The 115,343-nt window shown below is 56.8% G+C and carries 98 protein-coding genes, 3 tRNA genes and 1 riboswitch (2 of these 102 running past the window's edge); of the genes, 54 read left to right on the forward strand and 47 right to left on the reverse strand.

The features are described 5' to 3' along the window. The 5 genes from PHQ58_RS01060 to PHQ58_RS01080 all read left to right on the forward strand — a co-directional run. Nucleotides 1-151: the final stretch of a class I SAM-dependent methyltransferase gene (locus tag PHQ58_RS01060; RefSeq protein WP_300105878.1), read on the forward strand. 1,103 nt of this gene lie to the left of the window's left edge; the window shows 151 of its 1,254 coding nt (coding positions 1,104-1,254); its start codon lies off the left edge, out of view; its stop codon occupies nt 149-151. Next, nucleotides 132-848: a response regulator transcription factor gene (locus PHQ58_RS01065; protein ID WP_300105879.1), complete on the forward strand. Its 717-nt coding sequence runs from the start codon at nt 132-134 to the stop codon at nt 846-848. The genes PHQ58_RS01060 and PHQ58_RS01065 overlap by 20 nt, the downstream gene beginning before the upstream one ends. Beyond that, entirely contained in the window at nt 838-2,274 is a 1,437-nt protein-coding gene (locus PHQ58_RS01070) for a sensor histidine kinase N-terminal domain-containing protein (protein WP_300105881.1), read from the forward strand. The genes PHQ58_RS01065 and PHQ58_RS01070 overlap by 11 nt, the downstream gene beginning before the upstream one ends. 76 nt (nt 2,275-2,350) lie before the next feature. Then, nucleotides 2,351-2,896 (forward strand): glutathione peroxidase, encoded by a 546-nt coding sequence (locus PHQ58_RS01075; RefSeq protein WP_300106070.1) that lies wholly within the window; start codon nt 2,351-2,353, stop codon nt 2,894-2,896. A 54-nt stretch (nt 2,897-2,950) separates the two neighbouring features. Next, entirely contained in the window at nt 2,951-3,379 is a 429-nt protein-coding gene (locus PHQ58_RS01080; protein ID WP_300105883.1) for an RNA-binding S4 domain-containing protein, read from the forward strand. A 21-nt stretch (nt 3,380-3,400) separates the two neighbouring features. On the opposite strand, the gene PHQ58_RS01085 is transcribed toward PHQ58_RS01080, so the two are convergent. The 7 genes from PHQ58_RS01085 to cysS form a co-directional block, all read right to left on the reverse strand. Next, a complete protein-coding gene (locus tag PHQ58_RS01085; protein ID WP_300105884.1) occupies nt 3,401-3,898 on the reverse strand; it encodes a c-type cytochrome in 498 nt (165 codons plus the stop codon). A gap of 295 nt (nt 3,899-4,193) precedes the next feature. Next, a tRNA-Ser gene (locus PHQ58_RS01090) sits at nt 4,194-4,286 on the reverse strand. 43 nt (nt 4,287-4,329) lie between these two features. After that, complete coding sequence (locus PHQ58_RS01095) at nt 4,330-5,598, reverse strand: aspartate kinase (protein ID WP_300105886.1); 1,269 nt, start codon at nt 5,596-5,598, stop codon at nt 4,330-4,332. Nucleotides 5,599-5,616: 18 nt separating this feature from the next. Beyond that, a complete protein-coding gene (tilS, locus tag PHQ58_RS01100; protein ID WP_300105888.1) occupies nt 5,617-6,576 on the reverse strand; it encodes a tRNA lysidine(34) synthetase TilS in 960 nt (319 codons plus the stop codon). A 47-nt stretch (nt 6,577-6,623) separates the two neighbouring features. Beyond that, complete coding sequence (locus PHQ58_RS01105) at nt 6,624-7,601, reverse strand: acetyl-CoA carboxylase carboxyltransferase subunit alpha (protein ID WP_300105890.1); 978 nt, start codon at nt 7,599-7,601, stop codon at nt 6,624-6,626. A gap of 93 nt (nt 7,602-7,694) precedes the next feature. Then, a complete protein-coding gene (locus PHQ58_RS01110) occupies nt 7,695-8,372 on the reverse strand; it encodes a DNA-3-methyladenine glycosylase 2 family protein (protein WP_300105891.1) in 678 nt (225 codons plus the stop codon). Nucleotides 8,373-8,418: 46 nt separating this feature from the next. After that, on the reverse strand, nt 8,419-9,795 hold the full coding sequence (gene cysS, locus PHQ58_RS01115; protein ID WP_300105893.1) for a cysteine--tRNA ligase: 1,377 nt from the start codon (nt 9,793-9,795) through the stop codon (nt 8,419-8,421). Nucleotides 9,796-9,960: 165 nt separating this feature from the next. Here cysS and PHQ58_RS01120 point away from each other — a divergent pair, with 165 nt between their 5' ends. The 5 genes from PHQ58_RS01120 (at nt 9,961) to PHQ58_RS01140 (ending at nt 14,350) form a co-directional block, all read left to right on the forward strand. Next, entirely contained in the window at nt 9,961-11,028 is a 1,068-nt protein-coding gene (locus PHQ58_RS01120; RefSeq protein WP_300105894.1) for a tetratricopeptide repeat protein, read from the forward strand. Nucleotides 11,029-11,095: 67 nt separating this feature from the next. After that, nucleotides 11,096-12,349 (forward strand): L,D-transpeptidase family protein, encoded by a 1,254-nt coding sequence (locus tag PHQ58_RS01125; RefSeq protein ID WP_300105896.1) that lies wholly within the window; start codon nt 11,096-11,098, stop codon nt 12,347-12,349. Beyond that, nucleotides 12,346-12,942, forward strand: coding sequence for a peptidylprolyl isomerase (locus PHQ58_RS01130; protein WP_300105898.1), 597 nt, complete (start codon nt 12,346-12,348; stop codon nt 12,940-12,942). Before PHQ58_RS01125 ends, PHQ58_RS01130 begins: the two co-directional genes overlap by 4 nt. A 2-nt stretch (nt 12,943-12,944) precedes the next feature. Continuing rightward, nucleotides 12,945-13,451 (forward strand): peptidylprolyl isomerase, encoded by a 507-nt coding sequence (locus PHQ58_RS01135; protein WP_300105900.1) that lies wholly within the window; start codon nt 12,945-12,947, stop codon nt 13,449-13,451. An 89-nt stretch (nt 13,452-13,540) separates the two neighbouring features. Then, nucleotides 13,541-14,350 (forward strand): UDP-2,3-diacylglucosamine diphosphatase, encoded by an 810-nt coding sequence (locus PHQ58_RS01140; protein ID WP_300105902.1) that lies wholly within the window; start codon nt 13,541-13,543, stop codon nt 14,348-14,350. A 52-nt stretch (nt 14,351-14,402) separates the two neighbouring features. Here the strand turns inward: PHQ58_RS01140 and PHQ58_RS01145 are convergent, their stop codons facing one another. From PHQ58_RS01145 to PHQ58_RS01155, 3 genes are all read right to left on the reverse strand, one after another. Then, nucleotides 14,403-17,252, reverse strand: a complete 2,850-nt coding sequence (locus tag PHQ58_RS01145) for a DUF349 domain-containing protein (protein ID WP_300106071.1) — start codon at nt 17,250-17,252, stop codon at nt 14,403-14,405. Between the two features lie 229 nt (nt 17,253-17,481). Then, on the reverse strand, nt 17,482-19,092 hold the full coding sequence (locus PHQ58_RS01150) for a hypothetical protein (protein ID WP_300105904.1): 1,611 nt from the start codon (nt 19,090-19,092) through the stop codon (nt 17,482-17,484). A 268-nt stretch (nt 19,093-19,360) separates the two neighbouring features. Beyond that, nucleotides 19,361-23,215, reverse strand: coding sequence for a DUF748 domain-containing protein (locus PHQ58_RS01155; protein ID WP_300105906.1), 3,855 nt, complete (start codon nt 23,213-23,215; stop codon nt 19,361-19,363). A gap of 319 nt (nt 23,216-23,534) precedes the next feature. Here PHQ58_RS01155 and PHQ58_RS01160 point away from each other — a divergent pair, with 319 nt between their 5' ends. The 13 genes from PHQ58_RS01160 (at nt 23,535) to rsxB (ending at nt 38,625) form a co-directional block, all read left to right on the forward strand. Beyond that, entirely contained in the window at nt 23,535-24,374 is an 840-nt protein-coding gene (locus tag PHQ58_RS01160) for a lytic transglycosylase domain-containing protein (protein ID WP_300105908.1), read from the forward strand. Nucleotides 24,375-24,391: 17 nt separating this feature from the next. After that, a riboswitch (ZMP/ZTP riboswitch) is annotated at nt 24,392-24,521 on the forward strand. A 21-nt stretch (nt 24,522-24,542) separates the two neighbouring features. Continuing rightward, a complete protein-coding gene (glyA, locus tag PHQ58_RS01165; protein ID WP_300105910.1) occupies nt 24,543-25,787 on the forward strand; it encodes a serine hydroxymethyltransferase in 1,245 nt (414 codons plus the stop codon). 62 nt (nt 25,788-25,849) lie between these two features. Beyond that, nucleotides 25,850-26,299, forward strand: a complete 450-nt coding sequence (gene nrdR / locus PHQ58_RS01170) for a transcriptional regulator NrdR (protein WP_300105912.1) — start codon at nt 25,850-25,852, stop codon at nt 26,297-26,299. Between the two features lie 99 nt (nt 26,300-26,398). Continuing rightward, entirely contained in the window at nt 26,399-26,974 is a 576-nt protein-coding gene (locus PHQ58_RS01175; RefSeq protein ID WP_300105914.1) for a GspH/FimT family pseudopilin, read from the forward strand. 22 nt (nt 26,975-26,996) lie between these two features. After that, nucleotides 26,997-27,482 carry a type IV pilus modification protein PilV gene (gene pilV / locus PHQ58_RS01180; RefSeq protein ID WP_300105916.1) on the forward strand — a complete coding sequence of 162 codons (486 nt, stop codon included), beginning with the start codon at nt 26,997-26,999 and terminating at the stop codon, nt 27,480-27,482. A gap of 9 nt (nt 27,483-27,491) precedes the next feature. Continuing rightward, the gene (locus tag PHQ58_RS01185) at nt 27,492-28,580 is read left to right on the forward strand and encodes a PilW family protein (protein WP_300105918.1); all 1,089 of its coding nucleotides are present in this window, start codon (nt 27,492-27,494) and stop codon (nt 28,578-28,580) included. Further along, the gene (locus PHQ58_RS01190; RefSeq protein WP_300105919.1) at nt 28,577-29,119 is read left to right on the forward strand and encodes a PilX N-terminal domain-containing pilus assembly protein; all 543 of its coding nucleotides are present in this window, start codon (nt 28,577-28,579) and stop codon (nt 29,117-29,119) included. The genes PHQ58_RS01185 and PHQ58_RS01190 overlap by 4 nt, the downstream gene beginning before the upstream one ends. A gap of 29 nt (nt 29,120-29,148) precedes the next feature. Then, a complete protein-coding gene (locus tag PHQ58_RS01195; RefSeq protein ID WP_300105921.1) occupies nt 29,149-33,441 on the forward strand; it encodes a PilC/PilY family type IV pilus protein in 4,293 nt (1,430 codons plus the stop codon). A gap of 5 nt (nt 33,442-33,446) precedes the next feature. Next, complete coding sequence (locus tag PHQ58_RS01200; protein ID WP_300105923.1) at nt 33,447-33,857, forward strand: type IV pilin protein; 411 nt, start codon at nt 33,447-33,449, stop codon at nt 33,855-33,857. A 172-nt stretch (nt 33,858-34,029) separates the two neighbouring features. Continuing rightward, nucleotides 34,030-35,226 (forward strand): amino acid aminotransferase, encoded by a 1,197-nt coding sequence (locus tag PHQ58_RS01205; RefSeq protein WP_300105925.1) that lies wholly within the window; start codon nt 34,030-34,032, stop codon nt 35,224-35,226. Nucleotides 35,227-35,346: 120 nt separating this feature from the next. Continuing rightward, nucleotides 35,347-36,162 carry a Rossmann-like and DUF2520 domain-containing protein gene (locus tag PHQ58_RS01210; protein WP_300105927.1) on the forward strand — a complete coding sequence of 272 codons (816 nt, stop codon included), beginning with the start codon at nt 35,347-35,349 and terminating at the stop codon, nt 36,160-36,162. A gap of 181 nt (nt 36,163-36,343) precedes the next feature. Further along, nucleotides 36,344-37,933 (forward strand): polyhydroxyalkanoate depolymerase, encoded by a 1,590-nt coding sequence (gene phaZ / locus PHQ58_RS01215; RefSeq protein ID WP_300105928.1) that lies wholly within the window; start codon nt 36,344-36,346, stop codon nt 37,931-37,933. Next, nucleotides 37,930-38,625 (forward strand): electron transport complex subunit RsxB, encoded by a 696-nt coding sequence (gene rsxB / locus PHQ58_RS01220; protein ID WP_300105930.1) that lies wholly within the window; start codon nt 37,930-37,932, stop codon nt 38,623-38,625. Before phaZ ends, rsxB begins: the two co-directional genes overlap by 4 nt. Nucleotides 38,626-38,638: 13 nt before the next feature. Here the strand turns inward: rsxB and PHQ58_RS01225 are convergent, their stop codons facing one another. The 6 genes from PHQ58_RS01225 to scpA all read right to left on the reverse strand — a co-directional run bounded on the left by PHQ58_RS01225 (nt 38,639) and on the right by scpA (nt 47,606). Next, the gene (locus PHQ58_RS01225; RefSeq protein ID WP_300105932.1) at nt 38,639-40,153 is read right to left on the reverse strand and encodes a methyl-accepting chemotaxis protein; all 1,515 of its coding nucleotides are present in this window, start codon (nt 40,151-40,153) and stop codon (nt 38,639-38,641) included. A gap of 76 nt (nt 40,154-40,229) precedes the next feature. After that, nucleotides 40,230-40,724 (reverse strand): VOC family protein, encoded by a 495-nt coding sequence (locus PHQ58_RS01230; RefSeq protein ID WP_300105934.1) that lies wholly within the window; start codon nt 40,722-40,724, stop codon nt 40,230-40,232. Further along, nucleotides 40,721-42,769: an acetyl/propionyl/methylcrotonyl-CoA carboxylase subunit alpha gene (locus PHQ58_RS01235; RefSeq protein WP_300105936.1), complete on the reverse strand. Its 2,049-nt coding sequence runs from the start codon at nt 42,767-42,769 to the stop codon at nt 40,721-40,723. The genes PHQ58_RS01230 and PHQ58_RS01235 overlap by 4 nt, the downstream gene beginning before the upstream one ends. Before the next feature lie 32 nt (nt 42,770-42,801). Further along, nucleotides 42,802-44,334 carry an acyl-CoA carboxylase subunit beta gene (locus PHQ58_RS01240; RefSeq protein ID WP_300105937.1) on the reverse strand — a complete coding sequence of 511 codons (1,533 nt, stop codon included), beginning with the start codon at nt 44,332-44,334 and terminating at the stop codon, nt 42,802-42,804. A 67-nt stretch (nt 44,335-44,401) separates the two neighbouring features. Beyond that, nucleotides 44,402-45,421, reverse strand: coding sequence for a methylmalonyl Co-A mutase-associated GTPase MeaB (meaB, locus tag PHQ58_RS01245; protein ID WP_300105939.1), 1,020 nt, complete (start codon nt 45,419-45,421; stop codon nt 44,402-44,404). 28 nt (nt 45,422-45,449) lie between these two features. Next, complete coding sequence (gene scpA, locus PHQ58_RS01250; protein WP_300105941.1) at nt 45,450-47,606, reverse strand: methylmalonyl-CoA mutase; 2,157 nt, start codon at nt 47,604-47,606, stop codon at nt 45,450-45,452. 132 nt (nt 47,607-47,738) lie between these two features. Here scpA and PHQ58_RS01255 point away from each other — a divergent pair, with 132 nt between their 5' ends. Beyond that, nucleotides 47,739-48,386, forward strand: coding sequence for a GntR family transcriptional regulator (locus PHQ58_RS01255; protein ID WP_300105943.1), 648 nt, complete (start codon nt 47,739-47,741; stop codon nt 48,384-48,386). A 29-nt stretch (nt 48,387-48,415) separates the two neighbouring features. Here the strand turns inward: PHQ58_RS01255 and PHQ58_RS01260 are convergent. Further along, nucleotides 48,416-48,492, reverse strand: a tRNA-Arg gene (locus tag PHQ58_RS01260). A gap of 20 nt (nt 48,493-48,512) precedes the next feature. Then, nucleotides 48,513-48,589, reverse strand: a tRNA-Pro gene (locus PHQ58_RS01265). Between the two features lie 124 nt (nt 48,590-48,713). Here PHQ58_RS01265 and aat point away from each other — a divergent pair. Genes aat through PHQ58_RS01280 form a run of 3 tightly spaced genes read left to right on the forward strand, consistent with a single transcriptional unit; the run spans nt 48,714 to nt 51,061 of the window. Then, nucleotides 48,714-49,481, forward strand: coding sequence for a leucyl/phenylalanyl-tRNA--protein transferase (aat, locus tag PHQ58_RS01270; RefSeq protein ID WP_300105945.1), 768 nt, complete (start codon nt 48,714-48,716; stop codon nt 49,479-49,481). Beyond that, entirely contained in the window at nt 49,478-50,230 is a 753-nt protein-coding gene (locus tag PHQ58_RS01275) for an arginyltransferase (protein ID WP_300105946.1), read from the forward strand. Before aat ends, PHQ58_RS01275 begins: the two co-directional genes overlap by 4 nt. A gap of 45 nt (nt 50,231-50,275) precedes the next feature. Then, a complete protein-coding gene (locus tag PHQ58_RS01280; protein WP_300105947.1) occupies nt 50,276-51,061 on the forward strand; it encodes an IclR family transcriptional regulator in 786 nt (261 codons plus the stop codon). Nucleotides 51,062-51,097: 36 nt separating this feature from the next. Here PHQ58_RS01280 and pbpG read toward each other — a convergent pair whose 3' ends face one another. The 6 genes from pbpG to PHQ58_RS01310 all read right to left on the reverse strand — a co-directional run bounded on the left by pbpG (nt 51,098) and on the right by PHQ58_RS01310 (nt 58,326). Then, a complete protein-coding gene (gene pbpG, locus PHQ58_RS01285) occupies nt 51,098-52,186 on the reverse strand; it encodes a D-alanyl-D-alanine endopeptidase (RefSeq protein WP_300106074.1) in 1,089 nt (362 codons plus the stop codon). 102 nt (nt 52,187-52,288) lie between these two features. Next, nucleotides 52,289-53,827: a 2-isopropylmalate synthase gene (locus PHQ58_RS01290; protein ID WP_300105949.1), complete on the reverse strand. Its 1,539-nt coding sequence runs from the start codon at nt 53,825-53,827 to the stop codon at nt 52,289-52,291. 222 nt (nt 53,828-54,049) lie between these two features. Further along, nucleotides 54,050-54,865: a CDP-diacylglycerol--serine O-phosphatidyltransferase gene (pssA, locus tag PHQ58_RS01295; protein WP_300105951.1), complete on the reverse strand. Its 816-nt coding sequence runs from the start codon at nt 54,863-54,865 to the stop codon at nt 54,050-54,052. 74 nt (nt 54,866-54,939) lie between these two features. After that, a complete protein-coding gene (gene ilvC / locus PHQ58_RS01300; protein WP_300105952.1) occupies nt 54,940-55,956 on the reverse strand; it encodes a ketol-acid reductoisomerase in 1,017 nt (338 codons plus the stop codon). Nucleotides 55,957-56,020: 64 nt separating this feature from the next. Further along, nucleotides 56,021-56,512: an acetolactate synthase small subunit gene (ilvN, locus tag PHQ58_RS01305; protein ID WP_300105954.1), complete on the reverse strand. Its 492-nt coding sequence runs from the start codon at nt 56,510-56,512 to the stop codon at nt 56,021-56,023. 2 nt (nt 56,513-56,514) lie between these two features. Beyond that, nucleotides 56,515-58,326, reverse strand: coding sequence for an acetolactate synthase 3 catalytic subunit (locus PHQ58_RS01310; RefSeq protein ID WP_300105956.1), 1,812 nt, complete (start codon nt 58,324-58,326; stop codon nt 56,515-56,517). 90 nt (nt 58,327-58,416) lie between these two features. On the opposite strand from PHQ58_RS01310, the gene PHQ58_RS01315 reads away from it, so the two are divergent. The 5 genes from PHQ58_RS01315 to PHQ58_RS01335 are packed head-to-tail and all read left to right on the forward strand — an operon-like array spanning nt 58,417 to nt 60,866. Continuing rightward, the gene (locus PHQ58_RS01315; protein ID WP_300105958.1) at nt 58,417-58,548 is read left to right on the forward strand and encodes a hypothetical protein; all 132 of its coding nucleotides are present in this window, start codon (nt 58,417-58,419) and stop codon (nt 58,546-58,548) included. 55 nt (nt 58,549-58,603) lie between these two features. After that, nucleotides 58,604-59,170: an RNA polymerase sigma factor gene (locus PHQ58_RS01320; RefSeq protein ID WP_300105960.1), complete on the forward strand. Its 567-nt coding sequence runs from the start codon at nt 58,604-58,606 to the stop codon at nt 59,168-59,170. After that, complete coding sequence (locus tag PHQ58_RS01325) at nt 59,167-59,610, forward strand: DUF3619 family protein (RefSeq protein ID WP_300105962.1); 444 nt, start codon at nt 59,167-59,169, stop codon at nt 59,608-59,610. Before PHQ58_RS01320 ends, PHQ58_RS01325 begins: the two co-directional genes overlap by 4 nt. Nucleotides 59,611-59,614: 4 nt before the next feature. Further along, nucleotides 59,615-60,364 carry a DUF3106 domain-containing protein gene (locus PHQ58_RS01330; protein WP_300105964.1) on the forward strand — a complete coding sequence of 250 codons (750 nt, stop codon included), beginning with the start codon at nt 59,615-59,617 and terminating at the stop codon, nt 60,362-60,364. Between the two features lie 37 nt (nt 60,365-60,401). Then, complete coding sequence (locus PHQ58_RS01335; protein ID WP_367187259.1) at nt 60,402-60,866, forward strand: RDD family protein; 465 nt, start codon at nt 60,402-60,404, stop codon at nt 60,864-60,866. 15 nt (nt 60,867-60,881) lie between these two features. On the opposite strand, the gene PHQ58_RS01340 is transcribed toward PHQ58_RS01335, so the two are convergent. After that, nucleotides 60,882-61,220 (reverse strand): P-II family nitrogen regulator, encoded by a 339-nt coding sequence (locus PHQ58_RS01340; protein WP_300105968.1) that lies wholly within the window; start codon nt 61,218-61,220, stop codon nt 60,882-60,884. A 51-nt stretch (nt 61,221-61,271) separates the two neighbouring features. Continuing rightward, on the reverse strand, nt 61,272-62,948 hold the full coding sequence (locus PHQ58_RS01345) for an NAD+ synthase (RefSeq protein ID WP_300105970.1): 1,677 nt from the start codon (nt 62,946-62,948) through the stop codon (nt 61,272-61,274). A gap of 18 nt (nt 62,949-62,966) precedes the next feature. Between PHQ58_RS01345 and PHQ58_RS01350 the strand changes: the two genes are divergently transcribed. Beyond that, nucleotides 62,967-64,181, forward strand: a complete 1,215-nt coding sequence (locus PHQ58_RS01350) for a GNAT family N-acetyltransferase (protein ID WP_300105971.1) — start codon at nt 62,967-62,969, stop codon at nt 64,179-64,181. A 9-nt stretch (nt 64,182-64,190) separates the two neighbouring features. Here the strand turns inward: PHQ58_RS01350 and PHQ58_RS01355 are convergent, their stop codons facing one another. Both PHQ58_RS01355 and ppa read right to left on the reverse strand, forming a co-directional pair. Continuing rightward, nucleotides 64,191-65,045, reverse strand: a complete 855-nt coding sequence (locus PHQ58_RS01355; RefSeq protein ID WP_300105974.1) for a fumarylacetoacetate hydrolase family protein — start codon at nt 65,043-65,045, stop codon at nt 64,191-64,193. Between the two features lie 161 nt (nt 65,046-65,206). Beyond that, nucleotides 65,207-65,743 (reverse strand): inorganic diphosphatase, encoded by a 537-nt coding sequence (gene ppa, locus PHQ58_RS01360; RefSeq protein ID WP_300105976.1) that lies wholly within the window; start codon nt 65,741-65,743, stop codon nt 65,207-65,209. Nucleotides 65,744-65,983: 240 nt separating this feature from the next. Between ppa and PHQ58_RS01365 the strand changes: the two genes are divergently transcribed. The 5 genes from PHQ58_RS01365 (at nt 65,984) to PHQ58_RS01385 (ending at nt 73,801) form a co-directional block, all read left to right on the forward strand. Next, the gene (locus PHQ58_RS01365) at nt 65,984-68,053 is read left to right on the forward strand and encodes a sodium-translocating pyrophosphatase (RefSeq protein WP_300105978.1); all 2,070 of its coding nucleotides are present in this window, start codon (nt 65,984-65,986) and stop codon (nt 68,051-68,053) included. Nucleotides 68,054-68,145: 92 nt separating this feature from the next. Continuing rightward, complete coding sequence (gene moaA / locus PHQ58_RS01370; RefSeq protein ID WP_300105980.1) at nt 68,146-69,306, forward strand: GTP 3',8-cyclase MoaA; 1,161 nt, start codon at nt 68,146-68,148, stop codon at nt 69,304-69,306. Between the two features lie 74 nt (nt 69,307-69,380). Further along, entirely contained in the window at nt 69,381-70,013 is a 633-nt protein-coding gene (gene mobA, locus PHQ58_RS01375) for a molybdenum cofactor guanylyltransferase MobA (protein WP_300105981.1), read from the forward strand. Further along, entirely contained in the window at nt 70,013-71,434 is a 1,422-nt protein-coding gene (locus PHQ58_RS01380; protein WP_300105983.1) for a molybdopterin molybdotransferase MoeA, read from the forward strand. Before mobA ends, PHQ58_RS01380 begins: the two co-directional genes overlap by 1 nt. A gap of 252 nt (nt 71,435-71,686) precedes the next feature. Then, entirely contained in the window at nt 71,687-73,801 is a 2,115-nt protein-coding gene (locus tag PHQ58_RS01385; RefSeq protein WP_300105985.1) for a D-(-)-3-hydroxybutyrate oligomer hydrolase, read from the forward strand. Nucleotides 73,802-73,808: 7 nt separating this feature from the next. Here PHQ58_RS01385 and PHQ58_RS01390 read toward each other — a convergent pair whose 3' ends face one another. Next, the gene (locus PHQ58_RS01390) at nt 73,809-74,015 is read right to left on the reverse strand and encodes a hypothetical protein (RefSeq protein ID WP_300105986.1); all 207 of its coding nucleotides are present in this window, start codon (nt 74,013-74,015) and stop codon (nt 73,809-73,811) included. 108 nt (nt 74,016-74,123) lie between these two features. Beyond that, nucleotides 74,124-74,285: a hypothetical protein gene (locus PHQ58_RS23605; RefSeq protein WP_367187257.1), complete on the reverse strand. Its 162-nt coding sequence runs from the start codon at nt 74,283-74,285 to the stop codon at nt 74,124-74,126. A gap of 70 nt (nt 74,286-74,355) precedes the next feature. Between PHQ58_RS23605 and PHQ58_RS01400 the strand changes: the two genes are divergently transcribed. From PHQ58_RS01400 to PHQ58_RS01425, 6 genes are all read left to right on the forward strand, one after another. Further along, nucleotides 74,356-75,576, forward strand: coding sequence for a multidrug effflux MFS transporter (locus PHQ58_RS01400; protein ID WP_300105990.1), 1,221 nt, complete (start codon nt 74,356-74,358; stop codon nt 75,574-75,576). Further along, nucleotides 75,576-76,697, forward strand: coding sequence for a tRNA (adenosine(37)-N6)-dimethylallyltransferase MiaA (gene miaA, locus PHQ58_RS01405; RefSeq protein WP_300105992.1), 1,122 nt, complete (start codon nt 75,576-75,578; stop codon nt 76,695-76,697). The genes PHQ58_RS01400 and miaA overlap by 1 nt, the downstream gene beginning before the upstream one ends. Then, nucleotides 76,694-77,410: an ABC transporter ATP-binding protein gene (locus PHQ58_RS01410; protein ID WP_300105993.1), complete on the forward strand. Its 717-nt coding sequence runs from the start codon at nt 76,694-76,696 to the stop codon at nt 77,408-77,410. Before miaA ends, PHQ58_RS01410 begins: the two co-directional genes overlap by 4 nt. A gap of 9 nt (nt 77,411-77,419) precedes the next feature. Further along, complete coding sequence (gene pabB / locus PHQ58_RS01415; RefSeq protein ID WP_300105995.1) at nt 77,420-79,177, forward strand: aminodeoxychorismate synthase component I; 1,758 nt, start codon at nt 77,420-77,422, stop codon at nt 79,175-79,177. A gap of 398 nt (nt 79,178-79,575) precedes the next feature. Continuing rightward, nucleotides 79,576-79,869, forward strand: a complete 294-nt coding sequence (locus PHQ58_RS01420) for an antibiotic biosynthesis monooxygenase (protein WP_300105997.1) — start codon at nt 79,576-79,578, stop codon at nt 79,867-79,869. Nucleotides 79,870-79,919: 50 nt separating this feature from the next. Next, nucleotides 79,920-82,631, forward strand: a complete 2,712-nt coding sequence (locus PHQ58_RS01425) for an ABC transporter permease (RefSeq protein ID WP_300105999.1) — start codon at nt 79,920-79,922, stop codon at nt 82,629-82,631. Between the two features lie 12 nt (nt 82,632-82,643). Here the strand turns inward: PHQ58_RS01425 and PHQ58_RS01430 are convergent, their stop codons facing one another. The 3 genes from PHQ58_RS01430 to PHQ58_RS01440 are packed head-to-tail and all read right to left on the reverse strand — an operon-like array spanning nt 82,644 to nt 87,632. Beyond that, nucleotides 82,644-83,438: an alpha/beta hydrolase gene (locus tag PHQ58_RS01430; protein WP_300106001.1), complete on the reverse strand. Its 795-nt coding sequence runs from the start codon at nt 83,436-83,438 to the stop codon at nt 82,644-82,646. 13 nt (nt 83,439-83,451) lie between these two features. Then, nucleotides 83,452-86,634 carry an EAL domain-containing protein gene (locus PHQ58_RS01435; RefSeq protein ID WP_300106003.1) on the reverse strand — a complete coding sequence of 1,061 codons (3,183 nt, stop codon included), beginning with the start codon at nt 86,632-86,634 and terminating at the stop codon, nt 83,452-83,454. Then, a complete protein-coding gene (locus PHQ58_RS01440) occupies nt 86,631-87,632 on the reverse strand; it encodes an ABC transporter substrate-binding protein (protein WP_300106005.1) in 1,002 nt (333 codons plus the stop codon). Before PHQ58_RS01440 ends, PHQ58_RS01435 begins: the two co-directional genes overlap by 4 nt. A 193-nt stretch (nt 87,633-87,825) precedes the next feature. Between PHQ58_RS01440 and PHQ58_RS01445 the strand changes: the two genes are divergently transcribed. From PHQ58_RS01445 to PHQ58_RS01490, 10 genes are all read left to right on the forward strand, one after another. Then, nucleotides 87,826-88,593 carry a transporter substrate-binding domain-containing protein gene (locus tag PHQ58_RS01445; protein WP_300106006.1) on the forward strand — a complete coding sequence of 256 codons (768 nt, stop codon included), beginning with the start codon at nt 87,826-87,828 and terminating at the stop codon, nt 88,591-88,593. A 71-nt stretch (nt 88,594-88,664) separates the two neighbouring features. After that, on the forward strand, nt 88,665-89,363 hold the full coding sequence (locus tag PHQ58_RS01450) for an ABC transporter permease (RefSeq protein WP_300106008.1): 699 nt from the start codon (nt 88,665-88,667) through the stop codon (nt 89,361-89,363). Further along, nucleotides 89,363-90,076, forward strand: a complete 714-nt coding sequence (locus tag PHQ58_RS01455; RefSeq protein WP_300106010.1) for an ABC transporter permease subunit — start codon at nt 89,363-89,365, stop codon at nt 90,074-90,076. The genes PHQ58_RS01450 and PHQ58_RS01455 overlap by 1 nt, the downstream gene beginning before the upstream one ends. 18 nt (nt 90,077-90,094) lie before the next feature. Continuing rightward, complete coding sequence (locus PHQ58_RS01460) at nt 90,095-91,225, forward strand: succinylglutamate desuccinylase/aspartoacylase family protein (RefSeq protein WP_300106011.1); 1,131 nt, start codon at nt 90,095-90,097, stop codon at nt 91,223-91,225. Between the two features lie 31 nt (nt 91,226-91,256). Beyond that, nucleotides 91,257-92,033: an ABC transporter ATP-binding protein gene (locus tag PHQ58_RS01465; RefSeq protein ID WP_300106013.1), complete on the forward strand. Its 777-nt coding sequence runs from the start codon at nt 91,257-91,259 to the stop codon at nt 92,031-92,033. Between the two features lie 60 nt (nt 92,034-92,093). Beyond that, nucleotides 92,094-93,137 (forward strand): PLP-dependent cysteine synthase family protein, encoded by a 1,044-nt coding sequence (locus tag PHQ58_RS01470; RefSeq protein ID WP_300106015.1) that lies wholly within the window; start codon nt 92,094-92,096, stop codon nt 93,135-93,137. Nucleotides 93,138-93,166: 29 nt separating this feature from the next. Further along, nucleotides 93,167-94,321 (forward strand): carotenoid 1,2-hydratase, encoded by a 1,155-nt coding sequence (locus PHQ58_RS01475; protein WP_300106076.1) that lies wholly within the window; start codon nt 93,167-93,169, stop codon nt 94,319-94,321. A gap of 207 nt (nt 94,322-94,528) precedes the next feature. Further along, nucleotides 94,529-96,298 carry an ABC transporter transmembrane domain-containing protein gene (locus tag PHQ58_RS01480; protein ID WP_300106017.1) on the forward strand — a complete coding sequence of 590 codons (1,770 nt, stop codon included), beginning with the start codon at nt 94,529-94,531 and terminating at the stop codon, nt 96,296-96,298. A 114-nt stretch (nt 96,299-96,412) separates the two neighbouring features. Further along, nucleotides 96,413-96,610, forward strand: a complete 198-nt coding sequence (locus tag PHQ58_RS01485; RefSeq protein ID WP_300106018.1) for a hypothetical protein — start codon at nt 96,413-96,415, stop codon at nt 96,608-96,610. 39 nt (nt 96,611-96,649) lie between these two features. Next, nucleotides 96,650-97,063: a hypothetical protein gene (locus PHQ58_RS01490; RefSeq protein WP_300106020.1), complete on the forward strand. Its 414-nt coding sequence runs from the start codon at nt 96,650-96,652 to the stop codon at nt 97,061-97,063. 33 nt (nt 97,064-97,096) lie between these two features. On the opposite strand, the gene PHQ58_RS01495 is transcribed toward PHQ58_RS01490, so the two are convergent. The 14 genes from PHQ58_RS01495 to PHQ58_RS01560 form a co-directional block, all read right to left on the reverse strand. Further along, nucleotides 97,097-101,869 (reverse strand): NAD-glutamate dehydrogenase, encoded by a 4,773-nt coding sequence (locus tag PHQ58_RS01495; RefSeq protein ID WP_300106021.1) that lies wholly within the window; start codon nt 101,867-101,869, stop codon nt 97,097-97,099. A gap of 131 nt (nt 101,870-102,000) precedes the next feature. Beyond that, the gene (locus tag PHQ58_RS01500; RefSeq protein WP_300106023.1) at nt 102,001-102,474 is read right to left on the reverse strand and encodes a DUF1178 family protein; all 474 of its coding nucleotides are present in this window, start codon (nt 102,472-102,474) and stop codon (nt 102,001-102,003) included. Between the two features lie 18 nt (nt 102,475-102,492). Continuing rightward, entirely contained in the window at nt 102,493-103,092 is a 600-nt protein-coding gene (locus tag PHQ58_RS01505; protein ID WP_300106025.1) for an NUDIX hydrolase, read from the reverse strand. A gap of 33 nt (nt 103,093-103,125) precedes the next feature. Beyond that, the gene (gene nuoN / locus PHQ58_RS01510) at nt 103,126-104,613 is read right to left on the reverse strand and encodes an NADH-quinone oxidoreductase subunit NuoN (RefSeq protein WP_300106026.1); all 1,488 of its coding nucleotides are present in this window, start codon (nt 104,611-104,613) and stop codon (nt 103,126-103,128) included. A 37-nt stretch (nt 104,614-104,650) separates the two neighbouring features. Then, complete coding sequence (locus tag PHQ58_RS01515; protein ID WP_300106028.1) at nt 104,651-106,126, reverse strand: NADH-quinone oxidoreductase subunit M; 1,476 nt, start codon at nt 106,124-106,126, stop codon at nt 104,651-104,653. A 13-nt stretch (nt 106,127-106,139) separates the two neighbouring features. Next, entirely contained in the window at nt 106,140-108,155 is a 2,016-nt protein-coding gene (gene nuoL / locus PHQ58_RS01520; protein WP_300106029.1) for an NADH-quinone oxidoreductase subunit L, read from the reverse strand. Between the two features lie 5 nt (nt 108,156-108,160). After that, on the reverse strand, nt 108,161-108,469 hold the full coding sequence (gene nuoK / locus PHQ58_RS01525; protein ID WP_300106031.1) for an NADH-quinone oxidoreductase subunit NuoK: 309 nt from the start codon (nt 108,467-108,469) through the stop codon (nt 108,161-108,163). Then, entirely contained in the window at nt 108,466-109,125 is a 660-nt protein-coding gene (locus PHQ58_RS01530; protein WP_300106032.1) for an NADH-quinone oxidoreductase subunit J, read from the reverse strand. The genes nuoK and PHQ58_RS01530 overlap by 4 nt, the downstream gene beginning before the upstream one ends. Nucleotides 109,126-109,148: 23 nt before the next feature. Next, the gene (gene nuoI / locus PHQ58_RS01535) at nt 109,149-109,682 is read right to left on the reverse strand and encodes an NADH-quinone oxidoreductase subunit NuoI (protein WP_300106034.1); all 534 of its coding nucleotides are present in this window, start codon (nt 109,680-109,682) and stop codon (nt 109,149-109,151) included. A gap of 12 nt (nt 109,683-109,694) precedes the next feature. Beyond that, nucleotides 109,695-110,777, reverse strand: a complete 1,083-nt coding sequence (gene nuoH / locus PHQ58_RS01540) for an NADH-quinone oxidoreductase subunit NuoH (protein ID WP_300106036.1) — start codon at nt 110,775-110,777, stop codon at nt 109,695-109,697. Beyond that, nucleotides 110,774-112,906, reverse strand: coding sequence for an NADH-quinone oxidoreductase subunit NuoG (gene nuoG / locus PHQ58_RS01545; RefSeq protein ID WP_300106078.1), 2,133 nt, complete (start codon nt 112,904-112,906; stop codon nt 110,774-110,776). Before nuoG ends, nuoH begins: the two co-directional genes overlap by 4 nt. Before the next feature lie 12 nt (nt 112,907-112,918). Beyond that, a complete protein-coding gene (gene nuoF, locus PHQ58_RS01550) occupies nt 112,919-114,271 on the reverse strand; it encodes an NADH-quinone oxidoreductase subunit NuoF (RefSeq protein ID WP_300106038.1) in 1,353 nt (450 codons plus the stop codon). After that, nucleotides 114,268-114,759: an NADH-quinone oxidoreductase subunit NuoE gene (nuoE, locus tag PHQ58_RS01555; protein WP_300106040.1), complete on the reverse strand. Its 492-nt coding sequence runs from the start codon at nt 114,757-114,759 to the stop codon at nt 114,268-114,270. Before nuoE ends, nuoF begins: the two co-directional genes overlap by 4 nt. Next, nucleotides 114,756-115,343, reverse strand: the final stretch of a protein-coding gene (locus PHQ58_RS01560) for an NADH-quinone oxidoreductase subunit D (RefSeq protein ID WP_300106042.1). 666 nt of this gene lie beyond the right edge of the window; only the last 588 of its 1,254 coding nucleotides appear in the window; its start codon lies beyond the right edge, outside the window; the stop codon is at nt 114,756-114,758. Before PHQ58_RS01560 ends, nuoE begins: the two co-directional genes overlap by 4 nt.

Here is a 115,343-nt window from a genome sequence, read left to right on the forward strand (position 1 = left end):
TGCCAAGCCACTGCACCCCAAAGCCGAGGACACCACCGACGCCCTGCACCAGGCGCGTGCCAAAGAGATCACCTCGCTGTGGCGGCTGGCGGTGCATAAGCCAGCGACAGCACCTGCCCCGGGCCAGGTCCATGAAGCTGCTGCTGATTGAAGACGACAGCGCGCTGCACACGGCGCTCAGCCGCTCCCTGACCCGGCTCGGCTGGCAGGTTGAGGTGTGTGAGGATGGCCGCGCTGCCCTGCCCAAGTGGCGCGCCGGCCACTTTGATGTGGTGCTGCTGGATTTGACCCTGCCCGGGCGCGATGGCTTGGCCGTGCTGCAACAGGCGCGCGATGAAGGCTTGGCCACTCCGGTGCTGATCCTGACCGCGCGCGGCACAGTAGGCGACCGGGTGCAAGGCCTGAATGCCGGGGCGGACGACTACCTGCCCAAGCCGTTCGATTTGGATGAGCTTGAAGCACGCGTACGCGCCCTGCACCGCCGCCACCCTGAAAAATATGAAAATTCAAGCTCTAAACCATATGAATCAAGCGTCATAAGCTATGACAATGAGAGCAAAGCAATTTACCACGCCGGCCAGGTATTGGACCTGAGCAGCCGCGAACTCGCCATGTTGCGCCCTCTGCTGGCCCGCGCTGGCCAGGCCGTCACCAAAGAAAAGCTGTTTGAACTGGTGTTTCCAGGCCAGGCCGAAGTGCAGTTTGAAGCCATTGAGGTGGTGGCCTACCGGCTGCGCAAAAAGCTCCAGGGCACGGGTGCCACCCTGACCACGCTACGCGGCCTGGGCTATTTGCTCAAGCTTGAACCCCCCAAGCCGACTCAGACCCGTCCCGGCCATGAGGCTTGACCTGCGCCACCTGTCACTGCGCAGCTACCTGATGCTGGGCATTTTGCTGCCCGTGGCGCTGTTCATTTTGGTCGACAGCATGGTGCTGTACCGCCAGGCCTTGACCGCTGTCAACACCGCCTACGACCGCACCCTGCTGGCTTCAGCCAAGACGATTGGCGAACACATCCAGGCCGATGGTGAGGCAGATAGCGCCCAGCTGCGTGCCTTGGTGCCCTACGCCGCGTTGGAAGTGTTTGAGGCCGACAACCGCAGCCGCATGATTTACCGCATCTCGGACACCCGGGGCACGCTGATTGACGGGTTCGCCGACCTGGCGCTTTGGCGCGGCCAACTGCCCGCCTTGGGGCCATACGCCGCGTTGGTCGACTTTTATGACGACACCTACCGAGGCGATGCAGTACGTGTGGCAGTGCTGCTGCAGCCAGTAGCCATGCAACGCGCCCGCACCATGGCCGTGGTTCAGGTGGCTGAAACTCTGGAGCTGCGCCGCACCCTGGCTCGGCAAATTTTGCTCGACACCCTGTGGCGACAACTGGCGCTGGTGGCGGTGATTGCCCTGGTGGTGTTTGTGGTGGTGCAGCGCGCCACCCGACCGGTGCGTCACTTGAGCCTGCAACTGCAGCAGCGCCGCCTGGATGACCTGACACCACTGGTGGTAGACGACGCGCCACGCGAGCTGCGACCGCTGCTCGACGCCACCAACACCACCATGCAGCGCCTGCACCATCTGTTGGACAACCAGAAACGCTTTGTGCGCGACACCGCCCACCAGTTGCGCACCCCGCTGGCCGTGCTCAAGGTGCAGGTGCAATCGGCCCTGCGTGGTGACGTGGATGCCAACCAGGGCCTGCTTGAAATCAGCCACACGGTCGAGCGCGCCACGCAGTTGGCCAACCAAATGCTGGCACTGGCCAAGGTAGCGCAACTGGCGCAGGAGAAGGCCACCGAGCCGGTCGACTGGGCAGGCATTCTGCGAGAAGTAGCGCTGGACCTGGCACCTTTGACGGCCGACAAGGCGCTTGACTTTGAGATTGACACCCAACCGGCCCCGATTCAAACGCACGCCTGGATGCTGCGCGAACTGTCGCGTAACTTGCTGCACAACGCCATTCGCTACAGCCCTGAGCATGGCAAGCTGCAGGTGCGCCTGCTGTGCGATGCCAGCCACGCGGCATTGGTCATCAGCGACGAGGGGCCAGGCATCAGCGATGAACTGCGCAAGCGCTTGTTCCAGCCCTTTTCAGCGGGCCAAATGCACAGCGGCAGTGGCTTGGGGCTGGCCATTTGCCATGAAATTGCCCACACCCTGGGCGGGCAAATCGAGCTGCTCAACCGCAGCACACATGGCCAGATCTGTGGGCTTGACAGCACCGTGCGCCTGCCCTTGGCGGTGCCCCCTGCAATCTCGCCAACAAGCCGATAAACTTGCTCGACCAAAACATTACCAAAGAGTTTTCATCATGGCTTTATTAACCCAATCGATGCGTTGTGTTGGCAAGATGGCGGCATTGGCCGCGCTGCTTGCCAGCGCACTTGTCCAAGCCGCGCCTGCGGTCGCTGCCAGCACCGCCTGTCCGGCGGTTTTAAAACACAGCTTCAACCGCCTGCAAGACGAAGCACCCCAAAACCTGTGCCAATACGCAGGTAAGGTGATTTTGGTGGTCAACACCGCCAGTTTTTGCGGGTTCACCGAGCAGTACGAAGGGCTGGAAGCGCTGTATGCCAAGTACAAGGACAAAGGCCTGGTGGTGCTGGGTTTCCCGTCCAACGACTTTGGCAAGCAAGAACCCGGTTCCGACAAGGAAATTGCCGACTTTTGCTACAACACCTACGCCGTGAAGTTCCCGATGTTTTCCAAAACCGTGGTGTCTGGCCCGAATCGCACCACGTTTTATGCACAACTTGCCAAAGAAACCGGCACCACACCCAAGTGGAATTTTTACAAATACCTGATTGATCGCAACGGCAAAGTGGTCGACAGCTACAACAGCATGACCAAGCCGCAAAGCAAGACTTTGGTAGCGGACATCGAAAAGCTGCTTTGACGCAGTGTCAAAGCCGCAAAACCGCACCTACCACCCGACCTGACGACCCAACCGATGGAAAAATTGCGCATTGACAAATGGCTGTGGGCCGCGCGCTTTTACAAGACGCGCACGCTGGCCAGTGAAGAGATCGACAAAGGCCGCGTGCAGGTCAATGGCGTGGCCGTCAAGCCCGCTCGCGAACTCAAGGCTGGTGACAGCGTCCAGTTGCGCAGCGGGCCGGTGACACGGACTGTGACGGTGCTCGGCATCAGTGACAAACGTGGCCCGGCACCCGTAGCAGCCAAGCTGTATCAGGAAACCGAAGACTCGGTCGCCCAGCGCCTGCAAGCCGCTGAACAGCGCCAACTGGCCCCAGAACCCGCCTTGACCCTACTGCAGGGCCGCCCCACCAAACGTGACCGTCGCGATACCGAACAAGCCCGTGAAAACCTGCGCGATGGGGAATGGAACGACCGCTGGAGCGTGTCGTTTGACAAATAGGCCCCTGGGTTGAATGGCCAGCTAGCGGGGCGGACGCCCCACACCTTGTGTGCCATTGGCACGCGCCGAAAGGTAGGCATACAAATCGACCACATGGGCGTTCACCCGTGGTTCACCTTGCCAGGCAGGCATCACCAGCCGCCCCTCCCTGCCCTGCACAACCTCTTCAACCAGCGCTGACTGTGCCGCAGCATCGCCACCCGGTTGCGTCACGGACAACTGCCAGTCGTACCGCACGAGCACCAGGTTGACGAACCGCTGGGCGGTCATGTCACGCACCCGTGGCAACAAATCGGGCGCACCCGCCGAACCAGTGGCCGCCGCGCCATGACAGCCCGCGCACCGGTCCTGAAAGACCCGCCAGCCAGCATACACAGAACCGGGCGGCTCAGCGCGCTGCGCCAGTTCCCTGGCGGCCTGCGTGTTCTCCACCTCAACAGCGCAGCCGGCCAGCAGCACAAGGGATGCAAGCGCACCAGCGCACAGCACGCCAACCGCCGCCGACAACCTGCGTGGCATCGGTAATCTCAATGAAAAATTTGAAAACATTGTCATCTTCATCACCTGTTGCTTTCCAAAAGTAGAAGAACAGCGCCTGGACAAAAAAGAATGGTCACTTGTTTTGGTGAACAGCCCTTCGTTTGGCGGCTGATGGTGATTCTGGCCAAGCTTTGACACCTGTGTGTTGTCAAAGCGCAAGGTCTGTGGTGTTGAGCTGCAACCAACCTGCCCCCTGTGCGGCTGTCGGTGGTGCGACATTCATTCAAGAAAAATGAAAAAACCCCAAGTGAATCAATCACTTGGGGTTTTTATTTGGCGGAATCGGAGAGATTCGAACTCTCGATGAGGCTCTACACCCCATACTCCCTTAGCAGGGGAGCACCTTCGGCCACTCGGTCACGATTCCTGAATTTCAGAGCCGCGATTATGTCACGACTTGGGGTACTTTTTCAGGCGGAAGCCTGATCAAGACCAAATGCTTTGTGCAAGGCCTTGACGGCAAGCTCCATGTATTTCTCGTCAATCACCACCGAGGTCTTGATTTCGCTGGTGGAAATCATCTGGATGTTGATGCCTTCTTCACTCAGCACGCGGAACATGGTGCTGGCCACGCCAACGTGGCTGCGCATGCCGATGCCGACGATGGACACCTTGCAAATCTTGGTGTCGCCCACCACTTCTTGTGCGCCCAGCTTGGGCACCACCACGTTCTTCAGCAAATCCATGGTCTTGGCGTAGTCGCCATGATTCACGGTGAAGCTGAAGTCGGTTTTGCCGTCTTTGCTGATGTTCTGGATGATCATGTCGACTTCGACATTGGCATCGGCCACGGCACCCAGAATCTGGTACGCAATGCCGGGCTTGTCGGGCACGCCCAACACTGAAATTTTGGTCTCGTCGCGGGTGAACGCGATGCCTGAAACGATGGCTTGCTCCATGTGTTCGTCTTCCTCAAAAGTGATCAGGGTGCCAGATTTGGCTTCTTCATTGATGTCGATGTCCCACGGCGTGAAACTTGACAGTACACGCAGTTTGACCTTGTATTTGCCAGCAAATTCCACCGAGCGGATTTGCAGCACCTTGGAGCCCATGGAGGCCATCTCCAGCATTTCTTCAAAGCTCACCGTGTGCAGACGCCGCGCATCAGGCACCACGCGTGGGTCGGTGGTGTAGACGCCGTCCACATCGGTGAAGATCAGGCATTCGTCAGCCTTCATGGCCGCAGCCACAGCCACAGCGGAGGTGTCCGAACCACCACGGCCCAGCGTGGTGATGTTGCCAACATCGTCCAGGCCCTGAAAACCGGTCACGATGACCACGCGGCCGGCTTCCAGGTCAGCGCGCACTTTTTGGTCGTCAATCGACTCGATGCGGGCCTTGGTGTAAGCGCTGTTGGTGCGAATGGGCACTTGCCAGCCGGCATAGCTGACCGATTCGACCCCCTGCGCTTGCAGGGCAATTGCCAGCAAGGCGCTTGAGGCCTGCTCGCCGGTTGCGGCCAGCATGTCCAGCTCGCGGTAATAGGCGTCAGAAAAGGAAGACGGCGCCAGCTCTTTGGCCAGGCCCAGCAGGCGGTTGGTTTCGCCACTCATGGCGCTGGGCACCACCACCATCTGGTGGCCGGCGCGGGCCCACTTGGCCACGCGTTTGGCTACATTGCTGATGCGCTCAGTAGAGCCCATCGAGGTGCCGCCGTATTTATGAACAATCAATGACATGAAGGGGTTTGAGGTGGGTTAGAAAAGCTTCGGATTGTACCAATCGAGGCCTTTCCCACGCCTGACACACAGGCCCTGCCCGACCTTCAGTTGCAGTTGGTGGCCTCGCGTGCGACAGGCGGCAAGCTGCGCCATCAGTTCATCCAGCTGAGCGGTTGTGGGGGTGGCGTGGTGCACGCTCAGCAACCAATGGCGCAACACATTCGCCAGCCGCGGCGGGCTCAAATTTTGCAGCGCCTTGATGTCGGGCGGCACGCCCATGCGCAGCAAGTCTTCGGCGGCCACCTCAACCAGCAAGGCTTGCGCCTGCGCCGCATGGCGGCTGCTGCGGGCAAAGGTGTCGCGAAACTGCGGAAAACACGCCTGGAGCGCCGGCAACACGCGGGCCCGGATGCGGTTGCGGGTGAAGCGCTCATCGACATTGCTGGGGTCTTCAATGAAGCTTGCACCTTGCGCCTGCAGCCAAGCGCGAATGTCGGCACTGCTGACTTGCAGCAACGGGCGGCAATAGCTCAGGCCGCCGCGCTGCCAGAGCGCTGCCATGGCGCTGAGGCCGGGCAAGCCGGCACCGCGGCTCAGGGCCAGCAGCAGGGTTTCTACCTGGTCGTCTGCGTGCTGTGCAATTGCTATTGTTTGAATAGCTACTTGCGCATTATTTATAAGGGTTACAGCCTCAAAAGCCATATAACGTGCATGCCGTGCAGCGGCTTCAGGGCTTTGCCCCGGGGCATGGCGGGCATCCACTTTTTGCACCACCAGCGGCACACCCAGCGCGGCGCAAAAGTGTTGGCAGTGCCGCTCAAATTCGTCCCCGGCCGCTTGCAGCCCATGGTGCACATGAACCGCAATGACCTGCCCCGGCCACTTGCGCGCGCAGGCCAACAGCAGCGCCGTGGAATCAGCCCCACCGCTGTAGGCCACGGCCAACGGCAAGGCGGGCTCGAAGGCAGCAATGGCTTGCTCAAAGGAGCGTGTCATAAGCGACGCAGTGGATGGGTCATTCCCGTTCGGAAACGACAGACAGTCTATTTGCCAGTGGTTTTGGTGTCGGTGAAGCGGCCATAACTTTGCAACCGGTCATAACGCCGGCTCAGCAGGTCTTCGATTTTCAAGTCGCTGACCTGGCGGAAGGCATCGGTCAAGGCTCGCTTGAGAAAAGCCGCCATTTGTTTCGGGTCACGGTGTGCGCCGCCAACCGGCTCGTTGACGATCTTGTCGATGACACCCAGCGCCTTCAGGCGGTGCGCCGTGATGCCCAGGGCGTCTGCGGCTTCCTGCGCCTTGTCAGCAGTTTTCCACAAAATAGAGGCGCAGCCTTCAGGGCTGATCACCGAGTAGACGGCGTATTGCAGCATCAGCAACTGGTCACCCACAGAAATTGCCAACGCACCACCGGAGCCTCCTTCGCCAATGATGGTGACGATGATGGGCACCTCAAGCTGCGCCATCTCGAAGATGTTGCGGCCAATGGCTTCGGCCTGACCGCGTTCTTCGGCATCAATACCAGGGTAAGCGCCGGGCGTGTCGACAAACGTGAACACCGGTAGCTTGAATTTTTCGGCAGTCTTCATCAGCCTTAGGGCTTTGCGGTAGCCCTCGGGCTTGCTCATGCCAAAGTTTCGCAGGCCACGCTCTTTGGTGTCGCGGCCCTTTTGCTGGCCAATCACCATGCAGGGCGTGCCGTTGAAGCGGGCCAGACCGCCGACGATGCTCAAGTCATCTGAAAAATGGCGGTCGCCATGCAGCTCGACAAAATGCGTGAACAACTCGTTCACATAATCCATGGTGTAGGGGCGCTCGGCATGGCGGGCAATCTTGGTGATCTGCCAGGGCGTCAAATCACTGTAGATGTCTTTGGTGAGCTGCTGGCTTTTTTTGGCCAGCTGGCTGATTTCAGCCGAGATATCGACCGCTGATTCGGTCTGCACGTAGCGCAGCTCTTCAATCTTGTTTTCCAGCTCGGCAATCGGGGTCTCGAAATCGAGGAAAGTTTTTTTAGCCAAAACGGGCTCCTGTTAAACGATTGGGAATCAAACGCTTGTGCACGTTTTTATTTCCCAACAATGACGGACATTTGTTAGCTTCAAATAAACGGTTTAGTATTCCACCGGCACCGGGTCCAACGAGCGCCAAATATACCAAGTTGCCACCGTGCGATACGGCGCCCAGGCCAGCGCCACTTCACGCGCGTCGCTGCGGCTGACCACGTCGCCCGAAAAATAGCTCTTGCTGATGCCGTTGATCAGGCCCACATCATCGAGCGGTAAAACGTTCGGGCGCATCAGGTGAAAGATCAAAAACATCTCGGCGGTCCAGCGGCCAATGCCACGAATGGCCACCAGCTCGTCAATGATGGCCTCGTCGTCCATGGCGCCCCAGGCGTCTTCATGAACCGCGCCATTGTCGAAATGCAGCGCCAGATCGACCAGGTATTCGACCTTGCGCACACTCAAGCCAGCTGCGCGCATGTCGTCAATCTTGAGCTTGAGCACCTGCGACGGGCAAATTTGCTCTGGCAACTTGGCAAAGCGGTCCCACACCGTTTGTGCCGCCTTGACCGAGATTTGCTGGCCCACCACACTGCGCGCCAGCGTGGCAAACGCATCGCCCCGGCTTTGCAGGCAAGCTTGGCCAAACTGCGGAATCAGCCGCTTCATGACGCGGTCTTTCTTCATCAGATGCTTGCAGGCCTCGGACCAATAGAGCGGTGCCGTGGCATCAAATACTATTGTTTTTGTAGCTGCTTGCGCTTTAATAGCAGGGGCTACAGGCATAAAACACCCCTAACTTCATAAAAAGACCGGCATCGCGCGATCAACATCATTTGGTGGCTTCCCAAGTGGTGCCCGTGGCCGAGTCTTTCAGCACGATGCCCTGGGCCAGCAAGTCTTGGCGAATGCGATCGGCCTCGGCGAAGTTCTTCGCGGCCTTGGCGGCAGCACGCTCAGTAATGCGCTGGGAAATGGTGTCTTCGCTCACAGTCGCGCCAGACTGCAGGTAGGCCTTGGGGTCGTCCTGCAACAGCCCCAGGCAGCCACCCAGCGCCTTGAGCAAGCCGGACAAGGCAGCAGAGCGGGTGCGATTGACTTCACCGGCCAACTCAAACAGCACGGCCACCGCCTCGGGCGAGCCAAAATCTTCGTCCATGGCCGCCTTGAAGCGTGCGGCAAAGGGGTCAGCCCAGTCCATCGCCACGACTTCAGGCGGCACCAGATCAAGGGCTGTGTAGAGGCGCTTGAGCGACTGGCGGGCATCTTCCAAATGCACGTCGCTGTAATTCAGGGCGCTGCGATAGTGCGCGCGCACAATGAAAAAACGCAGGGTCTGGGCATCAAAGCGGGCCAGAATTTCACGAATGGTGAAAAAATTGCCCAGGCTTTTGGACATCTTTTCGTTGTCGCGTGTGACAAAGCCGTTGTGCATCCAAATCTGAGCCAAGGGTTTGCCGCTGGCGCCTTCACTCTGGGCAATTTCGTTTTCGTGATGCGGAAACTGCAGGTCGGCCCCGCCGCCATGAATGTCCACCGTCTGGCCCAGCAACTCGCCACACATGGCTGAGCATTCAATGTGCCAGCCCGGGCGGCCCAAGCCATAGGCACTGTCCCATTTGGCGTCATCAGGCTCGGTCGGTTTGGCCGACTTCCAGAGCACAAAGTCCAGCGGGTTTTCTTTGCCGTCGGCCACAGCCACACGCTCACCGGCGCGTAGCTCGTCCAACGATTTGCCGCTGAGCTTGCCGTAGCCTGGGAATTTGCGCACGGCAAAATTCACATCGCCCGCGCCATCCTGGTAGGCCAGACCTTTTTGCTCAAGCTGACCAATCAGCTTGAGCATGGACGGCACGTAATCGGTGGCGCGTGGCTCCAGTGTGGGGCGCAAGATGCCAAGGGCATCGGCGTCCTGATGCAGCGCATCCACCATGCGGTCGGTCAGAGCGCGAATGGATTCGCCATTCTCCAGCGCGCGTTTGATGATCTTGTCGTCAATGTCAGTCACATTACGCACATGGGTCACGCGCAGGCCGCTGACCTCAAGCCAGCGTCGGACCAGGTCAAACGCCATCATGGAGCGCGCGTGGCCCAGGTGACACAGGTCGTACACCGTCATGCCGCAGACATACATGCGCACATGGCCGGGCTCAAGCGGCGAAAAGGGCTGCAAATCACGCAGCAGCGTGTTGTAGATGCGCAAACTCATGTATCGATCAAAATCCGGTGGTGGGGTGGGAAGGTAGCGCCTTCAGCAGGCCGTAAAGGAGGGGCAAAAAACACTGCCTCGGCTACAATGCACAGCAGTATAAAGCCCTGCCCCAGTCTCGTATCCCGCAGGTCAACCTCCCCAAATTCACCTTCTCTGCCCATCATGCACGCTCGTTCAGTTCTTTTCAAAGCCCTACGCCTGCTGACTTTGGTGGGGGCCTGCACCGCGCTTTCCAGCCACGCCGACGATTACACCGACATCAGCCAACTGCTGCGCGCCAACAAGTTCCCTGAGGCCATGACCCGGGTCGACAGCCAGCTGGCAGCAAAACCAGCCGACCCGCAGCTGCGGTTTCTCAAGGGCGTGATCCAGCGCAATCTTGGCAAGCAAGACGATGCCATTGCCACATTCACCAAGCTCACCGAAGACTACCCGGAACTCCCCGAGCCCTACAACAACCTGGCCGTGCTGTATGCAGGCCAAGGCCAGTACGACAAGGCACGGGTCGCGCTTGAAATGGCGATCCGCACCAACCCGAGCTACGCCACCGCCCATGAAAACATTGGCGACGTGTATGCCCGGCTGGCCAGCCAGGCCTACAACAAGGCCTTGCAACTTGACAACAACAATGCCGCCGTGCCGCCCAAGCTGGCCTTGATTCGCGAGCTTTTCAAGCCCAATTTGCCCACGGCGCGGGCGGCCTCTGCCACACCCGTCGTTGTCGCTGCGGCCACGCCAGCGCCTGCCGCCAAGCCGGCACCCATCCCAGCGCCAGCAGTTGCTCCGCCAAGCAAACCCGTGGCGACGGTCGTGCCCGTCAAACCGGCAGCACCGGTGGTAGCACCAACAACCCCTGCCGCCAAACCAGTACCGGTGCCCGCTGAGGCCGACGCAGCCAAGGACGCTGAAGCCGCCGTGATGGCCTGGGCAAAAGCTTGGGCCGCCAAAGACATGAACGCTTACCTGGGGGCTTACAGCCCTGAGTTCAAGCCAAGTGGCAAACAGTCCCGCAGCGCATGGGAAAAAGACCGCCGTGATCGCATCATGGGCAAATCGCGCATCAGCCTGACCCTTGACAACATGAGCGCCAAGGTGAATGGCGACGAAGCCGTGGTCAAGTTCCATCAGGCATACAAGGCCGATGCGCTGTCGGTGGCCAGCCGCAAGACCCTGACCCTCAAGAAACGTGGCAACCGTTGGCTCATCACCCAGGAATCCACTGGCAATTGATGCCCGGCGCACCTTTGTCTACTCAACTCATGGCGGCGCTTGCCGCCAGTTTTTTTGACGTCTTTGCATGACGCATGTCACCAAGATATCCCTGCTTATCATGCGCGGTGCCCTGTTTCTGGCACTGGCGAGCAGCCACGTCCAGGCTCAACCCTGGAAGCCACACGCCAAGTCCGCCAAGACATCAACCGCTGCCGCCCAAACCCCTAAAGGCGGCTTGGCAGAGGCGCGGCTAATCAACATCTACCGTCAAATTGGCAAGGGCGACACGCAAGGCGCCTTGCGCCAGGCCGAGCAATTGGTCAAAGACTTTCCTAGCTTTGCGCTGGCGCAACTGGTCTACGGTGACTTGTTGTCAGCCCGAACGCGCCCGGTCAAGAATTTTGGTGATGTGTCACCAGAGCAACTCAAAACAGCAGACGGCGCCTTGAATGAACTCAAGAGCGAGTCCTTGCTGCGGCTCAAGGCGCTGCGCGAGCGCCCGCCGCTGGGCAGCGTGCCAGCTGAATTTTTGCAACTGTCCCCGAGCAACAAACACGCCATTGCCATTGACGCATCGCGGGCACGGCTGTACCTCTTTGAAAACCGCGCCACGGGACCTACTCTGGTGGCTGATTACTACATCTCGGTGGGCAAACTGGGGCTGGAGAAAAAGACCGAAGGCGATCAACGCACACCGCTGGGCGTGTACTTCATCACCAGCCAGCTGGACCCCAAAAGCCTGAAAGACTTTTATGGCTCTGGCGCGTTGCCCATCAATTACCCCAACGTTCTGGACCTCAAGCGCGGCAAGACCGGCCGCGGTATCTGGCTGCATGGCACGCCGCCAGGGCAGTTTTCACGGGCTCCTTTGGCCAGTGACGGCTGTGTGGTGCTGGCCAACCCCGACCTGACTCACTTGGCTCAAACGGTGGAGATTCGCTCGACCCCGGTGCTCATCGCTCACAACCTGAAGTGGGTGCCAGCCCAAACCCAGCAGCCGCGCAGCCTGGAATTCAAGGGGCATTTGGACGCCTGGCTGAAGGCCAAGTCCAGCGGCAACATGGCGCAGCTCACAGCGTTTTACGCCCCAGACTTCAACAACAGCGGCAAAACACTGACTGACTGGTTACCCACTTTGCGCCGTGAAGTCAGCGCCACACGAGGCCGTGCGCTGGAGCTCAAAGATCTGTCCCTGCTACATTGGGTGGATGCCAACGAGACCATGGTGGTCACGTTTGGCGAAGTGGCCACCGGCCAGCGTACGGGTTTGACCAAACGCCAATACTGGGCCCGAGAGGGCAAGCAGTGGCGTATTTTTTACGAAGGAATTGTGGGATGAATTTTAAGACTTTTGGCACTCTAGCCCGCGCCTCTATTGCGGTAGCAGCTCTTTTTTCAATAGCAACCTTGGCGACCGCCGAAAACCTGCAACGGGTTAAATTTGCCACCAGCGCCGGCGATTTCGAGGTAGAGCTCTACCCTGAAAAAGCCCCCAAGACGGTTGAAAACTTTGTGCAATACGTCAAGGACAAACACTACGACGGCACCATTTTTCACCGTGTGATCAGCAACTTCATGGTGCAAGGCGGCGGCTTTGATGCCAGCTACGTGCAAAAGCCCACCCGCGCCCCGGTGGTTCATGAAGGCCGCCAGGCGGTCGAGAAGGGCTTGCGAAATACCACGGGCACCTTGGCCATGGCGCGCACCAATGACCCACAGTCGGCCTCATCGCAATTTTTCATCAACGTCAAAGACAATGCCTTCCTTGATCCGAACGCGCAGTCGTATGGCTACACCGTCTTTGGTAAAGTCGTCTCTGGCATGGAGGTGATCAACAAGATCAAAGCCACGCCCACTGGCCCCGGCGGCCCCTTTGGCTCTGATGTGCCAAAAACACCCATTCTTATCAACTCTGCAACCCTGGTGAAATAAACATGAGCAACCCACAAGTCGAACTTCACGTCAAAAACTACGGCGTCATCACTCTTGAACTCGACGCTGACAAAGCGCCAAAGTGCACAGCCAATTTTTTGGCCTACGTCAACAAAGGCCACTACAACAACACCATTTTTCACCGCATCATCCCCGGTTTCATGGTGCAAGGCGGCGGCATGGAGCCCGGCATGGCCCAAAAAGCCTGTGACGCACCGATTGAAAACGAGGCCAACAACGGCCTGAAGAACCTGAACTACACCGTGGCCATGGCCCGCACCGGCGACCCGCATTCAGCCACCGCCCAGTTCTTCATCAACATCGCCGACAACACCTTCCTGAACCACACCGCACCCAGCCAGCAAGGTTGGGGTTATGCCGTGTTTGGCAAAGTGGTGGCAGGTACCGATGTGGTCGACAAGATCAAGGCTGTGAAAACCGGCCGCAAGGGTCACCATGACGACGTGCCACTGGAAGACGTGATCATTGAGAAAGCCGTCGCGCTGTAAGCCGCGTCATACCCACCACGCTTGCCTCCAAGCACACCGCCTGTACAACCTGGCCGTGTGCTTTCTTTGTTTTGGCTGACCCACAGTTCATGACCCATCCGCCTGATCTCCCGGCCCGCGCGGCAATCACCGCCCCGGTGCTCTGGCGGTGCATTGATTTCATCTCAGACCAGCACTTGCAGGCCAGCCAGCACGCCACGTTTGACGCCTGGCAGCGCTACATGGCGCATACCGAAGCTGATGCGCTGTTCATTCTTGGTGACTTGTTTGAAGTGTGGGTTGGCGACGACATCACCCAGGCTACAGACGACCCGGAAGGCGCATTTGCGCTGCAATGCCAAAAAGTCATCCAGACGACTGCTGCGCGCCTGCCGGTGTATTTCATGCACGGCAACCGCGACTTTTTACTGGGGGAAGATTTCGCCAAAAATGGCGGACTTAGCCTGCTGCCTGACCCCACCGTGCTGAGCTTTGACGGCCAACGCTGGCTGCTCTCGCATGGCGACGCACTGTGCCTGGGCGACGTGGACTACCAACAATTTCGCCAGCAAGTGCGCAGTGACGCCTGGAGATGTGCGTTTTTGGCCAAACCATTGGCCGAACGCCAAGCTGTCGCACACGGCCTTCGCGCTCAAAGCGAAGCGCGCAAAACCAGCGGCGCAAGCTACGCCGATGTCGACACCGCCATGGCCCTGCGATGGCTAAAAACCGCCCAAGCCAACACCCTGATCCACGGCCACACCCATCACCCGGCGGACCACACGCTTGGTCAACTTAATGACAAGCCACTGCGACGATTGGTTCTGAGCGACTGGGATGCAGATGCCAAGCCGCCAAGGCTGGAAGTGCTGCGGCTACAGACCGGGTCTGCACCCGAACGTTTCACCCCCACAACTTGAATCCGCCCGGCGGGGCGAGGGGGTTGGGGGGAGTGGGGGCTCCCCCAGAACCTCAAGCCTTCAACAACACCTTCAACACGTTCTGCACACGCCGCACCTGCGCCGCATCAAAACCGGACGCCAACACCGTGGCGGCATCCTGCGCCCAGGTTTGCGCTGGCGCCGGGTCATTGCGCTTGGTCAACAACTGCAGTTGCAACATGCGCCGCGCACTCAATTGTTCGGCAGGTGTCGGCACCTCAGCCGCCATCTCAAGGCGTAACAGCGCTGTGGCGGCGTCACCCGAGGCGGGTTGCGACAGGGCTTTGACCCAGGCACCACGCACCACCGGGGTAACACGGTTGCCAAGTTCTTGCACGCTGGGCACTTGCTCGGTGTCACGCGTTTCCCAGGCGGTCAGCAAATGGGTCAAGGCTTCGCCGTGGGCCTGAGCGGCCAGCTTGCGCAAGGCAAACTGGGCTTGCTCCAGTGCGTCACGCTGGGCGCGGAATGCGGCGTCGCCCAAACGCGGCGCGTCAAAACGCTCGCCATAAGCCGGGCGGTCTGAGCGCTCACCACGCGGGCCACCACGGTCATCAGTGCGGCCTGGGCCACCAGGGCCACGGGAGTCACGCGCGCCGTCACGGCCAGCGGGTCGGCCACCGTCTTTGCGGTCGCCAAATTTGCCGCCACGACCCATGGCAGCGGGTTCTTCTTTTTTCATGCCAGGGCGGTCATCACCGCGCATGGCAATGACGCGCTTGGGCGCCACCACGGGTTTGACGGGTTCGGCTTCGGGCGCCGCTTCTGCGGCGCTGGGGCTGGCCACTTCCGACGACTCGGTGCCTTCAGCGGCATCGGCCGACGCTGGCGCAGATTCACCGCCCGCGGTGTCAACAGCATCGCTTGCGTTCGCATCGCCGGACGCACTGACGTTTGCTACATTATCAGTAGCTCCTTGCGCATGTTCTGCTTGGGCTAGAGCCGTATTTTGTTCAGAAACTTTAGCCGCGACCACAGCGGCTTGGGCTTGCGCCTGGCCACTGAGCGCAGCCTCAAGTGAGGCCATGGCGCTGCGAATGGCTTGCACATCACCCGACGCATTGGCAGTTTGCAAGGCTTTGGAAGCATCAAGCACGATGCGGTCGCGGTCGCTCAAGGCGCTTTGGGCTTTCTCACGCTCTTGTGTTTTGCGGTTAAAGGCTTCGTCGATTGGCTTGCGGAACGCGTCCCACAGCTTTTGCTCGTGGCGGCGGTCAATTGGCACACGGTGCGCTTCTGCCTGCCAGCGTTGTTGCAGGGCCTTGACGGCATCAATGCGAAGCATGGCTTCGGCACCCAATGCGCGGGCCTCGTCGATCATGGCGTGGCGGGCTTCCAGGCTGAGCTTCTGTAAAGTTTCCAGCGGAGCGGCGGCATGGTCAATGGCGGCTTTCCACATGGGCTGCAGCTCAGCGAACATTTTTTCACCCACGTGGCCAGACTCGCGCCAACGGTCGCCAAACTGGTGCAACACGCGGCTGAAGCCTTTCCAGTCGTCGTCCAGCGCGACCCGGTTGGCCTCAGCCCAGGCCTTGACTTCTTCGATCAGCGCCAGGCGCTGGGCGCGGTGCTCGGCGGACTCGGCCTTGACTTTTTCAAGCCACACCTCGACCACTTTGTGGGCTTCGTTGCAGGCATCATCAAAACGTTTCCACAAGGCGTGGTTGGCCACACCGCCTTGGTCAGTGGTTTTCCACTGCTCACGCATTTGACGCAAGGTGTCTTGCATCTTGCGTCCACCGATGGCTTGGCCTTCAGGGCGCTTGAGCAAGCCTTCAGCTTTGATCACCAATTCTTCACGCAACTGATCGGCACGCCAGCGCTGCCAGCCCTCCAACTCACCCGCTGCCACCAACGCGGCGTGCGCCTGGGCTTCGAGCTTGTCGTCAATCAAACGGCCGTTGTCCTTGAGTGCCTGGCGCAGCGCATTGGCCACACCCACACTGGTCTTGCCATGGCCTTGCGCCATTTCATGCTCTAGCTTTGCGAGCACCTCACGAACAAAAGACGTGGCTTTAGCCCGAATTTCGGGGTCAACCTTGGGCTTGGACGCTGCCACGGGGGCTTCCAGCGGAATACCACGCGCCACGCGAATTTCGTCAGCCCAGACTGGCACCTTCGGCAGCGGTGAGCTGGCATCGGCAGCGGCCGCAATGGTCAACATCAAGGCCTCGCTAAAGGCCTCCCACACCAACAGCAGTTGCGCCTGCGAGTCTTGCAACTGGGGCACAAAGCGCGCATCCACGCTGGGCCAATTGGCATCGCCCGAGAGCGCTTGCGCCTCAGTTTGCCAATGCGCCACATCCGCGGCCAGGGCTTCCTGGGCGGCTTGGGCATCGGCCCATGGCTTGGTGGACAACACTTCAATGCGTTGGGCCAGCAGCACAGCGGCTTCACGCTGCACCTGCACGCGGTGCTGCAGGTCTTCAATGGTACGCACACGCTCCACCAGCTGGACCTTCAGGCCGGCCAGGGGTTCTTTGCTCAAGGGCGCGCCAGCTTTGGCGGCATCACGCTGCCAAGCCAGGGCGTCGGCCAGGTTGAGCTTGGAGGCAGCCAACAGGGCTTGCGCCTTGTCTGTCCATTCAAGTGCAATGGTGGCCTGGGTTTTGCTGCGTTTGATCTCGTCGAGCTTTTCCCGCACCAGCTTGGCGGCGCCCTTGTCCTTGACACTGAGCTCTTTGAACACCTGCTGAAGCTGCTCGCCACCGGGGTTGCTGGCCAGCCACTCGCGGATGCAGGCCATGCGCTCGCCCGATGTGTGGGCAGAAAACGCGCCACGCGTGAGCGCATCCAGCGGGTGCGCCTCATGGCTTTTGGCGGTGACGGCAGGTGCGTCAGGGGTGGGGGCTGCTTTGCTTTGGGTAGAAAAAGGGAACATCGACATCGCGCACTAAAGATGAGAAGTGCCCGCCGCAAGGCAGCGGGAATAAACGCGTATTTTCGCCGGGTTTTGCGCAGGGCCCAGAAAAACAATTTGAACCACCCTGAATTAGCCCGGCGATGAGGCAAACGAGGTCACAAAACCAATGCGGCAAGACCGTTTGTAGCGTCTGCAAAACAAAACCTCGCGAACCTGGACGGCGCGCGGGATTTTGAAGGCATGAAAGTTACCGGCGCTGTGCCACGAAGCTGCCGGTGGAGCCGTCAGTATTTTTATAGGTGCCGCTGCCGGTGCCTAACAAGGCGCTCAAAGTACCACTGGCCGCGCTGTTGCCAGGCTCTGAATAGGTGAAAGCGCCGGTTGCGGGGTCGGTGATGGCGAACGTGCACGTGTTGGCCAGGCCCGCGCTGCTTTGGCAAGTGAAACTGCCGTCTGCCTTGAAGAAGACCGTGGTGCCGTCCGTGTACCGCGGGTCACGCAAATCCCAGGTGCCTTGGTAAGACCCGGCCGTCAGAGTCAAAGGCGCCGACGGGTTCTCTGCGCTCACCCCCAGCTTGGCCAGCAAGGCGGTGGTGGCCACGGTGTTCAAGCGAGCCGCCGTGCTGACACCCAGCTTATTCTGATAACCCTGATAGATCACGCCATTGCGTTCGACAAACACCCGGGTAAAGGACAGGGGTGCGGCTTGAGTGGGCAAATTGTTCAGCGTCAGCACGCGCGCATCGGCCAGAGTGGCAATGGTGTAGGTGCCCGTTCCAATCGGTGTGCAATTGCGGGTGGAGCCATTGTTGAACCGCTCTTTGCAGGCGTAATAAGTGACCGGATTGGTGCCAGGCCCCTTGAACGCCACGCGAAGTTTGGTATTGGTTGTGAAGAAGCCCGGGGCGGTGCCCGTGCCCACTGGTGCTGACCCAACCTTGCCAATGTCGACGCTGCTCTGACCCCAAGCTTCATTCCGAGGAGCATCCGGGTTCGTGTACGTGACACCGCCGTAAACAAAGCTGCCGCCGGTGTATTCGCACGGCGTCCCGGTCATGGCGCCCATCATGCCCTCCAGCGTGGTGCTGTTGGCCCCATTGCCGTCAAATTCAGGCGAATTACAACCGGTGCCTGCGGGTTGCGTGGCCACCACACCACCAGAGGACACCGCAAGGGAATATTGGGTCACCAAATTGCTCTCGCCCACTGGAAAACTGCCTCCTGGGTAATAGCTGATGGCCGCAGTGACCGTGGTGAATGTGTATCCATAGAGCGACGAACCCACCGGGAACACCGTGCTACCCAGCACCGCAGGGTCAGCCACGCTCAGGTTGGTGTGGCCCGCCGAGCGCACTTGCGCGTAGACCTCTGCCATGGTTTTGCCGCCAATGTCAGACGTGGTACGCGCGCTGTTGCCCGTTTCGAAGTTGCCGCAATAGTTGTAGGCGTTGTTACCCAGCGCGTCAGGCACGCCTGCGGTGTTCTCAAAATTGATAGGGCAATTGGCCCAGGCGCTGCCATTCCAATGCACGTCGGATTGACGCCATGGGTCACCGCCCGTACCCCACTTGGCCAAGTTGCCCGCCGCGCTACGTTGGCGCCGCTCCACCTGCTTGATGTTGCCGCTGGCGTCGGGGGTGTTTTGTGCTGGCGAAGAAGTCAGCAAACGCGTGTAGAAGTTCGCAGCATCGGTGAAACTTAAGCTGCTCAAGGTGAGTTCACCGGCCACAGGCACGGCGGGCACGGGTGTTACCGGTGCGTCTGCCACCGTGCCACCATCGCTGCCACCGCAGCCATAAAGTGAAAGTAACCCAGCGCTGGCAACGCCATACGCCCAATTTTTCAGAAAAATTTTCATAAGGCCCTCATCAAGTTGTTTTGGACACAGGTCATGAAGAAACGCCACTTGGGCTTTTCTTGACCTGCATCACAAATGTCGGCGGGTTGTGGCTATCGCGCCATCCCATGTTTGTGGGATATCAAAGGCCAACACGTGTGGCAAGTATTGGTGGTGGTTGAGGCCGACGGTATGCAAGTGCGTGAATTTTTAGCGGGCAGCCTGGTGTCGATGCAGGAGTAGGCGCGGGCCATTGCGGACATCTGCCAACGCAGCCGTCGTGCTGCGACTATTGCGCCGCCAGATTCAATTCGGCACGCGGCTGCCATGTGGCTTCGGGCAACACGGCTTTGGCAGCTCCCAAAAACAGTCGCTCAAGCGGCAGCTTCAAGCTGGCCAGGTAATCACGCACCACTACACCGCGCTTGAGCGCAAGCGCTTGCATGGCCGATTCGGTGGCGCTCAGGTTGGCCAGCAACAGCGCCTCCATCTCAGGCACCGGCAGGTCCTTTGCCAGACCAATCAGGTTGCGCGGCTTGGGAAAGTCGGCACGCTTATAGACGGCCTTCAACAACACCGGGTAGTCTCCAGCAGAGATCGCCACAGCGGTGGGGGCGGTGGCCGAAGCCGCGACGGCGGGCCCGGCTCGGCTTGCTGCATCCGGCTGGGTGCGGCGTTTTTCAGCCAGCAACAGCGCTTGCAGCTGTTCACGCTTGAAGGCTTCGCGCTCCACCTCCAGGCTGGCGGTGCCGACCACCGTCATCTTCAAAGCCGGGCGCGCCAGCAATGCTTTTGCCACCTTGTCCAGCCCACCGCGTGCCTCTGGCGTCAGTGCCGCTGAACCGGGCGCAAAGCTGACCATGCTGAGCTCGTCACCACCGCCGCCAAAGGCGCTGGCCAGCAGCGAAAACGGCGCGGTGATGGCTTTGGTAATCAAATTCACAATCAGCTTGAAAACAATGGGCGCCAGCCGAAACTGCGGGTCGTTGAGGGAGCCACTGACTGGCAAATTGATGTCAATCACGCCATGACGGTCCGCCAGCAAAGCCACCGCCAGCTTGACCGGCAAGCTGGCGGTGGCGCCTGGCACCTGCTCGCCAAATTTGAGCTGGTTCAGCACGATGTTGTTGCGGGCAGTCAGCTGGCCATCGGGCTGCACCTTGTAGGCCACATCCACACTGAGCTTGCCGCGCTCAATGCCGTAGCCCGAGTAACGCACCGAATAGGTTGACAGCGGCGCCAGTTCCAGGTCGCGCACATGGCCGGCAATGTCCAGCGCCAGCGGCTTGGCCAAGGGGTTGAGCTTGCCAACAATTTCCAGCGTGGCGGTGCCTTCTACGCGCCCCCGCAGTTCCAGGTCAGCCAGCTGGACCTCACCGTTGCTGGCTTGAGAGGAAAACGCGCTGAGCTTGCCGGTGAGTTCTGTCAGACGAGCCGAATAGTTGGGCTTGATGAAGCGATCGGTAAAGTCAACCCTGCCACCCATCAGACTGACCGGGCCAAAGTCGATCACGGCTGCCGTGGCATCTTTTGAATCATTTAGACCTGTAGACCTTATAGAAACTGCGTGAGAAGCTATTAATTTTGAATCATCCGGTGCACTAACTGGCACCGTCGCCGTGCCTGCGGCGCTGGCGGCACTGTTGCTGCCCGTGGCCAGCACATCTTGCAAGTTCAGCCGGCCGGCCTCGCTCAAGGTCAGCTTGGCATAAAAATCACTCAAGGTGGTTTGGGCCACGGCCACGCGCGGGGCGGCACCGGGGGCCAGCGCGACATCGAGTCCAGTAAGGCTCAGGTCTTTCCAGCTCAGCAACTCCTCGGCGGGCGCGAAGGGCTCGGCCTGCGCCAGGCTGCCGACCTGAAAATCTTCCAACCGGGTGTCGCCGTGCAACTGCAAGGCCATGCCACCAGGCTTTTGGGCAAAGTTGACTCGCCCTTTGAAACTGGCATCGGCGCGCAGCAGGGCCACGTTCAAGGCGTCGGCCACGTAGGGCTCTAGCCCGTGCAGGGGCAGACGTTTGGCCGTGACATCACCCTGCACCGCCACCGGGCTCAGCACCACCGTGCCGCGTCCAGCCACACTGCCCGGCTCGGTTTGGCCGTGCTGCATGCGCGCGGCCAAGGTCCAACTGAAGGGCTTGCTGCTTTGTGAGCTGAAGTTTTTCAATTGCATTGACACACCCGACAGGTCGAACGCGACCGGCTTGGGGGCTGCGGCGTCTGTGTAGCCAAACGCACCGTTGGTCACACTCACATCCTGGATGGCGACCAGCCAGGGTTTGGGAGGCAGACCGGGGGCGACTTTGGCGGTAGCCTTGGCCGCGTCTTGGACGGCACTTTGGGATGGGACCCGATCCGTGTGTGGGCCGCCCTTCAAATCTGGCTCGGAGCTGACTTTTGAGTTGGTTTTGAGCCAGTCTTCAAACATCCAGCGACCATTCGACTGGCGCGCCAGCGTTGCTTTTGGCTGCGTCACACGCACTTGACCGAGCGTGACGGTTTGGCCCGTCAGATCTACCGTTGCGTCTCGCAGCTGCACCTGCCGGACGCTGGCCAACAGCGCTTTGCCAGCAGCCTTGGTTGTTTTAGATGGGGCCGAGGAAAGTTCAAGCTTGTCCAGCGACAGGCTTGGCACCTGAAGCATCAGCTGCATGGGCTCTTGGGGCGACCGCGCGGCTTGCCAGGTCAGACCCAACTCGGCACTCAACAGGCCACTCAGCCCGGGCACCAGTACATCAGCCAGATAAGGCGCCGCCAGATTCAGGGGCGCATCGGTGAGTTTCGCCGTGGCACTGGCGGTCTGGTCGGTGGCCGTTCCCTTAAATGACAAGGCTGCCGTGTCGAGCAGGGCACTGCCCTCGAACGGCACACGCTGCGTGACTGGCCACTGCAGCGCCTGGGCCGACAAATCCAGCGCGCGAAGCGCCAAGCGAGCAGGCGCAAGCGTGGTGTGATCTTTCCAGCTCAATTCACCGCCCTGCACGTTGACCTGCGCCACCGCCACGGTCCATGGCGATAAATTTTGATCATTTAGGCCTGTAGACCTTTTAGATAATGCGCTAGTAGCTATATTATCAGGAGCAATTTTTTTGACTGCGTTAGGCGTCGTAAACAATGCCTGCCAATCAAGCACACCTTGAGCATTGCGCTGCAAGGCGATCTGCGGCTTGAGCCAGTCCACGCGCCCCAACTGCACGTTGCGCGTCAGCGGGCGCACATCGGTGAGCTGCACACTCAAGCGCTCAAAAGCCATCAAATCCTGCGCTGGTGCTGTCTTTTGGGCTGGTGCCACCAGCTTGACCTGGCTGGCCGTCACCAGCCCGCTCAAGACCACCGAGGTCTGCTGGGCCTGCTCGAATGCCAACTTCAGGTCTGCGTTGAGCACCGCCGAGGTCAGCCGCACCGGCAAACTGGCGGGTTGGTAGGCCAGGTAAGGCGCGAGGTCAAGGCTCTTGAGTTTGAAGTTGGCTTCGGTCTTCTGGTTGTCAGCAAACGGTGTGCTCTGAGCGCTAGAGTCAAACCGGCTGCCATTGAATTCAAAAGCCAGCTGCGGCTGCACCTGCACGTCACGTTTGGCGTCCAGGTTGCTCAAAAACGGCAGTTTGACGGTCAAACCAGTCAGCCGATGCACTTGGCCCACTGCCGCATCGTCCAGCGTGACCTCACCCTGTGCCAACACCAGGTTGTAGAGCGCAAAACCAAGGGGTGTGGCAGTGGGTTCGCTTGGGGACTGGTGCAAACGCGCCAGCACATCGTCCACGTCGTAATGCCCAGCGCCCAAATGCTTCAGCCGCAGTTGCGGCGCGTCAATTTGAATCGCATCCGCCACAGGCGCCAGCCTGAAAAGCGATTGCGCTTCCATATCTATATAGAGGTGCTTGATGGCGAACTGTGGGCTGGGGTTGGCCGCGTCCGCATGGGCCACGACAAAGTCATCAACCGCCAGCTCAAGTGACCAAGGTTTGAAGTCGACGCGCCCAATAGTCACCTGGCGCCCAAGTTGCCCGGACAGTCGTGTTTCAAGCTGGCTTTTCAGCAAGGGTGGCAGTGCCAGCCATGACAACAGCCACAGCAACAACAAGCCACCAATCGCCATACCCAGCCGGCGCACCCCCTTGGTTTGGATCAAAGCATCTGATTTCATAGCTGGCAATTTTGAATCCAACGGCGCCAAACCCCCGAGGCAACACCCTCAAAAATGCGAATTAAATCACGATTTACAATATAACAAATAGATTTGATATGGTTGACTTGGTATATTCAAGCCCCTTAGAATCCGCCGTCCCTGGCACTATCAGGGAAAACCCGCCCCCCGCTGCCGACCCCGGCAACATCAAGTTTCTGCACTCACTGGAGAAATACCCGCAGGATATTGATAGCGTAACAACCCAGGCGCTGCCCCTGGCGATCCGTGTGCCCCGTGCATCACGCCTCGACAGATCAGCGCGCAAGAAGGAGAAGCTATGTCAGCATCTACAAAAATGACCACCAGCCTGCGGCGCATCACAGCGACCGTCACCAAAGGCTTTTTCGAAATCACGCACAACAGTTTCGCCCTGATCGGCCTGGCTGTTTTATTTGCCGCCATGACCCTGGTGGCCCGTCCCGAACTTCGCCAGGTTGGCGAGATCCAGTTGTTCAGTTGGCTGAAAGATCGCCAGGCTGAAGTCAGTGGTGTGGTGAGCGACCTGGTCGCCAGTGACCGCGCTACCGCAGCTGACCCCAAAGTGTTGCCCAAGCAACAAGCCGCAGTGGCCTATTGGCTGAGCAAAAAGTACCGCGTGGCGCCAGAGCCCGTTAGCGCGTTGGTGGCTGAGGCCTATGAAATTGGCGCACGCACCAAACTTGACCCCACGCTGATTCTGGCAGTCATGGCGATTGAATCCGGCTTTAACCCGTTTGCCCAGAGCCCGGTTGGCGCACAAGGCTTGATGCAAGTCATGACCAAAATCCACAGTGACAAATACCAGAGCTTTGGTGGCACGTTCGCAGCCTTTGACCCCTTGGCCAACCTGCGTGTGGGTGTGAAGGTGCTGCAAGACTGCATTCGGGTGGCTGGCTCTACTGAAGGTGGCCTGAAATACTACGTCGGCGCGGCCAACCTGGAAGACGACAACGGCTATGCGTCCAAGGTGATGGCTGAATACGCCCGCCTGCAACAGGTGGCTCAGGGCCGTCAAATGTCCATAACAGCCGCCCAACCCAATCCGGCCCCCGCAAGAACTGAGGCTTTGGTTGTGCCAGCAACACCAGCAGCACCTGCTGGTAACCCTGACAAAGCGGCCACCGTGGCCCTGAATTAACCGCTTCAGTTAAACTGCGCACCGCACGCGACTGGCGATAGGCAGCGCCCTGAAAAGGGGTGTGCTGCTGAAGTGGGAACACCACGGGGGAGCGTGCCGCAAAGCCCATTGCGGTTTTGTGATCAGCCGTTCGCCTGGGCACCTTAACCCACGTCTTTAAGGACCGCCATGTTCAACCGAAACATCCTCATCGAGCAAACTGACCCCGAGCTGTTTGCCGCCATCCAATCTGAAAACCAGCGCCAGCAAGATCACATTGAGCTGATTGCCAGCGAAAACTACGCCTCGCCCGCCGTCATGGCCGCGCAAGGCACGCAGCTGACCAACAAATACGCCGAAGGCTACCCCGGCAAGCGCTACTACGGTGGCTGCGAGTTTGTTGACATTGCCGAGCAATTGGCCATTGACCGCGTCAAACAGATTTTTGGCGCTGAAGCTGCCAACGTGCAACCGCATTGCGGCGCATCGGCCAACGAAGCGGTGTTTTTGGCCTTTTTGAAGCCCGGCGACACCATCATGGGCATGAGCCTGGCCGAAGGTGGCCACCTGACGCACGGCATGGCGTTGAACATGAGCGGCAAATGGTTCAACGTGGTGAGCTACGGCCTGGATGCCAATGAAGCCATTGATTACGACGCCATGGAGCGCAAGGCGCATGAGTCCAAACCCAAGCTGATCATTGCCGGTGCCAGCGCCTACAGCCTGCGCATTGACTTCGAACGCTTTGCCAAAGTGGCCAAAGACGTGGGCGCCATCTTCATGGTCGACATGGCCCACTACGCCGGCTTGATTGCTGCCGGTGTCTACCCCAACCCCGTACCGCACGCTGACATCGTCACCAGCACCACCCACAAAAGCCTGCGCGGCCCACGCGGTGGCATCATTCTGATGAAGTCGCAGTATGAAAAGGCCATCAACAGCGCCATCTTCCCCGGCCTGCAAGGCGGCCCGCTGATGCACGTGATTGCAGCCAAGGCTGTGGCCTTCAAGGAAGCGTTGCAACCTGATTTCAAGATCTACCAGCAACAAGTGCTGACAAATGCCCGCATCGTGGCCGAAACGCTCACTGAGCGTGGCCTGCGCATTGTGAGCGGCCGCACCGAATCGCATGTGATGCTGGTCGATTTGCGCTCCAAAAACATCACCGGCAAGGAAGCTGAAGCCGTGTTGGGCGCTGCCCACATGACCATCAACAAAAACGCCATCCCCAACGACCCGGAAAAACCCATGGTGACCAGCGGCGTGCGCATTGGCACCCCGGCCCTGACCACCCGTGGGTTCAAGGACGAAGAAGCACGCATCACGGCTAACTTGGTGGCTGACGTGCTGGACAACCCGCGCGACGAGACCAACATTGCCGCCGTGCGCGCCAAGGTGAACGCATTGACCGCGCGGTTCCCGGTCTATGGTTGATTGCGGGACAGACCGCAGTGACACGCAGTGCACCAGCACTGTCCGCAACTGATTAAGCAACGATGAAATGCCCCTTCTGCAGTCACCCCGACACCCAAGTGGTTGAAACGCGGGTGTCTGAAGACGGGGGCTTTATCCGCCGCCGGCGCCGCTGCGCGTCTTGCGACAAGCGATTTACCACCTACGAGCGGCCTGATGTCACCTTCCCGGCGATTGTCAAAAAAGATGGACGTCGCATTGAATATGAACGCGCCAAGCTGCTGGCGTCCATGAAGCTGGCGCTTCGCAAGAGGCCCGTGAGCATTGAGCAGGTCGATGGCGCGGTCGAGCGTATCGAAGAAAAACTGCTGAACCTGGGCCTGCGCGAGGTGCTGTCCACCCGCATTGGCGAGCTGGTCATGCACGAACTGAAAAAGCTCGACAAGGTGGCTTATGTGCGCTTTGCCAGTGTGTACCGGAGTTTTGAGGACATTGATGAGTTTCGGACGCTGGTGGATGAGGTGGGGCGGTAGGCCATTAGCTACGCACACCCTACCGCTGATAGGGCAAAACAAACCACTCGTCCATTTCGGACTAAAACAATCCTTTCACTTCGGGCATGCTGCATACATATGAAAAATTTGTATGGGTTTTCCTTGATCGAATTGCTGGTGGTGATTGGCATCGTGGCGGTTCTTGCTGCGCTAGCAGTGCCCAGCTTTCAAGGCATGATCGCCGCATCGAACCTGACATCGACCACCAATGACCTGATTGCCACCTTTGGGCGCGCAAGATCAGACGCGATTCGCCGGGGTAAACGCGTTACGGTCTGCATGAGCGCTGACAGTGCCCAATGCACCACCACTGGCGACTGGTCACAAGGCTGGATCATGTTCAACGATGATGACCACAGCGGCGCAAGCGCCAATGTCGATACCACCGATGAAACCATCACCGCCATCAGCCCTGCACTGACTAACACCATCATCATCAAAACCAAGGGAAGCATGCCCTATGTGTCTTACGGTGCCGACGGGCAAGCCAAGCTGATGAATGGAGGCTCAGGTGCTGGCACTATTCGCGTCTGTAGCCCCTCATCTGCATTGACTAACGACACACGAGCGCGGGACATCAAGATCAACTGGGTCGGGCGCGTCAATATTGAAAAACCAGCTGGCGTTGCTGCTACTTGTCCTGCGCCAACATGAAATCGTTATCGTTGTTCATCAAATGCTTATGAAACCCAACTCGTTAAAAACCCAAGGTGGTGCCAGTTTGATAGAAGTCCTTGTGGCGCTGCTAGTCACCAGTTTTGGCCTGCTTGGCATGGCCGCCCTGCAAGCGCGCGCCATCAAAGGCAACCAAAGCAGTATGCAAAAGACACAGGCGGTGGTGATGAGCTACTACATCCTGGACGCCATGCGGGTAGACCAGGCCAGTGCCAAAGCTTTGGCTTACAACACAGGCTCACTGGTCGCTGGCAAGATTGGGCCGATTTGCAATCCAGCCGCCGTGACAGGCACAACCTTGGCCGATAACAACCTCAAGGACTGGATAACTTCACTCAAATCAGCGATAGGAAACAGTGCTGACACTACCACCTGTGGTGCCGTACTGTGTGATGCCGATGGCAATTGCCACGTGCAAGTGCGATGGGATGACAGCCGTGCGGGTGGGCTGGGGGTACAAATTGTTGAAACCTTTTCCAGGCTTTAGGGCAGACCTATGAACCATTTAAAGCCCTATACAAACCAGTCAGGCGTGAAGTGCATTACCGCAGCGCCAAGGCAACGTCGATACCAACGCGGCCTAACACTAATCGAGTTGATGATCTCGCTGGTACTGGGTTTGGTCATCGTTGGAGGTGTGCTTAATATCTTTATCTCCACCAATCAAACAGCCAAGGTCAATGACAACTTGATGCGCATTCAGGAGAACGCCAGAACAGCGTTTGACCTGATGGCACGCGATATTCGTGAAGCAGGGCTTAATCCATGCGGTGTAATAAAAGTGGTCAACGTGATACGGGTATCTGGTGCCATTCCGTGGTGGTCTGACTGGAATGGTGGCACGATTCGTGGTTACGACGGCGCAGACGATACCGCATCGCAAGTAGGTTTTGGTACGGCAGCGAATACCCGCGTCTCTGGTACCGATGCCTTGACATCGATACACACAGCAACTGACCAGCACGTCATTACAAGTCACGCAGACACAGAAATCGACTTGGCAACAGTCACAGGCTTGGCGGCTGACGACATTGCTCTAGCTTGCGACGGTCTACAGGCGGCATTGTTTCAAATAGGCACCGTAGGAGCAGGATCCTGGAAACACATTAGCTACGACAAAGATTTCGCTCCTCTTAACTGTACAAACAGTCTGGATACAAATGTCGCCTGTACCACCAGCGCAAACAAGATATTTTCAGCCAATGGGTCGGTTTCGAAATTGGTCACATCTTTCTGGTACGTAGGCCATAACGCCCAGGGGCAGCGCTCCTTGTTTCGTACCATGATCAAAAGCACCAACACCAGCGTAACCAATCCACCCGATGAGATGATTCCAGGCGTGCAAGACCTGCAGATCACCTACCTCACCAGAGACGGCACGACCGGTATCCTTGCCAACAACTGGGTGGCTGCCGATTCAATCACTAACTGGACTGATGACAACACCACCGCACAAGTCGTCGCGGTGCGCATTGACCTGACTTTGCAAACCAGCGACAACGTGAGCACCAGCCAGACCCCGATTCAGCGGCATTTGATCCATGTGGTTGGACTACGCAACCGCGACACATTTATTGCGCCATGACAAATACACATCATTTCATGCGCAGTCAACAGCCGCAAAGGCAACGCGGTGCTGCCCTCATCATCAGCCTGATCCTTCTGGTCATCATGACACTACTGGGTTTGGCTGGCATTCGCGGTATCACCCAGGAAGAAAGAATGGCCAACCACAGCCTAGACAGAAGCCTGGCATTTCAGGCCACCGAAGCAGCCCTACGTGACGTCGAACAGTTGGTCGAGGCCAACAAACCCACCCCTACAGCAGGCTGCAGCGTGGTGGCCACCTTGATGAGCTGCGCCCCCCCCGCGGCAACCGATACACCACGCTGGCTTGATGACACTTTTACGTCATGGCAAGCTTTGTCAGCCGTCGGCACAGGTGTATTGGCCGTGACACCTGAATATTTTGTAGAGTTTCTTGGTGCCGACTTTGAATGTCGCCCCGGTGAGGGAACTGCCTCAGGCATTACCTGCAAACGCTACCGCGTCACCGCACGCAGCCACGATGGCAGCAGCGCAAGGTCATCGGTCATGCTGCAGTCGATTTACGCCACTGACTAACACGCAACCCAATTTCACAAGGAACTGCCATGAAGTTCAGTAATTACTTTGCCTTAAGCGTCAAGTCTGCAACGCTGACTACTGCGACGCTTGCCGCCCTGGCGTCCAGCGCCGTGACCATCCCCAACACACCTTTGGTCACCCAAATCAGCGCAAAACCTATGGTCATGCTGGTGGCAGGCAAAGACCACAAATTATTCTACGAAGCCTATAACGACACGGCAGATATCGATGGAGATGGCTCCATTGACATTCGGTTTAAACCCAGCATCACCTATTACGGCCTGTTTGATTCAAAGGTCTGCTACTCGGACAATGGCAGCGGCGAAGGCAATAGTGGCTTATTCACACCAAGTTCCGCAGCAGGAGCGTTGAACACATGCGCTAGCGGGTGGTCTGGTAACTGGCTAAATTACATCACGACCAGCCGCATCGACTCGCTCCGAAAAGTACTTTATGGAGGCTATCGGGAGGTCGACAGCACAACGCAAACCATTCTGCGCCGTGCCTATATTCCGCAAGACGCTCATTCTTGGGCCAAAGAATACGCCAGTGCTACGGTGGATGGTTACAAGATCAGTGACTACACAACTCTGTCATCGCCAAGCAGCGGAAAACGTCACTTTTTCGGGAACCTAACTGCCAATGCTGGCAAAAACTGCAAAGACTTGGACGACTGCAGCGATTTGCCGCCACTCATGTCAGTGGTCACAAACTCAAGCAAACGAGTCTGGGAATGGGCTTCCAAAGAGCGGCCCGTATTGGACGGCACACATGGTGGCACACGCAAAGACTACACGGTGAGGGTTAAGGTTTGCACCGCAACATTCAACGAGGGTTGCAAGCAGTACGGCACGGTCTACAAGCCCATCGGCCTGCTGCATGACTATGGTGAAAACAACTCTATGCTTTTCGGATTGCTCACTGGCAGCTATGACAAGAATATGTCGGGGGGTGTTTTAAGAAAAGTGGTCTCATCTTTTGCAGATGAGGTGAGTTCCACTACTGGCATATTCACAAGCAGCGCGAAGATCGTAAAAACCTTTGATCGCCTGCGAATCCGGGATTTCAACAACGACAGGACTGACAATGCCTACAAAGGCGGCTGGCAAACCACATCAGCCATGACGGAAGGTCTGTTTCCAGACTGGGGTAACCCCATAGGTGAAATGATGTACGAAGGGGTACGCTATTTTTCCGGAAAAAGTGCCGGGACCAGTGCCTTCACTTCTGCGGGGACGAAAGACTCCGAAGTAGGTCTATCCACCGTCACCTGGGACGACCCATATGCAAGTACGAGCGCTGCCAAGGCCCCACGCTGCGCCAAAGCAAACTTTCTGACCATTTCTGATATCAATCCATCTTTTGATTCTGACCAAGTGCCCGGTAGCGCATTCGCCAGCTTTACTGGCGACTTATCACTTTTAAATGTCACCAATGAGGCAGACAAAATCACTGCAGTGGAATCCGGCATCATTGGGCAGCGCTTTATTGGGCAATCAGGGACGGTCAGCGACTCGGCACCGACAGCCAAGGCGGTCAGTTCGTTGAGCAATATCCGGGGGCTGGCACCCGAGGAACCGACAAAACAAGGTAGTTACTATTCCGCGGCAGTGGCGTATTTTGCGAAGCGCTCGGACCTGCGCAGTGATCTCACAGGAACACAAAACATTGACACGTTCAACGTGGCGCTGGCCTCACCATTGCCACGTATGGAAGTCAAACTTCCTAACGGCCGCGGGGTTACGCTAGTTCCTTTTGCCAAATCCGTAGGTGGATCTAGTATCTCCAATGTGAAAGGCGACTTTCAGCCAACCAACCAGATTGTCGATTTTTATGTTGAAACAATCGCCAATTCCAGCACGGCCGATGCGGATAGCACTGTCAATGGTGGACGTTTTTACGCCAAATTCCGGATCAACTATGAAGACGTTGAGCAAGGTGCCGACCACGATATGGATGCCATTGTTGAGTACGAGATAAAAGCGAATGCAGATAGCACTGTTCAAGTCATCCTAACGCCCACCTACCAAGCCGGTGGAATTCAACACAGCATCGGCTACATCATTTCAGGTACTACCAAAGACGGTGTCTATTTGGTGGTGCAAGACGAAAATGTCGATATTCCTTATTTCCTGAACGTTCCTCCGGGGAAGGCCCCCGGCGACTGTGACGTAGCGACCATGCCGGCAGCATGCAAAAAGCTGCCTTACATCGGTGGTGCCAGTCCCCTGGACAAAAGCAACATCACATTTACATCAAGCTCGACTGCCTCTGCTACCCTCCTTAAAGACCCGCTTTGGTACGCTGCAAAATGGGGTGGTTTCAATGACAAAAACAACAATGACAAGCCAGATTTGACCAGCGAATGGGACACCGACGGCAACGGTGTGCCCGACACTTACTTCCTCGTTCAAAACCCGCTCAAACTCAAAGAATCGCTCAAGAAGGCTTTCGACAGCATTTTCAAAACCAACTCCAGCGCCAGCAACGTCATTGCCAATAGCTCCAGCATCACGACCAATTCCCGGGTTTTCCAGGCGCGCTTTGACTCCAGTTACTGGTCTGGCGATCTGGTTGCCTACCCTGTGACAAGCTCAGGTGTCAGCACCACCACCGAGTGGGAGGCCTCGGCAAAGGTACCAGCGCCGACTTCACGTCAACTGTATATTCACACCCCCAGTGGGGCAACATCCGCTTTCTCATGGGGCAGCCTGTCTTCGACAGACAAAGCTTACTTTGATGCAGACATCTCAACCACAATTGACAACAGCCAGGATGTTGTTGATTACTTGCGTGGGGTGCGTACCAAGGAGTTGCAAAACTCCGGTAACTTCCGTGATCGGTCTACCCATGTGTTGGGCGACATCGTGCACTCATCCCCTTTTTATGAAAAAGACAGCGACACCATTTATGTCAACGCAAATGACGGCATGCTTCATGCCTTCAAAGCCAGCAACGGCAGTGTCGCAAATAGCGCTGGCACGGAGTTATTTGGGTTCATCCCGTCCGAAGCCGTATCGCGACTCAAAGCGCTAACCTCACCCGGCTACACCCATGAATATTTAGCTGATGGCGATGTGGTGGTATCACCCAAGACCGCGGAAACGGGAAACAGCAATCTGCTTTTTGCAGCACTTGGCCGAGGTGGCAAGGGTTTGTTTGGGCTTAACGTTACCACCCCAACCACTTTTGGCAGCTCAAACTTTCTCTGGGAATACACGCCCGCTGGTAGCACAGCCGCCGCCGCAGATGCAGATCTTGGACTCATGTTAGGGCGACCAATTTACGCAAAAATGAACAACGGCACAGGCGCTGTCATTGTGAGCAACGGGTACAACAGCTCCAGCGGCAAGGCTGTGCTGTATATCTTTTTATTGAACAGCAGCGGCCAGATCACCAGCGTCAAAAAACTCGACACTTTGGTCGGCAGCGACAACGGCTTGGCTACACCAGGCGTGTTTGATGCCGACGGCAATGGCACCATTGACTATATTTACGCTGGCGACCTTAAAGGCAATGTTTGGAAGTTTGACGTGAGCTCAAGCACCATCAGCACCTGGTCAGTTGCTCTGAGTGTCAAACCCTTGTTTGTTGCAAAAGATGCATTAGACAACCCCCAACCGATAACCGCGCCAATCACTGTAGCGATTGACACCGTAAGCGGCGACACCCACGAAGGCAAACGCTTTGTCTTTTTTGGTACAGGCTCGTATTTCCGCACGGGCGACCCGGCTGCTACTGCAATTCAAACTTGGTATGGCTTGATTGATGAAAGCACAGCAATAACCGACCGGACGCAATTGAGGGAACGAACCGTCGCAGCATCTGGAACCTTTGCAGGCAAACCGGTACGCGCGTTTTCCGCAGCAACTGCGGGTGACATGGTCGGAAAGCACGGGTGGTACTTAGATTTCACCGCACCCCCGGGTGAGCGCATGATCACAGAGCCCATCGTTTATAAGTTGGCGTTGCCAGTGCTGGTGTCGAGCTCGATCATCCCCGCAGCCACGGACCCATGCATACCGGGCGGCACGGGTTATATCAATGCCCTCAGCCCGTTCACTGGCGGTTCAGTCACCAAGGGTATTCTGGACGTTAACAACAACAAAAATTTTACGGACGATTTACTCTCAACTTTATTTATTGGATCAGTCGATCTGGGAATTGGTCTGCCAAGTCGACCAACATTGATAGGCGGCAGACTGGTTGTAGGTGGCACCAGTCCAGACTTGGACAAACGCGTCGCTGACATTGGTGTCAATCTGGGTCTGACGCCCCTAAAGGGTCGCATTTCGTGGCGTGAAATTGTTCGGGACTAATTACTATGAATAAACGTTTTCAGTTGGGCTTTACATTGATTGAACTCATGATCACTGTCGCCATCATTGGCATTTTGGCAGCCATTGCACTGCCTAGCTACCAAGAGCATGTGTTGCGAACGCGTCGCGTCACCGCCGGCGCTTGCTTGATGGAGCTGTCACAGCAAATGGAACGCCAGTATGCAACAGCCATGTCTTACGTGGTGGCACTACCTGCGGCAAGTTGTCAAACCGATCTAGCCAGTTTTTACACCTTTGCATTTGCAACCAGCGAACCAACAGCCTCAACTTACAAAATTGAGGCAACGCCAACAGGTGCACAAGTTGGCGATACGAAGTGCGACACGCTCTCGATCAACCATTTGGGTGAAAAGACAGAGTCAGGAACTGGTTCAGTAGCAGATTGTTGGCGCTAATATTTCCGGCGGTCGCAGGGATCGGACACTCATCAACAACACATTTGCTGGCCTGCGTGCAGTGCGCGGTACCACCTGTGGCCAAGAAAACCGTCGGTAAAATGCGGGTAAACCAGCATTCCGATTCACCCTCTCGGCTTTCTCTTTCAACTTTTTTGAACAGGACCCTCTCATGTCTCTCTTTTCCGCTGTCGAAATGGCCCCGCGCGACCCCATTTTGGGTCTGAACGAGCAATACAACGCCGACACCAACCCAGCCAAGGTCAACTTGGGCGTGGGCGTGTACTTTGACGACAACGGCAAGCTGCCGTTGTTGCAGTGCGTGCAGGCGTTCGAGAAGACCATGATGGACAAGCCCACGCCGCGTGGCTACCTGCCGATCGATGGCATTGCCGCCTACGATGCAGCCGTCAAGGGCTTGGTGTTTGGCACCGACAGCGAGCCCGTGAAGAGTGGCCGCATTGCTACCGTGCAAGCCGTTGGTGGCACCGGCGGACTAAAAATTGGCGCCGACTTTCTGAAGCGCCTGAACCCCGATGCCAAGGTGCTGATTTCTGACCCAAGCTGGGAAAACCACCGCGCCTTGTTCACCAATGCCGGTTTTGTGGTGGAAAGCTACCGCTACTATGACGAAACCACCCGTGGCCTGGACTTTGCCGGCATGCTGGCCGACCTGAACGCCGCGCCCGTGGGCACCATTGTCTTGCTGCATGCCTGCTGCCATAACCCCACGGGTTATGACATCAGCCCGGCTCAATGGGACGAGGTAATTGCCGTGATTAAGGACAAATTTCTGGTGCCGTTTCTGGACATGGCTTACCAGGGCTTTGGCTTTGGTATTGCCGAAGATGGCGCAGTGATTGGTAAGTTTGTGGCTTCTGGCCTGAACTTCTTCGTGTCGACATCGTTCAGCAAAAGCTTCAGCTTGTATGGTGAACGTGTCGGGGCTTTAAGTGTGCTGTGCCAGGACAAGGAAGAGGCTGGCCGCGTGTTGAGCCAGCTCAAGGTAGTGATTCGCACCAACTACAGCAACCCACCCACGCACGGCGGCGCGATTGTGGCGGGTGTGTTGAACAACCCCGAGTTGCGCACCCTGTGGGAAAAAGAGCTGGGTGAAATGCGCGTGCGCATCAAGGCCATGCGCCAAAAGCTGGTGGACGGCCTGAAGGCGGCCGGTGTCAAGCAAGACATGAGCTTTATTACCAGCCAGATCGGCATGTTCAGCTACTCCGGCTTGAGCAAAGACCAAATGGTGCGTCTGCGCAATGAGTTTGGCGTATACGGCACCGACACCGGCCGAATGTGTGTGGCCGCGCTCAACAGCAAAAACATTGACTACGTGTGCGCATCCATTGCCAAAGTGATGTGATGCTTTTGATCGGGTGACGCGGGCCAGAGTCCGACCCGATTTTTATAAGACTTTTAGCTGCCTAGCCCTTATATAATAAGCGCAGGCAGCTATTTTTTTTATAGCAATTTAAATCACCTCATGAAAACCATCAACCTCATTGGCGGCGGCCGCGTGGGACAAACGTTGGGGCGCTTGCTGGTGCTCGATGGTCACTACCAGGTGCAAGACGTGTTGACTCGCAGCGCTGCGTCTGCCGCCCAGGCGGTGGCCTTTATAGGTGGCGGGCGGGCCTTGTCAGACATGCACCAATTGCGCCCGGCCGATGTGTGGATGCTGGGCGTGCCCGACGTCCAGATTGCGCCCTTGGCCAGCGCCTTGGCGCAGCTGGATTTGGCTCAGGCCCCTGCCCTGGCCTTTCATTGCAGTGGCGCGCTCAGTGCCGCAGAACTCGTGCCCATGAAAAACAAAGGCTGGCAAATAGCCAGTGCCCATTGCCTGATGAGTTTCGCCGAGCCGGCTACGGCACTGCTGCAGTTTGCCGGCACGCCGTGTGCGCTTGAGGGCGATGTGCCGGCGCTTATTGAACTGCGACCATTTTTTACCCGCCTGGGTGCTCAGTGCTTTGATTTGGCTGCCGCTGACAAATTGCTTTACCACGCTGGCGCCGTGTTTGCCACCAACTTCTTACCGGTGCTGCAAGATGTGGCCGAGCGCCTGTGGCAACAAAGCGGTATGCCGCCCGACCTGGCGCACCAAATGCGCGCCACGTTGTTGGCCAACGCGGTCCACAACATCGTCGCCCTTGGCCCCAAAGGCGCGCTTACCGGGCCAGCCGCACGGGGCGACACCTCTTTAGTAGCAGCCCAAGGCGCGGCCGTCGCGGAGTGGGATGCGCAGGCGGGTGTGGCTTACCGGTCTCTCAGCGAGCTGGCAGGGCAATTGGGGCGGCGCTAAGCCCAGCCCATCAAGCACGTCAATCAGCACGAGACTTTAACAAAAATTAAATTTTGTGGACTTTTCAACAACAATTGCGAATTATCAATGGCTAGTTGACCGGTTTAAAAATTGCATTCAGTTACAGCACAGCCAGACCTGTTATATTGCACTGCAACATTTTTATAAAAGGTGATCTACCGTGCTCTACAAACTATACGAAACCCAACGTTCGCTGATGGAGCCGTTCACAGATCTGGCGCAATCTGCCGCCAAGCTTTACGGCAACCCTTTGTCGATGATGGGCCAACTCCCCATGTCCCAGCGTCTTTCGGCCGGTTATGACCTGCTGCACCGCTTGGGCAAAGACTACGAAAAGCCAGAATTTGGCCTGCGCACGGTGGACGTGGACGGTGTTGAAGTGGCCGTGCATGAGCGCATTGAGATCAAAAAACCGTTCTGCGAATTGCGTCGCTTCAAGCGTTTTACTGACGACGTCACCACACTGACGAAGCTCAAGGGCCAGCCTGCAGTACTGATCGTGGCGCCCCTGTCGGGCCACTACGCCACGCTGCTACGCGACACCGTAAAGACCATGCTTAAAGACCACAAGGTCTACATCACCGACTGGACCAACGCCCGCCTGGTACCCACGTCTGAAGGTGATTTTCACCTGGACGACTACGTCAACTATGTGCAGGAATTCATCCGCCATCTGCAAAAGCGCTACGGCAACTGCCACGTGATGAGCGTTTGCCAGCCCACCGTGCCAGTGCTGGCAGCCGTGTCGTTGATGGCCAGCCGCAAAGAGCTCACACCCCTGAGCATGGTCATGATGGGTGGCCCGATTGATGCCCGCAAGTCACCCACTGCGGTCAATAACCTGGCCATGAACAAGAACATTGAGTGGTTTGAAAACAATGTGATTTACCGCGTCCCCACCCGTTTCCCTGGTGCCGGCCGCAAGGTTTACCCAGGCTTTTTGCAGCACTCTGGCTTTGTTGCCATGAACCCCAGCAACCATGCCCGCAGCCATTACGACTACTTCAAGGACATGGTCAAGGGGGACGATGCCAGCGCGGAAGCCCACCGCAAGTTCTATGACGAGTACAACGCTGTGCTGGACATGGACTCGCATTACTACTTGGAAACCATCATCACGGTGTTTCAGGAATTCAACCTGGTCAAGGGCACTTGGGACGTGAAAGGCGTAGACGGCAAGGTCGAGCGCGTTCACCCAGAAGACATCACAACCACAGCCCTACTGTCGGTGGAAGGCGAGTTGGATGACATTTCTGGCTCGGGTCAGACCGCTGCCGTGCACACCATTTGCAGCGGTGTCACTGAAGCAAATAAAGAGCATTACGAAGTCGAAGGTGCGGGCCACTACGGTATTTTTGCCGGTCGCCGCTGGCGCGATATGGTGTACCCGAAAGTGGTGGCATTCATTCAAAGCCACCAGCCAAAGAAGGCGGCTGTCACAGCCAAGGCCGCAGCACCCTTGGCTGCGCCAGCGATTGAATCCGCTGTCTCAGCGCCTCAGCCACAAGCGCCAGTGGTACCAGTCACCGTTGCCAAGGCACAAACTCCGATTGAACCCAAAGCAGCGGTCGCAGTCAGTAGCCCAGCCAAGGCCGTTGAAGTGGTGGCCAAGCCATTGCCCAAGCCGGTGGTTGCGCCCAGCACTGGCGCCGCACCGGAAAAAGTTGCGGCAAAGCCAGCCGTATTGCCCAACGCCAAGGCAGCGCCTGCCGTGCTGGGCAAGCAGCCAACCCCCACCAAAAAGGCATGACACCCAGCACCGCCGACCTCTTGGCGGTGCTGCCGCAAACGCAGTGCACGCGCTGCAGCTTTCCTGATTGCGCCGCCTACGCCCAAGCCATTGTTGACGGCAAAGCTGCTATCAACCAATGCCCTCCCGGCGGTATGGCGGGCGTGCAACGACTGGCAGTGCTCACGGGTCACGCGGCACTGCCCTTGAACCCGGTCAATGGGGTTGAGGGTCCCCGCACGGTCGTTTTCATCGATGAAGCCTGGTGCATTGGCTGCACGCTGTGCATCAAGGCTTGCCCGGTGGATGCGATAGTGGGTGCTAACAAGCTCATGCACACCGTGATCGAGCCTTATTGCACCGGCTGCGAGTTGTGCTTGCCGGTGTGCCCAGTGGATTGCATTGAGCTTGAGAATGTCTCCGGCAACGCCACGGGCTGGGCGGCATGGTCACCCGAGCAAGCTGATCAGGCCAGAAATCGCTATGATTTCTATAGCTACAAGCGCAAACGGGAAGAGGCTGAGAATGACAAAAGGCTTGAAGCCAAAGCGGTATTGAAGCTGTCCGACCTAAACACCCATTCCCAGCACACCGATCCGGTCGTGCTCGACAAGAAACGCGCGGTGATTGAAGCAGCGCTGGCCCGGGCCAGAGCCAAACAACTGGCTAACGAGCCCAAGCGCCCGGACGAGCATGAGCACCTGGTGCCGTAACCTGTAGCGGCTGTCAGCTGGCTGCCAGGCTTTTATAAACCCCGCAGCCCACCGCAAGATCATCTGCTTGCATCACATACGACATTTTTGACTGCACTTTCCCCGTTGAAGGGTTGCTGATGTCATATTCAACCCAACCCGGTTCCTGCGCCGCCTGACGAAAAATGGCGTCAACCAAACCCTGGCCGTCAATGCCCGGAATGTCTTGCACGCGCGTACCCACTTTGCTCTGGTTACCGCCAAAGGCCAAATAAGTGCCCCGCTGGTCAAGCACAAACACATACATGTCCCGGTCTGAATAGCCTTGATCTGGGTCGGTGATGTCCCGCACAAAACTTGGTCTGGAGCCCGTTCGGTGCCAATGCTGCATGGCCCGGGCCACCAGCGCCACCGCTTCCTCAGGCGCCCCCTGTTGCAGTCTGAACAAGGCAAAATCATCCACCAGCGTTGAGGCGCGTTGCTCCAGGTTCGCAGCCTGCGTCACGGCATGTTCCACCATCTGGGCGTTTTGCTGGGTAATTTCATCAAGCTGGCGCACCGCCGAGGTGATTTCCGTCAAGCCGACACTTTGCTCCGCACTAGAAGCCGATATCTGCGACATATTGGCGGCCACGTCCCGAATGCCTGAAACAATTTGCGTGATCTGACTGCCCGCCAAACGAATGCTTTGCACGCTGGTGGCCACTTGCGCAGATGACGCACCAATCAGCAGGCGTATCTCTTTGGCTGATGCGGCAGAACGCTGGGCCAGTGACCTCACCTCACTGGCCACCACGGCAAACCCCCGACCCGACTCGCCCGCGCGCGCAGCTTCCACCGCCGCATTGAGCGCCAGAATATTGGTCTGGAACGCCAGCCCGTCAATCACACTGACAATTTCATCCATGCGCTTGGCGCTGCCCTGGATCACCTCTACAGAGGTGATCGCTTGCGTCATGGCGGCCACACCATGTTCGGCCACATCACGCAAACTGGTGGCTTGTGTGTTGGCTTGTGCCGCCATCTGGGCGTTGCCCGAGACAGTAGATGACAGCTCTTGCACGCTGGCAGCCGTCTGCTCCAGATTGGCGGCTTGTTGTTCGGTGCGGTCAGACAGCTCCCGGTTGCCGCTGGCCAGGCTTTGTCCGGCATGGGCCACAAAAGCGGCATTGCTGCGCACATTGGCCACCATGGATGAGATGCTGGTGCCGATGCGGCCAGTTGTGGCGAGCAGCGCCGCATACTCATCTTGCCCCTGAACCACCGGCTTAAATCGCAAGTTGCCTTGCACCAGGTGATCCATTGCGACCTGCACCTGTTTCAGGTCGCCCGACACAGCCGCGTAAAAAGACACACCCAGGTAAATGGCCAGCAGCCCAGAAAAAATCACCATGCTGTTCAGCCCAGCGCCCACCGGCGCCATGAATGCATGCGCAAGCACCAGTGCAGCCAAGGCCCCCACACTGATCAGGAGCAAAATAGCCAGTTTGCCTCCTGTCGACAAACGCCGCATCAACCAAAGACCTGGCTTCAGAAAAAGTTCCAACATCGCGACAATCTTTAATAAGAAAAGTACGCAGATGTTACGCCCTGAAAATCACTCCAGGGCCAAGGGAAAACCAGCGCTAAACAACCGCCGCCAGTTTGGCAAATGCCGACACCACCTCGGGCGGTGCCTGGACCATCTCAATCAGCACGCCCTCGCCCGCAATCGGAAACTCGTCATTCGCCTTAGGGTGCAAAAAGCAAATGTCAAACCCGGCGGCGCCCTTGCGAATGCCACCCGGTGCAAAGCGCACGCCTTGCGCGGTAAGCCATTCCACTGCCTTGGGCAGGTCATCAATCCACAGCCCAACATGGTTCAGTGGCGTGGTGTGCACCGCCGGTTTTTTGTCCACATCCATGGGCTGCATCAAGTCCACCTCGACCTTGAAAGGCCCGACACCCATGGCGCAAATGTCTTCATCGACGTTTTCACGTTCGCTCTGAAACGTCCCAGTAACTTCCAGGCCCAGCATGTCAACCCAGAGTTTTTGCAAACGGGTCTTGCTGGTGCCTCCGATGGCAATCTGCTGGATGCCAAGCACCTTGAACGGACGATTTAGGCTAGCTTGTGTCATACGAACTCCACAATCGGTTGGTCTACCGTGAGGCTTTCGCCCTTGGCTGCCAGCACTTTGCCAACGACACCATCGGCAGCGGCAAACAGCACGTTTTCCATTTTCATGGCCTCAATCACCGCCACACGCTCACCCGCCTGAACCTTTTGGCCAACCTGCACCGCCACATCGACCAGCAGACCAGGCATGGGCGAGAGCACGTAGCGGCTCATGTCAGGCGGGGCCTTGAACGGCATCAGCGCATGCAGTTCGGCCATGCGAGGGGAAACGACCAGCACGTCGATGCGCGTGCCGTTGTGCTGCAAGCGCAGCGCCAACGGGTTCTTGGGGGTGCCGCGTTCGACTTGCGCGGTGAACAGCGCGCCATTCACCGTACCCGTGATGCACACGTCGTTAAGCCTTGAATCGCTGCAAATTTCATAGCTAGCTGCGCCCATTCTGACGCATGCAAAGCCAGATTTACCGGCAAACTCATCGACATGTACCGGGGTGTAGGAATTGGCGCCTTCGTCACCCAGTGTCACCACCACATAGTCGCTGCCGACGTTGACGGCGTAGCCTGGCAACTGGCCGCTCAGGCCCGCCGCGCGTTCGCGCGATTTGCGCCGTACAAAAGCAGCCAGAGCCAGCAAAAAGCGTGGGTCTTCATGCGGCACGTCTTCCGCCCTGAAGCCATGGGCGTAATTTTCGGCAATAAAGCCGGTGTTGAAATCACCCGCAACAAACTTGGGGTGCGCGAGCAACGCCGCCTGAAACGGAATATTGCTGCTGATACCGCGAATGACAAAGCCATTGAGGGCTTCGCGCATTTTGGCAATGGCGTCCAGCCGATCCGTGCCATGCACAATGAGCTTGGCAATCATCGAGTCGTAATACATCGGGATTTCGCCACCGTCTTGCACACCCGTGTCTACCCGCACACCGAACCAGTCGGTGGTGTTGGACTGGAACATGGTTTGTTTGGGCGGTGAGAAGCGCACCAACCGACCGGTCGATGGCAAAAAGTTGCGAAACGGGTCTTCAGCGTTGATGCGGCATTCCATGGCCCAGCCGTTGCGTTTAACTTCCGCTTGCGTGAAGGGCAGTTTTTCACCAGCCGCCACGCGAATCATCAGCTCCACCAAGTCCAGGCCAGTGATGCACTCGGTGACCGGATGCTCAACCTGCAAACGGGTGTTCATTTCCAGAAAATAAAAGCTCTGGTCTTTACCCACCACGAACTCTACTGTGCCAGCGCTTTGATAGTTGACCGCTTTGGCCAGCGCCACAGCTTGCTCGCCCATGGCTTTGCGGGTGGCATCGCTGATGAACGGGCTGGGCGCTTCTTCTATGACTTTCTGGTGGCGACGCTGAATCGAACATTCGCGCTCATTCAAATACACCACGTTGCCAAAACTGTCGCCGATCAGCTGAATTTCGATGTGACGGGGTTCTTCGACAAATTTTTCGACAAACACGCGGTCATCGCCAAAGCTGTTGCGCGCCTCGTTGGTGCAACTGGTGAAGCCTTCAAAGGCTTCTTTGTCGTTGTAGGCCACGCGCAAGCCTTTGCCGCCACCGCCGGCGCTGGCCTTGATCATCACCGGGTAACCAATACCTTGGGCAATCTCAACCGCTTTTTCAGGTGTTTCAATCGCGCTATTAACGCCCGGAATGCAGTTGACGCCCGCTGCGCCAGCCAGTTTTTTCGACTCAATCTTGTCGCCCATGGCAGCCATGGAATAGTGCTTGGGGCCAATGAAAACAATGCCCTCTTCTTCGACCCGTTTGGCAAATTCGGCGTTTTCGCTCAGAAAACCGTAGCCGGGGTGCAAGGCCTGCGCACCGGTTTGTTTGCAAGCCGCAATGATTTTTTCACCCACCAGGTAGCTGTCACGGCTAGGTGGTGCGCCGATGTGTACGGCTTCGTCAGCCAGCAGCACAAAGCGTGCATCTTTGTCAGCATCAGAGTAGACCGCCACCGTCTTGATGCCCATCTTTTTGGCGGTGGTGATGACACGGCAGGCAATCTCACCGCGGTTGGCAATCAGTATTTTTGTAAACATGTTGTTGTTCCTATTCTTGTTCTCAGCAACCATCAGAGCGGGATGTTGCCGTGCTTACGCCACGGGTTTTCCAGCTTTTTGTCTTTCAACATGACCAGGCTGCGGCAGATGCGCTTGCGCGTCTCGCTGGGCAAAATCACGTCGTCGATGAAGCCACGGGCACCCGCCACAAACGGGTTGGCAAAGCGGGCTTTGTATTCCGCTTCTTTGGCAGCCAGCTTTTCTGGATGGCCCTTGTCTTCGCGGAAGATGATTTCCACCGCGCCCTTGGCGCCCATCACAGCGATTTCAGCATTGGGCCAGGCAAAGTTGACGTCACCACGCAGGTGCTTGGAGCTCATCACGTCATACGCGCCGCCGTAGGCTTTGCGGGTGATCACCGTGATTTTTGGCACCGTGCATTCGGCATACGCATAGAGCAACTTGGCACCGTGCTTGATGATGCCGCCATACTCCTGTGCGGTGCCGGGCATGAAACCGGGCACATCGACAAAGGTGATGACAGGAATGTTGAAGGCATCACAAAAGCGCACAAAACGCGCGGCCTTGATGCTGCTCTTTATGTCCAGGCAACCGGCCAGCACCAAGGGTTGGTTCGCCACAATGCCCACGGTTTGGCCGTCCATGCGGGCAAAGCCAATGATGATGTTTTTGGCGTATTCAGGCTGAATTTCAAAAAAGTCGCCGTCATCAACCGTCTTGAGGATCAGCTCTTTCATGTCATACGCCTTGTTGGCGTTGTCTGGCACCAGCGTGTCCAGGCTGTGCTCGATGCGGCCGCTGGGGTCACCGCTTTGGCGCACTGGCGCTTTTTCACGGTTGTTGAGCGGCAGGTAGTTGTACAAGCGGCGCAGCATGAGCAACGCCTCTACGTCGTTCTCAAACGCCAGGTCGGCGACACCGCTCTTGGTGGTGTGGCTGATGGCACCGCCCAGCTCTTCGGCGGTGACTTCTTCATGCGTCACCGTTTTAACCACTTCGGGGCCTGTGACAAACATGTAACTGCTGTCCTTGACCATGAAAATGAAGTCGGTCATGGCAGGCGAATACACCGCACCGCCAGCTGATGGCCCCATGATCATGCTGATTTGCGGCACCACGCCACTGGCCATCACGTTGCGTTGGAACACGTCGGCATAGCCGCCCAGGGACGCCACACCTTCCTGAATGCGCGCACCACCCGAGTCGTTCAAACCGATCACGGGCGCGCCAACCTTCATGGCTTGGTCCATGATCTTGCAGATTTTTTCGGCATGCGCCTCAGACAAGGCACCACCGAACACAGTGAAATCCTGGCTGAAAACAAACACCAGACGGCCATTGATCATGCCGTAGCCGGTGACCACGCCGTCGCCTGGGATCTTGTTGTCCTGCATGCCAAAGTCTGAGCAGCGGTGCTCGACAAACATGTCCCATTCTTCAAACGTGCCTTCGTCCAGCAACACGTCCAGACGCTCACGGGCGGTGAGTTTGCCTTTTTTGTGTTGCGCGTCGATGCGCTTTTGTCCTCCGCCCAAGCGGGCTAGTTCGCGCTTTTTTTCCAGTTGTTCAAGAATATCGTGCATGGCTTGGTCTCTCTAGGGTCAGAAATGTGGTTGAATTAATTGTTATATATTTGATAGCTGCTCACGCTTATTCTGCATGGGCTAGGAGCATATTTCGTGCTGCAGTAGAGGCTGCTACCCGGCCTTCCAGCACGTCTTGGGTCAGCTTGGGCAACAGGTTCTTGACGGCAGGGTGCTGGGCAAATGCCAGTTTCAAACCGGCATCAATGCGTTCCCACATCCACGACAAGGCCTGCTTTTGACGGCGCGAGGAAAATTTGCCGCTACCCATTTGCAACGCCTTGAATTCAAGCACCTTGGCCCAGAACGTGTCAACGCCCTGAGCGCGCAGTGCGCTGAGTTGCATCACTTGTGGATGCCAGATTTTTTCGTCATGGTGCATGTGATCAGGGTTACCGTGCAGACCAAGCAAGCGCAAGCTTGATGAAATCTGAGCCCGTGCGCGGGTGGCGGCATCGGGGTCAATGTCGGCCTTGTTGATAACAACCAGGTCGGCAAGCTCCATCACACCTTTTTTGATGGCCTGCAGATCGTCCCCGGCGTTGGGCAACTGCATAAGCACAAACATGTCGGTCATATTGGCCACCGCCGTCTCGCTTTGGCCCACACCTACGGTTTCCACAATCACCACGTCATAACCTGCCGCCTCACACACCAGCATGACTTCGCGGGTTTTCTCCGCCACACCACCCAGCGTGCCGCTGCTCGGGCTGGGCCGGATGTAGGCGTTTTCATGCACCGACAGCAATTCCATGCGGGTTTTGTCACCCAGAATCGAACCGCCTGAGACCGTGCTGCTGGGGTCAACTGCCAACACGGCCACACGGTGGCCCTGCGCAATCAGGTACAAACCCAAGGCCTCAATGAAGGTGGATTTGCCCACACCCGGGACACCACTGATGCCCAACCGAAATGACTTTCCGGTGTGAGGCAGCAACGCCGTCAACAACTCATCCGCCTGCTCCCGGTGGTCGGCACGGGTAGATTCAAGCAGCGTGATGGCTTTTGCGACGGCGCGGCGCTGACGCAGTCCGTTGCCCCGCGTGATGTCTTCCAAAGCTGCGCCATGTAACTGTGACGTGACCATATATGCCCTACAGAAGCTACTGCAGCGGCTAGCCTAAAGCCTTCTTGATTTGTTCCAGCACATCCTTGGCGCTGGCCGGAATCGGTGTACCCGGGCCGTAAATGCCTTTGACACCCGCCTCGTACAGCATGTCGTAGTCTTGGCGGGGAATCACGCCACCGACAAACACGATGATGTCGTCGGCACCCTGCTTTTTGAGCTCGGCAATGATGGCCGGCACCAGCGTTTTATGCCCTGCAGCCAGGGTGGACACACCCACAGCATGCACGTCGTTTTCAATCGCCTGGCGTGCGCATTCCTCGGGGGTCTGGAACAAAGGGCCCATGTCCACGTCAAAACCGAGGTCGGCAAACGCTGTGGCCACCACTTTGGCCCCACGGTCGTGGCCGTCTTGGCCAAGCTTGCTGATCATCACGCGCGGGCGACGGCCCTGGTCGGTGGCAAATTGGGCAATTTCTTCCTTGAGTTTGTCCCATCCTTCGGCCGAGTCATAAGCGGCTGCATACACACCAGTCACTTTTTGTGTATCGGCGCGGTGGCGGCCAAATGATTTTTCCATGGCATCACTGATTTCACCCACAGTAGCCCGGGCGCGCATGGCTTTGATGGACAAGTCCAACAAGTTACCAGTACCGTGCGCTGCTGCGTTTTCGATAGCTTCTAACGCCTGTTTTACTTGGGCGGCATCCCGTTTTTGCTTGATATTATTCAAGCGGGCGATTTGCGAATCACGCACCGCCACATTGTCAATGTCACGGGACTCAATAGCGTCTTCGGTCTTCAGCTTGTACTTGTTGACACCCACGATGACATCTTTGCCACTGTCAATGCGGGCCTGCTTTTCTGCGGCGGCAGCCTCAATTTTCAGCTTGGCCCAGCCCGAATCCACGGCCTTGGTCATGCCACCCATGGCCTCGACTTCTTCGATGATGGCCCATGCGGCATCGGCCATGTCTTGCGTCAGCTTTTCCATCATGTAGCTGCCAGCCCACGGATCGATCACGTTCGGAATATGCGTTTCTTCCTGGATGATGAGCTGGGTGTTGCGCGCGATGCGGCTTGAAAACTCGGTGGGCAAGGCGATTGCCTCATCAAACGAATTGGTGTGCAGCGACTGGGTGCCGCCAAATACCGCCGCCATGGCCTCAATCGTGGTGCGCACCACATTGTTGTAGGGGTCTTGCTCTGTGAGCGACCAACCGGATGTCTGGCAATGGGTGCGCAGCATCAGGCTCTTGGGAGACTTGGCATTAAAGCCCTTCATGATGCGGCACCACAGCAAGCGTGCGGCGCGCATTTTGGCAACTTCAAGGTAGAAGTTCATGCCAATCGCCCAGAAAAAGCTCAAGCGGCCCGCGAATTCATCGACATCCATACCCTTGGCAATGGCTGTCTTGACGTATTCCTTGCCATCAGCCAATGTAAAGGCCAGTTCCAGCGCCTGGTTGGCACCCGCTTCCTGCATGTGGTAACCCGAAATGCTGATCGAGTTGAACTTCGGCATGTTCTTGGCCGTGTACTCGATGATGTCGCCAATGATGCGCATACTGGGTGCTGGCGGATAGATGTAGGTGTTTCTCACCATGAACTCTTTCAGAATGTCATTCTGAATGGTGCCGCTCAACTTGTCCTGGCTGACACCCTGCTCTTCAGCCGCGATCACATAGCCGGCCAGCACCGGCAGCACCGCGCCGTTCATGGTCATGGACACACTCACTTTGTCCAGCGGAATCTGGTCAAATAGAATCTTCATGTCCTCGACCGAGTCGATGGCCACACCCGCCTTGCCCACGTCACCCGTCACCCGAGGATGGTCAGAGTCGTAGCCGCGGTGGGTGGCCAGATCAAACGCCACCGACACACCCTGCCCGCCCGCAGCCAGCGCCTTGCGGTAAAAAGCATTGGATTCTTCCGCAGTAGAAAACCCTGCGTATTGGCGAATGGTCCAGGGGCGCACCGCATACATTGTGGCCTGTGGACCACGCAAATAAGGCTCAAACCCTGGCAAAGTGTTGGTGTACTTGAGGTCTTTGGTGTCCTCTGCGGTATACAACGGCTTGACGGAAATACCATCAGGTGTATGCCAGTTAAGTGCGTTCACATCACCACCCGGCGCAGACTTGGCAGCTGCTTTAGCCCAAGCGTCCAGGTTACTGGGCTGAAATTCAGGGGTATTTTGTGTCATGGCAGCAAGCAATAAAGATTAGGTAAACGGCAGGCTCCTGCATTTGAAGAAGCGCACCAACTTTAGCAAATTGAGTTTACATTATTTATAATTATTGATGCAAAAAATTCCGTCCAGCTTACAATAATTGCCATGGCAGCACTTTCTTTAGCACCGCGCGCACTCTACGAGGAAGTAGCGGAGTTGCTGCGCCAACGCATATTTAACCGTGAGCTCGAACCCGGAAGCTGGATCGACGAGCTCAAAATTGCCGAAGCCTATGGCATCAGTCGCACGCCCCTGCGCGAGGCACTCAAAGTGCTGGCTGCAGAAGGCTTGGTCACAATGAAAGTACGCCGCGGGGCCTACGTGACAGAGGTTTCCGAACGGGATTTAAGCGATGTCTATCACCTACTCAGTCTGCTTGAGTCTGATGCTGCCGGCGTCGTTGCAGAAACGGCTTCAGAAGGCCAAATGCGTGAGCTGCAGTCGCTTCACCAAGAACTTGAACTGGCTGCGCTGCCTGAAAAACAGGACAAGGAACGTTTTTTTGAGATCAATGAGCGCTTTCACATGCGCCTGCTTGAGATTGCCAACAACCGCTGGCGCGACCAAATGGTGGCCGATCTGCGCAAGGTGATGAAACTTAATCGCCATAATTCCTTGCTAAAAAATGGCCGCATTCAGGAATCACTTGGCGAACACCGCGCCATCATGAACGCCTTGATTACCAGAGACTCTGTTCTCTGCCAACAGCGCATGCAAGAGCATTTCCGAAACGGTCTTGAAGCTGCAAACTGAAAATTTTTTGGAGAGGGCAATTGCACGAATGGCCAGCCCGGAGGGACTCGAACCCCCTACCCATGTCTTAGAAGGACATTGCTCTATCCGGATGAGCTACGGGCTGAGGTCCCGAGATGAAAAATATGGTCGGGGCGAAAGGATTCGAACCTTCGACCCTCTGGTCCCAAACCAGATGCGCTACCAGGCTGCGCTACGCCCCGACAACACTATTGTAATAGCTCAACTGACCGTTTTCAGCCAAGACCAGTCAGCTATAAGACTTCTTTTTGATCCAATGCGTGCCAACGGTCCAAACCGTACAGAATATCAAACAACAATAGCCTCATGACGATCAAGAAAGATTCCGTGCTAGCCTGGTTGGAACCTGGGCAAGCATTTCCCGCTGTGTCCCAGGCATGGGGAGCGGATAGTCCAGCGCCCGGCTTATTGTGTGCCGGCAGTGACTTACGACCTCCAACCCTGCGAAGTGCCTACTCACAGGGAATTTTCCCCTGGTACAGCGCAGGTCAGCCCGTACTTTGGTGGAGTCCAGAACCGCGCATGGTGCTGCGCGTGAACGAGTTTCGCTTGCATCCATCACTCAAGAAGACCTTGAAACAATTTGCGAACACAGCATCCTGTGAAATTCGCGTCGACTCGGCATTTGAAGAGGTGATTCGCTCGTGCAGTTCCAGCCCCAGGGATGGCCAGGCAGGCACCTGGATTTTGCCCGAGATGATTGATGCCTACATTGAATTCCATCGGGCTGGATTTGCTCACAGCATTGAAACTTGGGCGAACGGGCAACTCGTTGGCGGGCTTTACTGCGTTGCCATTGGCCAAGCTGTGTTCGGCGAGTCCATGTTTCACCGCGCTACCGATGGCTCCAAAATTGCGCTGGCAGCACTGGTTGCGCTTTGCCGCCACCAATGCATCCCCCTCATTGATTGCCAGCAAAACACCCGGCACCTGGCTTCTTTGGGTGCCCAGGAAATTTCCAGAACGGTATTCGTGGAAGGCGTTCAAAGGCTTGCACGCCACGCGTCGCCCCACTGGAAGTTTGACCCCGTATACTGGAATCAACTTGTTGCATTGACATCTGCCAACGCGTGACACACTGCCCAACACCTCCCCTCAGTCAAGTTCAGTATTACGCAACGGCTGCCTATCCATGCAGTTACCTTGAAGGCCGAATCGCCCGCTCGCAAGTTGCAGGCCCAAGCGAGAAAATTGACACTGCGGCATACAGTGACTTGATTCACCAAGGTTTTCGCAGAAGTGGCGACTTTGTGTACCGCCCCCACTGTGACCATTGCCAAGCCTGCAGATCGATACGTGTCCCAGTTACCGAATTTCGACCTGACAAAAGTCAACGCCGCGCGCGAAGAAAACACAGCAACCTGACTGCCTATCTCAGCAAGCCTCACTTTTCTGAGGAGCACTACGCCCTTTTCCAAAGGTACCAAAAAGCCAGGCATAAAGACGGAGGCATGGATTTCGACAATGCTGAGCACTATGTCGAGTTTTTGGTAAATACACGGGTCGACTCATACATGATTGAGTTTCGGGAAGAAGTCTGCGATGGTTCAACAAGCACGCTGAGAATGGTGTCTATCGTCGACCAGCTCAGCGATGGGCTGTCGGCGGTCTATACATTTTTTGAACCACTTGGTGGTCAGAGCTACGGAACTTTCAACGTGCTCTGGCAAATTGAATTTGCCCAGACCTTGGGCTTGGCCTACGTTTACCTTGGGTATTGGATTCAGACTTGCCGCAAGATGTCTTACAAAACCCGCTTTCAACCGAGTGAATTGTTGTCCCACGGGAAGTGGACTCGGGCCGACCAAAATTCACTATGCTAAACCCCATTTTTCACCATGTAAAATAGGAGGCAATAAGGAGATTTCATGAGCCACGCAGCGACTGTGATTCCAGCCACACCAACAGTTCAAGTGATCGAAAGATTGTTTGCGCTGATGAACGTGCTGGCATCCCGCGAAGAACCCATTTCGCTGAAAGAAATCAGTGAAAAAACTGGTCTACATCCTTCAACGGCACATCGCATTCTGAACGATCTGGCCATTGGACGTTTCGTTGATCGACCACAGCCAGGCAACTACCGGCTGGGTATGCGACTCCTTGAGTTAGGGAACCTTGTCAAAAACCGCTTGAATGTGCGTGATGCCGCGGTGGGCCCAATGCGTGAGTTGCACCGAATCACTCAGCAGCCGGTGAACTTGAGCATGCGTCAGGGCGATGAAATCGTCTACATTGAACGCTCATACAGCGAGCGGTCTGGCATGCAGGTCGTTCGAGCCATTGGCGGGCGAGCACCATTACATCTAACCTCTGTGGGCAAACTATTTCTCGCGGCAGATGATCCTCAAAAAGTCAGGAATTACGCAACCAGAACAGGCTTGGGTGGTCACACAAAAAACAGCTTGACGCAATTACCCGCACTTGAGCGGGAACTCACAAAGGTGCGACTAGCCGCATATGCCAACGACAATGAAGAGCTAGAACTAGGTGTAAGGTGCATGGCTGCTGGCATCTACGACGACCAAGGAAAGCTCGTTGCAGGCCTGTCAATTTCAGCCCCTGCAGGTCGGATGGATGAGGCATGGCTCGGAAAACTCAAAGCGACAGCCCGTGAGATTTCAGAAAATCTAGGATTTCGGCCGCTGGACGCCTAGGCTTCCAAAGTGGAACTGTTTTGGCGAAGCAAAAACTTACAAGACTTTCCCACTCAGAATCGCGGCCGGATGCAATACAGTGGATGCACTGGGAGAAGACTCAACCCAATGACGCACGCGTTCGGCATCAGCAAGTCGGGTAAGCTTGCCCGCCGAATCCAGAAAGACCATGATCAATTGGCGACCAGCCACCTTTGTTTGCATTACCAGACAACGCCCGGCTTCTGATATATAACCAGTTTTTTGTAGTCCAATGTCCCAAGTTGGGTTCTTGACCAGCCTATTTGTATTGTTGAACTGCAACATTCGATTACCAATGGCCACTTGGTAACCAGTCGATGTGGACAATTCACGCATCAAGGGCTGGCGATGTGCCACATTGACCAATTTCACCAAATCACGTGCACTTGACTGGTTCAGGCTGGACAGGCCGGTGGGTTCAACGTAACGCGTGTCCTTCATTCCCAGCAATTGGGCCTTGCTGTTCATCAGTTTGACGAATGCGGGCAGGCCACCAGAAGGATAAGTGCGTCCAAGCGCATGTGCAGCCCGATTCTCACTCGACATCAACGCCAAATGCAGCAACTCTCCACGGCTCAGTTCGGTACCCACACGCAAACGTGAGGAACTGCCTTTTTCTGTGTCAACGTCTTCTTGCGTGATCATGATTTTTTCATCCATGGGCAACATAGCCTCACTGATGATCAACCCTGTCATCAACTTGGTCAATGAGGCAATGGGCAAAATGGCCTGATCATTTTTACTGAAAAGAACCTCGTTTGTTTCTTGATCAACAACAAGCGCCACGCTGGATTTCAAATTCAGATTATCTTGGGCACCATGCAAGCCTGCCAACTCACCAAAAGAAAGCTTAGGTGCAATAAATAACGCTTGAGGCACTGCTTTGTGTTTGGTTGTCGCAAACGTGTGCGCCACGCGACGCTTACCAACAACGACCGATTTTTTGGTCTTGTTGGCAGCTACTACTTTCTTTGATTTACTCACATGTGTCTTGGCAGGCGCTGCATGAGCCACTGGCACCCATGCCAACCAACTCAATAAGACCAGGAGACATGCCAAACCGCGTGACTTCTTTCCAAAAACGCTCTGTCGAAAGTTTGTCATTTCATTGTCTCCAGCCATTGAGTAGTCAGGAATCGAGTTTAATCTTAAAAAGTCTCGCAGTGGCAAGTACTTGCGAGACTTTCTTAAAGCAAATTTACGCACTCACCCCTGCGCTGCCACCCGATCAGCCTGGCTTTGAAGCTTGTTCAACGCACTCAGGTATGCCTTGGCTGAGGCCACAACTATGTCTGGGTCTGCACCCACCCCATTGACCACACGTCCACCATGTTGGAGCCGCACAGTAACTTCACCCTGGCTCTCAGTCGACCCACTGATCGCATTGACGGAGTAAAGCACCATTTCAGCACCACTATTGACGTGGACCTCAATGGCTTTAAGCGACGCATCCACTGGTCCATTGCCATTAGCTGTACCCGTCACCTCCTTGCCGCCAATGGTTATGACCACCGTTGCCTGGGGCATTTCACCAGTTTCGCTGTGCTGTGAAAGTGACACAAAACCATAGTGTTCATTGCTTTGCGCGACGCTTTCCTCGCTGACCAAGGCCAGAATATCCTCATCAAAAATCTCGCTCTTTCGATCCGCAAGCTCCTTGAATTTAGCAAACGCCAAGTTGACTTCTGCCTCGCTGTCCATCTGGACACCAAGTTCTTGCAGTCGCTGCTTGAACGCATTGCGCCCACTAAGTTTGCCCAACACGATTTTGTTAGCTGCCCAGCCCACATCTTCGGCGCGCATGATCTCGTAAGTGTCACGAGCCTTCATGATGCCATCTTGATGGATACCCGATGCGTGCGCAAACGCGTTCGCGCCTACGATTGCCTTGTTCGGCTGAACCACAAAACCAGTGGTCTGACTGACCATACGGCTTGCGGCCAAAATTTGAGAGGCATCGACACCCACCTCCAAATCAAAATAATCGCGCCGTGTCCGTATGGCCATCACCACCTCTTCGAGGCTGCAGTTACCGGCACGCTCGCCCAACCCATTGATGGTGCATTCGATTTGACGCGCACCACCAATCATGACTCCGGCCAATGAATTGGCAACCGCCATGCCAAGGTCATTGTGGCAATGTACCGACCAAATCGCCTTGTCCGCATTCGGAACGCGCTCACGCAAACGCTTGATAAAGTTTCCATAAAGTTCTGGGATCGCGTACCCGACCGTGTCTGGCACATTGATGGTCGACGCGCCCTCGTTGATGACCGCTTCAATAACGCGGCACAAAAAGTCTTCCTCACTGCGATAAGCATCTTCTGCGCTGAATTCGACATCGGCCACGCGGTTTCGTGCAAATCGCACCGCTTGTTTGGCCTGCTCCAACACTTGCTCTGGCGTCATGCGCAGCTTCTTTTCCATATGCACCGGAGAAGTTGCGATAAAAGTATGAATGCGCGCCCGATTTGCATTTTTGAGGGCGTCAGCGGCCAGCGTGATGTCACGGTCATTCGCACGCGACAACGAGCAGACAGTGGCATCCTTGATGGCAGTGGCAATGGCCTTGATCGCCTCAAAGTCACCATTGGAACTGGCGGCAAAACCTGCCTCGATCACGTCAACTTTCAGTCGCTCCAATTGACGTGCAATGCGCAACTTCTCATCGCGTGTCATGGATGCGCCTGGCGACTGCTCGCCGTCACGCAATGTGGTGTCAAAAATCACTAATTTATCGGACATCTCATGTCTCCAAGGTTTCTTGCGAATGCAATAAGGTGGGTTTCAGGCAACAAAAAAGCCCGTAGCGGCTGCATACGGGCTTTTGGGGTTGATGCGATCACACGCTAACCACTCCGCCCGACAGACGATAGTTTTAGTGCTAGTGAAATTTGATGCATAAAATTAATATAACACAAGTTCAGAGAGCCGCGAAACTTTGGAGCAAGTGGCTTGCCCCTCCACTCATTTGTGCAGGCCCCGCTCTTCAGGCTCATCAGTAGACGTGCTGATCACACTCGTTGGAATACCTTTGGCCTTGCGCCAGAAATAAATTGCATAGCCACTTAAACCGTAAAGTACAAAAATGCAAAACATGACAATAGGCGGATCAATATTAACCACGGCAATACCTAGAGCGATCAACACAATCGCTGCAAATGGCACACTCTTTTTCATCTGGATGTCTTTGAAGCTGTAAAACGGCACATTCGTCACCATCGTCAAGCCTGCGTACAAAGCAATCGCAAACATTGGCCAAGCCCACTGCTTGCCTTCAAAACCCAGATCTGTCATGACCCAAATAAAGCCCGCCACCAACGCGGCTGCAGCAGGAGATGGAAGGCCTTGGAAATAGCGCTTGTCAACCACCGCGGTATTGACATTGAAGCGCGCCAGTCGCAATGCAGCACAGGCGCAGTAGACAAAGGCTGCAATCCAGCCCCAGCGCCCTAACCCCTTGAGTGCCCATACGTAAGCAATCAGCGCGGGTGCAGCACCAAACGACACCATGTCAGATAATGAATCCATCTGCTCGCCAAAGGCGCTTTGGGTATTGGTCATCCGAGCCACCCGCCCGTCCAGACTGTCGAGAATCATGGCACAAAACACGCCCACGGCCGCAAGATCAAAGCGGCCATTGATGGCCATCACAACGGCGTAAAACCCCCCAAATAGTGCTGCAAGCGTGAACAAATTTGGCAATATATAAATGCCTTTGCGGCGCTTTTTCAGCAGCACACCTTCACCATGATCAACGTTATGTGGGTTCACATCTTCCATTCGTTACGCCTAAGCAAGTTTTCCATAATAGCAAAGGCCACCGAAGTGGCCTTTGCAAAACAAACGCAAGGCAATCAATTGCGGGTTTGATCCACCAATTTGTTTTTCGCAATCCAAGGCATCATCGAACGCAGCTGGGCACCAACCACTTCAATTTTGTGCTCTGCAGTGTTGCGACGGCGCGCTGTCATGCTTGGGTAGTTGGTACGACCTTCCAGGATAAACATCTTGGCGTAGTCGCCATTTTGAATGCGTTTCAGTGCATTGCGCATGGCTTCACGGCTCTGCGCATTGATCACTTCGGGACCAGTCACATACTCACCGAATTCGGCATTGTTGGAGATCGAGTAATTCATGTTGGCAATGCCGCCTTCATAGATCAAATCAACAATCAACTTCAATTCATGCAGGCACTCAAAATAAGCCATTTCAGGCGCGTAACCGGCTTCTACCAGTGTCTCAAAACCCATCTTGATCAGTTCAACGGCACCACCGCACAACACGGCTTGCTCACCAAACAGATCGGTCTCGGTTTCTTCCTTGAACGATGTTTCGATGATGCCCGCTTTGCCGCCACCATTCGCCATGGCATATGACAAAGCCAGATCACGGGCTTTGCCGCTCTTGTCTTGATGAATGGCAATCAGGTGAGGCACGCCACCGCCTTGGGTGTAAGTGTTGCGCACCGTGTGACCTGGCGCCTTGGGGGCGACCATCCAGACATCCAGATCAGCACGTGGCGTGACCTGGTTGTAGTGAACATTGAAACCATGGGCGAACACCAGGGACGCGCCCTGCTTGATATTGGGCGCCACATTGTTGGTGTACACGTCGCCGATTTGTTCGTCAGGCAACAAGATCATGACCACGTCAGCGATCTTCACCGCATCGTTGACTTCCATCACGTTAAGCCCGGCCTTGCCGACCTTGTCCCAAGATGCGCCACCCTTTCGCAAACCAACCACAACCTTGACACCACTGTCATTCAGGTTTTGCGCGTGAGCGTGGCCTTGACTGCCGTAACCGATGATGGCAACAGTTTTGCCTTTGATCAGGCTCAGATCGCAATCTTTATCGTAAAAAACTTTCATCTATCTCTCCGTTGTAAAAAATAAATAACTTTTGGGGGAAATGTTTAGCTATATCCCCGACCGACTAGACGCGCAAAATTCGTTCACCACGACCAATGCCACTGGAGCCGGTACGCACGGTCTCCAGGATTGCACCGCGCTCAATCGCATCCAAAAACGCGTCATTTTTGGACTGGTCTCCCGTCAACTCAATGGTGTAGCTCTTCTCGGTCACATCAATAATGCGACCCCTGAAGATATCCGCCATCCGCTTCATCTCTTCGCGCTCTTTGCCCACCGCTCGCACCTTGACCATCATGAGCTCGCGCTCAGTGTAAGAACCCTCGGTCAGATCAACCACTTTGACCACCTCGATCAAGCGATTCAAATGCTTGGTGATTTGCTCAATCACCTCGTCAGAACCATGTGTCTGAATGGTCATTCGCGACAGACTGGGATCTTCAGTGGGCGCCACCGTGAGCGACTCAATGTTGTAGCCCCGTGCTGAGAACAAACCCACCACACGCGACAACGCACCGGCCTCATTTTCAAGCAAAACTGCAATGATATGTTTCATGTTCAAAGATCCTCCGAGCTCAACAACATCTCAGTGATGCCCTTGCCAGCCTGCACCATCGGGAATACGTTTTCAGTCGGATCCGTGCGGAAGTCCATGAACACCGTGCGATCCTTGAGCTTGCGGGCTTCCCGCAAGGCGGGCTCTACATCTTGGGCGCGCTCAATCAGCATACCCACGTGTCCATACGCCTCTGCAAGCTTCACAAAGTTTGGCAACGCATCCATGTAACTGTGGCTGTAACGGCCTTCGTATTCCACCTCTTGCCACTGACGAACCATGCCAAGGTAGCGGTTGTTCAGCGCCATGATCTTGATCGGTGTGTTGTATTGCAGACAGGTTGACAGCTCTTGAATGCACATTTGCACTGAGCCTTCGCCGGTGATGCAAAAAACTTCGCTCTCCGGTTTGGCTAATTTGATGCCCATGGCGTACGGGATGCCAACGCCCATGGTGCCCAATCCACCGGAGTTGATCCAACGCCTGGGTTCATCAAAGCGGTAGTACTGAGCTGCCCACATTTGATGCTGACCGACATCTGACGTGATGTAAGTGTCGGCATCCTTGGTCATGTTCCAAAGCGTCTCCACCACATACTGCGGCTTGATGATGTCATTTTTGCCGTGGTCATATTTCAGGCAATCGCGCTTGCGCCAGCCTTCAATGGTGTCCCACCATGCGCCCAGTGCATTGGCATCAGGCTTGACGGCACTTTCCTTGATCATGGCGATCAACTCTGTCAACACGTCTTTCACGTCACCAACGATTGGGATGTCCACCCTGACACGCTTGGAAATGCTTGATGGATCAATGTCAATGTGAATAATCTTGCGTTCGTTTTGCGCAAAGTGCTTGGGGTTGCCAATCACCCGATCGTCAAAGCGCGCACCAACTGCCAACAGCACATCGCAGTTTTGCATGGCGTTGTTGGCCTCTACAGTGCCGTGCATACCCAACATACCCAAATACTTTCGGTCGCTGGCAGGATACGCACCCAAGCCCATCAGGGTATGGGTAACGGGGTAACCCAACATGTCGACCAACTGACGCAGTTCATTGGAGGCATTGCTGAGCAACACACCACCACCGGTATAAATGTAGGGTCGCTTGGCAGCGAGCAACAGTTGCAAAGCCTTGCGAATTTGCCCACCGTGGCCTTTGCGAACCGGGTTGTAAGACCGCATTTCAACCGTCTCTGGGTAACCGTGGTAGGCCACTTTTTTGAACGACACATCTTTTGGAATATCCACCACGACCGGACCTGGGCGGCCGCTGCGTGCAATGTGAAATGCCTTTTTCATGGTTTCAGCCAGATCGCGGGCATCTTTCACCAAAAAATTATGCTTCACGATGGGACGCGTGATGCCGACCGTATCGCACTCCTGAAAGGCATCCATACCAATGGCATGGGTGGGCACCTGGCCACACACAATTACCATGGGAATACTGTCCATGTAGGCCGTTGCAATACCCGTGACCGCATTGGTCACGCCGGGACCAGAGGTCACCAATGCCACACCCACGTCACCGGTTGCCCGCGCATAACCATCGGCCGCGTGCACGGCGGCCTGCTCGTGGCGCACCAAGACGTGTTGAATGGTGTCCTGCTTGAAAAAAGCGTCGTAAATGTGCAGCACTGCACCGCCGGGGTAACCCCAAACGTACTTGACACCTTCAGCCTGCAGGGCTTTGATGAGAATCTCTGCACCTCTGAGCTCGTGCTCAGCGCCTGTTGACACAGGCCTTGTCTTGGCAGAATGCTGTGGGTTTGAAGAATTTGATACCGAAGCAGCTTCGGCTTTTGATGTTTCCATGATGAACCTTTGTGAATTTCTCTGACGAAAAACCTTGGGTGCTTCTTTGCAAACACTTTTGGCGTTGCATCGAAACTTAAGGCCAAAACCATGAGCGCATTGATTTATGCGCCGGACCTTGACCCGTTTGCGTTATTGAGCAGCGAAGATTATCGCACTGTCCGTGGCGACCTCGACCACCTCTGCAGTGCAATAATCCCGGCCAGTCAAAAAGAACTCTGAACCAATCCACTGTACCTGAGCCACAGTTAACACTGACTCCAAGAAAACCTCTCCATTGGCTACGCCTGCTGAACTCTCGGATTTTTTGAAAAGTGTGGAAAAGCGCGCATTCAAACGTACGACTTATCACGTTCGCAATGACGAATCTGCTTTGGACATCGTTCAAGACAGCATGATGAAGCTCGCCGAACACTATGGGCACAAGCCAGTTAACGAGCTGCCCATGCTTTTCCAGCGCATTCTGTCTAACAGCACACTGGACTGGTTCAGGCGTCAAAAAGTTAAAAATGCACTTTTTTCATCCTTCAGTGACTTCCAGTCGGAGGGGGATGAGGAAGGCTTTGACATTCTTGAGGCACTTTCGGGCATTGAGCCTGTCGCATCATTTGACAACCCTGAAACCAATCACCAGCGCGCACAGACTCTGCTCGCGATTGAAGAGGAATTATTATTGCTGCCAAATCGTCAACGAGAAGCCTTCTTGATGCGTTATTGGGAAGATATGGACGTGGCAGAAACCGCAACCGCCATGGGGTGTTCAGAAGGCAGTGTAAAAACCCATTGTTCGCGTGCAGTTCATGCCCTGTCCAAGGCCCTCAAAACGAAAGACATCAAATTATGAACAGCTTATCTCTGCGCAGTTCAGAAAATGACGACGATGCGCTTGGTGCGCGCATTACCGCTCGATTGACCGAAGCCACGGACCAATTGCCTCACGACATCAGTGAGCGCTTGAGGGCGGCGCGTGTTCAGGCAGTCGAAAAACGAAAACAAATGCTGCTGCAGAGCTCCGCAGTGCTATTTAACAATGACCGCTCTGGCACGCTCACGGCAACCCGAGCGGGTGGGCATTCAAACTGGTGGAACCGGTTGGGCGCTGCGGGTTTGCTACTGGTTTTAGCCGCCGGCATGCTGGTCATCAACGTCGTCCAGAATGACATCGGCGCCAGTGAATTGGCCGACATTGATACAGCCATTCTGACCGATGACCTTCCTCCAGCGGCTTACGTGGACGCAGGCTTTGTTCAATTTTTAAAAATCGGCAATCGGCAGGAACCCTAGTTTGATGAGGCTGAAATTCCTGATCCCACGTTTTACTCATCCAGCATTAACCCCATTCCGTATTCTGGGTTGTTTGCTGGGTTCAACAGCGTTTCTGTTCGCCCCAACGCCAGGCTTTACGCAGGCGCTTATCGCACGAGCAGCACCTGTAAATGGCGCAAGTTCGCCTGATGCTGGCACCAGAGCACACACAGCTTCATCACCGAGAAGCTTCAACTCAGCCGACTGGAACTCGCTTACCATAGCGCAGCGAAACGCCCTGACACCACTGACCTCTAGCTGGGCAAACCTAAGTGACGGGCAAAAACGGAAATGGATCACACTCAGCGCCAACTACCCCCGGATGTCTGCGGCCGAGCAAGCCAAATTGCATGAACGCATGGCGCAGTGGGCCGCGCTAAGCCCTAGGCAACGGGAATTGGCCAGACTCAATTTTGCCGAAGCAAAGCAGATCACCCCAGAGCAAAAGAATGAAAAATGGCAAGCCTACCAAGCGCTCAGCCCGGAAGAAAAACATAAATTGGCGAAATCCGCACAACCCAAACCGCCAAGAACAGCTTTGGCTGCGCAACCTGTGGCCAGCGATAAAATCAGTCGAATGCCCATGACAAAAAAGGCCGACGGCATGGTTGTGCCGACACCTGCGGCAAGCGTTTCAAAAAATACGTTGCTGGTGAAGCCTAAACCACCCACCGCACCGACACCCCCTAAAGCCCCTGCCTCTACAGTCACCCATGGCGCTAACCCACAATAAATCAGCCTCGTTAGAGGGCTACACCACGCCGAATTTAATGCGCCGAATGGCTTGCTGGCTCTACGAAGGCATGCTTCTGTTCGGTGTGGTGTTCATTGCCGGCTATTTGTTTGGCACCCTGAGCCAGACCAAAAACGCCATGGACAACCGCCATGCGCTGCAAGCATTTTTGTTTGTGGTGTTTGGCATTTACTTCGTTTGGCTGTGGGCCAAAGGCCAGACGCTGGCCATGAAAACCTGGCACATTCGCGTGCTGGATCGCACGGGCCGTCCTTTGACGCAAACCCGTGCCTTGGTGCGCTACTTGTGGAGTTGGTTGTGGTTTCTGCCGCCGCTGTTGGTCTCATGGGGCTTTGACCTCAAAGGCGGCGAGTCGCTGGTGATCTTGGTGGGCTGGGTGCTTGTATGGGCGGTGCTCAGCCGTTTTCATCCCAAGCAACAGTTCTGGCACGACGCCCTTGCAGGCACTCAACTGGTGGACACCAGTCCACCCAAGCCCTGACTCAGTCCATCAGGCTCAAATCGCTGATTCGTCAATTTCCCCGGTGCGAATGCGCACCACACGTTCCACTGAGGTCACAAAAATCTTTCCGTCGCCGATTTTCCCGGTATGCGCAGCTTTCACAATGGCATCGACGCAACGGTCAACATCATCGGTCTTGACTACCACTTCAACTTTGACCTTGGGCAAAAAATCCACCACGTATTCCGCCCCACGGTACAGCTCTGTATGACCTTTCTGGCGACCAAAACCCTTGACTTCGGTCACCGTCAACCCTGTGACGCCACACTCAGCCAAGCCTTCGCGAACTTCCTCAAGCTTGAACGGTTTGATGATCGCGGTGATTTGTTTCATGAAATTCCTTGTTTAAAAATAGTCAACGACTTGTAAAGCACCGACCAAAGCTCAGGCCCGAAACTTGTTGGTTATAGGATAACGCCAATCTTTGCCAAAGCTGCGATGCGTCACGCGAATCCCCACGGGGGACTGGCGCCGCTTGTATTCATTGATCTTGATCAGCCAGGTGACACGCTCCACATCGGCAGGCGCAAAGCCAGCGGCGATGATTTGTTCAATACTTTCATCGTTTTCCATGTAGCGCTCCAAAATGGCATCCAGCACCTCATAAGGTGGCAGGCTGTCCTGATCCACCTGGTCGGGGCGCAATTCTGCGCTTGGCGGGCGGGTGATGATGCGCTCTGGAATCGGTGCCTGCCCGGTGCCATACGGGTCATGCGCGTTGCGCCAGCGCGCCAGGCGAAACACCGTGGTTTTGGCCAGATCCTTGATCACCGCAAAGCCACCCGCCATGTCGCCATAAAGTGTGCAGTAGCCGGTGGCCATTTCAGACTTGTTGCCCGTGGTCAGCACAATGCTGCCAAACTTATTGGAAAGCGCCATGAGCAACGTGCCACGAACGCGCGCCTGGATGTTTTCTTCGGTGGTGTCTTCTGCCAGGCCCTTGAATTCACCGGCGAGCGTGGCTTTGAACGCCTCAAACTCGGGCACGATCGACAACTCGTCGTAGCGTACACCCACCCGAGCGGCCATGTCACGGGCGTCAATCCAGCTGATGTCAGCCGTATAGGGAGACGGCATCATCACCGTGCGCACCCTGTCTTTGCCTAAAGCGTCCACGGCAATGGCCAACACCAGCGCCGAGTCAATGCCACCCGACAAACCCAGCAGCACGCCAGGAAAGCCATTTTTGTTGATGTAATCACGCACCCCCAACACCAAGGCGTCCCACAGGTCAGCATCTGGCGAGCGATCTGGCGCAATAGGTGCTACTAAAAAAATAGCTTTCAGCGCTTTATTTACCTGGACTAGAAGGCTATTTTCTATAAAACTCGGGGCTCGCCCGGCCAGTGTGCCATCGGCGTTAAGCGCAAACGAATGGCCTTCAAACACCACCTCATCCTGCCCGCCCACCAGATGCGCATAGACCAGCGGCAACCCGCAGGCCAGCACCCGTTCACGCATCATCTGCTCGCGCTCATTGCCTTTGCCCACGTGAAACGGCGACGCGTTAATCACCGCCAGCAGCTCAGCGCCAGCCTGCGCGGTTTCCTGCGCCGGCGCTTCAAACCATGCGTCTTCGCAAATCAGCAAGCCAACCTTGACACGGGCGCCCTGTTTGCCCGCCTCAAAAACACACACACAATGACCGGGCGTGAAATAGCGGCGCTCGTCAAACACCTGATAGTTTGGTAGTTCACGCTTGGCGTAAGTGGCCACCACCTGCCCTTCACACAGCACACTGGCTGCATTAAAGCGGCTTTGCACCGCCACCGAGCGGGTACGATGGTCGCCACCCGTGGGGTGACCCACCACCACGCAAAGGTCTTTGAGGTCGGCCAAGGCAAGCCGCACGGCGTTCACGGCATCATCGCAGGCCGCCATGAAGGCGGCGCGCAAAAACAAGTCTTCGGCGGCATAACCACAAATGGACAACTCAGGCGTCAAGACCAAACGGGCACCTTCCTGATAAGCGTTGCGCGCGGCCAAAATGATTTTTTGCGCGTTGCCCGCCAGGTCACCCACCACCAGATTGAGTTGCGCCACGCAGATTTTTAGTGTCATAAAAGCGATTGAAAAAACATGGGAAACAACACGCCCCCCGAGGCAAATGATTATGTCATTCGGGTGATGAACTCGCCGCAACAAGTCGATGCAGACCAATGGGACGCACTGCTTTTTGCCCAAGCAGATGCCACGCCGTTCATGCAGCACGCTTACCTGAGTGCGCTGCACACCAGCGCTTGCGCCACACCGCATACCGGCTGGTCGCCCCGGTTTATGTTGCTCGAACACCAAGGCCAGTTGGTGGCAGCCTGCGCGCTGTACCTCAAGACCCATTCGCGTGGCGAATACGTGTTTGACTTTGGCTGGGCCAATGCCTACGAGCAACACGGCTTGGCCTATTACCCGAAAGCGGTGGTGGCGGTGCCGTTCACACCGGTACCAGGCGCCCGGCTGCTGGCACGCAACGCCCAAGACCGTGGGCTGCTAGCCCAAGGGCTCATCGAATGGTGCGATGCCCAAGGCGTGTCGGGCCTGCATTGTCTGTTTGCCAGCGCGGATGATCTGCAAGCCTGCCAGACCGCTGGCATGATGCAACGCCATACGGTGCAATTTCACTGGGAAAACAGCCTCAGCGGCTATGCTGACTTTGACGGCTTTCTGGCGTCCCTTGCCGCAGACAAGCGCAAGAAAATCCGTCAAGAACGGCGCAAGGTGCTTGACGCGGGTGTAAGCTTTCGCCATGCCCAAGGCCGGGACATCAGCGCGTCAGACTGGGATTTCTTCTACCGTTGTTATGAACGCACCTACCTTGAGCATGGCAACGCACCCTACCTGAACCGGGCCTTTTTCGCCGCCATGGCAACACACATGCCCGACGACTGGCTGCTGTTCACCGCCGAGCGCGCGGGCCAGCCCATTGCTACGAGTCTGATAGCTATTAATGCAAGCTGCACAAAGGCTACGGGCCAAAAAGACTATGAATCGTTGGTGCGCGTGGCGTATGGCCGCTATTGGGGCGCCCTTGAACGGGTGGACTGCCTGCACTTCGAGGCCTGCTATTACCAGCCGCTGGCGTGGTGCATTGCCAATGGCTACACACGCTTTGAAGGCGGCGCGCAGGGCGAACACAAATTGGCGCGCGCCCTGCTGCCGGTCAAAACCACCAGCGCGCATTGGCTGGCGCACCCCGCTTTTGCCAACGCCGTAAATGATTTTTTAAACGCCGAAGGACAAGGCGTGGCGCAGTATTTGGACGAACTCAAAAGCCACAGTCCGTTCAAATCTGTCTGACCGTTTAGGTCAAGCCAAAACCGTGTTTTGGGTTTGCACCCCAAGGCCGTCCACGCTCAAGCGCATGGTTTGGCCAGCGCGCAAAAACACCGGTGGCTTTTGCCCCATGCCCACGCCCGGCGGCGTGCCGGTCGAAATCACATCACCCGGCTGCAAGCTCATGAACTGGCTCAGATAGCTGATCAAAAAAGGCACCTGATAGACCATGGTGGCGGTGCTGCCGTTTTGCAGACGCTTGCCGTCTACCTCAAGCCATAAAGCCAGATGTTGTGGGTCAGGCACTTCGTCTGCGGTGACCAGCCAGGGGCCCAGCGGGCCGAAAGTATCGCAGCCCTTGCCCTTGTCCCAGGTGCCACTGCGGTTGAGTTGGTAGTCGCGCTCAGACACATCGTTCATGACGCAATAGCCCGCCACATGGTGCATCGCGTCAGCCTCGGTGATGTAGCGACCACCTTGGCCAATGACCACCGCCAGTTCAACCTCCCAGTCGGTCTTGACCGAGCCGCGTGGGATTTGCACCGCATCATCTGGCCCGCACAGGGCGCTGGTCCATTTGTTAAACACCACCGGCTCGGGTGGCACCGGCATGCCGGATTCGGCTGCGTGGTCGGCATAGTTCAGGCCGATGCAAATGCATTTGCCCACTTGGCCCACGCATGCGCCCAAGCGCAAACCCTGCTGCGGTACTCCCGCGACCAAAGGCAAGTCTTCCACCTTGAGGCTGCGCAACTTGTCCAGGCTGGCGGGCAACAGCACAGCGCCTGCGATGTCGGACACCACCGCACTTAAATCCCGGACACGGCCCTGATCATCCAGCACACCAGGTTTTTCTTGGCCCATAGGCCCGTAGCGCAACAACTTCATGGCAGGTCTTCCATTGAATAAATGACTGTGCAGTCTAACTTTTGCCACTTCAAAAAAAGCCAGAAACGACAACGCCTGCAAGTGATACCACTTGCAGGCGCTATGTATTAAATAGCTACTTACGCAATCAGCGTAAGCGCTAGAAGCTCAAAACATCTAAATTATTTTTGAGCGGCGTCAAAATTCGCGATGCCTTCCAAAATCTCTTGCTTGGCAGCTTCCGGGCCTTCCCAGCCCATCACCTTGACCCACTTGTTGGGTTCCAGATCTTTGTAGTGCTCAAAGAAGTGGGCGATGGTCTTCAGGCGCACCGGGCTCAAATCTTCCGGCTTTTGCCAGCGGGTGTAGAGCGACAAAATCTTGTCGATTGGCACCGCCAGCAACTTGTTGTCAATACCGGCCTCGTCTTCCATCCGCATCATGCCAATGGCGCGGCAGGTCACCACCACGCCGGGAATCAGGGGCACGGGGGTGATCACCAACACGTCCACCGGGTCGCCATCACCGCTGATGGTGCGCGGCACGTAACCGTAGTTGGTGGGGTAATGCATGGCCGTGCTCATGAAACGGTCAACAAAAATGGCGTGGGTCTCGTGGTCGACTTCGTACTTGACCGGGTCAGCGTTCATCGGGATCTCAATGATCACGTTGAATTCTTCAGGACATTTCGCGCCGGGGGTAACGTTATCTAAGGACATGTTGTCGCCTTGGTTAGGAGTTGGAATTTGAGTTAAATCATTAACCGGGAGGATTAACCCTGATTTTACTTACTTGCCACTTGCGACTCACTGAAACGTCATATTTCGGCGGTACAGTTGCGCAGTTGGCCAATCGCTCTTGTCGCACCACCCGGCGCACTTCGACGAGGAAGCAACGCAGCGGTGGGGCCCAATGCGTTGCACCACCACCTCGCGAAACAACAGACAGGAGATATTTCTATGACAGGCAACTCAGCGCTGATTTTGGCGCTCATCTGCGGCTTGATCGCCGTCGGCTACGGCTTTTGGGCCCGCAGCTGGATTCTTTCCCAAGACGCGGGCAACGCCCGCATGCAAGAAATTGCTGCTGCCATTCAAACCGGTGCTGCCGCTTATCTGGCTCGTCAGTACAAAACCATTGCCGTGGTCGGCGTGGTGCTGGCCATCCTCATCGCCGTCTTTCTTGACAGCTTGAGCGCGGTCGGTTTTGTCATCGGTGCCGTGCTCTCGGGCGCTTGCGGCTTTATTGGCATGAACGTGTCAGTGCGCGCCAATGTGCGCACGGCGCAGGCTGCCACCAAAGGCATTGGCCCGGCGCTTGACGTGGCTTTCCGCGGTGGTGCCATCACCGGCATGCTGGTGGTGGGTTTGGGGCTGCTGGGTGTCACGGGGTTCTTCTGGTTCCTGGTCGGTAACGGCAACATGACACCCGACAAAAACCTGGCGCATTTGCTCAACCCGCTGATCGGTTTTGCCTTTGGCTCATCGCTGATTTCGATCTTTGCCCGTTTGGGCGGCGGCATTTTCACCAAAGGTGCTGATGTGGGCGCGGATTTGGTCGGCAAGGTTGAAGCAGGCATCCCGGAAGACGACCCGCGCAACCCGGCCGTGATTGCCGACAACGTGGGTGACAACGTGGGTGATTGCGCTGGCATGGCCGCGGATTTGTTTGAAACCTATGCTGTAACGCTGATTGCCACCATGGTGCTCGGTGCCCTGCTGGTCACCGGCGCAGGCATGAGCGCTGTGGTTTATCCGTTGGCCTTGGGCGCGGTGTCGATCGTGGCGTCCATCATTGGCTGCTTCTTCGTCAAGGCCTCGCCTGGCATGAAGAACGTGATGCCAGCGCTGTACAAGGGTCTGGCTGTGGCCGGTGTCTTGTCGTTGATTGCCTTCTTCTTTGTCACGCAATGGCTGATTCCTGACAACGCCATCAAGGCCTCTGGTAGCCAGATGGCCCTGTTTGGCGCCTGCGCGGTTGGCCTGATTTTGACCGCCGGTTTGATCGTCATCACCGAGTACTACACCGGAACGCAATACCCGCCTGTGAAGCACATCGCCGAAGCGTCCACCACCGGTCACGGCACCAACATCATTGCTGGTTTGGGTGTGTCGATGCGTTCTACCACCTGGCCGGTGCTGTTTGTCTGTATAGCCATTTACACCGCTTACGCGCTGGCTGGCCTCTACGGCATTGCGATTGCAGCCACCTCCATGCTCAGCATGGCCGGCATTGTGGTGGCACTGGACGCGTATGGCCCCATCACTGACAACGCCGGTGGCATTGCCGAAATGAGCGAGATGCCCAAAAGCGTGCGCGACATCACCGACCCGCTCGACGCAGTGGGCAACACCACCAAGGCCGTCACCAAAGGGTATGCCATTGGTTCTGCCGGCTTGGCTGCGCTGGTGCTGTTTGCCGATTACACCCACAAGCTCGATGCCTATGGCACCCACGTCACCTTTGACTTGAGCAACCCGATGGTCATCATTGGCCTCTTTATTGGTGGCCTGATTCCCTACCTGTTTGGTGCCATGGCGATGGAGGCTGTGGGCCGCGCGGCAGGCGCCGTGGTGGTGGAAGTGCGCCGCCAGTTCCGTGACATCAAGGGCATCATGGAAGGCACGGCCAAGCCAGAGTACGACACCGCCGTTGACATGCTGACCACTGCTGCCATCAAGGAAATGATGATCCCGTCATTGCTGCCCGTGGTGGTGCCGATTCTGGTTGGCCTCATTCTTGGCCCAGCGGCCTTGGGTGGCTTGCTGATGGGCACCATCGTGACGGGTTTGTTTGTCGCCATCTCGATGTGCACCGGTGGCGGTGCCTGGGACAACGCCAAGAAATACATTGAAGACGGCAACTTTGGCGGCAAGGGCTCCGAGGCCCACAAAGCTGCGGTCACGGGTGACACCGTGGGTGACCCCTACAAAGACACTGCTGGCCCGGCCATCAACCCGCTGATCAAGATCATCAACATCGTGGCGCTGCTGATCGTGCCAGTGATGATGAAAATTCACGGCGCTTGATCTGGTTCAAGTTCTAATCAAACCCGCTTCGGCGGGTTTTTTCATTCATGCCAAAATCGTTTATCACTTAGGCAAATGCCTGCATAACCACAATGACTGAACGAGACACCCACCGCGTGATTCCCCTGATGGACCACCGCCCGCGCGGCTTGGTGGTGCCCACCGCGGCCTTTCATCCGGACACGCGCCTGACCGCCAGCGGGCTGATGGCCGACACCCGCGGCCGGGCTCTGCGTGACCTGCGCATCAGCGTCACCGACCGTTGCAACTTTCGCTGCAACTACTGCATGCCCAAAGAGATTTTTGACAAAGACTACGCCTACCTCAAACACACGGACCTGCTGACGTTTGAAGAAATCACCCGCATGGCGCGCGTGTTTGTGGCGCACGGCGTGGAAAAAATTCGCCTCACCGGAGGGGAGCCGCTGCTGCGCAAAAACCTGGAGCAATTGATTGAACAGCTGGCGGAGTTGCGCACCCCCACAGGCAAGCCGCTCGACATCACCCTGACCACCAACGGCTCACTGCTGGCGCGCAAAGCCCAAAGCCTGAAGGACGCAGGCCTGCAGCGTGTCACCGTGAGCCTGGATGGGCTTGACGATGCGGTGTTTCGCAGCATGAACGATGTCGATTTTCCGGTGGCTGACGTGTTGGATGGCATCGAAGCCGCGCGCGCTGCGGGCTTGGGGCCGATCAAGATCAACATGGTGGTCAAGCGCGGCACCAATGAGCAAGAAATTTTGCCGATGGCGCGCCATTTCAAGGGCAGCGGCATCGTGCTGCGCTTCATTGAGTACATGGACGTGGGTGCCACCAACGGCTGGCGCATGAACGAAGTCATGCCCTCGGCAGAAGTAGTGCAACTCATCAAGTCGGAGTTGCCACTGGTGCAACTTGAGCCATCCAACCTGGGTGAAACCGCCGAGCGCTGGGGCTACGCCGATGCCTTGGGCCAGCATGACAAAGCGGCCGGTGAAATTGGCGTGATCAGCAGCGTGACACAAGCTTTTTGCGGTGACTGCAACCGCGCCCGCCTGTCCACCGAAGGCCAGCTGTACCTGTGCCTGTTTGCAGAAAAAGGCTATGACCTGCGCAGCCTGATTCGCGGCCAGGCCTCAGACGCCGATTTGCAAAGCGCCGTGGCCCACATCTGGCAAGGCCGCAGCGACAACTATTCCGAGCAACGCAGCAGCATGCCTGCCGACCAAGGTGCCCCGGTGAAACGGGTTGAAATGAGTTACATCGGAGGCTAGAACATGGCCCCCACGCTTGTCGCTCCGCGCGCTTCACTGCCAACTCTGCGACAAATCATCCTGAAAAAAACACAATGATTCATCCTACTGACATCACGGCCTTGATCTTGGCCGGCGGGCGCGGCTCACGCATGGGCGGCGTCGACAAGGGCCTGCAAACCTTTAACGGCATGCCACTGGCGCTGCACACCCTCACCCGTCTGCAAATGGGCGGCGGCGTGGGCGAGATCATGATCAATGCCAACCGCAACCTGGCGGCTTACGAATCGTTTGGTGTGGCGGTCTGGCCCGATGGGCTGGCCGACTATGCCGGGCCACTGGCCGGCTTTTTGACCGGACTGGAGCGCTGCGAAACCCCCTACATGCTCACCGTGCCATGCGACACGCCGCTGCTGCCACTTGACTTGGCGCAGCGTCTGGCGGCAGCACTTGAAGCGGAAGATGCCGACATCGCCATGGTCGCCGCGCCCGAGGCGGGCAAAGATGGCCACATGCAGGTGCGCACCCAACCCGTGTTTTGCCTGCTGCGTGTCGAGTTGCTGGAAAGCCTGGTGCGCTTCACACAAGACGGTGGCCGGAAAATTGATGCCTGGACCGCGTTGCATAAAACCGCCGTGGTGCCGTTTGACCAAGCGGGCGACGACCGCCAAGCGTTTTTTAACGCCAACACCCTGGCTGAGCTGCACCAACTGGAATCCAACGCCTGATGAAAACCCTGGAGCAAATCGCCAGTGAGCTGGCGGGCTACGACCCGCAAGCCTTGAGCGCCGACATGGTCAACGACTTTTTGACCAAGCTCGTCGAGCCCGTGACCGATACCGAAGAGCTGGGCATTTTTGACACGCTTGGCCGCGTGCTGGCGTCGGATGTCATCAGCCCGGTCAGCGTGCCGCCACACGACAACTCGGCGATGGACGGCTACGCCTTTGATGGCGCGCAACTCTCAATCAACACCCCACTGAACCTGAAAGTGATCGGCACAGCGCTTGCCGGAAAAGCCTGGAGCGGTACCGCGTTGCCAGGCGAGTGCGTCAAAATCATGACCGGAGCCATCATGCCCATGGGCCTGAACACGGTGGCACCGCAAGAGTTGACGACCATGGCGGGTGACCTGGTCACCATTGCAGCCAACATGCTGCAGCCCGGTGACAACCGCCGCCATCTGGGCGAAGACCTCATGCAAGGCCAACCGGCACTACAAAAAGGCGAGCTACTCACGCCCGCTGCACTTGGACTGGTAGCCAGTTTGGGCATTAAATCCGTACCCGTCTTGCGCCGCCTGAAAGTGGCCTATTTTTCCACCGGTGACGAAATCTTGAGCCTGGGCGAGCCGCCGCGTGAAGGTGCGGTGTATGACAGCAACCGCTACACCGTGTTTGGCCTGCTGACCCGGTTGGGCTGCCAGGTGATTGACATGGGCGTGGTGCGTGACCAGCCCGAGGCGCTGGAAGCCGCGTTTGTGCAGGCTGCCTTGCAAGCCGACGCCATCATCACCAGTGGCGGGGTGAGCGTGGGCGAGGCAGACTTCACCAAAGCCATGATGAAAAAACTCGGCGACGTTGCGTTTTGGCGCATTGCCATGCGCCCCGGACGCCCCATGGCCGTGGGCCACATTTCAAGAGACAAATTGGCTTCTAGCCCTTATAAAACAAGCGCAATAAGCTATTTAAATAGTAGCATAGCAACAAACCAGCCAACCAGCTGCACCAATGCCAACGAATCAAACACCGCATCAGCTGCTGCTTCGGTTGCGGCTGACGGGGCAACATCTGGCAACGCTGTGTTATTTGGATTGCCCGGCAACCCGGTGGCGGTGATGGTGACGTTTCTGGCCTTTGTGCGCCCGGCCCTGCTGCGCATGATGGGTGCAACCACCAGCGCTCCACCCCTGCTCAAAGCCAAAAGCATTGAGCCCATCCGCAAGAAACCCGGCCGCACCGAATACCAGCGTGGCATCGTCAGCACCGCAGCAGATGGCTCGCTGCAAGTCCAAACCACCGGCAACCAGGGCTCAGGCGTGCTCAGCTCCATGGTGCGCGCCAATGGCCTGATCGTGCTGCACCACGGGCAAGGCAACGTGGCCCCCGGTGGCGAGGTGGATGTGATTATGTTTGACGGGGTGATTTGACAAACCCGTCACCTCTTACAGCTAGTTGCAACGCTGTCAAGCTCGCTTTCCCTGGTAGGTAGTAATACCGAATTGTTCAAACGCGGGTTACCGATCATGATCCGCCCAGCCCTCACCGAACCGAGCCAATGCGCCACGGGCGGCTGAGGGTTCGCACACCAGCAAACCAACTTGCTACGGAGACAAGTTGACCGTGCGCCGGTGTGTGGGGTGACCTGACGAACAACTAAACCAACGAAACGAGGTAGACACATGTCATTTGCAAATAATCACCATTTCAAATTGAGCGCGCTTACCGCTGCCGTGCTGGGCTTGAGCGCCTGTGGCGGCAACGACGAGGCTTACGAGAACAAAAACATCAAGCCAAGCTACCTGAGTGCCGTGGCAAGCGCCACCTTTGATGGCACCAGCGACGACCTGCTCACCGCAGGCCTGGGCAAAACCGGGCTGGGCGGCAGCGCACCGGTGTTGGCGGACCCACTTAAACCCACCGCAGCCGAGTTGCGCAAGCTGGCCATTTTCAACAACTACCGCGCCATTTTGGACATCACGGCGGGCGGTGGCTACGGCACCCTGTATGGCCCCAATGTGGATGCCAAAGGCGTCATCACCACCAGCGAAGGCAAGATCGCCGGCACCGAATACACCGCCTATTCAGATGACGGCACCGGCCGCCAAAATGTCACGATGCTGGTTCAGGTGCCGGCCACCTTCAACCCGGCCAGCCCGTGCATCGTCACCGGCACCTCAAGCGGCTCGCGCGGCATTTATGGGGCCATTGGCTCCTCAGGTGAATGGGGCCTGAAAAACGGCTGCGCTGTGGCCTACACCGACAAAGGCACAGGCAACGGCATTCATGACCTGCAAAACAACACGGTCAGCGTGCAAAACGGTGTTCGCACCGATGCCGTCGCCGCTGGAAAAGATGCCATATTTACCGCTAACCTGACCAGTGCCGAGTTGGCCGCCTTCAATACAGCCACACCCAACCGCTTTGCCGTCAAGCACGCCCACTCGCAACAAAACCCTGAAAAAGATTGGGGCAAATGGACGCTGCAATCGGTCGAGTTTGCCTACTTTGTGCTGAATGAAAAATATGGCGACCTGGCCCGCGACGGCGCCACCCACCTGAAAAAGCTCACGCCCAGTAACACCATCGTGATTGCGTCCAGTGTGTCTAACGGTGCGGGCGCGGCGCTGGCTGCGGCAGAGCAAGACACCCAAGGCCTGATCAGCGGCGTGGCGGTGGCCGAGCCTGAGGTACAGCTGGCAGCCGACAACCGCCTGAGCGTCAAGCGCGGTGCCAACACGCTGGTTGGCACCGGCCGGCAACTGCTGGACTACTTCACGCTGGCGAATTTGCTGCAACCCTGCGCAGCACTGGTATCGCCCACCACCAATGCCTTCAACACGGTGAATGCAACCATTGCCGGCAACCGCTGCAGCGCCCTCAAGGCCAACGGCCTGATCACCGGCAACACCACAGCCGAACAAGCCACAAGCGCCTTGGCAGCGTTGCTGGCCGCTGGCTGGCAGGCGGACGGCAATGCCTTACAGGCGTCGCACTATTCCTTTGCCACCCTGGGTGTCACGCTCACCTACGCCAACACCTACGGCCGCTTCGGCGTGGCTGACAACCTGTGCGGCTTCAGTTACGCCGCCACAGGGGCCGCCACCGCAGCCACGCCGTTTGCACCTGTGCCAGCTTCCGCAGCAGGGCTGGCAAGCTCGTTTGGCACGGGCAACGGCGTGCCGCCCACTGTTGGCATCAACATCGTCAATAACAACAGTGTGGGCGGACCGTTGCTGGATGCGGCCTCATTGTCAACCGGTGGTGTGCAGGACTACAACATGGCCGGTGCACTTTGCCTGCGTGAACTGGTCACAGGCACCAGTGCCAACGCGGCGCGGGTCAAACAAGGCATGAGTGAAGTGGTGCGCAGCACCAATTTGCGCGGCAAGCCGGCGGTGATTGTGCAAGGCCGGTCTGACACGCTGCTGCCGGTGGCCTTTACCGGGCGACCCTACTTTGGCATGAACCAGATCACTGAGGGCAGCAGCAGCAAGCTGTCTTACATTGAGGTGGCCAATGCGCAGCACTTTGACGCGTTCCTGAGCTTCCCAGGCTACGCTGAGCGCCTGGTGCCGCTTCACCGCTACTTCATTCAGGCGCTGGACATGGTCTACGCCAACCTGAAAAACGGCACCGCACTGCCCGCCAGCCAGGTGGTGCGCACCACGCCGCGCGGCCTGAACGGCACAGCCACCAACCCGATCACCGCCGCCAATGTGCCACCGATCAAGACCGTGGCTGACGCGGCAGACCGGATCACCTTTGCCGGCAATGTGTTGACGGTGGCCGACTAAAGTAGCCTCACCGATTGGGCGTGCCCACTGGCCCGCGGCGTGACTGGGACTGGTTGCTGCCGCCCACGTGGGCCTCTCGGTCGCTGCGGCTGTCGGGCGTGCGCTTGCCCTGATTCAACTGGGTGGCGTCTTGCTCGCCCATCTTGTTGGTGTCGTTTTCGACCTTGCCGGTTTGTGGGCTTTGTTTGTCACGCGGGTTTGGTTTGTTCGTCATGCTGAACTCCTGGAAGTGATTGAACGCAGGCGTCTGTCACGCCTGCGTTCAACCCTACCGCAAGTAAAAATCACCGGAGAGGACAAATCGCAAGCCCTCTACATCTATTCACGAAATTTTCGCGCCCCACACCCGTACTGCGTTTCGGCCAGCGGCCTTGGCCTGGTACATGGCATCGTCGGCCTTCAAAACACTGCTGTGCTGGCCAACGACATCGTGCGCGGCATAACCTGTCAACTCAAAAAAGGCCTGATTAACGCGCAAGATCACCTGCTTGGCATCGTGTGGAAAGTCAGCTTACTTGACCAGCCGCAAACCTCAGTCTGATACCCTCCAAGACATGCCAGAAACCACATCAAACGCCACCCCCACCAACATGCCGTCGGGCGTGATCGTGTTGTTGCTGTCCCTATTGCTGGGCCTGCAACCCGTCACCACCGACCTGTATCTACCCGCCCTGCCCATCATCACCAGCGGTTTTGCGGCCCCCATGGCACAGGCGCAGTTGACCCTGACCGCGCTACTGCTGGCGTTTGGCGTGTCGCAACTGGCGTGGGGGCCGCTGTCTGACCGGTTTGGCAGGCGCCCCATTTTGCTGATTGGCCTGACTGCCTATGTGCTGGCGGCCATTGGCAGCACCCTGGCCTCAAGCATGCTGGCGCTCATTGTTTGGCGCGCTGTGCAGGGCGTGGCCATGGGCGCAGCGGTGATGTGCGCGCGCGCCATCGTGCGAGACCTGTATGCCCCCACCCAAGGCGCCAGGGTCATGAGCAAGGGTTTGAGTGGCCTGGGTGTGATTGCATTTTTAAGCGCACCCATCGGCGGGCTGCTGACCGATGCCTTCAGCTGGCGCGCAGCCCTGCTGGCGCTGGCCGTGTTTGGCGCCATCACACTGGGGCTTATCGCCTGGCGATTTGAGGAAACCCTGCAGCGCAAAAACCCAAACGCACTGCAGGGCGCCACCTTGCTGGCCACCTGGAAAAGCATTCTGTGCAACCCGACGTTTCTGGCGTTCTCAGCCCTTTCAGCGGCGTCTTACGGCGGACTGTTCACCTTTTTGGCAGCGTCTTCGTTTGTCTTCATGAACGTGCTGGGCTTGAGCAAAACGCAATACGGCTGGCTGATGGCGCTTAACTCGCTGGCTTACATCGGCGGCACCTTTTTGTGCCGGCACTGGCTGCCGCGCTTTGGCGTGCGCCGCAGCTTGAAATGGGCCGGTGCGTTATCTTTGAGCGGTGGCACGCTGATGGCGCTGCCCAGCCTGATGGGCGTGCAAAGCATATGGGCCATCATGCCCGCGCAGCTTCTGTTCGTCATCGGCCATGGCATTCACCAGCCCTGTGGCCAGAGCGGCGCGGTCGGCCCGTTTCCGCATGCGGCGGGTGCGGCGTCTGCCGTGAATGGCTTTTTGATGATGTTGGCGGCCTTTGCCATGGGCAGCTGGCTGGGTGGGCACATGGATGGCTCGGTGCGGCCGCTCACGCTGGGGGTCTGGTTTTGGAGCGCAATGATTGCGCTGACCGCCTGGACACTGGTGCAGAAATATGGGGAACCCAAATAATGGAAGCCGGAGTTCCATCACATGCCGCCCTGCCCCGCTACCTGGCCATCGTCGGCCCCACGGCATCTGGCAAAACTGCCGCCGCTATGGCGATAGCACAGGCCTGGCCGGTCGAGATCATCAGCGTCGACTCAGCCCTGGTTTACCGCGACATGGACATTGGCACGGCCAAGCCCACGGCGGCTGAACTGGCCGCCGTGCCGCACCACCTGATCAACATCCGCGACCCACTGCACGCCTACAGCGCGGCTGAATTTGCCACCGATGCGCGCCGTTTGATGGCAGACATCACCGCACGCGGCAAGCTGCCGCTGCTGGTGGGCGGCACCATGCTTTACCTCAAAGCGCTGCGTGACGGGCTGGACGACATGCCGCACGCCGAACCGGCCATTCGCGCCGAGTTGCAGCTTCAGGCCGAGCGCATGGGCTGGCCCGCCCTGCATGCCGAACTGGCGCAGGTTGACCCCATCACCGCCGCACGTCTGGCCCCGGCGGACTCGCAGCGCATCTCCCGCGCGCTAGAGGTGTACCGCGCCACCGGCCAGCCGCTGTCATCCTTTCATACAGCAAAAAACATAGCTACTGACGCAACATCCACGGGGGCTACAGCCCAAATAGTTATAAATTCTTCAACATCGTTGGCAAACGCATTTACTGCTTCTGATTCAATAGCTACTCACGCAACATCTATAAGGGCTACAGGTCAAAAAAGCTTAAGCAATGCAGACAGCCTGCTGATTTCATTGGAGCCACTGGACCGCGCCTGGCTGCACCAGCGCATTGCCCAGCGTTTTGACGCCATGCTGGCCGTTGGCTTTCTGGACGAGGTCAAGGCCCTGCGCGCGCGCGGCGACCTGCACCCCGATTTACCGTCGATGCGCTGCGTGGGCTACCGCCAGGCTTGGGAATACCTTGACGCGCTTGACACACCCGGCCCAACCAGCCCAAGCGCCTTGAACGACTTGCGCGACAAAGGCATCGCCGCCACGCGCCAACTGGCCAAACGCCAAATCACCTGGCTGCGCTCAACGCCAGATCGGCAAGTGGTGGCGTGCGACGCACCCGATGCGTTGGAACATGCGCTCAAACTGGTTAAAGAATTTTTGGACGACCCAGCATGAGCCTGGTAGTCAAAAATCTGAGCAAGCACTACGGCAGCGTGCCGGTGTTCAGCGATGTCTCGCTGCACGTGGCAGCGGGCGAGTTTGTCGCCATCATTGGCGAATCGGGCGTGGGCAAATCCACCTTGCTCAACTGCATGGCCGGCCTTGACACCTGGCAAGCGGGAAGCGTGCGGCTAGACGGGCAAGACCTGAGCCAGTTGAGTGACGCGCAACTGGCGCACCTGCGCCGCGCCAAAACCGGCTTTGTGTTTCAGGCGTTTCACGTGCTTCCGCACTTGAGCGTGGCGCAAAACGTGGCGCTGCCACTGATGCTGCTAGGCCGCCATGACGACGCACGCGTGCAATCCATGCTGGAGGCGGTGGGCCTGCAAGGCTTGGGTGAGCGCCTGCCGCAGCAGCTCAGTGGCGGCCAGTTGCAACGCGTGGCCATTGCCCGCGCGCTCATCCACGCGCCCAAGCTGCTGCTGGCCGACGAGCCCACCGGCAACCTTGACCCGCGCACCGCAGAAAAAGTGATGGACGCCTTGATCGGCCAAGCACGCTTGAGTGGCGCCGCCATGGTGCTGGTGACGCACTCGGTGGCCGCGGCCCAGCGCGCTGATCGGGTGCTGACCCTGACCGCAGCCGGGCTGGTGACGCACAGCACGGCCGCCAGCCCAGAGGGCTCTGATACTACGGTGCTGAACGCGTCCAACGTCGCGGCAACCTGAAAATCTTGCATGCAAGTTCTGATTGATTTTTGCAACCCACACGCCACCGATGCCGCCTTGCGCTGCGCCTTTGATGCGCCGCTGCAAGTTCTGGTAGCGCACACACACGCACAGGTCAAACCCGTGCTTGACGCGGTCGATGCCCTGAGCCAACAAGGCCTGTGGTGCGTGGGTTATGTGCGTTATGAAGCGGCCCCGGCGTTTGATGCGGCATTTGCCGTGCATGACACTGATGGCCCGCTGGTCTGGTTTGGCGTCTACGCCCAGCCTTTGCCCTGGCCTGAGGACGACACAAGCCACGATGCAGACACCCGAGCGCAGTGGCACAGCACCCTGAGCCGCGCTGACTTTGACACCCACATGGCCCAAATTCACCAAGCCATTGCGGCGGGTGAGTTTTACCAGGTCAACTTCACCGCAGCCCTGCACGGCGCGTTCACGGGTGAACCCTTGACGCTGTTCAACCGCCTGCAGCGCGCCCAGCCCAACGGCTACGCGGCCTTTATGGACACTGGTTTTGAGCAGGTGCTGTCAGTGTCGCCCGAGCTGTTTTTTGACTGGCAGCCCGGGCCCACAGGCCAAAGCGGTCGCATCCTGACGCGCCCCATGAAAGGCACCGCGCCGCGCGGCAACACCAGCGCAGAAGACGACGCCTTGGTCAAAGCGCTGTTGGCGTCGCCCAAGGAGCGGGCCGAGAACGTGATGATCGTCGACCTGCTGCGCAACGATGTGTCGCGTATCGCCGAACCTTTTTCTGTGCAAGTGCCCTCGCTGTTCACGGTGCAAACCCTGCCGACGGTGTTTCAAATGGTGTCCGACGTGACCGCCCGCACCCGGCCCGGCACCAGCTTGACCGACGTGTTTGCCGCGCTGTTCCCGTGTGGCTCCATCACCGGTGCGCCCAAAGTGCAGGCCATGCACGCCATCAAAACGCTCGAAATCCAAGCGCGCGGTATTTACTGCGGTGCCATTGGCGTGGTGCGCCCGGGTGGGCACGCCACCTTTAACGTCGCCATTCGCACCGTCACTTTGCGCGGCAATGCAGCCAGCTGCGGCATTGGCAGCGGCATCACCTTTGACGCCACAGCGCAAGCCGAATGGCAAGAGTGGCAGCACAAACGCGGCTTTCTGGACCGCGCCAGCGAGGCGTTTGAGTTGCTGGAAACGCTGCGTCTGGAAAACGGTGTTTATATTAATTTAATAGTGCATCTCGCACGTTTATCTAGGGCTGCAAGGCATTTTGGCTATGTATTTGATGAAGTCTGTGTGCGGAAGCCGCTGGACGCGCTGACTGCAGAGGCACTGGCTGCACCCACCACCGCTTGGCGCGTGCGTCTGCTGCTGAATGCCAATGGCGAGCCTCACGTTGAAAAATTTATATTAAATCAGCCTATAGCCCCCGTTAATATTGCGCTGGCAGCTACACATTTTGAAGAAGCACACAGCGAATTTACCCGCTTCAAAACCACCCGCCGTGCGCACTACGAAGCCTTTGCCCCGACCGACCCCAGCGTGTTCGACACCCTGCTCTACAACGCCGCCGGTGAATTGACCGAATGCACCCGCGGCAACATCGCCCTGCTGCTGGACGGTCGCTGGGTGACACCGCCCTTGCACTGCGGGTTGCTGGACGGCGTCGGGCGTGAGATGTGTTTGAAAGAAGGCCGCCTGGTTGAGGCCGTGGTGCGCGTGGCGGACTTGCCACGTGTGCAGGCGCTGGCGTTTGTGAACAGCTTGCGCGGCTGGCTGGATGCGCGGCTGGTTTGAATAGCTGCTGGTTTGGAACCCTTGACAGAAGCTCGCTTCAATGTTTCTCTTGGCTTGCCAAGACACACTTCAGGGCAAAAAACGTGGCACAGATCCCGTTAGATTTCCACGGGCCTGATACTTTTGAAAACCATGTCTACGCGTCCTCTGCATGACCAAACGGAAACTCGCGCCCCAGGAAAAGGTCGATAAAGAGCAGCGCTAATTGACCTACATGACGATCTTCATTGACGGTAAACAAAAGCAGGAAAGCGACCGCCAACTTAAATGGCTAGTCTGTAGAAGAATTCGTTCGCCGCTATGCTGACCCCATCTGGTTTCTGCAGAACGACAGGCACCAGAATGTGTAAATGCTTCACCTACCCCACTGCCTGCAGTGGCCGACTTCAAGGAACGCCATGTTCGTCGTGATCTTTCGCGCCAAGGTTCGCCAAACCGATAACGAATACGCCGTGGTCGCTGCCCGCATGCGTGAGCTGGCGCTGGGGCAATTCGGCTGCCTTGAGTTCACCGCCGTCACCGAAGGCCAGGACGAAATCGCCCTGTCGTATTGGCCGTCTGAGGCACACATCCGTGCCTGGAAGGCGCACTCGGAACATGTGCTTGCCCAGCAACTCGGACGCAGCACGTGGTACGAGTCCTACACCGTGCAGGTGGCTGAACTCACGCGAGAATACAGTTTTGCACAATGACTTGATGCCTGTCCAGATTGGCACCCGACAGTCAGGACGGCCCCGACCCCATGCTTGACCTCCTCAAAACCTTCTCGTGGCAAGAGTTGCGCCAGCACCCGTGGCGCAATGCCGCAGCGGTGGTGGCGGTCATGCTGGGCGTCGCATTGGCGTTTTCCGTGCACCTGATCAACGCCAGCGCGCTCGACGAATTTGCCCAGGCCACACGCGCCGTGTCGGGCCAGAGCGACCTTGAATTGCGCGCCGCACAAGGACAGTTTGACGAGGCCTTGTTTGGCCGGGTGGCCAAGCTGCCAGAGGTGGCGCAGGCCGCCCCAGTGCTTGAAGTGGGCAGCTACCTGCGCACTGCCAGCGGCAAGCAGTCGCTCAAAGTGGTGGGGGTGGATGCGCTGGCGGTGGCCCGCATGGCGCCAGACTTGATTCCGATACCGCGCCGGCCTGACGTAAATGAAGACAAAAAGACAACACGCTTTGCCTTGTTTGCGCCGGGACAGGTGTTTCTTAACCCGGCGGCGCAACGCTTGTTGGCGGTCTTGGACACCGAGGCCCACGACAGCGCCGTGAGCCCCAAACCGGCAGCACAGACCCTGCAACTGCAAAGCGGCATGCAATGGCTCAATGTGAACGTGGCAGGCAGCGTGCGCGCCAGCGGCCCGGCATTGGGGGTAATGGACATTGGCGCAGCGCAGGAATTGTTTGGCAAACTGGGCCAGCTCAGCCGCATTGACTTAACGCTAAAACTCGGCGTGAACCGTGACGACTTCGCCCGCCGCCTGCAAGCGCTGCCCGATTGGCCCGCAGGTGTCACCGTGGCACAACCAAGTGATGCGCAGTCGCAAATCAACAATTTGTCGCAGGCCTACCGGGTCAACCTGACGGTGTTGGCGCTGATTGCCCTGTTCACCGGGGCGTTTTTGGTGTTTTCGGTGCTGGCGCTCAGCGTGGCCAAACGCGCGCAGCAATTTGCCCTGCTGGCAGTACTGGGTTTGAGTGGACGTGAGCGCCTGACGCTGGTGCTGTGGGAGTCTTTGGGCTTAGGGGTCGTGGGCAGCGTGTGCGGCCTGGCCTTGGGTGCCGGGCTGGCGGCGCTGGCCTTGAACGTACTGGGTGGTGACTTGGGCGGCGGCTTTTTTTCCGGGGCCGCGCCCCGCTTGCAGTTAGACGGCTGGGCTGCCGCCGGCTACGGCGTGCTGGGTGTAGCGGCCGCGCTGGCGGGTGGCTGGTGGCCAGCGCGCCAGGCCCAAGCCTTGCCGCCAGCGCAAACCCTCAAAGGTCTGGGGCATTCTGGCGCTGCTCACAGCCACTGGTTTAGTCTTTTTTTGATAGCTGCTGGCGCATTATTGACAAGGGTCCCAGCCGTATTTGGCATGCCAATAGCTGCATATGTGTCGGTCGCCTTTCTGTTGCTGGGTGGCATCACCGCCCTGCCCTGGCTGGTGGGCTTGCTGCTGGACCGCATCGCCCCGCTGGTGGCGCGCCAGACCTTGCCACTGCTGGCCGTGGCGCGCGCCCGGCACCAGCGTGAAACGGCTGCCGTGGCGGTGAGCGGTGTGGTGGCATCGCTCAGCCTGGCGGTGGCGCTCACGGTGATGGTGGCGAGTTTTCGCGAATCGGTCACGCAGTGGCTTAACGTGGTGCTACCGGCGGATCTGTATGTGCGCAGCAGCGGCAACCTGGGTGCGTCAGACACGGTGTTCTTCAGCCCGGAATTTGTCCGGGCCGCCGCCAAGTTGCCGGGAGTGACGCGGCTGCAAGCGCAGCGCCAAGTGCCGCTGTTGTTAGAAGCGTCACTACCCGCCGTGGCGCTGCTGGCCCGCGAGCTCGACGACCCGGCACGCAACCTGCCCATGGTGGCGCCACCCTTGCCCGTGCCAAAGGGGCAAATTGGCATCTACGTGAGTGAAGCAGTAGTCGATTTGCACGGTGCTAGGGTGGGCCAGGCCTTTCCACAGATTTATAAGGCTTTTAGGCCTCTGGCCCTTATAAATGATGCGCAAGAAGCTACTTTTTATGTAGCAGGCGTGTGGCGTGATTACGCTCGCCAAAGCGGTGCGATTGCCATCAGCCGAGAAGATTTTCAGCGCCTCACCGGCGACCAGCGCGCCAATGACCTGGCGCTGTGGCTGGATGACCCGGCGCAGGCAGAGCAGGTGCAGCAGGCGCTGCGAACTCTGGCAACCTCCCAGTCGGGAAACACAGCAAATCAGGCCGCCTTGTCAGACCCAGCGACCCGCACTGAAAAGGCAAGCAAGCCTGACCTTTCAGGCCTGGCTGCTGGCTCTGGTGCGGGCGAGCTGCTCGAATTTGGCACGTCCGCCCAGATTCGCAGCACCTCGCTCAAGGTGTTTGACCGCAGCTTTGCCGTCACTTACTGGCTGCAGGCAGTGGCGGTGGCGATTGGCCTGTTTGGCGTGGCCGCCAGCTTCAGCGCGCAGGTGCTGGCACGGCGCAAAGAATTTGGCTTGCTGGTGCACCTGGGCCTGACCAAGCGGCAAATCTTGACGGTGGTGGCGCTCGAAGGCATGGCCTGGACCAGCCTGGGCGCGCTCGCCGGATTAGGGCTGGGCCTGGTGGTGTCAGGCGTGCTGGTGCATGTGGTGAACCCGCAAAGCTTTCACTGGACCATGGATTTGATGCTGCCCTGGCTCAAGCTGATCAGCCTGTGTCTGGCCGTGGTGGCTGCCGGCACGGTCACCGCCTGGCTGGCTGCCCGCGCGGCGGCTGGGCAAGATGCGGTGCTGGCAGTGAAGGAAGATTGGTGAGTGATGCGCGGCTTATTTAGCCGTTGGCTTCCTGATCCAGTCGCTGATGTCCAGGACCGCTTGCGGCTCCATGCCGATGAAACCATGCCAATGATTGGCCTCGCAGGGATTGCCTTTTGGGTCCGCGCCGCCTGAAACCATCATCAGCCTCTTGACAGGGCTCCCTTTCAAACCACTGATGATGCTTGGCACTTCATGTGGCCGGCAGGCATGACATTCGTCTCGTTCATGGTGATACACCAGCACCGGAACTTTGATCATTGGCAGGTCTTGCCGGGGCAAGGCGCCAGCATATTTGTACTCGACAACACTTGAGCTGACCACACCGCCCGCAATCTGGGTGTCCTGAATGTTGATGAGCATGGCGGCCGTGCTGACCGTGCCCCGGCTGGTGCCCATGATCCAGACAGGTGCCGGGCTTTTCCTCTTAACCCAATCCAGCACGGCTTTTGCATCAGCCATGTGCTTGTCCGAAATACGGTCTTCATAGCCGAGTTCGGCAGAGTCGTTGGGGCGCCCGAAAATGGCAAGGTTGAAACCCTGCGCCGCCCATAGTCTGGCTGTGCGCACCAGAAAATTATTGCTGGTCGGCCAACCATCCTCGACTTTGCCAAAACCACCGCCGCCGCCAGGAAAAACAAGCAGCGTTGCCGTTGCCCCCTCTGTGGCATGCCAAAACACCGTCGTCCGTATATCCGGCCGCGTTGGCACCTTGAAAAGTTCACCGGCATGGGTAAGACCCATGCTTGCAATCAAGGCCAATGCCGCTGCAAGTGAATGCAGATATTGAGTTATTTGTGTCTTCATGGGTGTGTCTCGGTCAAGTCGGCTCCAGCGCTGGCGGGGCATCCACCAACAATTGCCAAGCGGGGTCAGGCTGCCAGGTGGCCAGCCAGTGCGGCACATCGGCGGCCGGCATGGGCCGTGCAATGCCGTAACCCTGCGCCAGCTCGCAGCCCAGTTGCAACAAGCGTGTGCCGTGCTCGCGAGTTTCCATGCCCTCGGCGATGACGTCGCGCTGGAAGGCCCGCGCCAGAGAAATCACACCCTGCAAAATCGACAAATCATCGGCATCGGCCAACATGTCGCGCACAAAACTCTGGTCAATCTTGATCAGCGTTACCGGCAAATGCTTGAGGTAGGTCAGCGACGAGTAACCCGTACCAAAATCATCCAGCGCGCAGGTAACGCCCAGGCGGGCACACGCCGAAATGATGTCGGCCACATGCCCCAGGTCTTCCAGTACGCTGGTTTCCAACACCTCGATGGACAGCAAGGCGGGCGACACGGCGGGGTGCTGGGCCAATGCGTCGCACAGTTTTTTCACAAAGTCATCGCCCTGCAATTGGCGCGCACTCACGTTCACGCTTACAGGCAGAGTCAGGCCCAGCGCCTGCCATTGGCCCAACTGCTTCAGCGCCGCATCAATCACCCAGTCGCCCAGTGCCACACTGAGCAAGTGGTCTTCAATGACTGGCAAAAACAACGCCGGGCTGAGCAAGCCTTTGGACGGGTGTTGCCAGCGAATCAGTGCCTCGGCCCCCACCACCTGGCCGGTGCGCAGATTCACCTTGGGCTGGTAATACAGCACAAATTCCTGGCTGCTGAGCGCCCGGGCGATCTCGTCAATGCGCTCATGCAAGCCCCTCACACTGCGGTCTAACACTGCGTCAAACACGTGGTAACGGTTTTTGCCAGACAACTTGGCCTGGTACATGGCCTGGTCTGCTTGGCGCATCAGCTGGTCGGCGTCAACTGGGTCTGCCTGCGGAAAAAATGTGACGCCCAGGCTGGCCGACACCTGCAGTTGGAAGTCGCCAAACGGCATGGGTTGGGCGGCAGCAGTCAGCAAGCGGTTCAGCGTGTTTTGGCAATCAGTGGCATCGGTCAAATCAGCCAGCACCGCGACAAATTCGTCACCACCAATGCGCGCCAGCGTGTCGCCTTCGCGCATGGCCAGCTTCACCGCTTGTGACACCGCCACCAGCAGCTGGTCGCCGGCGCCATGTCCATAGGTGTCGTTGATGAGCTTAAACCCGTCCAGGTCCAGGTAAGCCACCGCCAACGTCTGGCCACGGCGCTGCGCATGCACCATGGCTTGGTGCATGCGGTCGGCCAGCAACACCCGGTTGGGCAGGTTGGTGAGCGCATCAAAGTGGGCGATGTGCTCCAGCTGCTTCTGGTGCTCTTTGAGGGCGGTGATGTCAACAAAGATGGCCACGTAGTGTGTGACTTGGCCACGGGCATCACGCACCTCGCTGATGGTCAGCATCTCGGCATACAACGCACCATCTTTGCGCCGGTTCCAGACCTCGCCGTACCAATGGTCCTTCGCCTTCAGATCGGCAAACATGGCGGCATAAAAAGCCTCGCTTTGCACACCCGATTTCAGTATGCGCGGGCTTTGGCCAATGGCCTCTTCGCGGCTGTAGCCGGTGATCAGGGAGAAGGCTCTGTTGATGTCGATGATGATGCCGTTGGCATTGGTGATGAAAATGCCCTCGCGGGCCGAACTGAACACGCTCGCGGCCAGTTGGATTTTTTCTTCAGACAACTTGCGTTCGGTGATGTCGGTGTCGATGCCAATCATGCGCAGTGGCGCCCCAGCCGCATCGCGGCTCACCACCTGGCCGCGCTCCAGCAGCCACTTGTAGCTGCCGTCCTCGCAGCGCACCCGGTTTTCACTGACGTAAAACTCGGTCTGGCTGCTCAAGCAAAGGTTCAGGGCCTCCAGGGCGGCATCGTGGTCGTCCGGGTGCACGCGCGATTCCCACTCATCGGTGCTTTGGCTCAACGCGTTGGGCGCATAACCCAGCATGGCTTTCCAGGTGTCTGACAGGAACAAGGTGCCAGCCGCCACATCCCAATCCCACAAGCCACCACCGGCCGCACCCACTGAAAATTTCCAGCGGAATTCGCTCTCGATCAAGGCTTGCTGCTGCTGCACCACCCGCTGTTTCTCAGCGCGCAAACGATGGCCCGTCAGCCACAGCCGGCCACTGAGCAGCAAAATAAGCGTCAGTGCCACACCTGCTATCACCAGCGGCAAGCGGTAACGCATGGCCACATCGCGCCAGGTGAATGCCGGTGCAACGTCAAAGGGTGGCATGCGCAGGGCACGCAACACATCAGCCACCGGGGTGTAATCAGCTGGCACAGAGAAACCGCGAATGCCCATGGCGCGCGCTGCTGGCGAATCGCTGCCAATCAAAAACAACGCCGCGGTCACTTGCCGCGCCAGCCGTTCATCTACATGCACCAGGTAAGAAAAAGGCCACTCAGGGTACAAGGCGGTGGATGATTTCACAGGAAAAGCGCTCAATTTTTGGGCATTGATGACCGTCACACGACTGGGGTCCAGCTTGCCTTCGCGCGCCATGGCTTCGAGCAGACCAGAGCGCACAAAGCCGACATCGGCCTGACCCTCAAGCACCGCGCTGACGACTTTGTCTTGAGGCATGCCGGTGACCAACAACTTGGTGTCTTGTGTCAGATTGACACCCGCTTGCAGCAACTCATAGGCCTGCATTTGGTAGCCACCCAGAGAATCCTGTCCAACGGTGGCCAGGGTCAGGCCCTTGAAGTCAGCCAGGCTTGCAATCGGCGGGTGATCAGACCGGGTCAACATGACACCGCCAAACGCCGATGTTTCTTGGCCGCCCTCATCCATCAACAGCGTCGCCAGGGGCGCTTGCAGGCCACTGCGTCGGGTCAGCAGCACATAGTGGCCCGGGTTGGTCAGGACAAAGTCCACCTGTCGGGCGGCCACCACGGCATCCAATTCAGTCAGGGTGTAGGCCTGAACGACAAAATCACGCTCTGGGATGGCGGCTTTCAGGGCGGCAGCCAGGGGTTGCCACTGGGTCAGCGCTTGCGGCTTCGGGCGAAACGCCAGCACTGCAATCCGTATCGGCTCGGCGGCCTGAGCCAGCCCACTCAAACCGGTGAGGCACGCCAAGCATGCCAGCAGGCAAAACAAACGCCAAAACCGTGCAACCATCATTTAAGCAACCCCTCAGTGGGCAAATAACGGGCATTGATCAGATCAGTCAAGTCATCGCTTCGGGACAAGATGCCGATGCGAAGCAGGATGTCTGCCACCCGCCTGGCGGTTGTCAGCAATTGTGGGTCATTACCCGCAAGCAGGCGGTGGTTGTTGGCCAGCGTGGGCAACATCAAACCCCGAAACGCGGACAAAACCCCCGCAGCAGGCAAATTCAGGTGCCCGGCCATGCGGTAAGCTGCATCCTGAGGGTTACGGGTCAGGTCATCAAGCGCGTGAAAGTGGGCGTCAATCAGGTGCCTGAGCGCCTTGGCATGGGCGTGGTCAAGTGCGTCACTGCGCACCGCCAGCACGTCAACAATGGTGTTGGGAATCTGCCTGCTGTCAAAGAGACGCGTCATGCCCTGCGCGAGCAGCTGGGTGGCCATCGGCTCGTAGCTGATGAAGGCGTCCGCCGCGCGGCGTTGCCAGGCTTTGGGTTGGTCCTCCACCCTGATCTGCAGCAGCTCAATGTCTTGGCGCGCCAAGCCGGCGGCCCGCAAAATTTCAGCCAGCATCACCTCAGCGACCGAACTGGCCTCATAACCCACACGCAAGCCCTTGAGTTGGGCCAATTGGGTGATGCCGGGGCGCACCAGCAACATGTCTGCGCCCAAAGACACATTGAACACCAGCACCACGGAAAGCGCCAAGCCGGTGGCCCTTGCCCCGAGCACCTCATCAAGCGTGAGGGCTGCTGCCTGCACCGTGCCGGCCCGCAGTGCCGCCATGGAATCAACGGCCGAACGTGTTTCAAGCAGCGTCACCCGGGTGGCGTCCAGCCAACCCCGGTCACGCGCCAGAAACATCGGCTCGTAACCCAGCCACACATGAGCGGCCACCGCCACGGCCGAATCTTGCCACCAGTTGCACGCTGACAGCGCGGGCAGCATCCCCGCACTGCCCATCGCGCCCAGCAAGTGGCGTCGTGAAATGGCGGTATTTGTGCGGCGTGTCATGACAAATCAATTATGGCCCGATGCCCCGGTCTTTTTGGGCACGATGATTGCATGTGATTCCAAGTGTTCCGGAATAAACCAAAGCCCTAGTAGAAACCAGAACCTTTGCCCGCTGACCCCAGCCGTAGAATCAGTTTTTAATTTTTCGTTAACCCACCGGGGAAAACCTCGGCTTATTTGAGAAAGTTGCTCCATGAAAAAACTCTTGTTAGCTGCTGCCATCAGCGCCCTGTGCGCTACTGCCTTTGCCCAGGGCAAAGACCTCAAGGTTGCCATTGACCCCACCTATGAGCCCTTCACCTTCAAAACGGCTGACGGCAAACCCACCGGTTTTGACGTGGACATTGCCAACGCCCTGTGTGAACAGATCAAGCGCAAGTGCGTGTTTGTCGAACAAGCCTGGGACGGCATGATTCCCGGTCTGATGGCCAAGAAATACGACGTGATCATCAGCTCGATGTCGATCACCGAAGAACGCCTCAAACAAGTCGACTTCACCGACAAGTACTACAACACCCCGAGCAAGATCGTCTTGAAGAAAGACATCAAGTTCACCGACCCAGCCTCCATCAAGGGCAAGAAAATTGGCGTGCTGAAAGCCAGCACACAAGAAAAATACGCCCTGGGCGAACTCAAGACCAAGGGTGTGGAAGTGGTGTCTTATGACGCGCAAGACCAGGTTTACCTGGACATCAAGGCTGGCCGTCTGGACGGCACCGTGGCTGACACCCAGGAAGTGTTGGGCGGTTTCCTGAGCAAGCCAGGTGGCGACGCTTACCAGTTTGTCGGCGACGCGCTCTACATTCCCAAGTACTTTGGCACCGGCGCTGGCGTGGCCCTGCGCAAAGGCCAGGCCGACCTGAAGAAAGAACTCAGCGCCGCCATCAAGGCGATTCGTGGCAACGGCAAATACAAAGCCATCAACGACAAATACTTCACGTTTGACGTGTACGGCAAGTAAGCAATTGTTTAAATGGTTGGCCTGTTGCACCGCTGCACGGGCCAACCCACCGGTTTCCTGATTTTCTCCAAATGACGTCCAACACGCAGTCGTACCTTCTGGTTATTTTGCAGGGTTCCTTGCTCACGGTGGGCGTGTCTCTGGGCGCGCTGGTGGTCTCCATCATCCTGGGGTTGCTGGGCGCTGCTGCCAAGCTCTCAGGCCGCCCGACTCTCGTGGGTTTGGGTACTTTTTACACCACCATCATCCGCGGCATCCCCGATTTGGTGCTGATGCTGCTGGTGTTTTACGGTGGCACCATCGGCATCAATACCTTGCTTGAAAAGATGGGCTCTGAGGCCACTATCGACATCGAACCCTTTGCCGCGGGTGTGATCACCATCGGCTTCATTTACGGCGCTTACATGACCGAAACCTTTCGCGGTGCCATTTTGAGCATTCCCAAAGGCCAGATGGAAGCGGCCTGGGCCTTTGGCATGAGCCGTACACAGACCTTTGTACGCATCACCCTGCCGCAAATGGTGCGTTACGCCCTCCCCGGCTTCACCAACAACTGGTTGGTACTAATCAAGGCCACCGCACTGGTGAGCCTGATTGGCTTGCAGGAAATGACGTATCTGGCCAAGCAGGCCAGCTCTGCCACGCGTTCGCCCTTCATGTTCTTTTTGTTCACGGGGGCGCTTTTTTTGCTTTACACCACGATCAGCTTGTATGTCCTGAAAAAAATTAACGCCCGCTACAGCCTAGGCACCAAACGGGGGCAGCTGTAATGGAATGGGCCGTCATTTTTGAGCCCGACAACCTGGCGCTGTTTGGCAACGGTATCGTCATCACCCTGTGGCTGCTGTTCTCGTCGCTGGCGGTGGGCGCGGTGCTGGCACTGGTCTTTGCCTTGATCCTGACCGGGCCGTGGGCACCGCTGCGCTGGCTGGTCAGCGCCTACACCTTTGTCATTCGTGGTACCCCGCTTTTGATTCAGGTCTACCTGATTTATTACGGCCTGGGTCAACTGGAGTGGATTCAGGTGCGCTGGGACTCGGTCTGGCCCTGGACCCATTTCAAGGAGCCTTTCTTTTGCGCGCTGCTGGCCTTCAGCCTGAACACCGCTGGCTACACCGCCGAGATGCTGGCCGGAGCCATCAGGGAAACCAGTGCGGGCGAGATTGAAGCCGCACACGCCTATGGCATGAGCCGTTTTCAGACCATGCTGCGGGTGGTGTTGCCCAGCGCCATGCGCCGCACCTTGCCCGCCTACAGCAACGAGGTGGTGATGATGCTGCACAGCACCAGTCTGGCCAGTGCCGTGCCCAACATGCTGGATGTCACGTCAGCCGCCAGCCGCATTTATGCCACCTACTATTTACCGTTTGAGGCCTATCTGGCGGCTGCCGCCATCTATCTGACAGCCTCGTTTTGTCTGATTGGCTTCTTCCGCTTCTCGGAAGGCCGGCTGCTGGCGTATCTGGCCCCCCAAAAACACTAACCCAAAAGACGACTTGCCATGCAACGTGTTGATCACCCCCTGTTGTCGCCCAGTCTGGGCAGCCATAAAACCCTGACCAGCTTTCACTTTGGCACGCCCGGCAGCGGCCGCAAGATTTACATCGAAGCCAGCCTGCACGCCGAGGAACTGCCCGGCATGCTGGTGGCGCACCATTTGCGTGCCTTGTTTGAAGCCGCTGAGACAGCCGGGCAACTTCAGGGCGAAATTGTGCTGGTGCCCGTGGCTAACCCAATTGGTCTGGCGCAGCGGCTGGACCACAAGCCGATGGGCCGTTTTGAGCTGGACACCTCGGAAAATTTCAACCGTCACTACCCTGACCTGGCTGCGGCGGTAGAGCCTGCCGTGCGCGATGTGCTTGGGCAAGACGCGCAAGCCAACGTGCGAACCGTGCGCCAAGCGGTGGGCACTTACTTGAAAAACTGGCGTCCTGAGACCGAGTTGCAGAGCCTGCGCCGCACTTTGCTGACCCTGGCGCACGATGCCGACGATGTGCTGGACCTGCACTGCGACTGCGAAGGGGTGTTGCACTTCTACACCGAAGAGGCTTGCTGGCCACACATGCAGGAATTGGCGCACTTCCTGGGGGCTGAGGCCATTTTGCTGGCCAAAAGCTCAGGCAACCGCCCCATTGACGAATGCCTGTCGGGCGCCTGGTGGCAACTGGCCGACCGGCTCAAGGCCAAGGGTGTTGATGTGCCGTTGCCGCAAGGCTGCTGCAGCACCACCATTGAGTTGCGTGGCGAACTGGATGTGAGCCACGCCTGGGCACAAAAAGACGCGCAAGCCATCGTTGCCTGGCTGCAGCACCTTGGAGTTTTGGCCTGCAGCCAGCCGCCTGCCGTGCCAGCTGCGTTGTGCGCTGCCACGCCGTTGGCGGGCTCAGAGTCATTGCACGCACCCGCACCCGGCGTGGTCGTGTTTGCAGCAGACATTGGCCAAGTCTTGAAGGCTGGCGATTTGGTGGCCGAGGTCATCGACCCGATTGCCAACCAGACTCACCGCGTGTGCGCTGGCGTAACCGGCATTTTCTACGCCCGCATTCGCGACCGCTACATCACCGCAGGTGGCGAGCTTGGCAAGATTGCCAGTGCAACCGCGTTTCGCAGCGGCGAACTGCTCGGTGCTTGAGGCCGCCCAGTCTTCAACCCAAAGTTCAAATATGACCACCACATCGCTCAAACTGCAGGTTGACAACATCCACAAGCGCTTTGGCGCCAACGAAGTCCTCAAAGGCGTGTCGCTCACGGCGCATGCCGGGGATGTGATCAGCATCATCGGCAGCTCAGGCTCTGGCAAAAGCACGTTTTTGCGTTGCATCAATCTGCTGGAAAAGCCAAACCAAGGGCGGATCACCGTGGCCGGTGAAGAGCTGCACCTGAACCCTGATGCCAGGGGCGAATTGCACGCCGCCAACCCGAAACAGTTAGCGCGCCTGCGCACCAAGCTGGCCATGGTGTTCCAGCATTTCAACCTGTGGGCGCACATGACGGTGTTGCAAAACATCATCGAAGCCCCGGTGCATGTGATGGGTGTGCCACGCGACCAGGCGGTGGACATTGCCCGCAAATACCTCGCCAAAGTTGGCCTGGAAGGCAAAGAAGACGCATACCCAGCACACCTGAGCGGTGGCCAGCAGCAACGCGTGGCGATTGCCCGCGCCTTGGCCATGGAGCCCGAGGTGATGCTGTTTGACGAACCCACCAGCGCACTTGACCCCGAGCTGGTCAGTGAGGTACTCAAGGTTATGAAAAACCTGGCTTTGGAAGGCCGCACCATGGTGGTGGTGACGCATGAAATGGGTTTTGCCCGCGAGGTGTCTAACCACCTGATCTTCCTGCACAAGGGCCAGATTGAAGAGCAAGGCAACCCGGCCACCGTGCTGGGCAGCCCAAAGAGCGTGCGCCTAGCGCAGTTTTTATCCGGAAGTTTGAAGTAATTCAGGCCTCTAGCCCTTATACAGTAAGCGCGAACAGCTACTATTTTTATAGTAATTTAAATGACTTGGTTAAACACGGCACTGGCCCGCATTGAGGCTGACTACCAGCGCAGTGCCGACACCCACCTGATTCCCCTGCCCTTGCCGGCCTTTGCCAGCCACGGCATTGACCTTTACCTGAAAGACGAGTCCACCCACCCCACTGGCAGCCTGAAACACCGCCTGGCCCGCTCGCTGTTTCTCTACAGCCTGTGCAACGGCTGGCTGCATGAAGGCTCCACCGTGGTGGAATCCAGCAGCGGCTCCACTGCGGTGAGTGAAGCCTACTTTGCCAGGCTGCTCGGCCTGCCCTTCATTGCCGTGATGCCGCGTTGCACCTCACCCGAAAAAATTGCACAAATCACCTTTTATGGTGGCCAGTGCCATTTGGTCGACAGCGCCCCTGCTGTTTACGACGAGGCGCGTGCGCTGGCCCTGCAAACCGGTGGCCACTACATGGACCAGTTCACCTACGCCGAGCGCGCCACCGACTGGCGCGGCAACAACAACATCGCCCAAAGCATGTTCAACCAGATGGCGCGTGAGCGATTCCCGGTGCCACGCTGGGTGGTGGTAGGCGCTGGCACCGGTGGCACCAGCGCCACCATTGGCCGTTTCATCCGTTACCAGCGTCACGATACCCAGGTGCTGGTGGCTGACCCCGAAGGTTCGGTGTTTGGCAACTACCACCGCACCGGGGACGCCACCCTGACCGGGCCCGGCTCGCAGATCGAAGGCATTGGCCGACCGCGCGTGGAAGCCAGCTTCATCCGCACGCTGGTTGACCGCATGTTGACGGTGAGCAATGTCGATTCATTGGCCGCCATGCAGCTGCTGTCAGAGTTGCTGGGCCGCAAGGTTGGGCCATCCACCGGCACCAATCTTGTCGGCATGCTGACGCTGGCCTGCGAGATGCGCTCAACCGGTGAGCAGGGTTCTATCTTGTCGCTGCTGTGTGATGCCGGGGAACGCTACCTGGGCTCGTACCATGACCCGGCATGGGTCGATAAAAACATCGGCGACTGCACTTGTGCATTGGCTGACCTGCGCGCCCGATTGGGCTGAGAATTCATAGACTTTTTGTCTCCCCCACCATTTTGCAAAGCCCGCTTTATCCATCGTTATCGCGCCGCCAGCTGCTCGCCACCAGCTTGAGCGCACCGCTCTGGCCCGGCTTGGCGCAGGCACAAAGTGGCAGCACCACGCAGCCGTCAACCCTGCCTGCCAAACGAGCCCTGCAGTTCCCACGTGATCTGGGCAGCCACCCGGACTTTGCCATTGAGTGGTGGTACATCACGGGTCAGCTGCAAGCCGAAGAACGCCAGTTTGGTTTTCAGCTGACATTTTTCAGATCGCGCGTGCCGGTGACCCAAGGCATGCGATCCGCCTTTGCCGCCAAGCAGTTGATTTTCGCCCACGCCGCCGTCACCGATGTGGCAGGCAAGCGCTTGCTGCACGACCAGCGCATTGCCCGCGCATCTGGAGCGGCGCAGGTTGATCTGGCCTCTGCCAGCAGCGTTGATACCGACATCACACTGGGTAATTGGTCGCTCACGCGCCAGGCCGCTGGGTACCAGGCGCAAGCCAGTGGGCCGGGCTTTGCCTTTACCCTGGCCTTGCGTGAAACCCAGCCGCTGTTGTTACAAGGCGACCAGGGGCTGTCGCGCAAGGGGCCGCAAGCTGAGCAGATGAGTTTTTACTACAGCCTGCCGCAGTTGCAGGCCAGCGGGCAGCTGCGCTTGGACGGGCAAACGCTGAACGCGCGAGGCCAGGCCTGGCTAGACCACGAGTGGAGCCAGTCGCTGATGCACCCCGATGCCGTCGGCTGGGACTGGATCGGCATGAACTTGTCTGACGGCAGCGCGCTTACCGCTTTCAGGCTGCGCACAAAGACGGGCGATGCGCTGTGGTCCGGTGGGTCGTATCGCGTGGCGGGCCAGGTCAGCCCGGAGGTGTTTAGGCCAGAAGACGTGGTGTTTGCGGCCACACGTTTCTGGAAGAGCCGTGCCACCGGCACCACCTACCCGGTGGCCTGGTCGGTGGCCATCACCCGCCGCACAGTCACTGGCGTGCCAAGCACTGAACGCTATGTTGTGAACGCTGTTGTCGATCAGCAAGAACTCGACAGCCGCCAGTCCACCGGGGCCATTTACTGGGAAGGTTTGAGCGAACTGTTTGACAGCCAAGGCAAACTGATTGGCCGCGGCTACCTAGAAATGACCGGCTACGCCAGCCCGCTGTTGATTTAGATTACTACAAATTAAGTAGCTGCTTGCGCAATAGCCATAAGCGCTAGGGGCCAATTTGGTCTAAATTATTCAAGGGCAGCAGAACTTGCGCAAAATGGTGACCATCCGGGTGATCCACGCAAACGCCCTCCGACCCGTTCAAGGCGCGCCGCAATGGCGCTTTTTTTGCGAATCCTGCCATTTCTGTTTTTTTGAATTGATCGCCCCATGTCGTCAAAGCCCACCCAAAGCCCCAAGTCCCTCTCTGGGTTGCTGCCTTTTTTAATGCCTTACCGCGTTCGGATTGGTTTGGCGCTCGTTTTTCTGGTCACTGCAGCCGTGGCCACCCTGGCGTTTCCGCTGGCGCTGCGCCAGCTGATTGACGCCGGTATGTCGCCTACCGACAAGGGCGCACAGGTGATGGCCCTGCGTGAGCACTTTGCTGCGCTGTTTGCCGTAGCCGTGGCGCTGGGGCTGTCTTCGGCCGCGCGTTTTTACATGGTGAGTTGGCTGGGGGAGCGCATCAGCGCCGACTTGCGCAACGCGGTGTACGGCCATGTGCTGCAACAAAGCCCCGAGTTTTTCGAGACCACGCAAACCGGCGAAGTGCTCTCCAGGCTGTCAGCCGACACCACGCTGGTGCAAACCGTGGTGGGCTCATCCTTGAGCATGGGGCTGCGCAATCTGGTGATGGGTATTGGTGCCTTGGGCGTGCTGGTGTGGACCAACCCGATGGTGATGGTGCAGGTGCTGGGCGTGCTGGTGCTCATTGTCTTGCCAGCGCTGTGGTTTGGCCGACGTGTGCGCAAGCTCTCGCGCGCCAGCCAAGACCGCGCGGCGGATTCAAGCGCCATTGCCGCCGAGGTGCTCAACGCTATTCCCGTAGTGCAAAGCTACACGGCGGAGGCTCGTGAGGCAGCGCGCTTCAACCTGGCCACCCACAATGCGTTCGAGGTAGCGGTGCGCCGCAGCAAGGCACGCTCAGTGCTGGTGGCGTTCATCATCATTGCGACTTCAGCCGCCTTGCTGTGGGGCTTGTACCAGGGCACACAGGCGGTGATGGCCGGGCGCATCAGCGCCGGGCATCTGGGCCAAACCGTGGTTTACGTGATCATTCTGGCCAGTGCGTTTGCGGTGCTGGGCGAGGTCTACGGCGATTTGCTGCGTGCTGCAGGGGCGACCGAGCGGCTGATGGAGCTCCTGGCCAGCCAGTCAACCATTAAATCACCTTTAAATCCAGCTCCAGCCCCTATGCCGATTGCGGGAAGCGCTATTGAATTTGATTCAATCACGTTTCATTACCCGTCACGCCCGGCGCAGATGGCCTTGCAAAATTTCTCGTTGAAAGTCTTGCCAGGGCAAACAGTGGCATTGGTAGGGCCGAGCGGCGCCGGCAAAAGCACGGTGTTTCAGCTGCTGCTGCGCTACTTTGACGCGCAGAGCGGGCGCATTGTGCTGGACGACGTACCCATCCAGACCCTGTCGCTGCAGGACTTGCGTGAGCACATTGGCATCGTGCCGCAAGACGCGGTGATTTTTTCCAGCAGCGCACTGGAGAACATTCGCTACGGCAAGCCCGACGCCACCGATGCCGAGGTGCAGGCTGCGGCCAAAGCAGCTTTTGCAGATGAATTCATCCATAGCCTGCCGCAGGGATACGACACGTTTCTGGGCGAGCGCGGTGTGCGCCTGTCAGGCGGGCAACGCCAGCGCATCGCCATTGCCCGCGCCATGCTGAAGAACCCACCCTTGCTGCTACTCGACGAAGCCACCAGTGCGCTGGACGCCGAGAGCGAACGCATGGTGCAGGCCGCCCTGGAGTCGGCCATGCGCGGGCGAACCACGGTGGTGATTGCGCACCGACTGGCCACGGTACAAAAGGCCGACTGCATTGTGGTGCTGGATCAGGGGCGGGTGGTAGAAACCGGCACACATGCTGAGTTGGTGGCAGCAAATGGGCTGTACGCCGGGCTGGCGGCACTGCAATTCAGCGACTGAGCTTGGCATGAACCCGCTTTGGTCAGCCGTCAAAGGCAAGCCCGTAAAAAAAGGGGGATTGAATCCTGCGACCAAGGCTTGTAAACTCAGAACTACCCCTAAAAGGAGCCTCTTATGAACGTTTCATCACCCAAAGCCACGGCAGTCCAATCAACCCAACGGCCTACGCAAATACAGAAGGCCGAGCAACAAGCAGATATGCAGGCGCGCCAGCAGGCCCCTGAAGTCAAAAAATCGGCACCACCCCAAGCCACGCCGGTGGTCAACACGCAGGGGCAAACAACCGGTCGACTGCTGAACGTCACCGCTTGATGCGGTCCATGTGACGCCCAATCGACACAGAGGCTCATCATGGCTGCCCTTGCCGCCACCAACAGTGCTACCCCATCACTGCAGTCCAGCCTGATTCGCAACCGGCTACAGGCTGCGCGCCGCGAAGCCGATCAGGCGCAAGCCAATGTGCAAACTTTGCGCGCGCAGGTTGACGCTGCTGAAACCACATCGCAACAAACGCAGGGCAAAGTTCGCAGCCTGACCAGCCAAGCGAGCCAGTCGAGTCAAACCGACCCGACTTATAAAGCGGCTGTGCAAGCCAGCCAATCGGCCGTGCCGGTAAAAACGCAGGAATTGCTCTTTGGGCTGTATGACGCCACCAGTTCACGGCGTCAGGCCAGCGGCAACGGTCTCAAAAATAACCCCGATGCGGCCCCTGTGTTGAACACACAAGGGCAAGCCACCGGGCGCATTGTCAACATGAGCGCTTGACCGCGCCGCCCCGGTGCGAGGCAGCGACAGGTGTCATGCCAGGTGACGCAACTCGCGCAGGGCCACCGACACCGGTGCCAAATCAGCTCCTTGGGTGCTGATGGTTTGCAACAAATGACACAGGCGGGCAATGACCGCCGCGTTGGCCCCTGACCAAGCTTCTACTCCTTCAAAACGCAGCAACACAGTCTGACTGATCTGATTCGCAATGGCGTAAACATCCTCGCGGGCACTGCCTCTGGCCTGGGTTTGCCACAGGGTGTCGGTTGGCAAACGGTTGATCTGGGCACGCCAGGCGCTCAGGCCCAACACCGTGTCCACAGCAAAATAGGTTTGCGCCGCTTGCGCCATGGTGGTGTTGGCTTGTTCGGTCAGGTCCACCAGATCGAGTGCCGGAAAAACAAACTCCAGTGCGCTTAGGTTTCGTGCCAATTCAGTGGCAACCCCGGCTTGTATCAGAGCCTGTGCAGCCTGCTCCCAGTTGGCGACTGCGCTTGCGGGCAACCAGGCTTCCAAGTGGGCGCGCAGCTCGCGCGCGCCAGGCTGATAACGTGAAATCAGGGTCGGAAGATCAGACTCCTTGGACCGTGCGCGCAACATCCAGCGTGAGGCACGCTGCGCAATGGCGATCAATTTGGCCAACAGGTCAAGCTGCAGCGTGCTGGCTACCTTGCCATCAAGTGCATCAATCTCATCCCACAAAGGCGTCAAGTCAAAAATTTCCCTTGCCAGGGTGTAGGCCCGCACCACATCTGCCGTGCTGGCGGCAGCTTCAGCAGCCAAAAAGTTGACAAAGGTGGCCCCTGTGCGGTTGACCACGGTGTTGGCCACATAGGTGGCAATGATTTCCCGCTTGAGGGGGTGCTGATCAATTGCAGAGGCAAATTTTTCGGTCAGCGCTTTGGGGAAATACGCGTTCAGCACGCGAATGAAATACGGGTCGTCAGGCAAATTGCTGGCCAGCAAGTCATCAAACACCGACATTTTGGCGTAGGCCAACACCACCGCACCTTCTGGCGCGGTCAAGCCCTGCCGGAGCGCGCGCCGACGCATGATTTCATCGTCTGTTGGCAAAAATTCGACCGCACGGCTCAGGCGCCCGGCGCCTTCAAGCCATTGCATCAGGCGCTGCTGACCATTCAGGAAATACAGTGGCCGATGGCAAGCCACATCGAGCGCCTGCGTCTGGTAGTAGTTGTCAGCCAGCACCAAATGGCCCACCTCTTCCGTCATGGAGGCCAGCAGGTCATTGCGCTGCTTGAGCGTCAGGTCGCCCGCCTCCACCACGCGGTCCAGCAAAATCTTGATATTGACCTCATGGTCTGAGCAGTCAACGCCTGCCGAGTTGTCAATGGCGTCGGTGTAAATCAGACCACCGGCCTGGGCATACTCAATGCGTCCCAACTGGGTGCAGCCGAGGTTTCCACCTTCCACCAACACCTTGCAGCGCAGTTGTTGGCCATTGACCCGAAAGGCATCGCCAGCTTTGTCGCCTACCTGGGCGTTGCTCTGCGCCGATGATTTGACGTAGGTGCCAATGCCACCGTTGTAAATCATGTCCACCGGCGCTTGCAGCAAGGCGTGCAACAAGTCAGTAGCGGAGAGGTCATGTGCTTCGATGCCCAACACGTCGCGCGCGGCGTTTGAGAGGCTGATGGTCTTGGCAGCCCGCGGGTAAATGCCAGCGCCTTCAGACATGACACTGCGGTCAAAATCATCCCAACTGGAGCGTGGCAAATGAAACAGGCGCTGGCGTTCGGCAAAACTGCGCGCCACATCGGGATGGGGGTCGATGAAGATGTGCCGATGATCAAACGCCGCCACCAATTTGATTTGTGTGGAAAGCACCATGCCGTTGCCAAAAACATCACCCGACATGTCGCCAATGCCCACCACGGTGAAAGGCGTGGTCTGAATGTCATGCGACAAGGCCCGGAAGTGGCGTTTGGCCGACTCCCACGCACCGCGCGCAGTGATGCCCATTTTTTTATGGTCGTAACCTACCGAGCCACCTGAAGCAAAGGCATCACCCAACCAATACCCATACTCAGCGGAGACGCTGTTGGCAATGTCCGAAAAACTCGCCGTGCCTTTGTCGGCAGCCACCACCAGGTAGGGGTCGTCCGCGTCGTGGCGAACCACTTGCCTGGGCGGCACAACTTCGCCCTTGACCAAGTTGTCGGTCAAATCGAGCAGCCCCGACAGCAAGAGCTTGTAGCAGGCAATGCCTTCAGCCATGAAGGCTTCGCGATCACCGGCAGGCGGCGGGTTTTTCAACACAAAGCCGCCTTTGGAGCCAACCGGCACGATCACCGTGTTTTTTACCTGCTGTGCCTTGACCAGGCCCAGTATCTCTGTGCGAAAGTCTTCGGGTCGATCAGACCAGCGCAAGCCACCACGAGCCACCTTGTCAATCCGCAAATGAATCGCTTCCACACGCGGGGAATACACCCATATCTCAAACAAGGGCTTGGGCTCGGGCATGCCGGGTACGTCATGCGATTTGAACTTGAAGCTCATGTAGGGTTTGGCGGCACCAGAAGGAGCAGCCTGCCAGACGTTGGTGCGCAGCGTGGCGAGAAGGGTTCGGTGGTACTGCCGCAAGATACGGTCTTCGTCCAGGCTCGCCACGGCGCTCAACTGCTGGTCAATGGCACCATTCAGGCTCGACTGCATTGCGGCTGGGTCTTCGCCCTGCACGGGGTTAAATCGGGCATCAAAAAGCTGATACAAGGTTTCTGTCAAGGCTGCATGCTTGAACAAAGTGGCTTCCAAATAACTCTGGCTATAAGGAAAATCCAACTGCTTGAAGTAGCGCGTGTAGGCGCGCAACACCGCAATAGCGCGAGCATCCAGGCGGGTCACCAGCACCAGCTTGTTGAGGTCATCACTGTCAAGTTCTTTGCACCAAACAAGTACAAACAAAGCCTCGAAGCGCTCGCGAATTATTGAAAACTCAACCGTTTGCGGAAGCTGTAAACCCAAGTCGTGAATCCAGTAGTCGCATGCCTCACCGCCTTGCGCCTGCACCGTCAATTGGTAGGGGTGTTCATCAAGCACGCGGGCACCCATGCGCTCAAGCACCGGCAAAGAATCTGACAAGGTCACTTTGCCCATACTGAATATCTTGAAACGCACCAAGCCGGGGGTGCTGTCCAGTGGGCGATACAGGCGCACCGCCATCGGCGTCAAGGAAGACAAGTCGGCGAGCACTTTGACATCTTCAGCAGCCACGGGCCCTGAGAAGTCCTCTTTGTAAACAGCCGGAAAACTGTCTGCAAAACGGCTACCCAGCGCCAGCCCAAGGTTCTCGCCATGAATCTGCAATAGCGTCTGCTGGCACTCATCCTCCCAGCGCCGAGCCAGTTGGGCAATCCGCGCTTCAAGCGCAGCCACGTCAACGTTCTTTGGCGCTTGTTCGCGGGCGATAACGAGGTAATGAATGCGCGCCAGCGGACTGTCTGTCAGCGTTGGGGTGAATTCAATCGACTGACCGTTCAACGCGCGACTCAGAGCGTCACCAATTTTGATACGTAACTCTGTGTTGTAACGGTCACGCGGCACAAACACCTGAACCGAGGTAAATCGGCCAAAGGGGTCGCGGCGCAAAAATACACGGCTACGCTGGCGCTCCTGAAGTCGCAAGATGCCCACAGCGTGTTCAATGAGGGTTGGGGTGTCCACCTGGAACAATTCATCGCGCGGATAAGCGTCCAGAATCGCCTGCAAGGACTTGGCTGCGTGGCTCTCTGGCAACACACTGGCGGCGATTCTGACGGCTTCGGCACGGCGCCGGATTTGCGGGATGTCGTCTACCCTGGACGCGTAGGCCTTGGAGGTGTAAAGACCCAAAAAGCGTGCCTCGCCGGTGACGACTCCCGACTCATCAAAGCGTTTGACCGTGAGACAGTCCAGCCAGGCCGCACGATGCACCGTGGCACGGGTCATGGCTTTGGTGACAAGCACAAACTGGTCGGATTCCAAGAAATCAAGGGCATCTGCGGGCAAACGATAGGCCGCCGTCTTCGCTTCGCCCCGCAGAATGCCAAGGCCCGAGTCAGGCACTGCACGCAAGTCGACCACGTCACCTTCTCGGACCAGCTGGTAGTCACGCGCACCCAGAAAGGTAAAGTGCTCCGCCTCAAGCCAACTGAGAAACGCCACCCCCTCCTGATGTCCTATGGATGACAAAGTGCTAGACCGTGACGATGCCTCACGCACCGCCTGCAGACGATTCAGCATGGAACCCCAGTCGGTGACTGCTGCGCGAACGTCTGCCAAAACCTGCGCCAGGTCGGCAGCCAGTTGCTCACGCTCGGCGCTTGGCAATATACGATCACACTCCACCAAAATCAGGGAAGAAATGGCATCCGGGTGTGTCGCGTCCAATGTCGCCAGACTAGCACGTGCAACCATACCGTTGGCATTGCGTTCAATTGCCAACAAAGGATGAACGATCCAATGTGCAACTCTTCCGCTTCGGTTAACCGCCATGGTGACCGAGTCCACCAGGAAAGGCATGTCGTCGTGAACGATCTGAATCACGGTATGTTCACTGACAAAACCGTCTTCAGCAAGGGTGGGATTGAAAACACGGATACGGGAACCGGTTGCGTCTGGCAGCGCGGTCAACAGACGCCAATGCGCGTTGGCAAGTGCCAACAACGTGGACAGCTTGCGGTTTTGCAGTTCGTCAGGGTCGGCGCTGTCAAAATAAGCTGACACAAAGTCAGCCAATTCATGAGAGGCTGAGCCAGCGTTTTCCAGGGTGTAGGTGCGCAGGGCAGAAAGGGCAGCATGAGTCATGCAAGTCTCCGATTGTTCTTTTTGAAGAACCTAATTCTAGGGAGCCGCTATAACAAAAATGAACCCTTACTACCCAATTCATTGCCTGATGCAAAAATCACATAACCACACAAGCGCATTCGATCCGTCTGCTATTGCGACGGACCAAGCATGCCATCAGGCAGCAGCAACGGCAGCACGGCAATACCCTCATCTATCAGTGCGTGAGTTTCCTGCGACGTTGCCTGGCCTCGAATCGCACGCACGGGCGCCTCCCCATAATGCATCTTTCTTGCCTCTTCTGCAAAGCCGGTTCCGACATCTGCCGTGTTGGCCACGATGTGCCGACAGGCATTCAACCAAAGCTGCTGCATGGCCTTTAGGGGATCAGTCACATCTACCCCAACCTGTGCAACCGTCACATCATCAGATGCCCCATCAGCCACAGGTGCGCGTGCAGCGCCAAAATTCAGACGAGGTGCACTCAAGCGTTTGGACACACTGGCACTGCCACAAACCGGACAGTGGATTTTTGCCTGAGCCATTTGAGTCAAAAAATCATCTTCAGAAGAAAACCAGCCCTCAAAAACATGTGTCTGCCCACATTGCAGGTCGAGCACTTTCATGACGGGCCTACCAAGCCATCAGACACTTGCATCTTGCCAATCAAGTGTCCATGCACCCGACAACATGTTTTGCAACCATAAAGCTGCCGTGAGCGTCTTGCCATCTGTCACCAGGCCGTCCCGACACCAATCAAGCAACTGCAAAGGAGTGGCTGTAAACACTTCCAGAAACTCACCTTCATCCAGTTGCCTCTGACCTGCTTGCAAGCCCCGGGCGAACCAGATGTCGATGAACTCGGTGGAATAGGCAATGACTGGGTGCAACACGCCAGCGTGTGCCCATTGCAAGGCGGTATAGCCCGTTTCTTCACGCAACTCGCGTCGGGCGCAGTCAAAACAGTCTTCGCTGGCGTCAAGCTTCCCAGCCGGAAACTCAATCATGACTTGACCCACAGGATAGCGAAACTGACGCTCAAGAACCACTTGCAGTTCCCCGTTCTCCGCTTCTAGCAGCGGAACGATCATGACCGCGCCAGGGTGAACCACATATTCCCGAGTGGCCAACCCGCCGCCAGGCAATTTCACATCATCCCGAAAGGCATGGAGAAACTTGCCTTTGAAGAGTTCGTGGGTCCGAACTTTCTCTTCGATCAACCCGCTGAAATCCGTATTGTTCATTTGCGGGCGACCCGCCTGGTTAAGCCAGACACATTAGCTGGCAAGCATTTGCATGATGGCATTAGCGCACAAGGTCATGAGCCCACCTGGGACCAAACCAAGGATCAACAGTAACGCACCATTGAGGGACAACACAGCACGAACATCAAAAGGTGCGCTCACCTTGGCCGCAGTGATTGGCGCATCGAAATACATCACCTTGACAACCCGCAGGTAGTAGAAAGCACCTATCAAGGACATCAGAACCGCAAAAACAGCTAAACCCAAATGCATGGCACCACCTGAGGCCACCAGCGCTTGCAACACGGCAAGCTTGGCGTAAAAGCCCACCATGGGTGGTATGCCAGCGAGCGAAAAAAGACATATCGCCATGATGCCAGCGTAGAACGGGCTTCGTTGGTTCAACCCGGCGAAATCAGAAATTTCTTCGCTTTCAAACCCATTACGCGACAACAACAAAATAACACCAAAGGTCGCGAGTGTGGTCAAGACGTAAGACACCACATAAAACATCGACGAACTGTAAGCATTACCTGCAGCCTCAGCGTGCCCATCAACCACGCCAGACATCATGCCAATGAGAACAAAACCCATGTGTGAAATGGTCGAAAAAGCCAACATGCGTTTGATGTTGGTTTGCGCAATGGCGGCCAGATTGCCAATAGCCAAGGATGCAACCGCCAGCAGCATCAACATCTGCTGCCAATCTATGGCCAACGGAAACAGGCCCTCAACCAGCAGACGAATCGTGACGGCAAAAGCAGCCAACTTGGGAGCCCCGCCAATCAACAATGTGACGGCAGTGGGTGCACCTTGGTAAACGTCAGGGATCCACATGTGAAATGGCACCACGCCCAATTTAAACGCCAACCCCGACACCAAAAACACAAGCCCAAAAACCAGCACCTGATGCTTGATCTGGCCCGAATTGATGGCCTTAAACACTTCATGCAGATCAAGTGAGCCAGTGGCACCGTACAACATGGACATGCCGTAGAGCAAGAAGCCTGAGGCCAGAGCGCCTAGAACAAAATACTTCATCGCCGCCTCGATGGACAACGAATGATCTCGCCGCAGCGCCACTAACGCGTAGCTCGACAAGGTCAGCAATTCAACGCCCATGTAGATCACGAGGAAGTTGTTCCCCGAAATCATGACAAACATGCCAAGCAGCGCAAAAAGACTCAGCACAAAAAATTCGCCACCGCGTAACATGTCCCGATCAGCGGCGTAAGGCCGGCCGTAGACCAGCGTCACCATCACGGCCAAGGTAGCAAAACATTTGAGCCAATTGCCCATAACGTCACTGACGACCATGTTTCCAAAACCATAAATCGTCTGACCGGAGGTCGCGTAACTGGCTTGCAGTGCAGCCACTACCGCCAAGGTCAGCATCGTCACCACATATGTTGCAGTGCGCGTGCGGCTCTTGACACTCAAGTCGAACAAGGCGATCACGCACGCCATGATTAACAGGAGCATTTCAGGGTAAACGGCGATCAAACTGAGTTTGTCAATCATAGGAATCTCTTATCTCGGTGATGTCAGCGCAGACTGATCAATTCAGTTTCGACTGTGCCACGTGTTTAAGCAGCTCGGCCACTGAAACGTCCATGACATCGGTGAATGGCTTGGGATACAAACCCATGTAAAGAACGGCGACCGCAAGCAAGGTCAAGTAGAAAAACTCACGTGCGTTGATGTCCTTCAGGTCTTTGACATGGTCGTTGGCGACGGGTCCGAGATAAACACGTTTGAACATCCAAAGGGTATAAGCAGCGCCAAAAATCAGCGCGCTAGCTGCTGCCATGCCAACCCAGAAATTGACCTTGACCGCACCCAAAATCACCATCCACTCACCAACAAAACCTGCTGTACCTGGCAAGCCACAATTGGCCATGGCAAACAACAACGCAAAAGCCGTGAACTTTGGCATGGTGTTAACGACGCCGCCATAACTGGCGATCTCACGTGAGTGAACCCGGTCGTACAGCACACCAATACCGAGGAACATGGCGGCAGACACAAAACCATGGGAAATCATTTGGACGATCCCGCCGGCGACGCCCAAATCATTGAATAAGAAGAACCCCAACGTGACAAAACCCATGTGCGCAACTGAGGAATAAGCCACCAGCTTTTTCATGTCTTTCTGGACCATGGTGACAAAACCCACATAGATCACAGCCGCCAGTGACAACCCAATCATCAACCCAGCCCACTCATGGGAAGCGTCTGGTGCGATCGGCAATGAAAACCGCAGGAAGCCATAGCCGCCAAGCTTCAGCATGATGGCAGCCAATACTGCTGACCCTCCCGTGGGCGCTTCAACGTGAACATCCGGCAGCCAAGTATGTACAGGCCACATCGGAACCTTGACTGCAAAAGCTGCCAGGAATGCAAAAAAGAGCAATGTTTGAGCAGAACTACCAATCGGTAATTTGTGCCACGTGGCCAAATCAAAACTACCGCCTGAAGTGGTGTAGAGATATATCAGGGCCACCAACATCAGTAACGACCCCAACAACGTGTACAAGAAAAACTTGAATGCTGCATAGATCTTGTTAGGACCACCCCACACACCAATGATGAGGTACATGGGAATCAATGTGGCCTCAAAGAAGACGTAAAACAACATGCCGTCAAGCGCGCAAAACACGCCGATCATGAGGCCACTCAAGATCAAAAAAGCACCCATGTACTGATTGACGCGGCGGGTAATGACCTCCCAACTGGAGATCACGACAATGACGTTGATGAACGCGGTCAACAGAATGAACCAAACGGAAATCCCATCAATACCCAAGTGGTAATTGATGTTGAAGCGCTCAATCCATGGCGCTCTTTCTACGAACTGCATGGCAGACGTGGTCACATCAAAGCGCGTGTACAGCGGCAATGTCACCAGAAGACTGATCACAGCACCGATCAACGCAACCCATCGAACCGCTTGCGCCTGGTCATCGCGACCAAGAGCGAGCAATATCACACCGAAGGCAATCGGTGTCCAAATAGCCAGGCTCAGCAAACCCATTTTTATATTTCTCCTATTTGAGCCAGACGAAGTACGTCATCAAGACAAAGACACCCAATACCATCGTCAACGCATAGTCGTAAAGGTAACCCGTCTGAACCTTTCGAACCACGCCCGAAATCCATCCCACTATCCGCCATGAACCATTAACGACCGCACCATCAATCAAACCCTGGTCGCCCACTTTCCATAGTGCAACACCCAAGCCGCGGGCCGCAGGAGCCAATACCTTTTCATTGAACCAGTCCATGTAATACTTGTTTTCAAGCAAGGTGTACAAAGGTTCAACCCTACGTTTGATGGCCGCAGGCAGTGCGGGATTAACCATGTACATGTAGTAGGAAGATGCCACGCCTGCTAACGCCAGCCAAAACGGCGCTGAAGTCAATCCATGGAGCGCCATCTGAAGGGGTCCGTGGAATTCCTCACGCAACATTTCCATGGCATGGTGAAGTTCTGCATTGACAAATATGGCATCGTTGAAGAACTCACCAAACAACATGGGACCAACGGTAACAAACCCGATCAATAAGGAAGGAATCGCAAGTAAAACCAATGGCAATGTGACGACCCAGGGAGATTCATGGGGTTTGCTGTCAGCGCCGTGGTGACCATGGTCGTGCCCGTGATGCGCGTCCGGGTTCTGGTCAAAGCGCTCCTTGCCATGGAATACCAGGAAATAGAGGCGGAAAGAATAGAAAGCTGTCACGAACACACCGGCAAGCACAGCAAAATAAGCAAACCCGGCGGCTGGCAAATGGCTGGCATGAACGGCCATGATGATTTCATCTTTTGAATAGAATCCGGAGAACAAGGGGGTTCCGATCAAGGCCAATGAACCCACCAAAGATGTTATCCAAGTGATGGGCATATATTTACGTAAGCCACCCATCCATCTGATGTCCTGGTTGTGATGCACCCCCATGATGACAGAGCCTGCCGCAAGAAACAGCAGAGCCTTAAAAAAGGCGTGAGTCATCAAATGGAACACCGCTACAGAATACGCAGAGGCACCCAACGCAACGGTCATGTAACCCAGTTGCGACAAGGTCGAATAGGCCACAACACGTTTGATGTCGTTTTGGATAATGCCAAGAAAACCCATGAACAGGGCAGTAATACCACCAATGATCAAAATAAAGTTCAATGCCGCATCACTCAACTCAAACAAAGGCGACATCCTGGCAACCATAAAGATACCTGCGGTAACCATAGTCGCAGCGTGAATCAGTGCCGAAATGGGCGTCGGGCCCTCCATGGAGTCAGGCAACCAAACGTGCAATGGAAACTGGGCCGACTTACCCATGGCTCCAATGAACAGACAAATACAGATAACAGTGACCAACATCCAGTCCGTACCAGGCAATGTCAGCTTGGCAAGTTCAGCGGACTTGGCGAAAGTTTCTGAATAGTTAAGGGTGCCGGTATAAGCCACCAATAGCCCAATACCCAAAATAAATCCGAAGTCACCTACTCTGTTGACCAAAAAAGCCTTCATATTCGCAAAGATCGCCGTCGGCTTGTTGAACCAAAACCCGATCAATAGATAAGACACCAAACCGACCGCTTCCCAGCCAAAGAACAACTGCAGCATGTTGTTACTCATGACAAGCATCAGCATGGAAAACGTGAACAACGAGATGTATGCAAAAAATCGGTTGTAACCTTCATCTTCTTCCATGTACCCAATGGTGTAAATATGCACCATCAAAGACACAAAAGTTACAACTACCATCATCATGGCGGACAGGCTGTCAATCAGAAAGCCGACTTCCATTTTCAAATCGCCCACCACCATCCACGTATAGATGGTTTCGTTGAAACGTGCACCATCCAAAGCAACGCTTTTCAGTGTCAGGGCAGACAACACAAATGACACGAACACACCCAGGATAGTAAGGGAGTGCGACATTCGCCGCCCCATGACGTTTCCACCGAACTTGGTACCCAAAACACCGGCAGCAACAGCACCCACTAAAGGTGCCAATGCAATCACAAGCAGTGTTGAAGAAGAAAGGGTTTGACTCATTTTTATTAACCCTTCAGCGAATTGAGGTCATCAACATTGATCGTCGATTTACCACGGAAAATCAACACCAGAATCGCCAAACCGATTGCTGTTTCAGCTGCAGCCACCGTCAAGATGAAAAACACAAAAATCTGGCCATTCAAATCACCAAGGTAATGGGAAAAAGCGACGAAATTGGTATTAACAGCCAGCAACATCAGTTCGATGGACATCAACAAAACGATTAAATTTTTCCTATTTAGAAAAATCCCGACAACAGAGAGTGCAAAAAGTATCGCCCCCACCGACAAAAAGTGGCCCAGTGTCAGCGTCATGCTTTTTTCTCCACAGATGGTGTTTCAGTCGCCTGCTGCGGCAAATAGGGCTGAGTAACAGCCATTTTCACAACCAACAGACGGTCAGCCGATTTCACCCTGACCTGATCGGCAGGGTTGATGGCTTTGACATCTTTACGATGACGCAAGGTCAGCGCAATAGCAGCGATCATGGCCAACAAAAGCAACGCTGCAGCGATTTCAAGCGGGTAGAGATACTGCGTGTAAAGCAATAAACCGAGTTCGCGCGTGTTTGACACTGCAACACCAGTTTGCGCTACCACCGCCAATGACTTTGGCTCTTCAGTGACCCTGAAACCGCCCATCAGTACAGCAGACATTTCCAAAATGACGAAAACACCAACCACTGCGGCCAAAGGGAAATGCGTCCAGAAACCCTTACGCACACCATCCATTTTGATGTCGATCATCATGACCACAAACAGGAACAACACCATCACTGCGCCTACATAAACCAGCACCAGAATGATCGCTAGAAATTCGGCCTTCAGCAACATCCAAATCATGGATGCCTGAACGAATGACAGTACCAAAAACAGCACGGCATGAACCGGATTTCGCGCCGTGATGACACGAAACGCGGCCAGCAACAGCACCGTCGAAAAAACATAAAACAGACCAGTCTTGACATCCATGATTAACACTTCTTTCTTAGAGGTCAGCGGTACTTGGCATCTGCGGCCTTGTCGGCTGCAATTTGATGCTCAAAGCGATCACCCACGGCCAACAGCATTTCTTTTGTAAAGTACAAATCGCCGCGTTTTTCCCCGTGGTACTCCAGAATATTGGTCTCGACGATCGAATCAACCGGACAACTTTCTTCGCAAAATCCACAAAAAATACACTTGGTAAGGTCAATGTCGTAGCGACTTGTCCTGCGTGAACCATCGGCCCTCACTTCAGACTCAATCGTGATCGCCATTGCTGGACAAACGGCTTCACACAGCTTGCAGGCAATACACCGCTCTTCACCGTTCTCGTAACGACGTAACGCATGGAGGCCACGAAACCTTGGCGACAGAGGCGTCTTTTCTTCAGGGTATTCAATGGTGATCTTGCTGCGGAAAGCGTATTTACCTGTGAGCTGCAAGCCCTTGAGCAACTCGACCAGCATAAAGCTCGACAGAAAGTCCTTCAACGCGAAGGCCCCCCCGGATGGGGTATCAACAGAATTTAAAGTTGGGGTAGTCATAGACAACTCGAATCACTTCCAAATGTTCCAGGGAGTCTGCATCCAAACCCCGACCACAACCAACCAGACCAATGTCACTGGGATAAAAATTTTCCAACCCAAACGCATGATCTGGTCATAACGAAACCGTGGGAAGGTCACTCGCACCCAAATAAACACCGTCATCACACAGAAGGTTTTAATACCGAGCCATATCCAACCGGGGATCCAGTTGAAGAATGCACTGTCAATCGGTGACATCCAGCCACCAAAAAATAATGTCACTGCCAGGATTGAAATCAGCCAGATCGTGGCGTATTCCGCCATCTGGAACATTGCCCAGGACATACCAGAATATTCAACCATGTGCCCAGCCACAATCTCGGACTCGCCTTCGATCACGTCAAACGGTGTTCTATTGGTTTCAGCCAGGCCCGAAATAAAGTAGACCACAAGGATGGGCAGCAGCGGCAACCAGTTCCAGGACAAGAAGGTCAAACCCATCTGTGCGAAATAACCTTTACCTTGACCCATTACGATATCAGTCATGTTCAAGCTTGACGACACCATCAACACGATCAAAAAGCAGAAGCCCATGGCAATTTCATAACTCACCATCTGGGCTGAGGCACGAAGCGCACCGAGGAAGGCATATTTTGAGTTGGAGGACCATCCTGAAATAATGACGCCGTAGACTTCCAGCGAAGTGATGGCCATCAAAAACAATAAGCCTGCATTCAGGTTAGCCACCGCAATTTCTGGCCCAAAGGGCACCACAGCCCATGCAGCAAGGGCGGGGGTTACGGTCAAAACCGGGCCAAGATAAAAAAGAAATTTATCAGAATTGGCAGGTCGGACGATCTCCTTGGTCATCAGTTTCAGGGCATCTGCGATGGGCTGCAATAACCCGAACGGACCAACCCGATTAGGACCGAGTCGAATCTGCACCCAGCCAAGTAACTTACGCTCCCACAACGTCGCGTAAGTCACGGCCCCAAGCACGATCATTAGAACCACAGTTACTTTGATAAGCGCCCAGATGACGGGCCACACGATGCCTGACCACCAAGCTGCCGCCAACAGCCCCTGGCCATACGAAAATATGAAATCGCTCATGCCGCCACCTCCTGTGTCTCAGAGGATTTGGCATCAGCAGTCTTTTGCAACGCAGGTGCACGACGTACGATGCCATCAAGTTGGTAGATATCAGCCACAACTGGTTCGCCTGCAGGACCACTCAGATGTACTGCAGTAGCCGTACGATTGCTCAGCCGATCAGCAGCTACCTGCAATGTCTCACCAGAACTCAAACCGGGAACACCTTGCAGAATCTCTTGCGACGATGAATAGTCAAAACCGGGAATACCAAGTATGTTGCCCAATACCCGAATCACCTTCCAGGCAGGGCGAGTCTCACCCAAAGGCTTAACCACGGCATGAAAGCCTTGCGCACGTCCCTCAGCATTGACAAACGTGCCAGAGGTCTCTGTGAAAGGTGAAATAGGGAGCACAACATCACAGAACGCCATGTTTGCTTTAAACGGATTAAAGGACACCACCATCTGCGCTTTTCCAAGCGCCGCAATGGCTTTGACACCGGCAGCCGAATCAAATTCAGGTTCCGTATTGAGAAGCAAGACCGCCTTCAGCGATCCACTTAGCATTTCACCGGCATTTAATCCTTTGGCGGTAGGCAACGCACCTACCAATTGTGCGCCTACGGTGTTCGCGGCTTCGGTCAAATACCCAACGGTTGAATTTGTTTGGTCTGCAATCCATTGGGCCAGGGCGAGTAAACCGGAGGCATGTTCATGATGCGCCGCCGCATTTCCCAGCAATATCGCCTTTTGATCACCGGTCAACAGTGACCGGGCAATAGCAAGCGCCGTGTCGTCGACAACACCAGTGACAGGAGCTGCAAGGCCTTTTTCAACTGCAACGGCAGCAGCAACTGCAGACAAAGCCTGCACCCATTGACCCGCTCCAAGTATTTTGCTGTTACCGATGGGCATAGCCCAGTTTTGTTCAGCAGACGCAATCACACTCACAACACATCCCTTGCGGACAGCCTGCCGAATTCGCTGAGCAAATAGTGGATGATCTTTGCGAAGGTTGGAGCCAATCACCAGCGCACTTTGCAAATCTGACAAAGAGGCGATGGACCGACCCAGATAGCGCACACCCTCAGCGACTGGAAACTCTGCATTTCTAAAACGATAGTCAATGTTCGGTGAGCCCAAGCCTTGCATCAGTTTGACTGCGAGCTGAAGCTCTTCCAGAGTTGAATGCGGGCTGACCAAGGCACCAATGCTGGCTGGGCCAGATTCAGCACTGATCTGCTTCAACCCATTCGCGACATATTCGAGAGCCGTCTGCCACTCCACTGCTTGCCACTCACCACCTTGCTTGATCATTGGTGTGGTCAGTCGATCGTCACCATTCAATGCTTCATAAGAAAAACGGTCTCGATCTGAAATCCAGCATTCGTTAACCGCCTCGTTTTCAAAAGGCACCACGCGCATGACGCGGTTGTTCTTAACCTGGACGATCAGGTTAGCACCCGTCGAGTCGTGCGGGCTAACCGACTTACGTCGCGACATTTCCCATGTGCGAGCGCTGTAGCGGAACGGCTTACTGGTCAAAGCGCCGACTGGGCAGATGTCAATCATGTTGCCAGACAACTCTGAATCGACTGTATGGCCCACAAAGGTTTCAATCTCTGCGTGCTCGCCACGATGGGACATCCCCAACTCCATGACGCCCGCAATCTCCTGACCAAAGCGAATACAACGGGTGCAATGAATGCATCGGCTCATTTCCTGCATGGAGATCAATGGACCAATATCCTTGATGGCAACAACACGCTTTTCTTCTTCGTAGCGAGACGCTGAAGCGCCGTACCCCACTGCCAAATCCTGCAATTGACACTCGCCACCTTGGTCGCAAATTGGGCAATCCAAAGGATGATTAATCAGCAAAAACTCCATCACGGACTGCTGCGCCTTGATGGCTTTGTCAGTCTTCGTGCGGACAATCATGCCCTGTGTCACTGGCGTGGCGCAGGCCGGCATCGGCTTGGGCATTTTTTCAATATCAACCAAGCACATGCGGCAATTAGCGGCAATACTGAGCTTTTTGTGATAACAAAAATGAGGAATATAGGTGCCGGCTTTTTCAGCCGCGTGCATCACCGTGCTGCCTTCAGAGATGCCAACCTTTTTGCCGTCGAGTTCAATTTCAATCATCATGTGACTCGCTCAAACGTACGCAGGAACCATACAGGTCTTGTGCGCAACGTGGTATTCAAATTCAGGCATGAAATGCTTGAGCATGGCGCGAACCGGCATGGCCGCAGCGTCGCCCAGCGCGCAAATCGTGCGCCCCTGGATGTTTTCGGCCACCGAGTTGAGCAACTCCAGATCCGATGTTTTGCCGTGACCGGTTTCTATGCGATCCACAATTCGCGCCAACCACCCCGTGCCTTCACGACAGGGCGTGCACTGGCCGCAAGACTCATGCATATAAAAATGACTTAAGCGCTGCAGACTCTTGACCATACACCGCGAATCATCCAACACAATGACAGCGCCAGAGCCAAGCATTGACCCAGCCTTGGCAATGGAGTCATAGTCCATCGTGCAGTCCATGATCAAGTTTGCGGGCAACACTGGTGAGGATGAACCCCCAGGAATCACCGCCTTCAACTGACGACCGGAACGCACGCCGCCAGCCAACTCCAGTAGCTTTGCAAACGGTGTACCCATAGGCACTTCGTAATTGCCAGGCAGCTCTACATCGCCACTTACTGAGTATATTTTTGTACCACCATTGTTGGGCTTGCCGCACTCAAGGTAGGCCTGCCCACCATTGCGAATAATCCAGGGAACAGCCGCAAAAGTTTCAGTGTTGTTAATCGTTGTTGGTTTGCCGTAGAGACCAAAACTTGCCGGAAACGGGGGCTTGAACCGTGGTTGTCCCTTTTTACCCTCAAGAGACTCAAGCAAACCAGTCTCTTCGCCGCAGATATAGGCACCAAAGCCATGGGCCGCATGCAGCTGAAAACTGAACCCGCTGCCCAAAATGCTATTGCCCAACAAGCCAGCAGCCCGCGCTTCCTCAATGGCCTCTTCAAACCGATCATACGTATGAAAGATTTCACCATGTATGTAGTTGTAGCCGACAGTGATACCCATCGCATAGGCCGCGATGATCATGCCTTCAATCACGATGTGCGGATTGAATTCCATGATGTCCCGGTCTTTGCAGGTGCCAGGTTCACCTTCGTCCGAATTGCAAACCAAATATTTTTGGCCAGGGAACTGGCGAGGCATGAAACTCCACTTGAGTCCCGTTGGGAAACCTGCACCACCACGCCCACGTAGCGCCGATTCCTTCACCGTGGCAATGACCTGGTCTTGCGTGAGGCCGGTACCACCATCCAGCGCCAGCACTTTGCGCAAAGCCTGGTATCCCCCACGCGTCTCGTAATCTTTGAGGCGCCAGTTCGTTCCATTTAAATCCGCACAAATCTGGGGATTGATATGCCTGCCGTGAAAGAGGGTTTGAACGCCAGTAGCTTGAAATTGAGACAGTAATTTTTCTGCGTTCATGGCTTGGCCTCGTCATTGCGCAAACCATCAATCAGTTGATCTAATTTGTCGTTGCTCATAAAGCTGCACATGGTTTGGTCATTCACCAGCATTACTGGCGAGTCTGCGCACGCCCCAAGGCATTCACACTCTTGCAGAGTGAACATGCCGTCAGCAGTGGTCTGGTTATTGCCCACACCCAGCTTCTGTTTCAAATGCGCCATGGCTTTGCCACCGTCTCGCAACTGACAAGGCAAATTGGTGCACACATTTAGCTTGTACTTCCCGACCGGTGTCTGGTTGTACATGTTGTAGAAACTGGTCACCTCATGGACAGCAATCGGTGCCATGCCAAGATACTCAGCCACCATCCGCTCTGTCTCAGCACCGAGATAGCCCAACTCCTTTTGTGCAATAGTCAAGCAAGCCATTACCGCAGACTGCTTTTGCTCAGGAGGGTACTTTGCAACTTCTTTAGCGAAGCGTGCTTTGGATTCTTCAGAAATCATCGGTCAACTTCCCCAAACACAATATCCATCGTGCCAATGATTGCAACTGCATCGGCAATCATGTGACCACGGCCCATTTCATCCAAGGCAGCCAAGTGCACAAACGCGGGTGGTCGAATTTTCAGTCGATAAGGTTTATTGGCGCCGTCGCTGATCAAATAAATGCCGAACTCACCCTTTGGATGCTCAATCGCCGAGTAAGCCTCACCCTCAGGCACTGAAAACCCTTCGGTGAACAGTTTGAAATGGTGAATCAGCTCCTCCATATTGCTCTTCATTGACTCACGGTCTGGCGGTGCGATTTTGTGGTTGTCAGTGATCACTGGACCTGGGTTGACTTTTAGCCAATCAACGCATTGTTTAATGATGCGATTCGATTGCTTCATTTCTTCCATGCGAACCAAATAGCGGTCGTAGGTATCACCAGTTTTACCCACCGGCACATCAAAGTCGAGCCTGTCATAGACTTCATAAGGCTGCGTCTTACGCAAGTCCCAGGCGATTCCCGAACCACGCAACATGGGGCCAGTAAAGCCCAAATTCAGGGCCCGCTCAGGTGTTACCACACCAATGCCCACGGTGCG

The sequence above is a fragment of the Rhodoferax sp. genome (assembly GCF_028688795.1).
GTDB lineage: Bacteria > Pseudomonadota > Gammaproteobacteria > Burkholderiales > Burkholderiaceae_C > Rhodoferax.

Excerpts from the sequence above, each read along its gene's own strand:
- PHQ58_RS01065 (WP_300105879.1), top strand. The coding sequence starts at position 132 with ATGAAGCTGCTGCTGATTGAAGACGACAGCGCGCTGCACACGGCGCTC.
- PHQ58_RS01070 (WP_300105881.1), top strand. The coding sequence starts at position 838 with ATGAGGCTTGACCTGCGCCACCTGTCACTGCGCAGCTACCTGATGCTG.
- PHQ58_RS01430 (WP_300106001.1), bottom strand. The coding sequence starts at position 83,438 with ATGAAGACACAAATAACTCAATATCTGCATTCACTTGCAGCGGCATTG.
- meaB (WP_300105939.1), bottom strand. The coding sequence starts at position 45,421 with ATGGTCACGTCACAGTTACATGGCGCAGCTTTGGAAGACATCACGCGG.
- PHQ58_RS01465 (WP_300106013.1), top strand. The coding sequence starts at position 91,257 with ATGACCACCACATCGCTCAAACTGCAGGTTGACAACATCCACAAGCGC.
- PHQ58_RS01255 (WP_300105943.1), top strand. The coding sequence starts at position 47,739 with ATGGCAGCACTTTCTTTAGCACCGCGCGCACTCTACGAGGAAGTAGCG.
- PHQ58_RS01080 (WP_300105883.1), top strand. The coding sequence starts at position 2,951 with ATGGAAAAATTGCGCATTGACAAATGGCTGTGGGCCGCGCGCTTTTAC.
- PHQ58_RS01205 (WP_300105925.1), top strand. The coding sequence starts at position 34,030 with ATGTCTCTCTTTTCCGCTGTCGAAATGGCCCCGCGCGACCCCATTTTG.
- PHQ58_RS01480 (WP_300106017.1), top strand. The coding sequence starts at position 94,529 with ATGTCGTCAAAGCCCACCCAAAGCCCCAAGTCCCTCTCTGGGTTGCTG.
- PHQ58_RS01175 (WP_300105914.1), top strand. The coding sequence starts at position 26,399 with ATGAAAAATTTGTATGGGTTTTCCTTGATCGAATTGCTGGTGGTGATT.
- pilV (WP_300105916.1), top strand. The coding sequence starts at position 26,997 with ATGCTTATGAAACCCAACTCGTTAAAAACCCAAGGTGGTGCCAGTTTG.
- PHQ58_RS01110 (WP_300105891.1), bottom strand. The coding sequence starts at position 8,372 with ATGCCTGTAGCCCCTGCTATTAAAGCGCAAGCAGCTACAAAAACAATA.
- PHQ58_RS01235 (WP_300105936.1), bottom strand. The coding sequence starts at position 42,769 with ATGTTTACAAAAATACTGATTGCCAACCGCGGTGAGATTGCCTGCCGT.
- PHQ58_RS01420 (WP_300105997.1), top strand. The coding sequence starts at position 79,576 with ATGTTCGTCGTGATCTTTCGCGCCAAGGTTCGCCAAACCGATAACGAA.
- PHQ58_RS01470 (WP_300106015.1), top strand. The coding sequence starts at position 92,094 with ATGACTTGGTTAAACACGGCACTGGCCCGCATTGAGGCTGACTACCAG.
- PHQ58_RS01425 (WP_300105999.1), top strand. The coding sequence starts at position 79,920 with ATGCTTGACCTCCTCAAAACCTTCTCGTGGCAAGAGTTGCGCCAGCAC.
- nuoI (WP_300106034.1), bottom strand. The coding sequence starts at position 109,682 with ATGACTACCCCAACTTTAAATTCTGTTGATACCCCATCCGGGGGGGCC.
- PHQ58_RS01455 (WP_300106010.1), top strand. The coding sequence starts at position 89,363 with ATGGAATGGGCCGTCATTTTTGAGCCCGACAACCTGGCGCTGTTTGGC.
- ilvN (WP_300105954.1), bottom strand. The coding sequence starts at position 56,512 with ATGAAACATATCATTGCAGTTTTGCTTGAAAATGAGGCCGGTGCGTTG.
- PHQ58_RS01400 (WP_300105990.1), top strand. The coding sequence starts at position 74,356 with ATGCCAGAAACCACATCAAACGCCACCCCCACCAACATGCCGTCGGGC.
- PHQ58_RS01130 (WP_300105898.1), top strand. The coding sequence starts at position 12,346 with ATGAATTTTAAGACTTTTGGCACTCTAGCCCGCGCCTCTATTGCGGTA.
- PHQ58_RS01350 (WP_300105971.1), top strand. The coding sequence starts at position 62,967 with ATGGGAAACAACACGCCCCCCGAGGCAAATGATTATGTCATTCGGGTG.
- PHQ58_RS01225 (WP_300105932.1), bottom strand. The coding sequence starts at position 40,153 with ATGTTGGAACTTTTTCTGAAGCCAGGTCTTTGGTTGATGCGGCGTTTG.
- PHQ58_RS01230 (WP_300105934.1), bottom strand. The coding sequence starts at position 40,724 with ATGACACAAGCTAGCCTAAATCGTCCGTTCAAGGTGCTTGGCATCCAG.
- PHQ58_RS01155 (WP_300105906.1), bottom strand. The coding sequence starts at position 23,215 with ATGAAATCAGATGCTTTGATCCAAACCAAGGGGGTGCGCCGGCTGGGT.
- cysS (WP_300105893.1), bottom strand. The coding sequence starts at position 9,795 with ATGAGTTTGCGCATCTACAACACGCTGCTGCGTGATTTGCAGCCCTTT.
- PHQ58_RS01085 (WP_300105884.1), bottom strand. The coding sequence starts at position 3,898 with ATGCCACGCAGGTTGTCGGCGGCGGTTGGCGTGCTGTGCGCTGGTGCG.
- PHQ58_RS01095 (WP_300105886.1), bottom strand. The coding sequence starts at position 5,598 with ATGTCATTGATTGTTCATAAATACGGCGGCACCTCGATGGGCTCTACT.
- PHQ58_RS01490 (WP_300106020.1), top strand. The coding sequence starts at position 96,650 with ATGGCTGCCCTTGCCGCCACCAACAGTGCTACCCCATCACTGCAGTCC.
- miaA (WP_300105992.1), top strand. The coding sequence starts at position 75,576 with ATGGAAGCCGGAGTTCCATCACATGCCGCCCTGCCCCGCTACCTGGCC.
- PHQ58_RS01195 (WP_300105921.1), top strand. The coding sequence starts at position 29,149 with ATGAAGTTCAGTAATTACTTTGCCTTAAGCGTCAAGTCTGCAACGCTG.
- PHQ58_RS01390 (WP_300105986.1), bottom strand. The coding sequence starts at position 74,015 with ATGACGAACAAACCAAACCCGCGTGACAAACAAAGCCCACAAACCGGC.
- PHQ58_RS01515 (WP_300106028.1), bottom strand. The coding sequence starts at position 106,126 with ATGGGTTTGCTGAGCCTGGCTATTTGGACACCGATTGCCTTCGGTGTG.
- PHQ58_RS01495 (WP_300106021.1), bottom strand. The coding sequence starts at position 101,869 with ATGACTCATGCTGCCCTTTCTGCCCTGCGCACCTACACCCTGGAAAAC.
- PHQ58_RS01120 (WP_300105894.1), top strand. The coding sequence starts at position 9,961 with ATGCACGCTCGTTCAGTTCTTTTCAAAGCCCTACGCCTGCTGACTTTG.
- scpA (WP_300105941.1), bottom strand. The coding sequence starts at position 47,606 with ATGACACAAAATACCCCTGAATTTCAGCCCAGTAACCTGGACGCTTGG.
- PHQ58_RS01410 (WP_300105993.1), top strand. The coding sequence starts at position 76,694 with ATGAGCCTGGTAGTCAAAAATCTGAGCAAGCACTACGGCAGCGTGCCG.
- nuoN (WP_300106026.1), bottom strand. The coding sequence starts at position 104,613 with ATGATTGACAAACTCAGTTTGATCGCCGTTTACCCTGAAATGCTCCTG.
- PHQ58_RS01435 (WP_300106003.1), bottom strand. The coding sequence starts at position 86,634 with ATGATGGTTGCACGGTTTTGGCGTTTGTTTTGCCTGCTGGCATGCTTG.
- tilS (WP_300105888.1), bottom strand. The coding sequence starts at position 6,576 with ATGACACGCTCCTTTGAGCAAGCCATTGCTGCCTTCGAGCCCGCCTTG.
- PHQ58_RS01530 (WP_300106032.1), bottom strand. The coding sequence starts at position 109,125 with ATGGATGTCAAGACTGGTCTGTTTTATGTTTTTTCGACGGTGCTGTTG.
- nuoK (WP_300106031.1), bottom strand. The coding sequence starts at position 108,469 with ATGACGCTGACACTGGGCCACTTTTTGTCGGTGGGGGCGATACTTTTT.
- rsxB (WP_300105930.1), top strand. The coding sequence starts at position 37,930 with ATGACACCCAGCACCGCCGACCTCTTGGCGGTGCTGCCGCAAACGCAG.
- PHQ58_RS01335 (WP_367187259.1), top strand. The coding sequence starts at position 60,402 with ATGCGCCGAATGGCTTGCTGGCTCTACGAAGGCATGCTTCTGTTCGGT.
- PHQ58_RS01505 (WP_300106025.1), bottom strand. The coding sequence starts at position 103,092 with ATGAACAATACGGATTTCAGCGGGTTGATCGAAGAGAAAGTTCGGACC.
- PHQ58_RS01200 (WP_300105923.1), top strand. The coding sequence starts at position 33,447 with ATGAATAAACGTTTTCAGTTGGGCTTTACATTGATTGAACTCATGATC.
- pssA (WP_300105951.1), bottom strand. The coding sequence starts at position 54,865 with ATGGAAGATGTGAACCCACATAACGTTGATCATGGTGAAGGTGTGCTG.
- nuoH (WP_300106036.1), bottom strand. The coding sequence starts at position 110,777 with ATGAGCGATTTCATATTTTCGTATGGCCAGGGGCTGTTGGCGGCAGCT.
- PHQ58_RS01445 (WP_300106006.1), top strand. The coding sequence starts at position 87,826 with ATGAAAAAACTCTTGTTAGCTGCTGCCATCAGCGCCCTGTGCGCTACT.
- nuoL (WP_300106029.1), bottom strand. The coding sequence starts at position 108,155 with ATGAGTCAAACCCTTTCTTCTTCAACACTGCTTGTGATTGCATTGGCA.
- nrdR (WP_300105912.1), top strand. The coding sequence starts at position 25,850 with ATGAAATGCCCCTTCTGCAGTCACCCCGACACCCAAGTGGTTGAAACG.
- moaA (WP_300105980.1), top strand. The coding sequence starts at position 68,146 with ATGACTGAACGAGACACCCACCGCGTGATTCCCCTGATGGACCACCGC.
- PHQ58_RS01160 (WP_300105908.1), top strand. The coding sequence starts at position 23,535 with ATGTCAGCATCTACAAAAATGACCACCAGCCTGCGGCGCATCACAGCG.
- PHQ58_RS01185 (WP_300105918.1), top strand. The coding sequence starts at position 27,492 with ATGAACCATTTAAAGCCCTATACAAACCAGTCAGGCGTGAAGTGCATT.
- PHQ58_RS01125 (WP_300105896.1), top strand. The coding sequence starts at position 11,096 with ATGACGCATGTCACCAAGATATCCCTGCTTATCATGCGCGGTGCCCTG.
- PHQ58_RS01150 (WP_300105904.1), bottom strand. The coding sequence starts at position 19,092 with ATGAAAATTTTTCTGAAAAATTGGGCGTATGGCGTTGCCAGCGCTGGG.
- aat (WP_300105945.1), top strand. The coding sequence starts at position 48,714 with ATGACGATCAAGAAAGATTCCGTGCTAGCCTGGTTGGAACCTGGGCAA.
- PHQ58_RS01190 (WP_300105919.1), top strand. The coding sequence starts at position 28,577 with ATGACAAATACACATCATTTCATGCGCAGTCAACAGCCGCAAAGGCAA.
- PHQ58_RS01210 (WP_300105927.1), top strand. The coding sequence starts at position 35,347 with ATGAAAACCATCAACCTCATTGGCGGCGGCCGCGTGGGACAAACGTTG.
- PHQ58_RS01075 (WP_300106070.1), top strand. The coding sequence starts at position 2,351 with ATGGCGGCATTGGCCGCGCTGCTTGCCAGCGCACTTGTCCAAGCCGCG.
- PHQ58_RS01290 (WP_300105949.1), bottom strand. The coding sequence starts at position 53,827 with ATGTCCGATAAATTAGTGATTTTTGACACCACATTGCGTGACGGCGAG.
- PHQ58_RS01240 (WP_300105937.1), bottom strand. The coding sequence starts at position 44,334 with ATGCACGATATTCTTGAACAACTGGAAAAAAAGCGCGAACTAGCCCGC.
- PHQ58_RS01485 (WP_300106018.1), top strand. The coding sequence starts at position 96,413 with ATGAACGTTTCATCACCCAAAGCCACGGCAGTCCAATCAACCCAACGG.
- nuoF (WP_300106038.1), bottom strand. The coding sequence starts at position 114,271 with ATGAACGCAGAAAAATTACTGTCTCAATTTCAAGCTACTGGCGTTCAA.
- PHQ58_RS01280 (WP_300105947.1), top strand. The coding sequence starts at position 50,276 with ATGAGCCACGCAGCGACTGTGATTCCAGCCACACCAACAGTTCAAGTG.
- mobA (WP_300105981.1), top strand. The coding sequence starts at position 69,381 with ATGATTCATCCTACTGACATCACGGCCTTGATCTTGGCCGGCGGGCGC.
- nuoG (WP_300106078.1), bottom strand. The coding sequence starts at position 112,906 with ATGATTGAAATTGAACTCGACGGCAAAAAGGTTGGCATCTCTGAAGGC.
- PHQ58_RS01345 (WP_300105970.1), bottom strand. The coding sequence starts at position 62,948 with ATGACACTAAAAATCTGCGTGGCGCAACTCAATCTGGTGGTGGGTGAC.
- PHQ58_RS01145 (WP_300106071.1), bottom strand. The coding sequence starts at position 17,252 with ATGTTCCCTTTTTCTACCCAAAGCAAAGCAGCCCCCACCCCTGACGCA.
- PHQ58_RS01140 (WP_300105902.1), top strand. The coding sequence starts at position 13,541 with ATGACCCATCCGCCTGATCTCCCGGCCCGCGCGGCAATCACCGCCCCG.
- PHQ58_RS01385 (WP_300105985.1), top strand. The coding sequence starts at position 71,687 with ATGTCATTTGCAAATAATCACCATTTCAAATTGAGCGCGCTTACCGCT.
- PHQ58_RS01355 (WP_300105974.1), bottom strand. The coding sequence starts at position 65,045 with ATGAAGTTGTTGCGCTACGGGCCTATGGGCCAAGAAAAACCTGGTGTG.
- PHQ58_RS01450 (WP_300106008.1), top strand. The coding sequence starts at position 88,665 with ATGACGTCCAACACGCAGTCGTACCTTCTGGTTATTTTGCAGGGTTCC.
- PHQ58_RS01315 (WP_300105958.1), top strand. The coding sequence starts at position 58,417 with ATGAGCGCATTGATTTATGCGCCGGACCTTGACCCGTTTGCGTTATTG.
- PHQ58_RS01460 (WP_300106011.1), top strand. The coding sequence starts at position 90,095 with ATGCAACGTGTTGATCACCCCCTGTTGTCGCCCAGTCTGGGCAGCCAT.
- glyA (WP_300105910.1), top strand. The coding sequence starts at position 24,543 with ATGTTCAACCGAAACATCCTCATCGAGCAAACTGACCCCGAGCTGTTT.
- PHQ58_RS01325 (WP_300105962.1), top strand. The coding sequence starts at position 59,167 with ATGAACAGCTTATCTCTGCGCAGTTCAGAAAATGACGACGATGCGCTT.
- PHQ58_RS01380 (WP_300105983.1), top strand. The coding sequence starts at position 70,013 with ATGAAAACCCTGGAGCAAATCGCCAGTGAGCTGGCGGGCTACGACCCG.
- pbpG (WP_300106074.1), bottom strand. The coding sequence starts at position 52,186 with ATGACAAACTTTCGACAGAGCGTTTTTGGAAAGAAGTCACGCGGTTTG.
- pabB (WP_300105995.1), top strand. The coding sequence starts at position 77,420 with ATGCAAGTTCTGATTGATTTTTGCAACCCACACGCCACCGATGCCGCC.
- PHQ58_RS01500 (WP_300106023.1), bottom strand. The coding sequence starts at position 102,474 with ATGAAAGTGCTCGACCTGCAATGTGGGCAGACACATGTTTTTGAGGGC.
- ilvC (WP_300105952.1), bottom strand. The coding sequence starts at position 55,956 with ATGAAAGTTTTTTACGATAAAGATTGCGATCTGAGCCTGATCAAAGGC.
- PHQ58_RS01135 (WP_300105900.1), top strand. The coding sequence starts at position 12,945 with ATGAGCAACCCACAAGTCGAACTTCACGTCAAAAACTACGGCGTCATC.
- PHQ58_RS01310 (WP_300105956.1), bottom strand. The coding sequence starts at position 58,326 with ATGGAAACATCAAAAGCCGAAGCTGCTTCGGTATCAAATTCTTCAAAC.
- PHQ58_RS01340 (WP_300105968.1), bottom strand. The coding sequence starts at position 61,220 with ATGAAACAAATCACCGCGATCATCAAACCGTTCAAGCTTGAGGAAGTT.
- PHQ58_RS01365 (WP_300105978.1), top strand. The coding sequence starts at position 65,984 with ATGACAGGCAACTCAGCGCTGATTTTGGCGCTCATCTGCGGCTTGATC.
- PHQ58_RS01440 (WP_300106005.1), bottom strand. The coding sequence starts at position 87,632 with ATGACACGCCGCACAAATACCGCCATTTCACGACGCCACTTGCTGGGC.
- PHQ58_RS01330 (WP_300105964.1), top strand. The coding sequence starts at position 59,615 with ATGAGGCTGAAATTCCTGATCCCACGTTTTACTCATCCAGCATTAACC.
- nuoE (WP_300106040.1), bottom strand. The coding sequence starts at position 114,759 with ATGATTTCTGAAGAATCCAAAGCACGCTTCGCTAAAGAAGTTGCAAAG.
- ppa (WP_300105976.1), bottom strand. The coding sequence starts at position 65,743 with ATGTCCTTAGATAACGTTACCCCCGGCGCGAAATGTCCTGAAGAATTC.